This is a genomic window from Pseudomonas sp. 2725 (assembly GCF_050434585.1).
Classification (GTDB): domain Bacteria; phylum Pseudomonadota; class Gammaproteobacteria; order Pseudomonadales; family Pseudomonadaceae; genus Aquipseudomonas; species Aquipseudomonas jessenii.
In genome coordinates this window covers 165,015-280,357 of sequence record NZ_JBNDIV010000002.1, presented here as the reverse complement: position 1 = coordinate 280,357, position 115,343 = coordinate 165,015, and the positions used below count along the sequence as shown (strand labels likewise).

The window sequence follows — 115,343 nt, the reverse complement described above, 5'->3', positions numbered from 1 at the left end:
TCCCAATCCCTCCTCAAGCTTTTTCATTCTACGACTCAGCGCTGGTTGGGAGAGATGCAATGCATCAGCAGCCTCGTGGAAGCTTCCAAGTTCTGCGATCTTCACGAAAGATCGGATGTCATTGAGCTCATAATTCACTTTTTTTATCTCTGCAGGCGAGAGTTATTCAGCTCGATCATCCTAGATTCATCATTCGTCAAACGCAATAATCAGGCTGATATTTGCATTGGAAACAATTTTTAAAGCCTGCGACTCTTGCTCGCAAGACATCAATTACCCCGATTGATCAACAAGAGTTAGTATTCATGCAACGAATTCCCTGTGTGCTAATGCGCGGTGGTACTTCCAAGGGCCCAGTATTTCTCGCCTGGGATCTACCTGTTGCGATCGAAGAGCGTGATGAGCTGCTGCTCAACCTTATGGGTTCTGGCCATGAGCTGGAAATTGACGGCATCGGTGGTGGTAGCCCACAAACCAGCAAGGTGGCGATCGTCAGCCCGTCGCTGCATCCTGAGGCGGATGTCGACTATCTGTTCGTTCAAGTCATGGTCTCCCAGCGTCGCGTCGACACCGCACCCAATTGCGGCAACATGCTTTGTGCCGTAGGCCCGTTCGCCATTGAGCAGGGGCTGGTCAAAGCGTCTAAAGACCTGACTCGCGTTCGTATTCGCAACCTCAACACGGGGACTTTTGTGAACGCCGAGGTACAGACCCCCGGTGGGATGGTCAGCTATGAAGGCGACACCGCCATCGATGGTGTGCCGGGTACCGCCGCTCCTGTGCAACTCACCTTCCTGGATGCTGCGGGCAGCAAGACGGGCAAACTTTTCCCGACGGGGCAAACGCAGGATTTGATCGACGGTATTCCAGTAACTTGCATCGACATGGCGATGCCGATGATGATCGTCGAAGCCGGCCAGTTGGGTAAACGCGGTGATGAAAGTCCTGCTGAATTGGATAACGACAAAGAGTTTTTGCGTCGCCTGGAGTCTTTGCGACTGCAAGCCGGCCTGGCAATGGGCCTGGGTGATGTAAGTGACAAAGTGATTCCCAAACCTGTACTGGTGTCACCGGCCAAGGCTGGCGGCACAATCCAGGTGCGCTACTTCATGCCACACAACTGCCACCGTGCCTTGGCGATCACTGGCTCCATCGGTCTGGCCACCGCTTGTGTCACGGAAGGCAGTGTAGTCGCGCAATTGCTCGACGGGGCTAGCGAGCCACGCTTGAAACAAGTGCGTATTGAACATCCAAGTGGCGGGATCGACGTTGTATTGTCCTACACCGGTGCTCAGGGTGAGACCATTCGGGCCTCGGTGGTACGTACATCGCGCAGGCTGTTCTCTGGTTTTGTCTACGCCACGGCTTCCCAACGACTCGCCGGATAATTTCCCCTAGTCATTGCCGTTTTTTGCATCAGCACAATTCTAAAAATGGGTGATGCCATGAAAGTTGTAAAATCGCTCTACTTCCAGATTCTCTTCGCCGTGCTGTTGGGTGTATTGGTCGGACATTTTTGGTCGCAACAGGCCATTGCCTTGAAGCCGCTGGGTGATGCCTTCATCAAGCTGATCAAGATGATGATCGCTCCGGTGGTGTTCTGCACCATCGTCACCGGTATCGCCGGCATGAGCGACAAGCGCTCTCTTGGGCGCCTGTTGAGCAAGACCATGCTGCTGTTCCTGGGGTTGACCGTGATCAGTTTGATCATCGGGCTGGTGTCGGTCTACCTGTTTAAACCCGGTGTGGGCATGAACATTGACCCCACCCAGTTGAGCACCCAGGGCCTGTCGCAGTACACCGACTCCGCCGCGAAGCTGGGAGTGGTCGAGTTTTTCATGCACATCATCCCGGACACCTTCATCGGTGCTTTCAATAAAGGTGAAGTGCTGCCGGTGTTGTTCATCGCAGTGCTTTGCGGTTTTGCGCTTTCGGCCATAGGCGAGCGTGGCAAGCCGGTACTGGATGTACTGGAATCCGCCTCGCACATGGTGTTTAAGATCTTCTCCTACCTGATGCGCTTCGCTCCGGTCGGTGCCTTTGGCGCTTTGGCGTTCACCGTAGGCCAGTACGGTATTACGTCGCTGGGCTCGTTGGCCAAGCTAATCATGACGTTGTACATCGCCTGTGCCTTCTTCGTCTTTGTGGTGCTGGGGAGCATTTGCCGGGCCAATGGTTTCAGTCTGTGGAAGTTGCTGCGCTACTTCCGGGAAGAATTCCTGGTCGTGCTCGGGACTTCTTCCACCGAGCCGGTGATGCCGCGGATGCTGGAAAAGCTGCAAGCCCTGGGTTGCAAAAAAGGCGTGGTGGGGTTGGTGCTGCCAACGGGTTACTCGTTCAACCTCGACGGTACGGCGATCTACCTCTCACTGGCAGCGGTGTTCATTGCCCAGGCCTGCAACATCGAACTGAGCCTGACACAGACCGTGACCATGCTGGCGATCATGCTGTTGTCCTCCAAGGGGGCAGCAGGCGTCACCGGCGCCGGTTTTGTCGCGTTGGCCTCGACACTGACGGTGATCCATGACATTCCCTTGGCCGGGCTTGCCCTGCTGATCGGTATCGACCGCTTCATGTCCGAAGCCCGGGCCTTGACCAGCCTGGCAAGCAACGCGGTGGCTACCGTGGTGATGTCCATCTCGGAGAACGCCTGCGATCGTGAAACGCTGATGCGCACCTTGGACGGCAAACCTTCGCCCGCTGCGACCCCAACCCAAGTCCAGAAGCCGGACTGGGAGGGCCTGAAGGCCACGGAACAGGTCTGACCGGTCGCGGCTCAATCATCACCCCTTGAATACCTCAATGAATACCCCCGCCAGGCACCGTTGATCGTGCCGTCTGGCGGGCACGGGGTCGCGCGCCTGTGCGTCGGCCACGCTAATCATAAGAACAAGAGAACTTACCTATGCTCGCATTGCTTGGCTTAGCGATGGTGGTAGTCTTCACCGTCCTGATAATGACCAAACGGTTATCGCCGATTGTCGCCCTGACGGTAGTGCCGATTGTGTTCGCCGTCATTGGCGGTTTCGGTGGCACAACTGGCAAGATGATGCTCGACGGCCTGAAAATGGTCGCTCCTTCGGCGGCGCTCCTGCTCTTCGCGATTCTGTTCTTCGGCTTGATGATCGACGCCGGCCTGTTCGACCCGCTGATTCGCAAGATCCTCAAGCGAGTCAACGGCGACCCGATGAAAATCGCTGTTGGCACAGCGTTGCTGTCGCTGCTGGTGGCCCTGGACGGTGATGGCACCACCACCTACATGATTACCTGTGCGGCAATGCTGCCCCTGTACAAGCGTATCGGAATGAATCCGATGATTCTGGCAACCATTGCCATGCTTTCCTTGAGCATCATGAGTGGCATGTCCCCTTGGGGAGGGCCAGCGACCCGGGCGATCGCTGCGCTGGGCCTGGATGCTGGTGAATATTTCGTTCCGATGCTGCCGACCATGATTGGCGGTGCGATGTGGGTGGTGTTCACCGCCTTTCTGCTGGGCCGTGCCGAGCGCAAGCGTATCGGCAATATCCAATTGGAAAGCGGCGGGGGAGATTGCTACATCAAGGCGATACTTGAAGACACTCCACACAAGCGACCGAAACTGGCCTACGTCAACCTGCTGCTGGTGATGGCGGTGATGGTCGCCCTGGTGATGGGGATCATGCATTCCGCGATCCTGTTCCTGATCGGGTTCGTACTGGCGCTGATGATCAACTATCCGCAACTGGATATTCAGAAGGAACGCATTCTTGCCCATTCGGGCAACGCCATGACCGTTGTACTGTTGGTGTTTGCCGCTGGCATCTTTGCCGGGATTTTCTCCGGCACGAAAATGGTTGATGCACTGGCACAGACGTTGGTGGAGTGGATTCCACCGTCCTGGGGGCACCTGTTCCCGCTGGTGGTGGCGATTACCAGCATGCCGCTGACGTTCGTGCTGTCCAATGATGCCTACTACTTCGGCGTGGTGCCGATCCTCGCCAACGCAGCCGCCGCCTACGGTATTGACCCGGTGGAAATTGCCAGGGCATCGGTACTGGGGCAGCCGGTGCACTTGATGAGCCCGCTGGTGGCTTCGACCCTGTTGCTGGTTGGAATGGTCGATCGCGACATCGGCGACTTCCAGAAAGCCACCGTCAAATGGGCGGTACTCACCTCTCTGGTAATTACCGCGCTCGCCCTACTGACCGGGGCGATCAGCCTCTTCACCTGACTCACCCAAACCACCGGTTTACCGGTTTTCTTCTGACGCGCCTCGCCAGCGAGGCGTGCGCTGTTCTGCACGCCAAATAACAACAATGAGTAGTTCGCTATGACAACTTTGTTCATTCGTGGAGTTTCATTTCCTCTTCTTGCACTTGTGCCATTGGCGAGTGTTAGCGCTGAAGGTTTTATCGACGACAGCAAGCTCAAGCTGCAATTGCGCAACGTCTACTTCAACGAAAACTTCCGCGACGAGCATGGCTTGAGTGCCAGGTCAGCAAGGACAGCGAAGAGCGAACGCACCGAGTGGGCCCAGGGCTTTCTGTTGGATTACCAGTCAGGATTTACTCCTGGCACCCTCGGCTTTGGTGTGGATGCCTTGGGCCTGCTCGGGGTCAAGCTCGATTCCGGCCGTGGCCGCAGCGGTACGGGCTTGCTGCCCGTCCATAATGACGGTCGCGCGGCTGACGAGTTTGCAAGCCTGGGTATGACGGCCAAGGCCCAACTGGCCAAGACCACGGTCAAATACGGAACCTTGTTACCCAAGACTCCGGTGCTGATCTACAACGATGCGCGACTATTGCCGCAAACATTCCAAGGTACACAGATCAATAGCGTCGACATCGAAAACCTCACCCTCACCGGGGGCTACCTGGATCGATTCAAACAGCGTGATTCCACCGACAGCATGCCGATTGTGCCCGACGGTTATGGCGGTGATAAATCAGGCGACTTCAGCTACGCAGGGGCCGAATACAAGCTGGGGAAAACCATTCGCTTGAGTTACTTCTACGGCGAACTGGAAAATTTTTACCGTCAGAGTTTTGCGGGTATCCAGCACGATCTGCCCTTGGGCGGTGGCGTGCTGACCAGTGATTTGCGCTACTTCATCAGTGTCGACACCGGCTCTGCCTACGGTGGAAAGATCGATAACAACATGCTGAGCGGGCAGCTGTCCTACGCCATTTCCGGCCATACCTTCGGTGGCGGATACCAGACCCTCAGTGGTGATGCGGGTTTGCCCTTTATCAGTGGCGCTACGGTTTACTCGTTCAGCAACGCCGGGATAGGCAAGTTCGTCGAGGAAGATGAAAAAACCTGGATGCTCAATTACGGCTATAACTTTGCTGCCGTCGGCGTGCCGGGTCTGACGTTCTCCACCCGTTATCTGAGCGGCAACGACGGTAAATCCAACACCACGGTAAAAGAGTGGGAGCGTGATGCCGAACTGGCGTACGTCGTGCAACAAGGCACCTTCAAAGGCCTGGGTGTGCGGTTGCGTAACTATGTTTATCGCTCTGATTATTCCCGTGGCCGAGACAGCAACCGGATCTACTTTACCTACGACATCGCTCTCTGGTGATCCCCTGGTCGCGGCCATGCGATTTTCGCAGGCCGCCTCTTCAGCGTCGGCTTCATAGGATTGGGTAAAGGATTTCAACGATGTCTTTCAGAACCAAAATACTGTTGCTGGCCTTATTACCCGTGATGTTGTTTGCTCTGGTTACAGGTTTGAGCGCCCGCGGTACATTGCAGTCCCAGGCCAAGCAAGAAGTCACTCAGACCCGCGAGCGACTGCTTGAGGAAAGCCGGATACGGCTTAAGGATTACGCGAGCATTGCCCGCACTTCTATAGCCGAACTTTATGATCGAGCGGCTCCCGGGGATCCCTCCAGCCGAGCGTTGGCGATCAGCCGCTTGTCGAAAGTGAAATATGGTGATGACGGTTACTTCATCGGGTATGACAGCCAGGTCGTGCGCCTTTTTCGTGGTGACAGCAGCGAAGGCGTCGGCACCAACATGAGTGATCGCAAGGACTCCAACGGGGTTTATTTGAACCGTGAAATGGTCGCGGCGGCAAAAAATGACACTCACTTCGTCAGCTATTCAGGTGGGGTGGTCAACACCGATAAAGTGGTGCCAAAACTCGCATATAGCTTCTATTTACCCAAGTGGGACATGGTGGTGGTCACCGCGATCAATCTGGACAGTATTGAAGTTCAGATCGCTAAGGTGCAGGCCGATGTTGATCTGCGGGTACGCAACTTGATGTACAGCATTGCCATCATCGCTACTGTGCTGATTGGCATTATCTGGGCTTTGGCTCTAATGCTGGTCAGGCGCAGTTTGCGTCCCTTGACCCTAATCCGCACCCATCTTGATGAAATCGCTGCGGGTGAGGGTGATCTGACGCGGCGTCTGCCGCTTGTCAGTCGAGATGAACTGGGGCAACTAGCCGGTTCGTTCAATGCGTTTATCGATAAGATCCACAGCCTCGTCACCCAGATCGTTGCCATGAGCGAGCAGTTGAATGGATCTGTGAGCCATGTGGCCGAGCAGAGCAAACAAATTGATCGCGCCATGGATAAGCAGCGCCAGGAAACCGACCAGGTGGCCGCAGCCATAAACGAGATGTCGTCGGCGGCACAAGAAGTGTCGGCAAGCGCGCACAATGCTGCGGACGCTGCAGTCGAGACCGACAGACAGTCCCGGCACGCGAGGCAAATAGTCAATGGCAGCATTACTCGAATTCAGGCACTGACCGTGGAGCTTGATGAGAGTGGTACCTCCATGAAGAGTCTTCAAAACGATGTAACTTCAATCGTCACAGTGCTGGATGTGATTCGCTCGATTGCTGAACAGACCAATCTTCTAGCTCTCAATGCGGCCATTGAAGCGGCCCGTGCCGGTGCTGCCGGGCGCGGCTTTGCGGTGGTTGCTGATGAGGTGCGAGCATTGGCCAGTCGGACTCAGCGCAGTACCCAGGAAATCCAGGCGATGGTTGAGCGTCTCAAGAGCACTACGGGTGGTGTAGTCACTGCCATGCACCAATCCACGCAAGCGGCTCAAGGCGCTAATGCTCAAGCCGATCAGGCGGGTGAGTTTCTGGACAGCACTGTTGAACTGATCGCCACTATCAATGCGATGAACGCGCAAATCGCGAGTGCTGCGGAGGAGCAGACCTCGGTGGCTGAAGAGATCAACCGCGGGGTGCATCAGATCGCGCGCGCCATTGATTCCGTTGCCAACCAGACTCAGCGCGGGGTCAAGACAGTCGATGAGTTGTATCTGATCGGTAATCGTCTGCAAAGCTTGCTGGGGCAATTCAAAATTTGATGCCGTCCAGCACGGCGCTTATCAGGACATTGTGGAGGGCAGAGCGTTAGATAGGATAGGTGCGTTGTTGGCCTGCATTGAGACGAAAGACGATCCAATGCAGGCTAGGGCGGAATTCAGCGCAAACTGAATTCTGCCAAAACCTCTCTTTGATCAAGCGCTGACTGGCACTGCCTTTTGCCTGCGGTACAAGATCGTCGTCGCTGTGAATCCGCACAACGCAGCAAACATCAGCCAGTAGGCGGGCGACGCCTTGTCACCTGTTGCCTGCACCAGGATGGTTGATACGGCGGGGGTAAAGCCACCAAACACAGCCGTCGCCAAACTGAATGCCAGTGAAAACCCTACGACTCGTACGTTCTGAGGCATCACCTCAGTCAATGCCGCCACCATCGCGCCGTTGTAAATGCCAAAGAAGAAAGAGAAATACAGCAGCACGGCGAGCAGTCGTTCGAAGCTTGCCGCCGCGGCCAGCCAATGCATGGCGGGATAGGCAGTGAAGATGCACAGCAAGGTGACCGCCAGCAACAAGGGGCGACGTCCAATGCGATCAGAGATCGTACCGCCGATGGGCAGCCAGATGAAGTTGCTCAAGCCGACGAAGAGCGTGACCACCAGGCTGTCGCTAGTGCTCAGGTTCAGTACAGACCGGCCGAAAGTCGGGGTGTAGACGGTAATGAGATAGAACGTGGTGGTGGTCATCGACGCTAACAGCCCCCCAGCCAGTACCGTTCGCCAGTTGTCCCGCATCGAGCGAAAGACTTCACTGGCACTTGGGTGATGGGTGCGCGCTTTGAATGCATCGGTTTCCTGTAGCGAGCGGCGAATGATGAAGATGAACGGGATAATCAGGCAACCAATGAAGAATGGGATACGCCAGCCCCAGGCTGCAACGTCGGCAGCCTCCATGGACGCGTTAATTGTATAGCCCAACGAAGCCGCAAGAATGATCGCCACTTGTTGGCTGGCCGATTGCCAACTGGTATAGAAACCCCGGCGTCCGTGCGTGGCGATTTCAGCCAGGTACACGGAAACACCACCCATTTCCGCACCCGCGGAGAATCCTTGCAACAGTCGCCCGAGCAACACCAACATCGGCGCTGCGATGCCTATGCTGGCGTAGCCTGGAACCAAGGCGATCAAGACCGTGCCCGCGGCCATGATCGACAGCGTCACGATCAGCCCCTTTCGCCGGCCCACCTTGTCGATGTACGCGCCCAGAACGATAGCGCCCAGCGGCCGCATCAGAAAGCCCGAGCCGAATACGGCGAAGGTCATCATTAACGAGGCGAACTCGCTGGTGGCAGGAAAGAAGGTCTGCGAGATGTAAGTTGCATAGAACCCGAACAGAAAGAAGTCGAACTGTTCGAGAAAATTGCCGCTAGTGACCCGCAGGATGGCGCCCAGTTTCGACCCCTTGGATTGGGTGTCTTGTGTTGTTGTTTTCATCATGGCTACCGTGGTGATCAATATTGTTTTTGGAATGGCTGGCTCAGCGATCAGTCGCTTCCGGCGTTAATCGGGTTGGGTTGGCGTTTTTCGATGGAGTACTTCAGCAGCGCGGCGCTTCGGAAGATGCCATGGGCGAATTTGCTGTAGGGCATGGTCAGGAAAAACGCCATGACCAGGCCGAGGTGGATCGCCAGCATCAAGCCCAAGGCTGTGGTTTCACGAAACGCCAGGAGTGCCAGGCCGCTGGCGCTGACTAGAAACAGCAGCGCGATAAAGCCACGATCCATGGGTTTCTGATTTTCGTCGCCGTGCTCAGGGTTGCGACGCAGGTTCAACCACAACAGGCCTGCGGGGCCTATCAGCAGGCCGACTCCACCTGCGATGCCCAGCATCACCGGCAAGCTCAGGACGGGGTAGGGCGCCGACCAGTCCAGCAGGAAATGGTAAAGCGTGGCGACACCGGTGGCGGCGAAGCACAGCATGAAGCCGTAGAAGGTGAAGTGGTGGAAGCGCCGCCGCCACAGGGTGAACTGATCATCGGCGTTATTGCAGCCCTCGCCATGACCCCCGTCCAGGTATTTGAGTCGGGCGACGTTGGCCGTGGCCTCCAGAGCAGCGGCTGTCTTTTCCTGCCGGGGCGCATCCGCCGGTGAAACGTTGCGCCAGAAACGCCGCACGCCAATCGTCAACGCAAGTACCGAGAAACCGAAAACCGCACCGAACATCAGTGCCAGGGTGTTATGCGGGAAGATCCCGTAGAAATTCCCCCCGGGCATTGCGGTAAACAGATTGCCCATCACCATCAACGTGAGGCAGAGGAACAGTGCCAACCCTGCACCGGATGCCAGCGCTAGAGCCAACCCGTTGCGTCGGTACAACTTGCCCATCATCTGTGGCCAGGCGTACTCGGCATAAGTGTCGAGGCGGACTTTGGCCATAGCCTTGGGCACATTGATTTCGAATTCGTGAGGGGCAGCGTACTGACAGGCATGCAGGCACGCACCGCAGTTGTGGCAAAGGTTCGCCAGGTAATGGATATCCGCCTGAGAAAACTCCAGACGCCTTGTCATGGCCGGGAATACAGCGCAGAAGCCCTCGCAATAACGGCAGGCATTGCAAACCGTCATTTGTCGCTGAACTTCGCCTTCATCAAGGTTGAGTACGGGAATCAAATTACCCGGTGCCTTGGGATCAAACAGTTGCATGTTGGGGCTCCGTGGATGAAGGGGTCAGGAAGCCGGCCGCAGCCGCGGCTTGCACACCGGCGATGCGACCGAATGCGGTACCAATGGCCATGCCGATGCCGGCGGTATAGCCCTTGCCCAATACGTTGCCCGCCATCATTTCTCCTGCGACAAACAGGTTGGGGCTGGCCTCGCCGTTGAAGTGGACGGCGGCGGTTTCGTCCGTAGCCAGACCGAGATAGGTGAAGGTCACGCCTGGTTTGAGCGGGTAGGCACAGAAGGGGGGCTTTACCAATGGCCGGGCCCAATGGGTTTTGGCGGGTGTCAAACCTTCGGTGTGGCAATCGTCCAGCGCGGTGTGGTCGAACGTGCCGACGCGGCAGGCCGCGTTGTATTCCTGGATGGTTTTGACGAATTGCGTAACGGGAATCTTCAACTGGCGGGCCAGGTCTTGCAGGGAGTTTGCTTTGGTGCCCGGAAACACCGGAGGCATGAAACGGCCGAGGGCTTGTTGGTCGATAATCGAATAGGCCTGTTGACCGGGTTGACCCGCCACCAGGCGGCCCCAGATCGCATAGCGCTTGGGCCAAAAATCCTCGCCCTCGTCATAGAAGCGTTCGCCATCGCGATTGACCACCACGCCCAGCGATACGCAATCGATACGGGTGCAGATACCGCCGTCATACAGAGGGGCACGGGCATCAATGGCCACCATGTGCGCTTGGGTTGGGTCACCGATAAAGTCGGCGCCCAGGGCCTGCATACGCCGAAGCAGCACACCGGTATTGAAGCGCGTCCCGCGAATCAGAAAATTGTCTGAAGGCCATTCTCCGCGCTCGTTTTGCCCCCAGGCTTCACGGAGCCATTCCCGGTTGGATTCGAATCCGCCAGCTGCCAGAACACAGGTTTTGGCCTGGATACGCTCGGCGGGTAATCGCTGACCATTGACCTCACGTTCACCGATGTGGGCCGCGACGAATGCTCCGTCCTTCAACTCTATGTCAGTGACTTGAGCGTTGTAGCGGATCTTCACGCCCAGCCGCTCGGCGCTGCGAAAGTACGCGTTAACCAACGCTTTGCCGCCACCCATGAAAAACGCATTGGTGCGCGCAACATGCAGCGCGCCAGACAACGATGGCTGAAAATGCACACCGTGGGAGCGCATCCAGTCACGGCAGTTTGACGAGGCACGGATGACAATCCGTGCAAGCTTTTCGTTGGTAATCCCGCCAGTGACCTTCAACAGATCCTGCCAGTATTCTTCTTCTGGGTAGGCATCGACCAATACATCTTGCGGTGCATCGTGCATGCAGCGCAGGTTTCGGGTGTGTTGCGAGTTGCCACCGCGCCAGACTTTGGGTGCGCCCTCCAACAACATGACGCTAGCACCAGCCTCTCGCGCCATTAACGCTGCACACAAGGCGGCATTGCCACCGCCAATTACTAATACGTCGATCATCATCACTCCTCAATCGCAAGGAGGCATGAACGATGTGCTCCTCGCGAGTGGGGAGAAGGTAGGGCCGTTAGCGTGTTGTCGAAAGGCGCGGAATGAGTCGGGGTGTTTAGTTTTCGTAAAGGCTTTGTTGCGGATAACTCTAGTATTGGCAGCCGTGAAGAGGGCGCAACGGGCTCATGGCGTGACGTCCTCGATCCACGATGCCCCCGGCCATTGTTGATCAACGACCAACTGCCGAGCGACGTCGGTGATGACCAGTCGCGCCGCCAGCGCCGCGGGAGACAGCTCATCATCAGGCAGTGTCGCCAGCAGGTTTCGTCGACCTACGTGAGAATCGGAAATTTCCACCACTGAAAGTCCCGACTCACCTTTGAGCGCCGCTGCCGCACCTGGCTGGATGGTGGCAGCATGACCCGCGCGTACGGCGTTCATCAATACGGCAAGACCATCCACTTCCATGATGATGTTGGGAGCCAATCCCGAACGTTCAAATGCAACCATCAGCGTAGAACGCAACCCGTGTTGCGCACTCGGCATCACCAGTGGAAGTTGACCCAGATCCGCCAGTTGCACGCTGGTTCCTTTTGGCGCGTGGGGCAGGTGTGGTGAGCTGATGACAAATAGTTTCTCATCGAGCAGCGGTGTCACACTCCAGCGCTTGCCACCTTCGAGCTGAAACAAAATGGCTAGGTCGATCTGGCGTGCATTGAGTTGCGTGGCCAGATGCCCGGACAGCATCTCGACCAGGTGCAATTGAATATCCGGATAGCGCTCTCGCATTGCGTTGATCAATGGCAGGGCGAGAACAGTGGCAGTCGTGGGCGCCATTCCGACGGTGACATATCCACTCATTCGCCCACGGTGAGCGGCCATGATCGCATTTTCGGCTTGCCGCAAACACAGCTGGGCATGGTGCAGGAACGCCATACCGGAGCTGGTAGGTGTGACGCCAGTAGTGGTGCGATTAAGGAGGCGGGTTGACAGTTCACTTTCAAGTTTCGCGATCTGTTGGCTAAGGGCTGATACGCCGACGTCCAGTTCAAGCGCTGCGCGTCCCAAGCTGCCGTGTTCGAGGATTTTTACGAAATAGCGCAGTTGTCTTAATTCCAAACGTTGCCGCTCCACGTCAAATTGTTGTTGGAATGCCTATCGATCACCCCGGCGACCGCCAAACCGCAAGACAATATAGGAGAGGGTCTGAAAATGATTTTGATATTCGTTGTTGTTCCTGCAATCCAAACAGAAACAGGATCAATGCGTAACGGAGAGCGCTTCTACTACCAGACTGCACCGGAAGGTTTCAAAATCTATGATAGCGAAGAGTAACTACGTCTGAAGACTACCTATGAGTCCCGCGAAGGCGCCGAGATTGAATGTCGACGACTTAACCTTGATCGCCTTAAAATCATACTTTCGGAGCGCGAATCCATGACGGCGCTGTAGGTATGAGCAGTCCTACAAACCATCCGGCGCTTGGCGTTCCGAAGCAAGTGGATCAAAGGCTCCGAGACATACAACCGACAACACTCTGACGCGGATGCTCAGCATTCAGGAGCGAGCAAACAGCTTCTGCCTCGACCATGGCCTTGACACACCGTGTTTGCTAGCAGAGCCTCCCTCGACGAGATCCACAACCCGATACTGCTTGATGCCATCAGCCATTCTGGTTGTTTCGATGACCCTGAATCTTGAATGCATGGTGCGTTCCCTGCAGAAACTGGTGCTTTAGGAGTACCGGTATGAGTCCGTGAATACAACAATTATGCAGGACTGAGCTGAGACAATTTATGACAGGGCGCAATAATTCTCTGCGTGAGGACAGAGACTTCGCGGGAGGTGGGAGGGGTAGGTTGTGTTCAAATCATTGTGTGCGAGTCATCGCATGCCCACATGCGGTGGGTTTGGTGCCTCTTCCATCGGGACACGACTGCTAAGCTTATCCACCATTGCTGATGCCAAAATCAGCAATCCGCCCTGGGTCAATTTTCAATCGGCAGGGTGGGTCAGTTTTCAATCAGCGCCGACACTATGGGATTATGTACAAACTTTATTCAAATATAAAATCTTGAACTCGACAGTAAATGTCCAAACATTATTATAAATTCCATTTTTGGGCGTCACGTAAAATCAATGAGTTAAATTAGTTTTTAGTACAATCTTTATTATAAATTTACAGGAGTGCAACATCTGGAAGCACTCTCGCCCACGGGGCGTGGGCACTTTCGTTTTAGGCTGGTGGTCTTGGTTTCAGGTTAAACGTCTTGTGGAGGCGGTAAATGAATACCCGTGGATTGCTCGATCAACTACTCAAGTCCGGCCAGGACCTATTGCAGAACAAGGCCGGCAGCCCGCAGCAAAAGGGTGCGAGCGGTGGCAACGGAGGCCTCGGCAGTTTGCTCTCCGGCGCGAGTGGCGGGGCATTGGCGGCAGGCGCCATGGGCTTGCTGCTCGGCAGCAAAAAGGCCCGTAAAGTCGGGGGCAAGGTCGCGGTCTACGGCGGTCTCGCCGCGTTGGGCGTGCTGGCCTATAAAGCCTACGGAAACTGGCAGGCGCAGCAGGGCGGTGCGGCCGGTGCGCAACCGCAAACCCTGGACCGCGTACCGGACGCGCAAGTCGAGCTGCACAGTCAGGCGATTCTCAAGGCGCTGGTGGCCGCGGCCAAGGCTGACGGTCATGTGGATGAGCGTGAGCGTGCCTTGATCGAAGGCGAATTCACCCGGCTCGACAGCGATCAGGAGCTGCAACACTGGCTGCACGCCGAGCTCAACAAGCCACTGGACCCGAGCGATGTCGCCCGCGCCGCCCGCTCCCCGGAAATCGCCGCCGAGATGTACATCGCCAGCGTGATGATGGTGGACGAGGAAAACTTCATGGAGAAGGCCTATCTCGATGAGCTGGCGCGGCAGCTCAAGTTGGAGCCGGGGTTGAAGGCCGAGCTTGAGAAGCAGGTTCGCCAGGCTTCCTTGTAAACCTTCAGTCCGCCCCACATCCCCAATGACCATTCTACGGTCCCTTTCTGCCTAATCACCCCAGGCACCCATCCCGCCTTTTTTGGCGGGATGAGAAGTAGCGCGCAACCGTCTTATAAATGAAACACCGCCCTCGGCTATACTCCCCGCATTTCGAATCGGCTCCGAGGAATGACTGTGAAGAACTGGACGTTACGCCAACGCATTTTGGCGAGCTTTGCGGTAATTATCGCCATCATGTTGCTGATGGTGGTTGTCTCGTATTCGCGCCTGCTGAAGATCGAAATCAGCGAAGCCAGCGTGCGTGAGGACGCTCTGCCGGGGTTGTATTACAGTTCGATGATTCGTGGCGCGTGGTCCGACAGTTATGTACGCATTCAGGCCATGCTCGGCCTGGAGGAAGGGCAGGGCTTCACTGCCGAGGATGCCGCGAACTTCAAGGGCTACGCCGAGCGATTGAAAGAGCAGATGGGCCTCTACCGTGGAACGATTGCCGACGAAGAAGACAGGGTCGAGTTCGCAGCGTTCGAAAAGCTTCATGAAGACTACCACCGGATTCTGGCCGCGGTGATCGAGTTGTATAAACACAACCAGAACGCCGAGGCCGTCAACATGTTCAAGGGTGAACTGACCCCGACCTGGACAGCGGGTCGAATGAAGGTCAATGAAATCCTGCGTCACAACAAGTCTGTGGCGGACGCAGACATCGCGGCCATTGACGATGCAGTGCTCAGCGCCAAAGGCATCATGGGTATTTCCCTGGTGATCGCGGTGCTGGCGGCCGCTCTCTGTGGTCTGTTGCTGATGCGCGCCATCATGGCGCCGATGAACCGCATCGTGAGAATCCTCGAAATCATGCGCACTGGCGACCTCAGCAGCCGCCTGAACCTGGAGCGCAAGGACGAATTCGGCGCGGTAGAGACCGGGTTCAACGACATGATGACCGAGCTCACTTCTCTGGTGTCCCAGGCCCAGCGCTCGTCGGTGCAGGTGACCACGTCGGTGACCGAGATCGCCGCGACGTCCAAGCAGCAACAAGCCACCGCCACCGAAACCGCCGCCACCACCACGGAAATCGGCGCGACCTCCCGTGAGATCGCCGCCACTTCCCGGGATCTGGTGCGCACCATGACCGAGGTCTCCACCGCCGCCGATCAGGCTTCCGTGGCGGCCGGTTCCGGTCAGCAAGGCCTGGCACGCATGGAAGAAACCATGCACTCGGTGATGGGCGCGGCCGATCTGGTCAACGCCAAGCTGGCGATCCTCAACGAGAAGGCCGGCAACATCAATCAGGTGGTGGTGACCATCGTCAAGGTCGCTGACCAGACCAACCTGTTGTCGCTCAACGCCGCCATCGAGGCCGAGAAGGCCGGGGAATACGGGCGCGGCTTTGCCGTGGTCGCCACCGAAGTGCGGCGCCTGGCGGACCAGACCGCTGTCGCCACCTACGACATCGAGCAAATGGTGCGCGAGATCCAGTCGGCGGTGTCGGCCGGGGTCATGGGCATGGACAAGTTTTCCGAAGAGGTGCGTCGCGGCATGTCCGAGGTGCAGCAGGTCGGCGAGCAGTTGTCGCAGATCATCCATCAGGTCCAGGCGCTGGCGCCGCGGGTGCTGATGGTCAACGAGGGCATGCAGGCCCAGGCCACCGGTGCCGAGCAGATCAACCATGCGCTGGTGCAGTTGGGTGATGCCAGCAGCCAGACGGTCGAGTCTCTGCGCCAGGCCAGTTTCGCCATCGATGAACTGAGCCAGGTGGCCGTCGGGCTGCGCAGCGGCGTTTCGCGATTCAAAGTCTGATGAGCGAAATCACGGCCAAACGCTCTGCCGTGAAGCAGGCGCAGCATGCCTTGTTTCTGGTGTTTCGCGTCGGCAACGAGCGCTATGCCTTGAAGGCTATCGAAGTGGCTGAAGTGCTGCCGCGCCTGCCGTTGAAGCCCATTCCCCATGCCCCCGCCTGGGTCGCCGGGGTGTTCGCCTATCGGGGCACCGTGGTGCCGGTGATCGACTTGAGCGCACTGACCTTTGGCATGCCCGCACAGGCCCGTACCAGCACGCGACTGGTGCTGGTCAACTATCGCCCGGATGAAACCGCCGAGACACAACTGCTCGGGCTGATTCTGGAACAGGCGACTGACACCTTGCGCTGCGATCCGGCGGATTTTCAGCCCTATGGCCTGGACAATCGCCAGACGCCTTACCTCGGGCCGGTGCGCAAGGACGAGCGGGGGTTGCTGCAATGGGTGCGGGTCGGCGATTTGCTGGACGATCAGGTGCGCGCATTGTTGTTTCCCTCGCCGCCAATGGATCCGGCACTGCTGCAGGAGCGGCCATGAACAGCGACCAGCGTTTTTTCGACTTTCTCAAGGAAACTATCGGACTCGACGTGACCTCGGTAGGGCCTGCGATCATCGAGCGAGCGGTGCGCCAGCGCAGCATCGTTTCGCAAGCAGTGTCGGCCGATGAGTATTGGCACACCTTGCAGGGCTCGCGGGACGAGCAGCAGGCCTTGATCGAGGCGGTGATCGTTCCGGAAACCTGGTTCTTCCGCTATCCGGAGTCCTTCGTCACCCTGGCGAAACTGGCGAGCAAGCGTCTGGCCGAGATCAACAACCTGCGCGCACTGCGAATTCTCAGCCTGCCATGCTCCACGGGCGAAGAACCGTACTCGATCGCCATGGCGTTGCTCGATGCCGGGCTCAAACCGCACCAGTTCAAGGTCGACGGCCTGGACGTCAGCCCGTTGTCAGTGGAAAAAGCCCGTCGGGCGTTGTACGGCAAGAATTCCTTTCGGGGTGACGACATTGCGTTTCGCGACCGTCATTTCATCGCCGAAGGCGAGAGCTATCGCCTCGATCAGCGGGTGCTCGAGCAAGTGCGCCTGCAGGTAGGCAATCTGCTGGATCCGGCCTTGCTGGCCGGTGAACCGCCATTCGATTTCGTGTTTTGTCGCAACCTGCTGATCTACTTCGACCAGCCGACCCAGAAGCTAGTCTTCGAAGTGCTCAAGTGCCTGACCCACGTTGACGGCGTGCTGTTTATCGGCCCGGCCGAAGGCGGTCTGCTGGGGCGTTTGGGGATGCGCTCGATTGGTATCGCGCAGTCCTTCGCGTTCAGTCGACAGGGAACTGCGGACCCTGATCCCTTGCCGACGTTCGTTCCTGCGCCATTGCCAGTGCCGCAACCGTTGCGCAATCCACCGCCTGCGCCAGTGCGCAGCCGTCCGTTTGCCCGGGTTGCGCCGCTGCGGCCTGCGCCTGCGCCTGCAACCTCCGGCTCCGACACTGCCGCGCTGCTGGCCAATATCGCCGTGCTGGCCGATGAAGGCAAAAGCGCCGAGGCGCGAGCAGCGTGTGAAAGCTACTTGCGCAGCCATGAGCCGGTGGCTCAGGTCTTTTATTGGTTGGGGCTGCTCAGCGATGTGGCTGGCAATACCCTTGAAGCACAGGGTTTTTACCGCAAGGCGTTGTACCTGGAACCGCAACATCCTGAAGCGTTGATGCACCTGGCCGGCTTGCTGCAGGCCCAGGGCGACGCGATGGGAGCCAGACGATTGCAGGAGCGTGCCGCCCGCAGCGCACGTTCCGTCGACAGTGAGCGTAAACGATGATCGCCTCCGATACCTTCAGCGTCACCCGGGATGCCCAGGCCATCGACGATTGCTGGAACCGCATTGGTATCCACGGTGACAAGTCCTGCCCGCTGCTCAGCGACCATATTCATTGCCGCAATTGTGCGGTGTATTCGGCGGCTGCCACACGCTTGCTCGATCGTTATGCATTGCAGCAGGAAGATCACGGGACTGTGTCCGTCGCGGTCGAGAGCGAGGTGAAAACCCGCTCGCTGTTGATGTTCCGTCTGGGTGAAGAGTGGCTGGGGCTTGCGACCCGCAGCCTGGTCGAGGTGGCGCCGTTGCAAGCGATTCACTCGTTGCCGCATCAACGTTCCCGGGCCTTGCTCGGCGTGGCGAATGTACGCGGAGCGCTGGTTGCCTGCCTGTCGCTGGTGGAACTGCTCGGGCTCGACGGCGCCAGCAGCGTGGCCACCGGTGCACGGGTCATGCCACGCATGCTGATCATCGCCGCCGACGGCGGGCCGGTGGTGGTGCCGGTGGACGAAGTCGACGGGATTCACGCCATCGACGAGCACATCCTCGATACCGCATCGCGCTCAGGTGCTCAGGCCAGCGCCAAATACACCCGTGGCGTGTTGCAATTCAAAGGTCGCAGCCTGCGTTGGCTGGATGAAGAACAGCTGTTGTGCGCCGTGACCCGGAGCCTCACATGACCCCCGAGCAAATGCGCGACGCTTCTTTGCTGGAGCTGTTCAGCCTGGAGGCCGAAGCCCAGACCCAAGTCTTGAGCGCCGGCCTGCTGGCGCTTGAGCGCGACCCGACCCTGGCTGATCAACTCGAATCGTGCATGCGTGCCGCACACTCGCTCAAGGGCGCAGCGCGGATCGTCGGTGTCGACGCCGGAGTCAGCGTCTCCCATGTGATGGAAGATTGTCTGGTCAGCGCCCAGGAAGGCCGCCTGTTGCTGCGCCCCGAGCATATCGATGCGTTGCTGCAAGGCACCGATCTGCTGATGCGCATCGCCACACCGAGCAACAACCCGGAAGTCGCGGACATCGAGGCCTATGTGGCGTTGATGGCGCGGTTGCTGGACCCGGCGGCCCCGCTGGTTGCGCCTGCCGCACCGGTGATGGCCGAACTTCAGCTCGAAGCACCCGCGCCGAAGGTCGAGTCGCCGGCGCCTGTCGTCGAACCGCCATCGGCGCCAGTTCCACGCAAGACCAAACGCACCACCGAAAACGGCGAACGTGTGCTGCGTGTCACCGCCGAGCGCCTGAACAGCCTGCTCGATCTGTCGAGCAAATCCCTGGTGGAAACCCTGCGGCTCAAACCGCACCTGGCGACCATGCAGCGACTCAAGCGCATGCAGAGCAACAGCCTGCGCGCACTGGAGAACCTCAATGTGCATCTCAAGGATCACGCCTTGAGCCTGGAAGCCCAGGAAGCCCTTGAGGATGCGCGGCGCTTGCTCGCGCAATCCCAGCAACTGCTCATGGAAAAGAACGCCGAACTCGACGAGTTCGCCTGGCATGCCAGCCAGCGGGCGCAGGTGTTGTACGACACGGCACTGGCCTGTCGCATGCGGCCTTTTGCCGATGTACTGACCGGGCAAGTGCGGATGGTCCGGGATCTGGGGCGCGATCTGGGCAAACAAGTGCGCCTGGAGATTGAAGGCGAAAAAACCCAGGTCGATCGCGACGTACTGGAAAAGCTCGAAGCGCCGCTGACTCACCTGTTGCGCAACGCGGTCGACCACGGCATCGAAACCCCGGAGCAGCGCCTGCTGGCCGGCAAGACGGCGGAAGGTTTGATTCGCCTGCGCGCGTCCCATCAGGCCGGTCTGCTGGTGCTTGAACTGAGCGACGACGGTAACGGCGTGGACCTGGAAAAGCTCCGTCGCAGCATCGTTGAACGAAATTTGTCCCTCGCGGAAACCGCCGCTCAGTTAAGCGAAGAGGAGTTGCTGACGTTCCTGTTCCTGCCCGGTTTCAGTCTGCGCGACAAGGTCACCGAGGTGTCCGGTCGCGGCGTCGGCCTGGATGCGGTGCAGCACATGGTCCGGCAGCTGCGCGGCGCGGTGGTGTTGGAGCAGACGGCGGGCGAGGGCAGTCGTTTCCACCTTGAGGTGCCGCTGACCCTGTCGGTGGTGCGCAGTCTGGTGGTGGAAGTCGGCGACGAAGCCTATGCCTTCCCGCTGGCGCACATTGAGCGCATGTGCGACCTGGAGCCGGCGGATATCGTGCAGGTCGAAGGGCGCCAGCATTTCTGGCACGAAGGCCGGCATGTCGGTCTGGTGGCGGCCAGTCAGCTATTGCAACGTCCGGCCAGCCAGAACAGCGGGCAAACCCTGAGGGTCGTGGTGATTCGCGAGCGCGATGCCATCTACGGCGTGGCCGTGGAGCGGTTCATCGGTGAGCGGACCTTGGTGGTGCTGCCGCTGGATGAGCGTCTGGGCAAGGTGCAGGACATCTCCGCCGGGGCCCTGCTCGACGACGGTTCGGTGGTGCTGATAGTCGATGTCGAAGACATGCTGCGTTCGGTGGAAAAACTGCTCAACACCGGGCGTCTGGAGCGCATTGCCCGTCACAGCAATCAGGTGGTCGAGGCGGCCCGCAAACGAATTCTGGTGGTGGATGATTCCCTGACCGTGCGAGAGTTGCAGCGCAAGCTGTTGCTCAATCGCGGCTATGACGTGGCGGTTGCGGTGGACGGCATGGATGGCTGGAACGCGCTGCGTTCGGAGGATTTCGATCTGCTGATCACCGACATTGATATGCCGCGCATGGACGGCATCGAACTGGTCACGCTGCTGCGTCGGGACAATCGCCTGCAATCGCTGCCGGTGATGGTGGTGTCCTACAAGGATCGTGAAGAGGACCGGCGCCGTGGACTGGATGCCGGGGCCGACTATTATCTAGCCAAGGCCAGTTTTCATGACGACGCCTTGCTCGATGCAGTGGTCGAGCTCATCGGAGGAGCACGGGCATGAGGATCGCAATCGTCAATGACATGCCCATGGCGGTGGAGGCCCTGCGCCGCGCCCTGGCATTCGAGCCGGCCCACGAGGTGGTCTGGGTCGCCGGCAATGGTGCCGAGGCGGTGCGCCAGTGCGCGCTGGACACGCCGGACCTGATTCTGATGGACCTGATCATGCCGGTGATGGATGGCGTCGAGGCCACGCGGCGGATCATGGCCGAGACCCCGTGTGCCATCGTCATCGTCACCGTGGATCGCCAGCAGAACGTGCACCGGGTGTTCGAGGCCATGGGCTACGGTGCGCTGGACGTGGTCGACACCCCGGCCCTCGGCGCTGGCAATGCCCAGGAAGCGGCGGCGCCGTTGTTGCGCAAGATCTTGAACATCGTCTGGCTGATCGGCGACAAGGGTAACCGCCCGCGCTCGGCGTCGGCACCCTTGCGCTGTTCGGGCTCACGCCAGGGCCTGATCGCCATTGGCTCATCCGCCGGTGGGCCGGCAGCGCTGGAAGCCTTGCTCAAGGGGCTGCCGCGTGATTTCTCTCCGGCCATCGTGCTGGTGCAACACGTTGACCAGGTGTTTGCCGCCGGCATGGCTGAATGGCTCGGCACTGCCAGCGGCCTTGATGTGCGCCTGGCCCAGGAGGGCGAGCCGCCGCAAAGCGGCACGGTATTGCTGGCCGGCACCAATCACCATATTCGCTTGTTGAAAAACGGCACGCTGGCCTACACCGCCGAACCGGTCAACGAGATCTACCGGCCCTCCATCGATGTGTTCTTCGAGAGCGTGGCCAATAACTGGAGCGGTGATGCCGTGGGGGTTTTGCTCACCGGCATGGGGCGTGATGGCGCCCAAGGGCTTAAACTCATGCGCCAACAGGGCTACCTGACCATCGCACAAGACCAAAACAGCAGTGCGGTGTACGGCATGCCGAAGGCGGCCGCAGCCATCGACGCTGCCGTGGAGATTCGCCCGCTGGACAAGATAGCGCCACGATTGCTGGAGATTTTCGCCAAATGAGCACCTTTTCCCTCATTCCTGGCTCAGGTAGTACTCAGGTGACCGCACATGACTGAATTACAGCTCGACGACTTCAAGACCGACGAAAACGCCGCCATGGTGTTGCTGGTGGACGATCAGGCCATGATCGGCGAAGCCGTGCGTCGCGGCCTGTCGAACGAAGAGAACATTGATTTCCACTTCTGCTCCGACCCGCACCAGGCCATCGCCCACGCTGTGCGCATCAAGCCGACAGTGATCCTGCAGGATCTGGTCATGCCCGGTCTTGACGGTCTGAGCCTGGTGCGCGAATACCGCAATCACCCGGCGACCAAGGACATTCCGATCATCGTTCTGTCGACCAAGGAAGATCCGCTGATCAAGAGCGCGGCCTTTGCGGCCGGGGCCAACGATTATCTGGTCAAGCTGCCGGACAATATCGAACTGGTCGCGCGCATCCGCTATCACTCGCGCTCCTACATGACCTTGCTGCAACGGGATGCGGCGTACCGCGCGTTGCGGGTCAGCCAGCAGCAACTGCTCGACACCAACCTGGTGCTGCAACGCCTGATGAACTCCGATGGCCTGACGGGGTTGTCGAACCGTCGGCACTTCGATGAATACCTGGAACTGGAATGGCGTCGTTCGCTGCGTGAGCAGAGCCAGTTGTCGTTGCTGATGATCGATGTCGACTACTTCAAGGCCTACAACGACAGCTTCGGCCACCTGGAAGGCGATGAAGCCCTGCGCAAGGTCGCCGCGGCGATCAAGGACGCCAGTGCCCGGCCTTCGGACCTCCCGGCCCGCTACGGCGGCGAAGAGTTCGCCCTGGTGCTGCCCAACACCTCCCAGGGCGGTGCACGGTTGGTGGCCGAGAAGCTGCGCCAGACCGTGGCAGCCCTGAAGATCCCGCATAACTCGCCGGCCGAAGGTTCGAGCCTGACCATCAGCATCGGCCTGTCGACTATTACCCCGAAAGCGGGCAGCAACTGCCGCGACCTGATCCTGGCGGCGGACAAGGGGCTGTATTCGGCAAAGAACAATGGGCGTAATCAGGTGGGCATCGGCTGAACAGCCTCCCCGTGTAGGAGCGAGCCTGCTCGCGATGGTCGTCAACGATGACGATGGCTATCTGAATAAACGCGGTGCCTGAGCGTTTTTCGCGAGCGAGCTCGCTCCTACAAGGGGTTGGCTTTTCGGCCAGGCGGACTGCCGTTTTCGGCTGTTTCCCGGTATACTCGCCGGCTTTCAAAAGTTCGCCAACGAGTGCTGCCCGTCATGGAAATCAACCCGATCCTGAACACCATCAAGGACCTGTCCGAGCGCTCCGAAACTATTCGGGGGTATCTTTGACTACGATCAAAAGCATGAGCGTCTGACCGAAGTCAATCGCGAGCTTGAAGATCCGAGTGTCTGGAACAAACCTGAATACGCCCAGGAACTGGGCCGCGAGCGCGCTGCGCTGGCGCAGATCGTCGATACCCTGGACGAGCTGAACACCGGTCTGGCCGATTGCCGCGACCTGCTGGACATGGCCGTCGAAGAGAACGACGAAGGCGCAGTGGGCGATGTCGTCGCCGAGCTGGCCCGTCTCGAGGAAAGTCTGGCCAAGCTGGAATTCCGCCGCATGTTCAGCCACGAAATGGACCCGAACAACGCCTACCTGGACATCCAGGCCGGTTCCGGCGGCACCGAAGCCCAGGACTGGGCCAACATTCTTCTGCGCATGTACCTGCGCTGGGCCGACAAGCGCGGCTTCGACGCGACCATCATGGAACTGTCCGCCGGTGAAGTCGCCGGGATCAAGGGCGCGACCGTGCACATCAAGGGCGAATACGCGTTTGGCTGGTTGCGGACCGAAATCGGCGTGCACCGTCTGGTGCGCAAGAGCCCGTTCGACTCCGGCAACCGTCGCCACACCTCGTTCTCCGCGGTGTTCGTCTCGCCAGAGATCGATGACAAGGTGGAAATCGAAATCAACCCGGCAGACTTGCGGATCGACACCTATCGTTCCTCCGGTGCCGGTGGTCAGCACGTAAACACCACCGACTCGGCCGTACGTATCACCCACGTACCGACCAACACCGTGGTCAGCTGCCAGAACGAACGTTCCCAGCACGCCAACAAGGACACCGCCATGAAAATGCTGCGGGCCAAGTTGTACGAGCAGGAAATGCAGAAGCGCAACGCGGCGTCCCAGGCGCTGGAAGACACCAAGTCCGATATCGGCTGGGGTCATCAGATCCGTTCGTACGTGCTCGATGCCTCGCGGATCAAGGATCTGCGCACCAACATCGAGCGCAGCGACTGCGACAAGGTGCTCGACGGCGACATCGACGAATACCTGGAAGCGAGCCTGAAGTCCGGGCTGTAAGCAATGCAATACAGGATCGGCTGACCCGGCGCGATCCTTGTAGGAGCCAGCTTGCTGGCGATCCCCAGGCCGCAGGCCTGGGGGCAACGAACCTGTGATGGAATTTTTAAAGACATGAGCGACCTAGAACTCGACCCGCAAGCCCTGCAACAGGAAGAAAACTCCCTGATCGCCTTGCGCAAGGAAAAGCTTGCTGCCGAGCGCGCCAAGGGCAATGCCTTCCCGAACGACTTCCGCCGCGAAAACTACTGCGAACAACTGCAGAAACAGTACGCGGACAAGACCAAGGAAGAGCTGGCAGAGGCTGCGATCCCGGTCAAGGTTGCCGGTCGTATCATGCTCAACCGTGGCTCGTTCATGGTGATCCAGGACATGACCGGTCGTATCCAGGTCTACGTCAACCGCAAGACCCTGTCCGAAGAAACCCTGGCCGCGGTGAAAACCTGGGACATGGGCGACATCATTGCCGCCGAAGGCACCCTGGCCCGTTCCGGCAAGGGCGACCTGTACGTCGAAATGACCAGCGTGCGCCTGCTGACCAAATCCCTGCGCCCGCTGCCGGACAAGCACCACGGCCTGACCGACACCGAACAGCGCTACCGCCAGCGTTACGTCGACCTGATCGTCAACGAAGACGTGCGCCAGACGTTCCGCGTGCGTTCGCAAGTCATCGCCCACATCCGCAGCTTCCTGATGAAGCGTGACTTCCTGGAAGTGGAAACGCCGATGCTGCAGACCATTCCTGGCGGCGCGGCGGCCAAGCCGTTCGAAACCCACCACAATGCGCTGGACATGGGCATGTTCCTGCGTATCGCGCCGGAGCTGTACCTCAAGCGCCTGGTTGTTGGCGGGTTCGAGAAAGTGTTCGAGATCAACCGCAACTTCCGTAACGAAGGCGTTTCGACTCGTCACAACCCTGAATTCACCATGTTGGAGTTCTACCAGGCCTACGCCGACTACGAAGACAACATGGACCTGACCGAAGAACTGTTCCGCGAACTGGCGCAGCTGGTTCTCGGCAGCACCGACGTGCCGTACGGCGACAAGGTGTTCCACTTCGGCGAGCCGTTCGTGCGTCTGTCGGTGTTCGACTCGATCCTCAAGTACAACCCTGAGCTGACCGCCGATGATCTGAACGACATCGACAAGGCTCGCGCCATCGCCAAGAAGGCCGGCGCCAAGGTGCTGGGCTTCGAAGGCCTGGGCAAGCTGCAGGTGATGATTTTCGAAGAGCTGGTCGAGCACAAGCTGGAGCAGCCGCACTTCATTACCCAGTACCCGTTCGAAGTGTCACCGCTGGCCCGTCGTAACGACGACAACCCGAACGTCACCGACCGTTTCGAACTGTTCATCGGTGGTCGTGAAATCGCCAACGCCTACTCCGAGTTGAACGACGCGGAAGACCAGGCCGAGCGCTTCATGGCCCAGGTGGCCGACAAGGACGCCGGCGACGACGAAGCCATGCACTACGACGCCGACTTCGTTCGTGCGCTGGAGTACGGCATGCCGCCAACGGCGGGTGAAGGCATCGGTATCGACCGTCTGGTGATGCTGCTGACCAACTCCCCGTCGATCCGCGACGTGATCCTGTTCCCGCACATGCGGCCGCAAGCGTAAGTGTTTCAAATAAAAAGCCGCCTTTGAGGCGGCTTTTTATTGCCTGTCTGGTACAAACGTATCAACTTGTTAGTTTCATCTGAGAGGAAATACCTGTCGTGATTCGTGCAATAGCTCAAGAAGGTGCAGCGGGTATCGCCACTGCGGTCGCTGAAAGCGTTCAGTACCAGGGCCGCAAGGCCAGCCGACAGGGCAGTGAGCAGCGTCGACAGGACATTCTCGACGCCGCCATGCGCATTGTCGTGCGTGACGGCGTGCGTGCCGTCCGACACCGCGCGGTGGCCGCCGAGGCGCAAGTGCCGTTGTCGGCGACCACTTACTATTTCAAGGATATCGATGACCTGCTCACCGATACCTTCGCCCAATATGTGGAACGCAGTGCGGCGTACATGGGCAAGCTGTGGGTGAACAACGAGGGCCTGCTGCGCGAGATGATCGACAGTGGCGACGGCAGCCCGCAGGCGCGCTCGAAACTGGCGGACGACATTGCGCGGCTGATGACCGATTACGTTCACCGGCAATTGGTCAATCGTCGCGAACATTTGATGGCCGAGCAGGCGTTCCGTCAGGAGGCGTTGCTCAACCCGCGCCTGGCCGAACTGGTGCGCTCGCATCAGCAAATCCTGTTGCAGGGCTCTTGCCAGCTGTTCCAGGTATTGGGCTCGCGCGAGCCGCATCAGGATGCCAAGGTGTTGACGGCGATTATCGGCCGGATGGAATATCAGGGCCTGCTCAACGTAGACGAGCCTGCCGCCGAAGAGGAAATGCTCGGCATCCTGACGCGCTACATGCACCTGGTGCTGGCGTCGGTGTAGTCCGGCTGGCTCTTCACCCTGTGGGAGCGAGCTTTTGTGGCGAGGGGGCTTGCCCCCGTTGGGTGGCAAAGCCGCCCCAAAACCAGCGACCGCGGTGAGACAGTCAGTCTAGGTGCGCAGGTTTTACGACTGCTTCGCAGCCGAACGGGGGCAAGCCCCCTCACCACACAAGCTTGCTCCCACAGGGGTAGGTGTCCATTTCAGGGCGGCGTATGTTCATAGGGAGTATTGAATGAAAGCCTGGCGTGTCGTTGTGATCGCCTTGTCGTTCCTGCTGCTCAGTGGCTGTCTGGTGACCTTCAAGGAACCGCTGCCCACGAGCGAGCCCGCGCCCAAAGGGTTGCTCGGCAAGTGGACCAGCACCAGCGCCTGGGGCGAGCCCGTCAATCTGGAGTTGACCCGCATCGCCGACAATCGCTACCAGGCCGTCAGCTACTTCAAGGCCAAACCCAAGGAGCGTGAAGCCTACCCCTTCACCGTGTCGCGCCATGGCAACCGTTGGTACTTGTCGGCGAAGGTGCCGGCGCAGTTCGGCGGGTATTTCATCATCGGCGGCTTCGAGCTGACCGACCAGCGTGAACTGGTGCTGTACAACCTCGACCCTGAACAGATCAACCAGGCGCTGAAGCAAAACGCCCTGAGCGGAGAAGCGTTTCAGACTGACGACGGCGCAGGCGTGCTGATCAACAGCTCCATGGATCAAGTCGCCGCCTACCTCGACGACCCGGCCAATTCCGATGTGTTCGTCGAAGCCGTACGCTACCAGCGTCAGGCCAAAGCCAAATAAGCAGCACAATCAGGTTTCTACAGGAGTTTCGGGTGGACGATTACCAACAGTCGATACGCATTTTGTCCGATCGCATCGTGCTCGCGCAGACGCCGATCCGCGTCCTCGATGCGGTCAAGTGGGACGACAACATTCGTAAGGGCTTCCTCAAGGCCAAAGGCAAGGAAATGCCGGCGGTGGACCGCGACTACTACCTCAACCGGCCGCTGGCGTTCGATTCCAGCAAAGTGAAGCTGGAGTTCCAGAACATCGAGCGCGACATCACCCGCCAGCTCGGCCAGTTCAACCCGGTCGGCCAGATCATGCGTCGCATGTGCAAGGAATACCGCATGGTGGTGCGCATGCTCGAAGCGCGCGGCACCGAGGATTTCGGCCTGATCTCGCAGGAATTGTACGGTGCCGCCTCCGACGCGTTCCACGCCGGCGACCCGACGCTGTCCGACCTGGGCATGATGTTGTCCGAATACCTGAACAACATCGACGGCCGTGGCGACCTCAAGGATGAGCCGAAGACGCTGACGGCCAAGGATGCGGTCGACCTGTTGCAGCATCGCTTGAACAAGGTATTTGGCGAAGCCGAGGAAACCATCCGGGTGTTCGAGTCCGACGGCATCGTCGCCGATGCGGCGGCTGGCGCCGACTACATCAAGATCCGCTCCGATGCGATGTTCAATCAGCGCGATGTGCGCGCCCTGGAGGTCCACGAAGGGCTGGTGCATGTGGGCACCACCCTCAACGGCCTGAACCAGCCGATTTGCACCTTCCTCTCCAAGGGGCCGCCCTCGTCGACGGTGACCCAGGAAGGCCTGGCGATCCTGATGGAAATCATCACCTTCGCCTCGTACCCCAGTCGCCTGCGCAAACTGACCAACCGCACGCGGGCCATCCATATGGTGGAGGAGGGGGCCGACTTCCTGCAGGTGTTCGAGTTCTTCCGCGAGCAAGGCTTCGAAATGCCCGAGAGCTACAGCAACGCCAGTCGCGTTTTCCGCGGCTCGGTGCCGACAGGTCTGCCATTTACCAAAGACTTGTCCTACCTCAAGGGCTTCATCATGATTTACAACTACATTCAACTGGCCGTGCGTAAAGGCAAGCTGGAGCAGATACCGCTGTTGTTCTGCGGCAAGACCACCCTGGAAGACATGCGTACCTTGCGCCAGTTGGTGGACGAAGGTCTGGTGGTTCCGCCCAAGTACCTGCCGGAACAGTTCCGCGACATGAACGCGCTGTCGGCGTGGATGTGCTTCTCCAACTTCCTCAACCACCTGAGCCTGGACCGGATCGAGGCGGATTACTCGAACATCTTGTGAACAAAGAACTCCCCTGTGGGAGCGAGCTTGCTCGCGATGGCGGCTTTACATTCAACATGGGTGCAAGCTGACAGATCGCAATCGCGAGCAAGCTCGCTCCCACAGGGGATTGTGTTCCAATCCATTATTTCGCGAGGTTTCACCGGATGAGAATCCTCGGCATCGTCTGCCTTCTCCTGGCCCTGAACGGTTGCAGCTCGCTGCTGTTCTACCCCGAACCCGGCCAGTTGTTCACGCCGGAAAAGGCCGGGCTCGAATACCGCACCGTCACCTTGAACACCGCCGATGGCCTCAAGCTGAACGCGTGGTGGTTGCCGGTGAAGCAGGGTGTCGAGGTCAAAGGCACGGTGCTGCACCTGCACGGTAACGGCGGCAATCTGCCAATGCATCTGGGCGGGAGTTGGTGGTTGCCGGAACAGGGCTATCAAGTGCTGCTGGTGGACTATCGCGGTTATGGCTTGTCCGAAGGCAAACCCAGCCTGCCGGCGATCTATCAGGACATCGATGCGGCGTTCAAATGGCTCGACCAGGCCCCCGAGGTCAAGGGCAAGCCGCTGATCCTGCTCGGCCAAAGCCTTGGCGGTTCGATGGCTGTCCACTACCTCGTTCAACACCCCGAGCGGCAGAAACAACTCAAGGCTTTTGTCCTCGACGGCGTGCCCGCCAGTTATCGCAGTGTCGGCCGGTATGCGCTGAGTAATTCATGGGTGTTCTGGACGTTCCAGGTGCCGCTGTCGTGGCTGGTGCCGGACGGCGACAGCGCGATCAACTCCATGACGCAACTCAAGGACGTGCCGAAACTGATCTACCACAGCATCGACGATCCGATCGTGCCTCTTTCCAACGGCATCCGACTGTATCAAGCTGCGCCGCCGCCGCGGGTGCTGCAACTGACCCGTGGCGGTCATGTGCAGACGTTCGCCGACCCGGTCTGGCGCAAGGTCATGCTGCGTTATCTCGATGACCCGCAACATTTCAACGGCCTGCGCCGCCTGGGTGAAATCCCCAACTACCCGGCGCTCCCGAATTCAGAAGATGAACCACCAGAGAGTCCGCAATGAGTGAAGAACGCAACGCCATCCCGCTGATCATCACCGGTATCTGCAGCATCCTCGGCACCGTCGGTGCCCTGTGGTGGTACGGCTACCTGCACTTCGCCAAGCCCGAGGATGCGTTGCTGCTCAGCGACTTCACCATGCTCAAGACCGTGCCGGGCGAGGACTACAAGGTTTCCCTGGCGCCGGCGGCCCAAGTGGCCCAGTGCATCGATGGCGTGCTGGTGCTGTTCGACACCGAACAGAAAGGCCTGACCGGCGTGCTGGTCGACAGCAAGAAAAAAGCCGTGCGCTGCATGGGGCAGGAGACGCCGCAGAAGCTGGAGCAGTAACGCGATTCTGGCTGGCAATAAAGAACCAATGTGGGAGTGAGCTTGCTCGCGATGGCGGTGTAGCAGTCAACATGGATGTTGAATGTTATGGCCTCATCGCGAGCAAGCTCGCTCCCACAGGTTTTGCATTGAGGCAAATTACTGGGTGTAAGAGCTAACCGCCGAACGCGGAATCACCGGTTGGTTATCGTTGGAAATCGTCACCTCCACCCGACGGTTCATCGCCCGGCCCGAAGTGCTGCTGTTATCCGCCACCGGATATTCCTTGCCGTAACCCTGGGCGACAATACGCGCAGGATCAACGCCCATCTTCACCAGTGCCGCACGCACGGAACCCGCGCGACGTTCCGACAGCGACTGGTTGTGCGACGCCGTACCGGTGCTGTCGGTATAGCCCTCGACAATCACTTTGCGCTCGGGGTTTTCCTGTAGGTACTGCGCCAGTTTGTTGATGTTCGCCAGGCCGTTGGATTTCAGCTCGGCCTTGTCGGTGGCGAACAGCACATCACCGAAGGTCACCAGCGTCCCGCGATCGGTCTGCCTGGCGTTGAGGCTGTCCTTCAACTGTTTGATCTGCTGATCACGGGCATCGAGGCGCGCCTGAGCCCGTTGCGTCGAGGCATCTTTCAGGCTGGCCTCGGCGGTGCGCAGGGCGATGGTCTGCTTGGCCACTTCGACGCGCTGGTTGGTCAAATAGGCAAGCTGGTCGACCGTGGCCACGTCCTCCTTGTCCCTGTAGGCCTTTTCGGCCTTGTCCAGATAGTCGCTGGCTTCCTTGGTTTCCAGGGCCGCAACCTTGGCCGCTTGCGGATCGGTTTGCAGGCCGGTGTAGTTGGTGCGGGCCTGTTCGAGGTTGGCGTTCGGTGGTGTGGAGCAGGCTGCCAGGGTTACGGTGACAGCCAGCAGGGCAGGGATCATCAATTGATTGGATTTCATGATTTCGTCCTTTTAGTCGAGTGGGAATGCGTGGTGCCGCTCCGCTTACTGAACGGTGCGCTGGCTTTCCTGACGCAATTCCTGAACGCCTTTCTGCGCGTCCTTCACTGATTGTTCGGCCTTCATCGCCTGGGCCTTGCGCTCGGCCACGCGAGCGTCCCACTCGGCCTGTTCGGCGAGCATCCGGGCCTGGTTGTATTGCTTGTCGTGCATGGCGATTTCGGCTTGCTTGAGCTTGTCCTGGGCCGACTTCATTTCCACGGCGGCGAACTCGGTGCCGCCGGCGCTCACGGCGTCGTTGACGGCCGATTGGGTGACCGCGTACTGCTCGGTCGGCGGGTTACCGGCGCAGCCGGCCAGGACCAGGCTGCTGCCCAGGGCCAACGCCACCAGTTTGAGGCTACGCGAACAGGTAAATGAGGGGCTTCCGATTCGGGTTTTCATGGTCTTCACTCCATTGGGCCAGTTCCTGAAAAACGTCGAAGTCCACCCTGGGCAGGGCGCTGAAACCATCAATTGCGGGGTGTTTTGAAACGCTCGTCCCAGGCGTGGTTACTTGGATTGACCCGAGGCTTTTTTTGAAAGTTCAGAGAATTTAGTCAGCTATTGAAAAAAACGTGAACGAATCGACAGGGCTCTAAATCGCATACTTGTAGGAGCGAGCCTGCTCGCGATGGACTTCACTACGCCGCGTTTAATCAGTCATCACGCGGTTTCGTTAACGCCCATCGCGAGCAGGCTCGCTCCCACATAGGGAGGAGTGCGGGGAGTAAATCAGTGTTTCTGTTTGTCCTCAGGCACCGACAAATCGTGCAAATGCCGACGGGACAGCGCCAGAAAGCGCGGGGTCGGCCCAATGTCTTCGTACAGCGGATCGCCTTCTTCATCGGTGGCGACAACGGTGGTGCCTTTGACGTACGGGAAGCTTCTTTCCAGCTCTTCCAGTGCGGCGCCGATCAGATCGCCGAGCAGTTCTTCAGGATGCCGTTTGGGATACATCTCGACGAGCGCGGCCAGGCGTGCGGCAGACTCCACGTCCAGATGAATTGAGTAGCCGGTGTCGGTCAGGCGACCCTTGGCGTTTTCTTCCCAGTGGTGGGCAAGCTCGCGGATTTTCATATTGACCTCATTGCGCTCCCGCTCGTGGCAGGCAGAGTGAGTGTCCGGCATTGGCCGGCGACAACCGTTGTACGGCTTACCGTTCAGACTAGCTTCAACAGGCAAGGTTTAAAGGCCCTTCGTCGTCTTGCTTGTAAGAACCTGTCTGGGGCGGCACTCTCTTGTTTCTTAGCCGCCCGGATTTTTTGCTGGAGACCTGCTGATGACCGATATTGATGCACGCTTGCGCGAGGACGTTCACCTGTTGGGCGAGCTGTTGGGCAACACCATTCGTGAACAATATGGCGACGGTTTTCTCGACAAGATCGAGCAGATCCGCAAAGGCGCCAAGGCTGACCGGCGCGGCTCCATGGACGCCGAGCTCAGCGCCAGCCTCAACCAGTTGACCGAAGACGAGTTGCTGCCGGTGGCGCGGGCGTTCAACCAGTTCCTCAACCTGGCCAACATCGCCGAGCAATATCAGTTGATTCACCGTCGCGAGGAATCCCGGGAGGCGCCGTTCGAAGCCCGGGTGCTGCCGGAGTTGCTCGCGCGCCTGCGCGCCGAAGGGCATGGCGCCGACGCGTTGGCCCGGCAACTGGGGCGGCTGGAGATCGAGCTGGTACTCACGGCGCACCCTACCGAAGTTGCACGCCGCACGCTGATCCAGAAGTACGACGCTATCGCCGCGCAACTGGCGGCTCAGGATCACCGTGATTTGACCAGTACCGAGCGCGAGCAGATCAAGACCACCTTGCAACGCCTGATCGCCGAAGCCTGGCACACCGAGGAGATCCGCCGCACGCGCCCGACGCCGGTGGACGAAGCCAAGTGGGGTTTCGCGGTGATCGAGCATTCGCTGTGGCAGGCCATTCCCAATTATCTGCGCAAGGCCGATCAGGCCCTGTACGCCGCCACCGGCCTGCGCCTGCCACTGGAGGCGGCACCGATCCGCTTTGCCTCGTGGATGGGCGGCGACCGCGACGGTAACCCGAACGTGACGGCGGCGGTGACCCGAGAGGTTTTACTGTTGGCGCGCTGGATGGCGGCCGATTTGTACCTGCGCGATGTCGATCGCCTGGCCGCTGAGCTGTCGATGCAGCAGGCCAGTGATGAATTGAAGGCCCGGGCGGGAGACAGCGCCGAGCCCTACCGGGCAGTGCTCAAACACCTGCGCGAACGCCTGCGGGCAACGCGTAACTGGGCACATGCCGCCTTGTCGACGCCTGCGCCGGCACCGATCGATGTGCTGCAAGACAACCGCGAACTGCTCGATCCACTGGAGCTTTGCTACCACTCCCTGCACGAGTGCGGCATGGGCGTGATCGCCGATGGGCCGTTGCTCGATTGCCTGCGTCGGGCAGTGACATTCGGTCTGTTCCTGGTTCGTCTGGATGTGCGCCAGGACTCGTCGCGGCACACCGCCGCGATGACCGAAATCACCGACTACCTCGGCCTGGGACGCTACGAGGACTGGAGCGAGGAGGAGCGCATCGCCTTCCTGATGCGCGAATTGAGCAATCGTCGGCCCTTGTTGCCGGCGTACTTCAAACCCTCCGCCGACACCGCCGAAGTGCTGGCGACCTGCCGGGAAATCGCCGCTGCGCCGCAGGCATCCCTCGGTTCCTATGTGATTTCCATGGCCGGTGCGGCTTCCGATGTCCTCGCCGTGCAGTTGTTGCTCAAAGAGTCCGGCGTGTTGCGGCCGATGCGTGTGGTGCCGCTGTTCGAAACCCTGGCCGACCTCGACAACGCGGGGCCGGTGATCGAGAAGCTGCTGCTGTTGCCGGGCTATCGCGCGCGCCTGCAAGGGCCGCAGGAAGTGATGATCGGCTACTCGGATTCGGCCAAGGACGCCGGCACCACCGCGGCGGCCTGGGCGCAGTACCGGGCGCAGGAGCGACTGGTGGATATCTGCCGCTCGCACGACGTCGAGCTGCTGTTGTTCCACGGTCGCGGCGGCACGGTGGGGCGCGGCGGCGGCCCGGCCCACGCGGCGATCCTGTCGCAGCCACCGGGTTCAGTGGCGGGGCGTTTCCGCACCACCGAACAGGGAGAAATGATTCGATTCAAATTCGGCCTGCCGGACATCGCCGAGCAAAACCTCAATCTGTACCTGGCCGCCGTGCTTGAGGCGACCTTGCTGCCTCCGCCGCCACCTACGCCCGAGTGGCGCCATTTGATGGACGAACTGGCTGCGGATGGTGTCAGCGCCTACCGCGCCGTGGTGCGGGAAAACCCGCAGTTCGTGGAGTACTTCCGCCAGTCCACGCCGGAGCAGGAACTCGGCCGTTTGCCGCTGGGCAGTCGTCCGGCCAAGCGCCGGGCCGGGGGGATCGAAAGCCTGCGGGCGATCCCATGGATTTTCGGCTGGACCCAGACGCGCCTGATGCTGCCGGCCTGGCTGGGTTGGGAAGCGGCCCTGAGCAAGGCGCTGGAGCGTGGCGAAGGCGAACTGCTGGGGCAAATGCGCGAGCAGTGGCCGTTCTTCCGCACCCGCATCGACATGCTGGAAATGGTCCTGGCCAAGGCCGATGCCGACATTGCACAGTCCTACGATGAGCGTCTGGTAGAGCCGAATCTGTTGCCATTGGGTGCGCACTTACGCGACCTATTGTCGCAGGCGTGCACCATCGTTCTTGGCCTGACCGGGCAGTCGCAGCTACTGGCACATAGCCCAGCGACCCTTGAGTTCATCCGCTTGCGCAACACCTACCTCGACCCGCTTCATCTATTGCAGGCCGAGTTGCTGGCCCGTTCAAGAGTGCAGGACGTGGCGCAGGGCAGCCCGGTAGAACAGGCCTTGCTGGTGTCTGTGGCGGGGATTGCCGCCGGTTTGCGCAACACCGGCTAAGGTCTTTGCCATGGGGTCAGGCGTCCGGCAGGTGAGCCGGATGCCGCCGTTTGACGGGTGCAAAAGTGCTGCCAGGCGACAGTTAATGACGGGGTTGCGACTTGGGAAACTGTGCGCAATGGTCGCAGGAGGCAGCGGTTTCTCCGACTTTTGGCGTCTTGTGTGGGCGCAGCCTGCTGTGTATCTTGATCAGCCTTTGACCGTTTGGGCGGTCACGACCCTATTTTTGAGATTGGCCCCACGAGGCGAATCTGACGTTATCCATATAAAAAATTGAGGAGCACATCGATGCGCGTCATTCTGCTGGGAGCTCCCGGGGCCGGTAAAGGTACTCAGGCACAGTTCATCACCGAAAAATTCGGCATTCCGCAAATCTCCACCGGCGACATGTTGCGTGCAGCGGTCAAGGCCGGCACCGAGCTGGGCATCAAGGCCAAGAGCATCATGGATGCCGGTGGCCTGGTGTCCGATGACCTGATCATCGCACTGGTCAAGGACCGTATCGCCCAGTCCGACTGCGCCAACGGTTTCCTGTTCGATGGCTTCCCGCGCACCATTCCCCAGGCTGAAGCCCTGGTGACTGCAGGCGTCGAGCTCGATGCCGTGGTTGAAATCGCCGTTGAAGACGAAGAAATCGTCCAGCGAATCGCCGGTCGCCGTGTTCACGAAGCCAGCGGTCGCGTGTACCACATCGTCTACAACCCGCCGAAAGTGGCTGGCATTGACGACGTCACCGGTGAAGAGCTGGTGCAGCGCAAGGACGACACCGAAGAAACCGTGCGTCATCGCCTGTCGGTCTACCACTCCCAGACCAAGCCGCTGGTGGACTTCTACCAGAAGCTGTCGGCTGCCAATGGCAAGCCGAAGTACAGCCACATCGAAGGCGTCGGTTCGGTTGAAGCGATCACCGCCAAGGTGCTTGCAGCCCTGAGCTGAAAAGTCTGACCCGCTGCATCATCCACGGCCCGCTTGCGGGCCGTAGTTGTTTATACTGACGCACTTTTTTCCGATCTCTCTTGTGGATACATCGATGAGCACCTTGCTGGCCCTGGACACCGCGACTGAAGCTTGCTCCGTTGCCTTGCTGCATGACGGCAAGGTCACGAGCCATTACGAGGTGATCCCGCGCCTGCACGCGCAGAAGCTGTTGCCGATGATCAAGCAATTGCTGGCCGATGCGGGCACCACGCTGCAAGCGGTCGATGCCATTGCGTTCGGCCGTGGCCCGGGCGCCTTCACCGGTGTGCGCATCGCCATCGGCGTGGTGCAAGGCCTGGCGTTTGCCCTGGATCGCCCGGTGCTGCCGGTGTCGAACCTGGCCGTGCTGGCGCAACGTGCGCTGCGCGAACACGGCGCCACGCAGGTCGCCGCCGCCATCGATGCGCGCATGGATGAAGTGTATTGGGGTTGCTACCGCGAAACGGCCGGGGAAATGCGCCTGGTGGGGGCGGAAGCGGTACTGCCGCCGGAGTCCGCTGCATTGCCGGCCGATGCTGGCGGCGAATGGTTCGGCGCAGGCACCGGTTGGGGCTATGGCGAGCGTATCGCCGTCAGCCTGAGCGGGCAGGACGCGGGCATGTTGCCCCACGCGCAAGACTTGCTGACACTGGCGCGATTTGCCTGGGCGCGCGGCGAGGCGATCGTGGCCGATGAGGCGCAGCCGGTGTATCTGCGCGATAAAGTGGCGACGCCCAAGGCGCGGTAAGCGTTGTTCCTGTGGCGAGGGGGCTTGCCCCCGTTGGGCTGCGAAGCGGCCCCTGAACCCGACGCCCGCGTTTTATCCGACGCACCACATTGAATGGGTTTACGCCTGCTGCGCAGCCGAACGGGGGCAAGCCCCCTCACCACAAGAGCAAATCAAGCCAATCGTCATTTTCTAATCCGGCTTTTAAACCTTTTGCCTTTTATGTGTTCTAGTTATCACTCGGCGGTTTGCGAAGTGGATATTGCGCCACTAAACTGCCATCACTGATTCCGAGTATGCACTTATGCGTATAGACGGCGTTTCCTCTCAGTCCTACCCCATCAAGCGCAAACCCCGCAAAGGCCGCGTGGTGGAAGACGACGCCATTGATATCGAAGGCGAGCTGGAATTCCCGACTGAAGAGCAACTGGCTGCCCGTGCCGCCAAAGCCTCTGCGCAAAAACTGAGCAATCTTCCCGCTCGTCAGCAAGACATGATTTACCACCGTGCCATGAGCAAAAGCGTGGCGACAGCCCTGGCCAGCTACCTGAGCACCGCCGGTTTCGTCGATTGGGAAGCGGATGTGCTGGGTCTCGACCTGTACATCTGATGTTGCTGCCGTATTACCTCGGTTGCCCATCCTGGAGCGAAAACGCCTGGCGCGACTACCTGTATCCGCCGGACGCCAAACCCGCCGATTTTCTTGATCTCTATTGCCAGGTTTTCAATGCCGTGGAAGGCAACACGACCTTCTACGCGAGCCCGGCTGCCAGCACCGTGCAGCGTTGGGCCGAAACCATGCCCGAACATTTTCGCTTCACCGCCAAGTTTCCCGGCGAGATCAGCCACGGTGGCGATCTGCGCGAGCAACTGGCCGCCGCCGAAACCTTCCTGCAATTGCTCGGCCCTCTGGGTGAACGGGTGTCGCCACTTTGGTTGCAGTTGTCGAAAAGCTTCACGCCCCAACGTTTGCCTGAGCTGGCCGGATTTATCGATGCCCTGCAGCGACCACTGGCCGTTGAAGTGCGGCATGACGAGTTTTTCGCCAAGGGTGACAGCGAACGAATGCTCAACCGCTTGCTGCTGGATCGCGGTGTCGAACGCATCTGTCTCGATCCCCGTGCGCTGTTCAGTTGCACCTCGACCGAGCCTTCGGTGCTCCACGCCCAGTCGAAGAAACCCCGTGTGCCGCCGCGACCGGCGGCATTCACGCAATTTCCGCAGGTGCGTTTTATCGGCCATCCGACGCTCGAGGCCAACGATACGTTCCTGGAACCATGGGTCGAGAAAATCGCGCTATGGATCGAAGAAGGTCGTACGCCGTATATCTTCCTGCACACGGCCGACAACCTGCTGGCCGCGAAACTGGCGCAGCGTTTTCACGCCCGGCTGATGCTGCGTTTGCCTGGCTTGCCGGCGCTGCCTGAGCTATACAGAGAACCCGTCGCCGAGCAACTTGGCCTGCTCTGAGGCGGATTCTTTCCCCTCTTCAGGAGCCTGCCCAATGGATGCGCAAACCCTTCGAGCCCAGGCGTTCAAAGCCCTTCACGAACGCCCCGGGGCATTTGTGATTCCCAATCCGTGGGATGCCGGTTCGGCAAAAATGCTTGCCAGCCTCGGCTTCGAGGCGCTGGCGACTACCAGTGCCGGTTATGCCTTTTCCCAGGGGCGTGCCGATGGCGGATTGACCCTCGACGATACCTTGATGAACGTTCAGGCGATTGTCGCCGCCACCGACCTGCCGGTTGCCGTCGACCTGGAAAACGGTTTTGCCGACAACCCGGCTGATTGCGCCAAAAGTATCTTGCGCGCAGCAGAGGCCGGCGCCGTCGGCGGTTCGATCGAAGATGCCACCGGCCGCGAAGAAGGCCCGATCTACTGTTTTGAACACGCCGTGGCGCGCATCGAAGCTGCTGTGGCTGCCGCTCGCAGTCTGCCGTTCGACTTTACGTTGACTGCCCGGGCGGAAAACTTCCTGCACGGCAATCCCGATCTGGCCGACACCATCCGCCGTTTGCAGGCATTCGCCGAGGCCGGTGCCGATGTGCTCTATGCACCGGGCCTGCGCAGCGCTGAGGATGTGCTGGCGGTCGTGCGCGCCGTGGCGCCAAAACCGGTGAATGTGTTGATGTCGGGCGGCTTGAAGCTGACGGTCGCGCAGTTGGGTGAGATGGGCGTCAAACGTATCAGCGTCGGTTCGGCGTTGGCATTGGCGGCCTATGGCGAATTCTTCCGCGCCGCCGAAGAAATCCAGACGTCAGGCACGTTCGGTTTCACATCCCGGTCGATGCCGTATCAGAAGGCGAATCAGTTTTTCAAAGGTTGAGGGAAGAGGGCGCGGCTGAGGATCAGGCGGCGATGCGCAGGTTCTGCAGGATGATCGGGCGCGCCCAACCATTGTCGAAATCGAGTTGTTTCTGCTGCTCCACCCGTTCTTCTGGCGAGAACGGCGGGAACGGCTTGTCGAGCAGCTCGAGTTCGAACTCGGCGATGGGCAGGTGCAGCGGACGCGGTTGCGGGGCAGGGCCAGCTTCTGGCAGCGGTTGACCGGCGTTCAATACGATCGGGCGAACCCAGCCGCTTTCGAAGTCCTGCTGTTTTTGCTGGGCGACGATTTCGTCCGCCGGGAACGGTGGGAATGGCTTGTCGGCCAGGTCCATTTCGAATTCGGCAATCGGCAGGAACAGCGGCTCGGGCGGCCGGACCGGGGTGTCCTTAACGTCGCATTCGCGCTGGGACACGATATGCGCCAGCAGGTCGCTGCCGACCGTGGGTTCAACAGGGCTTTCGAGATCGACCGGTGGGAAATTCAGAGACTCAGGGAGCACTTCACCCGACTGTTCGGCCAGCGCTCGGGCAAAGAAATCCTGCCAGATGTGGCTGACGCCGCTCAGTGCCTGGGTGTTTCGCAGGTTGTAGTCGCCGTAGGGCGAGATAAAACCTGTGATTGTGGGTTGAATGTCTGACATTTCTCTCGGTAGACGCTCAGCTCTGGCAAAATGCTCGATAGTTTTGTTATCGGCAGTTTTTGCCGATCATTAATTTTTTGAGCGTGTTTTCCAATGATTGATCAACCTGCGGCCTGCCGCATCCATGTCCAGGCCCTCGACGCGGCTTTCGAGCCACAAGCCGAGCAATGGGCCGAGCGCCTGGGCTTGCCAATGCAAGTAGCTGACGGCGAATTTGCCTTGCAGGTGGGTGACATGGGCTTGCAGCTGCAACAGCTGGGGCCGGATGCGCCCGGGCCGGTGCGGGTGGACTTCGTCGAGGGTGGTGCGGCCCATCGCCGACTGTACGGCGGCGGCAGCGGGCAGATGATCGCCAAGGCTGTTGGCGTCGCCCAAGGCGTGCGCCCGCGGGTGCTGGATGCCACGGCGGGGTTGGGCAAGGATGCGTTCGTGCTGGCCAGCCTCGGTTGCGAGATGAGCCTGATCGAGCGTCAGCCGCTGATCGGTGCCTTGCTGGAAGACGGCCTGGCCCGTGGCGCGGAAGATTTCGACGTGGCGCCGATCGTGGCGCGCATGCGCTTGCTCAAGGGCAATTCGATCGAGGTCATGCGCAACTGGGAGGGCGAACCGCCCCAGGTGATCTACCTCGACCCGATGTTCCCGCACCGCGAGAAAACCGCGCTGGTGAAGAAGGAAATGCGCCTGTTCCGGCCGCTGGTGGGCGATGATCCGGATGCGCCGGCATTGCTCGAGGCCGCGTTGGCCCTGGCCAGCCACAGGGTGGTGGTCAAGCGCCCGCGCAAGGCGCCTTGCATTGAAGGGCCGAAGCCGAGTCATGCGCTGGATGGCAAATCCAGTCGGTATGACATTTATCCGAAGAAGGCGCTCAAGCCGTAGGACCGAGTCGCCCCAATCGCGAGCAAGCTCGCTCCCACAGGTACGGTGAAAACCTTGTGGGAGCGAGCTTGCTCGCGATGGCGTCAGTCCAGACACGAACAATCCATCAGGCTCACTCAGGCCGATAAGCCCGCATAAACAACCCCACCACCTCCCGCACATGGCTCTCCGCCTCTTCGCCAACCGGCGGCTCGCCGCAGCCATACAGCAAACGGAAATTTCCGGCGCCCTTGAGCAGGCAGAAGAAGTGCTCGGCCGCGTTGTGCGGCTTGTCGATACGCAGCACGCCACTTTCGTCGATCTTGCTCAGCAGGCGCTCCATGCCATGCAGCATGCGCTGCGGCCCGGCCTCGAAGAAGATTTGCGCGAGTTTCGGATCCTGGCTGCCCAGGGTCATCATCAAGCGGTGCAGGTTCACTGATTCATCACTGTTGATCAGTTGATGAAAACCGCGCGCGATGTTCAGCAGCACGGTTTCCACGGCCACGCCTTCCGGCAGTTCGAAGAACAGCGGTGGCAACTGTTCCTCGCACTTGGCCATCACGGCGGAGGAGAACAGCGTCTCCTTGTCGTTGAAGTGGCTATAGACCGTCAGCTTCGACACACCGGCCTCGGCCGCGACGGCATCCATGCTGGTATTGGCATAACCCTTACTCAGAAACAGCACTTTCGCTGCATCGAGAATTGCCTGGCGCTTGACCAGGTCCTTGGGTCTGCCTGGGCCATTGGGTGCTGAAAGATTGTTTGGCATATTCGTTTTTATTACTGGACTGGTGAGTTTGCTATTAATAACATACTGCTCAGTATAATTATTCAAAGCACCATTAGCGAAAGGTCCTTCACCATGTTCCGCTATGCCTTGTCCCTCGCGTTGCCAGTCACCCTGGCTTTTTTATTGTCTGCGTGTGGTCATGAAGAGGCGCCGCAAGTCAGCGTGCGCCCGGCCATGGTGGTCCAGCCAGAGCCTTCGGCACAGGCCATGGAAAGCTATCCCGGTGAAGTTCGCGCGCGGTATGAGCCGGATCTGGCGTTCCGCATCGGCGGCAAAGTCAGCCGACGACTGGTCGAGGAGGGGCAGCGGGTCAAGGCCGATCAACCCTTGGCGGAGCTCGACCCCCAGGACGTGCGCCTGCAACTGGAGGCCACTCGCGCCCAGGTCGCAGCCGCCGAAGCCAATCTGAACCTGGTGCGATCCGAGCGTGATCGCTACAAGACCCTGATGGAGCGTCAACTGGTCAGTCGTTCGCAATACGACAACGCCGAAAACCTCTACCGTTCCGGTGAAGCGCGCCTCAAGCAAATCAAAGCCGAATTCAACGTTTCCAATAACCAGGCCAGCTACGCCGTGTTGCGTGCGCCGCAGGACGGCGTCGTGGCCAAGCGCCTGGTGGAAGTCGGGCAAGTCGTGGCAGCCGGGCAAACGGTGTTCACACTGGCCACCGATGGCGAGCGTGAAGTCTTGATCAGCCTGCCGGAGCAGAACTTCGGCCGCTTCAAGGTCGGTGAGCCGGTGTCAGTGGAACTCTGGACCCAGCCCGACCAGCGTCTCGCCGGGCGCATCCGTGAATTGTCGCCGTCAGCCGACCCCAAGTCGCGTACCTTCGCGGCGCGTATCGCCTTCAAGACCGGCACTGTGCCTGTCGAACTGGGCCAGAGCGCCCGAGTGTTCGTGCAGGCCGCCGACGTGGTTCCACTGTCCGTTCCGCTGTCTGCGCTGACGGCGGAAAACGGCGTGACCTATGTCTGGGTCGTCCGCGCCAACAACACCTTGCAAAGGACCCCGGTGCGCGTCGGTGCCTTCGGCGAGAAAACCGTACCGGTGCTTGAAGGGCTCAACGCCAGCGACTGGGTGGTGGCCGCCGGTGTTCATGTGCTTCTCGAAGGGCAGCAGGTGCGCCCGGTGGATCGCTCCAATCGCGTGGTCAATCTGGCGGACAAGGAGTAAGCCCCGATGCGCTTCAACGTTTCCGAATGGGCGCTGCGTAATCGCCAGATCGTCCTGTTCCTGATGCTGTTGCTGGCCATCGTCGGCGCACTTTCCTACACCAAGCTCGGCCAGAGTGAGGACCCGCCGTTCACCTTCAAGGCCATGGTGATTCGCACCAACTGGCCGGGGGCGACCGCCGAGGAAGTCTCGCGCCAGGTCACCGAACGCATCGAAAAGAAACTGATGGAAACCGGCGAATACGAACGCATCGTGTCGTTCTCCCGCCCCGGCGAATCCCAGGTGACCTTCATTGCGCGCGACTCCATGCACTCAGTGGAGATCCCGGAGCTCTGGTATCAGGTGCGCAAGAAGATCAACGACATCCGTCATACCCTGCCGCCGGGGATTCAGGGACCGTTTTTCAACGATGAATTCGGCACCACTTTCGGCAATATTTACGCCCTGAGCGGCGAGGGTTTCGACTACGCCGTGCTCAAGGATTACGCCGACCGCATCCAGATCCAGCTGCAACGGGTCAAGGATGTGGGCAAGGTCGAGCTGCTGGGGTTGCAGGACGAGAAAATCTGGATCGAACTCTCCAACGTCAAGCTCGCCACCCTCGGCTTGCCGCTGGCGGTCGTCCAGCAAGCCCTTGAAGAACAGAACGCGGTGTCGACGGCAGGTTTCTTCGAAACCAGCAGCGAGCGCTTGCAGCTACGGGTGACGGGGAATTTTCAAACGGTCGACGAGATCAAGAACTTCCCGATCCGGGTCGGTGATCGCACCTTCCGCATCTCCGACGTGGCTGACGTGCGCCGTGGTTTCAACGATCCACCGGCGCCGCGCATGCGCTTCATGGCGCAAGACGCCATCGGCCTGGCGGTGGCAATGAAGAACGGCGGTGACATCCTGGTACTGGGCAAGGCGCTGGAAATCGAGTTCGCCCGCATACAGAAAAACCTCCCGGCCGGCATGGAGTTGCGCAAAGTCTCCGACCAACCGGCGGCGGTGAAGACCGGTGTTGGTGAGTTCGTGCAAGTGTTGGTCGAGGCGCTGGCCATTGTGTTGCTGGTGAGCTTCTTCTCCCTCGGCGTGCGCACCGGCATGGTGGTGGCGCTGGCGATTCCGCTGGTGCTGGCGATGACGTTCGCGTGCATGTATTACCTGGGCATCGGCCTGCACAAGATCTCCCTCGGCGCGCTGGTACTGGCCCTGGGTTTGCTGGTGGACGACGCGATCATCGCCGTGGAAATGATGGCGATCAAAATGGAGCAGGGCTTCGACCGGGTCAAAGCGGCGAGTTATGCCTGGACCAGTACCGCGTTCCCGATGCTCACCGGTACGCTGATCACCGCGGCCGGCTTCCTGCCGATTGCCACGGCGCAATCGGGTACTGGCGAATACACCCGCTCGATCTTCGAGGTGGTCACCATCGCGCTGTTGGCGTCGTGGGTGGCCGCGGTGGTCTTCGTGCCGTACCTCGGGGAAAAACTCCTGCCGGACCTGGCGAAGATTCATGCCGCCAAACACGGTGCCGGCCAACCCGATCCCTATGCCACGCCGTTTTATCAGCGCGTCCGGCGTCTGGTGGAGTGGTGCGTGCGCTGGCGCAAAACGGTGATCCTGGCGACCGTGCTGTTGTTCATCGCTTCCATCGTGCTGTTCAAGTTTGTGCCGCAGCAGTTCTTCCCGGCATCGGGTCGCCTGGAGCTGATGGTCGATCTGAAACTGGCCGAAGGCGCTTCGCTGAGCAACACCGCCGACGAGGTCAAGCGCCTCGAAGCACTGCTCAAGGATAAGGCCGGGATCGACAATTACGTGGCCTATGTCGGTACCGGTTCGCCACGATTCTACCTGCCGCTGGATCAGCAACTGCCGGCTGCGAGCTTCGCCCAGTTTGTCGTCCTGGCGAAAACCATCGAAGAGCGGGAAGCCCTGCGCACCTGGTTGATCTCAACCCTAAACGAGCAATTTCCCGCTCTGCGTTCGCGGGTCACGCGCCTGGAAAACGGTCCGCCGGTTGGCTATCCGGTGCAGTTCCGCGTGACCGGGGAGCACATCGAGGAGGTGCGGGCGCTGGCGCGCAAGGTCGCGGCCAAGGTTCGCGAGAACCCGCATGTGGTCAATGTCCACCTGGATTGGGAAGAGCCGAGCAAGGTGGTGTACCTGAATATCGATCAGGATCGTGCGCGGGCGCTGGGCGTGAGCACGGCCAACCTGTCGAGGTTCCTGCAAAGCTCCCTGACCGGTTCCAGTGTCAGCCAGTACCGTGAAGACAACGAGTTGATCGAGATCCTGTTGCGCGGCACCGTGCATGAGCGCACCGAGTTGTCGTTGCTGCCGAGCCTGGCGGTACCGACCGATAACGGTCGCAGTGTCGCGCTGTCGCAGATCGCGACCCTGGAATACGGCTTCGAGGAGGGCATCATCTGGCACCGCAACCGCCTGCCCAACGTGACGGTTCGCGCCGACATCTATGGCAAGGAGCAACCGGCGACGCTGGTGCAGCAGATCATGCCGACCCTCGATCCGATTCGCGCCGAGCTGCCAGATGGCTACTTGCTGGATGTCGGCGGCACGGTGGAAGACTCGGCGCGCGGACAGAACTCGGTGAAGGCCGGTGTGCCGTTGTTCATCGTGGTGGTGTTGACCTTGCTGATGCTGCAGCTGCGAAGTTTTTCGCGCACGGCGATGGTGTTCCTGACGGCGCCGCTGGGGTTGATCGGGGTGACGCTGTTTCTGTTGGTGTTCCGCCAGCCCTTTGGTTTCGTGGCCATGTTGGGGACTATCGCCTTGTCCGGGATGATCATGCGTAACTCGGTGATTCTGGTGGATCAGATCGAGCAGGATATTGCGGCGGGGCTCAAGCCTTGGCAGGCGATCATCGAGGCGACGGTGCGGCGGTTCCGGCCGATCGTGCTGACGGCGCTGGCGGCGGTGTTGGCGATGATTCCGTTGTCGCGCAGTGTGTTCTTTGGGCCGATGGCGGTGGCGATCATGGGGGGGTTGATTGTTGCTACGGCGTTGACGCTGCTGTTTTTGCCTGCCCTTTATGCGGCCTGGTTTCGGGTTCGCAAAGAGTCGGTTTGATGGTTTGACCGTGGCGGCCTTCGGGCCGACCAGACTTTTGCGGGTGAATGCGATCCCCTGTGGGAGCGAGCTTGCTCGCGATGGCGGCCTGACAGTCGACCTGTATTTTGTTGACTGTGTACATATCCGTTGTTGCGGTAACGGCGGCTGGCGGTTTCGCCCTTACGGCGAGTCACTTTTAACAAGCGCCTTAAAAGTAACCAAAAGCGCTCGCCCCGAACGTCCGGCCCCTCGCTTAGGCTCGGGGTTCCTTCGCTCCGGTATTCATCCGGGGGCATTGCCCTCCGGTCGGCTTCGCTTCGACCTACATGCAATGAGTTCGACTGCGTCGAACGGCGCTGCGCGCCAATCCCCGGATGAACACCTCCACTCAGCCTCCCGAGGGGGCGGGTGGATCAAGATCAAAAGCTGCAGGCGAGCTAACGCTCGACCTGATGAGTGGTGAAAATCAGTGGGTGTACGCCGACCCATTGTGGGAGCGGGCTTGCCCGCGAAGACGGCCTGCCAGCCGACCAATTCCTCACAGATGTACCCGATTCAATTGTAGGAGCGAGCCTGCTCGCGATGACGGACTTACAGTCGACAATGTTTATCGCCAAAGCCAACCATTCAGACCATTCCCACAAGACTTTCAGCTTGCCCGTCAGAAGCACGATCTCTAGCCTTTGCCTGTCGCTGCCAATTCAGTGATCGGGACTGCAAGCCCGCCAAAATGTTAGGCGCCTACTTTGGGAGCTTCGCAATGATCAAAGACAGTCCAGATCCCTCTGCCTCTGAATCCGAAAAACTAGTGTCACACCGCCCCTGCCCAATTTTCACCATCCGTCCAGACGTCGATTCCGAAACCCTGCTGGTCCATGCCTATGAAACTCTCGCCTCTGCGAATGTAATGGCAACCGAACTGTCGTCCATCCTGAGCGGCCCAACCTGCAATCTGGCGCTCGGCATTCAGCAGATGATCGTCCTCGCGCAGCTATCAGTGAACCGGGTCCTCGATCAGCTGGATCCGCAGCAATAGCCAAAGGAAGAAGCCCGCTGAACCTGTACCAACCAACGGGCCCTCATTGTTCCTACATCTATCTCGGACCCGTCTGATATTGAGGCTGAAAAACTCAGGTGTTGTACTCAGAACCCCGTTTCACGCATGTTTGAGACAGCGCCATGAAAAATCCACCCACATTGAGGGGCCGGTCCGATCCGGTGTTTGATCGGCTGTTGCGATCGCCCCACAAGGAACGCCTTTCGGAGTACCTCGCCTTGCTCAAGCCCCTGGACGATCAGGGGCGTTACCTGCCGTTCGATTCATTGCGCTATCGCTGGGCGCCCGGGCTGGATTCGAACCTGTGCTGGGCCTTGGTCAAGAAAGCGCGGACTGCACAGTATTCGAGCCTTTTGCCTTTGGGTGAACCGGCGTGCTGGCTGAAGTTCATGCTGACGCCGCAGGCGCAAAAAGCCATTTCCGTAGTGGATCGTCAGGCGACAACCGCAGTGCTGGAATACATGACCGGCCAGATTGGCGAGCGCGCTCATTTCAGCTATTTGCTCAATGATCTGATCGAAGACGAGGCCATCAGCAGCAGCCAGCTCGAAGGTGCGGCCACCACGACGCGGGTGGCCAAGGACATGCTCAAGCGCCATCGTTCGCCGCGCACACCGGATGAACGAATGGTCATCGGTAACTTCAAGATGATGAACTTCGCCTGGGAGCAGCGTTACGAGCCACTGAGCGTTGAGCTGATTGCGGCCATGCATCGAGTTGGCGTCGAGGGTATCGACGATTCGCAGTACTCGCCTGGAGCATTCAGGACCAACGATGACGTCGTAGTCCAGGATGGCGAGGGCAACACCGTGCATTCGCCACCACCTGCAACAGGGCTCGTGTCACGTTTGCAGGGGCTGGCGAAGTGGATCAATCAACCCCACAACAACCCTCATCAAGCGGACTACCTTCATCCATTGATCAAAGCCATCGCGCTGCATTTTGTCTTGGGTTACGAGCATCCTTTTCGCGACGGCAACGGTCGGGTAGCGCGCGCGTTGTTTTACTGGTTCATGTTCAAAAATGACTTCTCGGCGTTTCGTTACATCGCCATCAGTGTTTTGTTGCGCAATGCGCCGTTGAAGTACGGGCGGTCGTATTTGAATACCGAGGCGGATGAGCTGGATCTGACGTACTTCATCGATTTCCAGTGTTCGGTGGTGTTGCGAGCTGTGGGCAGTTTTACCGGGACGTATCGGAAAAGTCTGGACGATGCTGAGCAATTTGATTGCTGGTTGCGTGAAAGTGGTTTTCTCGACCAGCTCACCGAGAAACAGCGGGCATTGTTTCAGGTAGCCAGGAGCGGAATGGCCAAGGAGTTCACGGCGGTCAATGTGAAGGAAAATCTGGGTTGCTCTTACAACACGGCATCAGCCACGCTAAATGGGCTGGTCGCGTTGAAGTTGTTCGAGAAACGCAAGATGGGGCGCGAGTGGGTGTTCTTTCTAAGACCCGTATCAGCGGCCTGAACCTTTGTGGGAGCAAGACTGCTCCCACAGGTTTTGTGTAGCGGCTCAGAGCGTACCAAACACCTTCTTCGCCAAACTGGTCGCCGCAGCTGCCGGGTTCTGGCGGATGGTTTCTTCCTGTTTGCCGATCATTTCGAACAAGCCATTCAATGCCTGCTCGGTGACGTAGTTTTCGACGTTGGCGTTTTTCGCATCCACTACGCCCATGGTCGCCGCTTGTCCGGCGAACGAGTTGTACTGCTGGGCCAGGCCAACCTTGTCGGTGGCTTGCTTGACGATGGGCAGGAATTTGGCGCGGATCTGTTCGCGGCTGGTCTTGTTCAGGTATTGGGTGGCCGAGTCGTTGCCGCCGCTGAGGATGCCCTTGGCATCTTCCACGGTCATTTTCTTCACGGCATCGACGAGGATTGGCTGAGCCTGGGTCACGGCGGTTTCTGCCGCTTTGTTCATGCTGGCTTCCAGCTCATCGACCTGGTCACCCATGCCGAACTGTTTCATCTTGCTCGCGACTTTGCCCAGCTTGCCCGGCAGTTCGATTTTCACATCGGGATTGTTGCTGAAACCACCCGGGGTGCCGAGTTGTTTGACGGCCAGTTGCGCGCCTTGGGTCAGTGCGTCCTTGAGGCCGCCGGTGGCGTCTTTCTGCGACAGGTCGGTGAGGGACAGCGCCAGGGCGTTGGCACAGATCATCAAGCCTGCGCACAGGCCGGCAAAGCGGAGGGTAGGGCGGAACATGGCAACTTCCTTTTTCGAAAAAGACACTTAGCGGGCCGGGTCGACACGGACCTTCAGCGGTTGTGGATCGGTGCCGTCCAGGCGCACGGCATGATTCTCGGTGGTGATGAACATCAGTTTGCCGTCGACTTCGATGCGCGCGTTCACCGAGTAACGGTGGTTGGGCTCTATCTTCAGCGGGTCGTAGCTGAGATGGAAGGCCAGCGGCACCTGCCCTTTGATCTGGCCGCGCTGTTCGTCGATGACCTTCGCCGGGGCATCGGCGAGTGAAATGTCCTGCAGGCTGACACTCAGGACCGCCGTCGGTGGCAGGGCGATGCGTTGCAGGTAGAAGACTTCTCCATCAAGGGAAGCCTTGGGCGCCGGTGTCGGGTGCTGGCAGGCTGTCAGCAGGATGGCGGCTGCGATCAGTGGCAGTTTTTTCATCGGTCAATCTCCGTATCGAGGGCGCCAGAACCGACTGGCGCCCTGATCAATCTAGACGGTTTACAAAGGTGGGGTGGCGTCGGCTGCATCTTCACTGCGATGCAGCGCCACCTGACGGATCGACAAACGGATCTCCGCCGGCAATACGCGCTTGGCCGCGCCTTCGGCCAGTTCACCGAGCAGTTCGTGATAGCTCAGCTTGCCCGCTTCATCGCGCTTGAGCACGTCAAGGTCGAGCATCGTCTGGATGAAGTGGCGAAACAGGCTCTTGTCGAAGAATTCCGGGGCGTTCAGGCCATGCAGGATCGACAGGCGTTGGGCCATGACCGTGCACAGGTCTTCCAGTTCTTCGGCGCTGATGCTGTTCTGGCCGCTGTTGAGCAGCAGGGACACGGTCATGTAGAAACGCTGCAAGGTCTGGGCGATGCTTTTCGACAGCAAGGTCAGCAGCACGAAATGCCGCGAGCTTGGCGCCGGGCGCAAGTACACGTCGTTCTCGAAGCGCAGCAGGCCTTGCTCGACGAACGCCTCCAGCCATTGATCGATCACCGCATCCAGTTCGTCCAGCGACCAGCGAATGAACAGCTCCGCTTGCAGGTAGGGATACAACGCGCGGGTGTAGCGCAGGATCTGCTCGCGACTCATGCGCGAGGCGCTCTGGAAGAAGCTCGCCAGCAACGCCGGCAGCGCGAAGATGTGCAGTACGTTGTTGCGGTAGTAGGTCATCAGGACGGCGTTTTGTTCGTCCAGATAGAGAATCTTGCCCAGGGCATCGCTTTGCTCGGACAGCAGGTCCATGTCCTTCACATGCTCGATCAACGCCCGGCCATCGCCTTCCGGCAAGGTGGTGTGTGGCGAATAGGGGACCTTGCGTAGCAGCGCCAGGTACAGATCCAGCACACGCGCCATGGCCCGGTCATCCAGCGCCAGTCGGGTGGTCGACAGCAGCGCCAGTGCCACCAGGTTGACCGGGTTGATCGCCGCCGCTTCGTTGAGATGTTGTGCGACTTTCTCGCCGAGGCGGTTGGTGGTTTCGTTGAGCCAGGCCGGTCTGAACTGCGGGCCGAGCTCCTGTTTGCGCCAGTCCGGCTGTTCGCTGTCGAGGAATTCCGCCAGTTTGATCGGCTCACCGAAGTTCACCGCCACTTGGCCGAAGCGCTGCTTGAGCGCGCCAATGACTTTGAAAATATCGAAGATCGACTCTTTCTTCTTGGCCGCACCGCGCAGTTCGCCGAGGTAGGTCCGGCCTTCCAGCACACGCTCATAGCCGATGTACACCGGCACGAAGACGATGGGCATGCGCGATGAGCGCAGGAAGCTGCGCAGGGTGATCGCCAGCATCCCTGTTTTCGGCTGCAGCATGCGCCCGGTGCGCGAACGGCCACCCTCGACGAAATACTCCACCGGGAAACCCTTGGTGAACAGGGTATGCAGGTATTCGTTGAACACCGAGGTGTACAGCGGGTTGCCCTTGAAGGTGCGGCGCATGAAGAACGCACCGCCGCGACGCAGCAGGCCGCCGATCACTGGCATGTTCAGGTTGATGCCCGCGGCAATGTGCGGCGGGGTCAAACCGTTGCGGAACAATAGATAGGACAGCAGAAGATAGTCGATGTGGCTGCGATGGCACGGCACGTAGATCACTTCGTGACCCTGGGCGACCTTCTGCACGCCTTCGATGTGGTTGACCTTGATACCGTCGTAGATCTTGTTCCAGAACCAGCTGAGCACCACTTCCATAAAACGGATCGCAGTGTAGGTGTAGTCCGAGGCGATTTCGTTGCCGTAGCGTAGCGCTTGAGCTTTGGCTTTCTCCGGCGAGATGTTCTCGCGCTCGGCTTCGTCGAGGATCGCTTGTTTGACCTGTGGCTGGTTCAGCAAGCCTTTGACCAGGTTGCGGCGGTGGGAAATGTCCGGGCCGATTACCGCAGCCTTCAGGTTGCGAAAGTGAACCCGCAGGATGCGCTGGGCCATGCGCACGGTGCGCTCGTGGCCCTTGTCGTGCTCGATCAGTTCGCGCAGGTGGATCGGCGCGGAGAACTGCACGCGGGTCTTGCGTCCCAGGACGATGACGCTCAGTAACCGACGCAGACGCCCGGTAACGGCCCAGCTATCGGCGAACAGGAGTTTCCATGGGCTGTTTTCGCTGTCCGGCGACTGCCCCCAGAACACGCTGACCGGGATGATCTGCGCATCTTCGGCGGCGTTCTGGCTCAGGGCGCTGACCAGGCGGGTCAGTGTCGGCGGCGCTCCGCGCTTGTCCTGGCGGCCGAGCCAGTCCGGGTCCGGCGTCAGGTAGAAGAACGCGGCAGGCTCCAGCAGGTTGCCCACCGATACCGGCAGTACCGGGCGTGGCAGGCCGGCCTTGCTGCATTCGGTGTCGACCACGGCGAGGTCGGTCAGCGAAGGGTTTTGCAGGACGTAGAACACCGGACGACTGCGGTCGAGGTCAAGGGTGAACGACGACTGGTTGATCGTCTCGGAGCGAACCCAGAGGTACAACAGTCGGCGCAGGGTGCCAAACACAAGACGGCGGAACGGGGAGCGGGTCATACGGCTTCTGCGTGAGTGAAAAAAACCAAGCAATTGCTTGGGCGGCCGATAGTGTGCCGGATTCGTCGAAAATCGGCAAAAAAGCGTGGAAGTAAACTCCTGTTGAGAGTTTTAACGTCTGTCATATACTCGGCGCTCTGTCGCCGTTGCCCTCATGGGACCGGTATGCGCAGGCTGACGTTCCCGAGGCTTTCCTGCGAAAAGCCCGACCAATAATAAAAAGGGAGTATGAACAAATGGCAACACGCGAAACCGGCAACGTGAAGTGGTTCAACGACGCCAAGGGCTACGGCTTCATTCAGCGCGAGGACGGGGTGGACGTGTTCGTGCATTACCGCGCGATTCGCGGTGAAGGCCACCGTTCGCTGACCGAAGGCCAGCAGGTTGAATATGCGGTGGTGGAAGGGCAGAAGGGGTTGCAGGCTGAGGATGTTGTAGGTCTGTAATCAAAATCTTCAGAACGCCCAAAAACACTGTGGGAGCGAGCTTGCTCGCGATAGCGGACTGACATTCAACATGGATGTTGACTGAAAGGGCCTCATCGCGAGCAAGCTCGCTCCCACAGGTTTGGTGTGTAGGTTTTTACGCGGTTTTCCAGGTGATTTCTTCTTCACCATCGGCGCTGATGCGGATCCAGCGGTCCGCCGTCTCTTCACCTTCTTCCTCGACCCAGGTGCCCGGTGCACAACGCACTTCCACGTTGAGCGCGGCAAACGCGGCGCGGGCGCAGGCGATGTCGTCGTCCCATGGGGTCTGGTCGCTTTCCAGGTACAGGCTGTTCCACTTGCCGACGGCTTTTGGCAGCCAGGTCACTGGCACGTTGCCAGCCTTGCACTTGTAAGTCTGGCCCTTCTGGACCCAATCGGTGCACGGACCCAATGCCGCACCGAGCCAGGCGGCAATGGCTTTGTGGTCGACGTCGGCGTCTTTCAGGTAAATCTCGATATCGGGTTGGCGCATGGATGTCCTCACTGCGGGTCTGAAAAATCCATTCGCGGATTTAGCCGGTCTTGAGCATTTGCCCGAGACCAAAAATTAAGGTTATTGAAGTACGAAATAATCGTAGCGCATCGACACGGTGACCTCGAACGGCTCGGCCTGCTCGATAACGTCAGCACGGCGCTCGGCACTGGCGCGCCAGCCGTGGGGCGTCATGGCCAGCAGGTTCGCCCGGTCCTGACCGCTTTCCAGCGTCAGTTTGAATTCCAGGGTTTCGCTGTGGGCCAGCGCCATGCCTTCCGGCACCAGGGCCAGGTGCTTGTCGTCAGTGTATTCACGGACTTCGTCGTACAGCCGCTCACGCAGTTCCATCAGGTGGCCGCTGGTCGGCCCGACTTTCATCAGGCCACCGCCAACACTGAGCAGGCGCTTGGCTTCTTCCCAATCCAGCGGGCTGAAGACGCTGGCCAGGAACTGGCAACTGCCGGAAGCCAACGGCACCCGCGCCATGCTGGCGATCAACCAGGTCAGCTGCGGGTTGCGTTTGCAGGCGCGTTTGACTGCTTCGCGGGAGATGTCCAGGGCATAACCTTCGGCATCTGGCAGTGCCTCGGCGATTTGCGCGGTGTAGTAACCCTCGCCACAACCGATGTCCAGCCAGTGCTGCGGTGCTACACCTGCCGCCAGCTCCGCCAGACGCTTGGCCACCGGGGCGTAGTGCCCGGCATTCAAAAAGTCGCGGCGGGCTTCGACCATTGCCTGGTTATCCCCAGGGTCACGGCTGTTCTTGTGCTGCACCGGCAACAGGTTCAAGTAACCCTGGCGCGCACGGTCGAAACGATGCCCGGCGGGGCAGGCCACGCCGTTGTCCACCGCATTGAGCGGCTCACTGCAGATCGGGCACGCAAGCATCAGGCGAGCAACTTGATCAGGGTCTGGTAGTAGATTTCGGTCAGCACGTCGAGATCGGCTGCCAGCACGCGTTCGTTGACCTGGTGGATGGTCGCGTTGACCGGGCCCAGCTCAACAACCTGGGTACCCATGGTCGCGATGAAGCGGCCATCGGAGGTACCACCGCTGGTGGACGCTTTTGTTTCGCGACCGGTGATGTCCTTGATGCTCGCCGACACCGCGTCGAGTAGCGCGCCAGGTTCGGTGAGGAACGGCAGGCCGGACAGCGCCCAGTCGATGTGCCAGTCCAGGCCATGCTTGTCGAGGATGTCGGCGACGCGCTTTTGCAGGCCTTCGACCGTCGATTCGGTGGAGAAACGGAAGTTGAACACGGCCACCAGGTCACCCGGGATCACGTTGGTCGCACCGGTGCCGGAGTTGACGTTGGAGATCTGGAAACTGGTCGGCGGGAAGAAATCGTTACCGTGGTCCCAGTGCTCGGCAGCCAGTTCCGCCAGGGCCGGGGCAGCGAGGTGGATCGGGTTCTTGGCCAGGTGCGGGTAGGCCACGTGGCCTTGCACACCGCGCACGGTCAGCTTGGCGCCGAGGGAGCCGCGACGACCGTTCTTGACCACGTCACCTACCAGGGTGGTGCTCGATGGTTCGCCGACGATGCACCAGTCCAGACGTTCCTTGCGTGCGGCGAGGCGTTCGACCACGGCCTTGGTGCCGTGGTGCGCCGGGCCTTCTTCGTCGCTGGTGATCAGGAAGGCGACTTTGCCCTTGTGATTCGGGTAGTCGGCGACAAAACGCTCGGAGGCGACGGTCATGGCGGCGAGGCTGCCTTTCATGTCGGCGGCGCCACGGCCGCAGAGCATGCCGTGTTCGTCGATCAGCGCGTTGAACGGTTCGATCTGCCAGGCCGCCACCGGGCCGGTCGGGACCACGTCGGTGTGGCCGGCGAAGCACAGCACCGGACCGTCGTCCTGGCCGTGGGTGGCCCAGAAGTTATCCACATCTTCGATGCGCATCGGTTCCAGGGTGAAACCGGCATCGCCCAGGCGCTGCATCATCTGCTTCTGGCAATCGGCGTCGATCGGCGTCACGGACGGACGGCGGATCAGGTCGATGGCGAGTTGGAGGGTCGGCGAAAGGTCGGCGTGGGCCGTCATGGAAAACTCCGAAAATCATGAATGTGGGCGCGGGCTAAATGTGGGAGCGAGCTTGCTCGCGATGGCGTTGTGTCAGTCAACATAAACTTTGATTGTTACATCGCAATCGCGAGCAAGCTCGCTCCCACAGGTATCGGGTTCGTTCTGTAAACCCCGACACGCCAGGCCCCGCAAAATGGCGCTTATCTTAAAGCAAAACGGCGACCATTGGCCGCCGTTTAGTGCATCCGCGCAGATTTAGACGACAGGTGCCGTTTCAGGCTCGGCGGCCGGTTTCGGCAGCGACGACAGGAACGCCATGATCAGCGCCGCGACGTACGGCAGCGACTGCACCAGCAGCATGGTGACCCAGAAGCGCATGTCGTTGCTCGGCATGCCGTTCACCAGGTAGATCCCCAGGGCCGCGCTCCACAACAGCAGCATGATGAACATCTCTTCCCGGGCTTCGGAAATCGCCACCCAGAAGCCGTGGTTGTCGGCATTCTTCGGCGTACGGAAGAACGGAATGCTGCTGGTGAAGAAGCCGTACAACACCGCTTTGGCGATGGTGTGGGACAACGCCAGACCGGCCAGCGCCGCGCAGAAGGCGTCCTTCAGATTCACCCCGACCGCACGACGGTAGAGGAAGATGATCTTGGCGACCTTGAACACGAACAACGCCAATGGCGGGATTGCGAAGATCAGCAGCGGCGGATCGACCCGTTGCGGCACGATGATCATCGCCGCCGACCACAACAGCGCGCCGACGGTGAAGAAGATGTTCATGCCGTCCGCCACCCACGGCAACCAGCCCGCGAGGAAGTGGTAGCGCTGGCCACGGGTCAGCTCGGTGTCCTTGCCGCGCAGCAGGCTGGCGGTGTGGCGCTTGATGATCTGGATCGCTCCGTAGGCCCAGCGGAAACGCTGTTTCTTGAAGTCGATGAAGGTATCGGGCATCAGGCCCTTGCCGTAGCTGGTGTGGTAATACGCTGCCGACAGGCCTTTTTCGAATACCCGCAGGCCCAGTTCGGCGTCTTCACAGATGCACCAGTCGGCCCAGCCCAGCTCTTCGAGCACCGAGCGACGGGTCATGGTCATGGTGCCGTGCTGGATGATCGCGTCGCGGTCGTTGCGGGTGACCATGCCGATGTGGAAGAAGCCTTTGTATTCCGCGTAGCAGAGCTTCTTGAAGGTGCTTTCGTTCTGGTCGCGGTAATCCTGCGGCGACTGCACCACGGCGATTTTCGGGTCGGCGAAGTGCGGCACCATGTGCTTGAGCCAGTTCGGGTGCACGCAATAATCGGAGTCGATCACCGCGATCACTTCGGCGTCCTTGGCGGTGTGCGGGATCAGGTAGTTCAGCGCGCCGCCCTTGAAGCCGGCCAGCGGTGCCACGTGGAAGAACTTGAAGCGCGGGCCGAGGGTTTCGCAATAATCGCGCACCGGTTCCCAGACAGCCGGGTCCTTGGTGTTGTTGTCGATGATCAGGACTTCGAAGTCCGGATAGTCGAGGTTGGCCAGGGCGTTGAGGGTCTGTTTGACCATCTCCGGCGGCTCGTTGTAGCAGGGCACGTGAATCGACACTTTCGGGCGGTAGCTGGAGTCGCCTTCCACCGGCAGGAACTCGCGCCGGCGCTTGTGCACCCACACCGCTTCGGCCAGTTCATGGGCTTCGGTCAGCAGCACGATAAACACCCCGAGCGCACCGAGGGCGAGCAAGAAGCCCACCGTCAGGCTGAACCAGGTGCTGTATTGCTGGCTGTAGTCGTAACCGATCCACACCAGCACCGAACCACACAGGAACGCAATGAAGGTCAGGAAGGTACGGCCACGCTGGCGCAGGGCCGAGCCGTCGATCATCAGCAGGGTCAGCGACAACAGCGCCAATACCACCGAACCAATGGCCAACACGCGCCATTGCGGAATCGCCACCACCGGGCCTTCGAAGTTGAACTTCTGCTGGCGCGCGGCGTTGAACACGCCCCAGTAGGCGCCGACGGAACCTTCGTCGCTGGCTTTCCACGGTTGGTCAAACGCTTCGATCACGAAGTAGTTGAAGCCCTGGCGGTTGAGCTTGTTGACCAGGGTTCGCAGATAAATCGCCTGGTCCGCCGGGGAGGCGTCGGCGCCACCACGCATGCGGCCGTTGCTCGGCCAGCCCACCTCGGACAGCAGCAGTGGTTTTTTCGGGAACATCTTTTTCAGGTCGCGGGCGCGGTCGAGGACGAACTGCCCGGCCTTGTCCATCGGGACGAATTCCCAGTAAGGCAGGACGTGCGCGGCAATCAGGTCGACGTGCTTGGCCAGTTCCGGGTGTTCTTCCCACACGTGCCACTGTTCGGACGTAGTCACCGGCACTTTCACGGCGGCACGCACGCGATCGAGCATGACGCTGAGTTCCTGGGCGGTGATTTCCTTGCGGTAAATGGCCTCGTTGCCGACCACCACACGAACCACGCTGCGCGAGGAGTTGGCGATTTCAATGGCGCGGGTGATTTCCCGTTCGTTGCGTTCCAGGTCCGGGCTGATCCAGATCCCCAGGGTTACCCGCAAGCCGAACTCTTCCGCCAGTTTCGGGATGTTCTGCAGCGTGCCATCGACCGAGTAGATGCGGATGTTGTCCGTCAGCTTGCTCATGATCTCCAGGTCGCGACGCATTTGATCGTCGGTCGGGTACTGGTCTTTCTGCGGGAACTGGCCCTGCTGGAATGGCGAGTACGAGAAGCCGGAGATCTGTTCAGGCCAGTTGGGGGCGGTGACCGGGCGGTTGATCAGCGCCCAGAAGCCGGTAAACAAGGCTGCGATGGCGAGCACCACGACCAGGTTGAGTCCAAATTTACGCGATGACATAGTTATTTCGGGTTCCAAAGACTGTGGAACGAAGGAACGGTTGGCGGTCGCCAAGGGGCGCGCATCCTACACCGGGCATTCTCTGGTCGTACAGCGGACAGGGAATTGCCGGACATTGGGCAATCCAAGTCGGTTTAAGTTCTTTCTTTAGAGCGTGTAGGACGAATCTTTGTTCGATGTATTTTTCGTGGATGTTGCCCGTTCATAGCGCAATGATGCTCTTGGGCGCCGACGGCCCTATAATGCGCGCCGGTTTTTGGGGTAATGGTCATGAGTACAGAAGATCCGCGGTTTGCTGGCATCGCCCGCTTGTATGGCATTGAAGGCCTTGAGCGCCTGAAAGCGGCCCATGTGGCGATCGTGGGCGTCGGTGGCGTCGGTTCCTGGGCGGCGGAAGCCATGGCCCGTTGTGGTGTTGGCGAAATTTCGCTGTTCGACCTCGATGACGTCTGCGTCAGCAACGCCAACCGCCAGTTGCACGCGCTGGACAGCACGGTGGGCAAGCCCAAGGTCGAGGTGATGGCCGAGCGTCTGCGCGGGATCAACCCGGATTGCACGGTGCATGCGGTGCCTGACTTCGTTACCCGCGACACCATGGCCGAGTACATCACGCCGAACATCGACTGCGTGATCGACTGCATCGACAGCGTCAATGCCAAGGCCGCGCTGATCGCCTGGTGCAAGCGGCGCAAGATCCAGATCATCACCACCGGCGGCGCGGGCGGGCAGATTGACCCGACGTTGATCCAGGTCTGCGACCTCAATCGCACGTTCAATGATCCATTGGCGTCGAAGGTGCGCTCCACGCTGCGCCGCGACTACGGCTTCTCACGTACCGTGACCCGTCACTACAGCGTGCCGTGCGTGTTTTCCACCGAGCAACTGCGCTACCCGAAACCGGACGGCAGCATTTGCCTGCAGAAGAGTTTTGTCGGTGATGGGGTGAAGCTTGACTGTGCCGGAGGGTTTGGCGCGGTGATGATGGTGACGGCGACCTTCGGCATGGTCGCGGCGACCAAGGCTGTGGACAAGATTGTGGCAGGGGTGCGGCGGCCGGCGGAGCGGGTCAAACCGCAGGTTTAGTCGGTGTGGCTGAAGGCCTCATCGCGAGCAAGCTCGCTCCCACATTGGAATGCGTTCCTCCTGTGGGAGCGGGCTTGCCCGCGATGGGCTGCGAAGCAGCCCTCTTATTGAGCCAACTCTCGCATCCGCTGAAGCACCGCATTCAAGCCATTGCTGCGGGACTCGGACAACTGCCGCCCCAACCCCAGCTGATTGAACCAGTCCGGCAAATCCACTTGCTGCAACTCGGCCGCGGACAAGCCGTTGACCCGCGCCAGCAGCAACGCCACCAACCCGCGAATCAACCGTGCATCACTGTTGGCGCTGAACTGCCAATGACCGTCGCGCAACTCGCCCACCAGCCACACCTGGCTTTCACAGCCGTGTACCCGATTGGCGTCGCACATTTGCGTGTCGCTCAACGCGGGCAGGCGCTCGCCCCATTGCATCAGCAGGCGTGCGCGTTGTTCCCAGCCTGCCGCTTTCTGAAAGATATAGAGTGCCGTCACGGCATCGGCAGGCAGGTTCATCGCAATAGCTCCAGCGCCTGATCCAGGGCTTCAAAGAACCGCTCCAGGTCTTCGGAATCGTTGTACAGCGCCAACGACACCCGAATCGCTCCGGCCAGTTCGAAGCGTTTGAGCAGCGGCATCGCACAGTGGTGGCCGGCACGCACCGCGATCCCTTGTTCGGTCAGCAAATGCGCGAGATCGGAGTTATGCACACCCTCGACGGTGAAACTGGCCAGTGCCACTTGCGGCTTGCCCAACAGGCGAATGCCGTTGCGCGCCTCCAGGCCCTTGAGCAGACAGGCATGCAACGCGGCTTCATGGGCAGACACGGCGTCCTGATCGAGCCCGGCGAGGTAGTCCAGGGTCGCTCCCAGGCCGATCACGCTGGCAATCGGCGGCGTCCCGGCCTCGAAACCCAGCGGTGCCGGGCGAAAGCGTGCGTCGTGATAATTGGCATCGAGCACCATTTCACCACCGAACTGCCAGGGACGCAGTTGTTGCAGTGCTGTATTGCGCCCGAACAGCACACCCAGGCCATCGGGGCCGTAGAGCTTGTGGCTGGAGAACACATAGAAATCGCAGCCCAGCGCTTGCACGTCGTGGCGACCATGGACCACGCCCTGAGCGCCGTCGATCACGGTCAGGGCGTTGTGCGCCTTGGCCAGTGCCAGCAATTCAGACAGCGGCTGCCATGCGCCAATCACGTTGGACAACTGGCTGACCGCCAACAGACGCGTGCGTGGGCCGATCAAACCGGCGGCGGCTTCAAGGTCGATCACGCCGTCGGCATCCAGCGGCAGGATCACCAGTTTCAGGTCGCGACGGTGCGCCAGTTGCTGCCACGGCAGCAGGTTGGCGTGATGCTCCAGGGCGCTGATGACAATCTCGTCGCCCGGATTGAAAAGATGTTCCAGGCCATAGGCCAGGAGATTCAGCGCGGACGTCGCGCCGTGGGTAAAGATGATCTGCCCGCAATCGCCAGTATTGAGCCATTGCGCGACTTTGCGGCGGCTGTCCTCGAACGCCTGGGTGGCGTGGGCGCCGGGCAAATGCTGCGCCCGATGCACGTTGGCCGCGCCGTTGGCGTAGTAGTGCGCCAGGGCATCGAGCAGGGCTTGAGGTTTTTGCGTAGTGGCGGCGTTGTCCAGATAGGTCTGGTCTTGCCGTTGCAGGGCGGCGATGGCCGGAAAATCGGCACGCCAGGGGGAGAGAATCATCATGTTGTTCGCCTGTACGCCTGCCCCCTGTAGGAGCGAGCTTGCTCGCGATGGGCGTCAACGATAACGCGGTGCACCAGACAGCACGTGTCGTCTAATCGTCCATCGCGAGCAAGCTCGCTCCTACAGGGGGGCGGGTGGTCGTGTGGCTTAGTTGTGAGCGTGCAGCGCTTCGTTCAGCTCGATGGCCGATTTGTGGGTTTTGCATTCCACGGCACCGGTCTCCGAATTGCGACGGAACAGCAGGTCCGGCTGGCCGGCCAGTTCACGGGCCTTGACCACTTTGACCAGTTGATTGTTCTCGTCCAGCAGCGCGACTTTGGTACCAGCGGTCACGTACAGGCCCGACTCGACGGTGTTGCGGTCGCCCAACGGGATACCGATACCGGCGTTGGCGCCGATCAGGCAGCCTTCGCCGACCTTGATCACGATGTTGCCGCCGCCCGACAGGGTGCCCATGGTCGAGCAGCCGCCGCCCAGGTCCGAACCCTTGCCGACGAATACGCCAGCGGATACGCGGCCTTCGATCATGCCCGGGCCTTCGGTGCCGGCGTTGAAGTTGATGAAACCTTCGTGCATCACGGTGGTGCCTTCGCCCACGTAAGCGCCCAGGCGCAGACGCGCGGCGTCAGCGATACGCACGCCGGCCGGAACCACGTAGTCGGTCATTTTCGGGAACTTGTCCACCGAGAACACTTCCAGCAGTTCGCCGCGCAGGCGGGCTTCGAGTTGCAGTTCGGCCAGTTCGCTCAGGTCGACAGCGCCCTGGCTGGTCCAGGCCACGTTCGGCAGCAGCGGGAAGATCCCGGCCAGGTTCAGGCCGTGTGGCTTGACCAGGCGATGGCTCAGCAGGTGCAGCTTGAGGTAGGCCTCAGGGGTGGACGACAGCTGGGCGTTTTCGGCCAGCAAGGTGGCAACCAGCGGCTTGTGGCTCTCGGCCAGGCGGGTCAGCAGTTTGCCTTGTACCGCGTCGATGCCTTTCACGGCTTCAGCCAGTTGCGCGGCCTGCGCGGTGGTGAAGGTGATGGCCTGGTTGCCTTCGCTGTAACCGAGGATCGGCGCAATGGCGGCGACCAGTTCGGCGGGCGGGTTGAGCAGTGGCTGGGCGTAGAACACTTCCAGCCATGCGCCTTGACGGTTTTGAGTGCCGACACCAAAGGCCAGGCTGAACAGGGTAGTAGACATGTTGATACCTCTAGCAAATTGAAACGGGCTGCTTACTTGAGCGCGGCCGCGTAGATATCTGGCTTGAAGCCAATCAGGGTTCGGTCACCGAGATCAAGCACCGGACGCTTGATCATCGAGGGTTGTGCGAGCATCAGTTCGATGGCTTTCGTCTGGTCGAGATCGGCTTTGCGTTCGTCGTCGAGCTTGCGAAAGGTCGTGCCTGCACGGTTCAACACCACTTCCCAGCCGTGCTCGTTGCACCATTGGGTCAGGTGTTCACGGTCGATACCGACCGCCTTGTAATCATGAAAGTCATAGCTGACAGCGTGTTCATCGAGCCAGGTGCGCGCCTTTTTCATGGTGTCGCAGGCTTTGATGCCGAAAAGGTGCAACGTTTTGCTTGAAACGGTCAAGGAATTGCCCCCTTTGCAGGTGCCGTAAATAAAAGGTGACGGATTATGCCATGGAAGCGCAAATCCTGCGGGAATACGGTGCTTCGGTGACCTGCGTGCGACATAGGTGCAAGGGTCGCCCGAAGTCTAAGCGGCTAATATGGCACTTCAATGCTGTTGATCGTCCGGGAACCACGCTTTATGCAAACCGCTTATACCGTCCTGATCCTGTTGATGCTGGTTGGCGTTTCGCGCCTGATCGGACGGGTGGTTCCGCTGCCGTTGCCGTTGGTGCAGATTGCCGCTGGGGCCTTGCTCGCCTGGCCGACGCTCGGCCTCCATGTAGCCCTCGATCCCGAACTGTTCCTGTTTCTGTTCCTGCCACCACTGTTGTTCTCCGACGGCTGGCGCATGCCCAAGCGCGAATTCTGGCACTTGCGCGGCCCGATCCTGACCCTGGCAGTGGGCCTGGTGCTGTTCACCGTGGTCGGCGCCGGGTATTTCATTCACTGGTTGCTGCCCGGTGTGCCGTTGCCGGTGGCGTTCGCCCTGGCGGCGGTGCTGTCACCGACGGATGCGGTGGCGGTGTCGGCCATTTCCCGCAACAGACTGCCGACCCCCTTGATGCACATCTTGCAGGGCGAGGCGCTGATGAACGACGCCTCGGGCCTGGTGACATTCAAGTTTGCCCTGGTGGCGGCGGTGACCGGTGTGTTCTCGCTGGCCAATGCCAGCCTGACGTTCGTGCTGGTCGCTGTCGGTGGCCTGGCGGTCGGGGTGGCCTTGAGTTGGCTGGTCGGCCGTCTGCGGGCGTGGATGATCGAGCGGGGCTGGGATGATCCGGCGACGCATGTGGTGTTCATGTTGCTGCTGCCGTTTGCGGCCTACGTGCTGGCCGAGCGCATGGAAGTGTCGGGCATCCTCTCGGCGGTGGCGGCGGGAATGATGCAGAGCTGGCTCGACCTGTTGCCGCGCCAGACCAACACGCGCTTGCTCAACCGAAGTGTCTGGTCGCTGCTGGAGTTCGCGTTCAACGGTTTGATCTTCCTGCTGTTGGGTTTGCAGTTGCCGGACATCATCAAGGCGGTGGCCAGTCACGAAACTTCGTTATGGCCGACGTTGTTGTATCGCGGGCTCGACGTGGTGGCGATTTTCCTGGTGCTGCTGGTTTTGCGGTTCGTCTGGGTGCAAAGCATCTGGCGATTGTCGGTACTGCTGCGGCGATTGCGCGGCAAGGGTGAAGTGACCCGGGTGCCGACGGCGCGATCCTGTTGGTTGCTGACCGTGGGCGGCGTGCGCGGGGCCGTGACGCTGGCGGGTGTGATGTCGGTGCCGATGCTCATGGGCGGGAGCGCATTTCCCGAGCGCGATCTGCTGATTTTCATCGCCGCCGGGGTGATTCTGCTGTCGTTGATTGCGGCCTGCATCGCGCTGCCACTGTTGTTGCGTGGCATCGAAGCCAGTCCGGACGACAAGCGGCGCAACGAAGTGCGCGACGCCTGGCGCAAGACCGCCGAGGCGGCCATTCATGCGCTTGAGGCAGAAGAGGTCAATCCACAGGACGCCGCCCAGTCCGCACTGGCCGTCGAGCTCAAGGCGCGGATCATGTCCGAGTACCGACATCAGTTGGAGGTGTTCAACGACTCCGCTGAGGCGCAAGCCCTGGCGTTTCAGATGGACTTGCTGGAACGGCGTTTGCGCTTGAAGGCGCTACGGGCGCAGCGCCTGGAGTTGTACAGCCTCAGTCGTCATCACCAGATTGGTGATGACGTGTTGCGTGAGGTGTTGGGGGAACTGGATCTGAGCGAGGCCAAACTCGGTCAGGTGAAGTAACACCTGCCCCCCCGTGGGGGGGTTATTTGCGGCGCTGGATGAAATCGCGAATCCGCTCGGCTGCTTCAACACACTCTGCCAGCGGCGCAACCAGCGCCATGCGCACACGCCCGGCCCCCGGATTGACGCCATCGACGTCCCGCGACAGGTAAGAACCCGGCACCACGGTCACGTGCTCCTGCTCGAACAGGTCTCGGCAGAACGCAGCGTCGTCACCGGCGACATTCGGCCACAGGTAGAAACTGCCATCCGGACGCTGTACGTCCAGCACCGGGCTGAGGATTTCCAGCACCGCATCGAACTTCTCGCGATACAGCGCCCGGTTGGCGCGCACGTGCACTTCGTCATTCCACGCGGCAACGCTGGCCAGTTGGGTTTGAACCGGCATCGCACAGCCATGGTAGGTGCGATAGAGCAGGAAGCCCTTGAGGACGTCGGCATCACCGGCCACAAAGCCCGAGCGCAGGCCTGGCAGGTTCGAACGCTTGGACAGGCTGTGGAACACCACGCAACGCTTGAAGTCCTTGCGACCCAGTTCCGCGCAAGCGCTGAGCAGGCCTGGCGGCGGCGTTTGTTCGTCGAAGTACAGCTCGCTGTAGCACTCATCGGCGGCAATCACGAAGTCGTATTCGTCGGCCAGGGCAATCAGCTTTTTCAGGGTCTCGACCGGGATCAGGGCGCCGGTCGGATTGCCAGGCGAGCACAGGAACAGGATCTGGCAGCGTTTCCAGATGTCCGGCGATACGGCGTCGAAATCCGGGTTGAAGCCGTTTTCGTCCAGGCATGGCAGGTAATGCGGCTTGGCCCCGGCGAGGAACGCCGCGCCTTCGTAGATCTGGTAGAAGGGGTTCGGGCTGACCACCAGCGCGTCATCGCCACGGTTGACTACGGTCTGGGTGAAGGCGAACAGCGCTTCGCGGGTACCGTTGACCGGCAGCACGTTGCGCGCCGGGTCGATCCAGCCCTTGGGCACATCGAAGCGACGCTCGCACCATGCCGCGATGGCTTCACGCAGCTCCGGGATACCGAGTGTGGTCGGGTACACAGCCATTTTTTCCAGATTGCTGGCCAGGGCCTCGGCGACAAAGCTTGGTGAGCGGTGTTTCGGCTCGCCGATGGACAGCGCGATCGGACGCTTGTCCGGATTGGGCGTCACGCTGCCGAGCAGGGCGCGGAGTTTCTCGAACGGGTAGGGCTGGAGCTGGGACAGAGCGTTGTTCATCGATAAATCTCGTTCGGTGTTGGAGCGGCGCTGGTCCCTGTAGGAGCGAGCTTGCTCGCGATGGTCGTCAACGATAACGCGTTCTTGCCAGAATAACGCGGCGTATTTGAGTTCATCGCGAGCAAGCTCGCTCCTACAAAAGGCGGGCCGTTGTTAAGTCAGATGCTGATGCGCGACAGTTTGATATCAGGTTCCTGGTTGACGCTCAGTTGTTCGACGATCGCATCCTGCAGGCGGCTGCACAGCAACGGGTCGGACAACGGCTGATTGTTGGCGTCGGTGATGAAGAACACGTCTTCCACGCGTTCGCCGAGGGTGGCGATCTTGGCGTTCTGCAACGACAGATCGAACTCCAGGAAGATCGTGCCAATCCGCGCCAGCAGGCCCGGGCGGTCGGGCGCGGTGAGTTCCAGCACCGTCACCGGGCGTTGGGCGTCGTTGTGGATCGTCACTTGTGGTGCAAAGGCGAAATGCTTGAGCTGACGTGGCACCCGGCGCTGGATGATGGTCGGGTAGTTGTCCGGGTTACGCAGGGCTTCGGTCAGACCCTCGCGGATCTGTTTGACCCGCGCCGGATTATCGCCAATCGAGTCGCCGTCGGTGTCGAGCACGATATAGGTGTCGAGGGTGAACTGGCTGCTGGAGGTGATGACCCGGGCGTCGTGAATGTTCAGGTTGAGCTGGTCCATCGTTGCCACGGTCACGGCAAAGAAGTCGTGCTGGTCCGGGGCATAAATGAAGATCTGCGTGCCACCTTCGAACTCGCGCTGGGTGGTTTCCTTGATCAGCACCAGTGGTCCGCCGTCGGCCGGTTGCTGGAGTATCGCGTCGCTGTGCCAGGCCACGTCGCCGGCGGTGTGGCGCAGGAAATAGTCATCACCCAACTGCGCCCACAATTGCTCGACATCGTCCGGGTCGGTGCCGCCGCGCACCAGGATATCCAGGGCGGCGCTCTGGGTCTGGCGGATCTGCTCTTCGCGATCCACCGGGTTCTCCAGGCCACGGCGCAAGGCGCGCTTGGTCTCGGTGTAGAGCTGGCGCAGCAGGCTGGCGCGCCAGGAGTTCCACAGGGTCGGGTTGGTGGCGTTGATGTCTGCGACAGTCAGCACATACAGGTAGTCGAGGCGGGTTTCGTCGCCAACGATCTGGGCGAAATCGTGGATCACCTGCGGGTCGGACAAGTCCTTGCGCTGGGCGGTGGTCGACATCACCAGGTGGTTTTGCACCAGCCACACGATCAGGCGACTGTCCCACGTGGGCAGTTGATGACGCTGGCAAAAGGCCTCGGCATCCACGGCACCGATGTCCGAGTGATCGCCATGCCGGCCTTTGCCGATGTCGTGGTACAGGCCGGCCATGTAGATCAGCTCGGGCTTGGGCAGCTTGCCCATGACTTTGCTGGCCAGCGGGAATTTTTCCGACACCTGGGTGTACTGCAACTTACGCAGGTGTTTGATCAGGTTCAAGGTGTGGGCATCGACCGTATAGATGTGGAACAGGTCGTGTTGCATCTGCCCGACGATAAAGCCGAATTCGGGCAGATAACGCCCAAGGATGCCGTAACGGTTCATTCGCCGCAGGTTGCGGTGGATGCCGATCTTGCATTTGAACAATTCGATAAACAGGCTGGTGTTGCGAATATCGTTGCGGAAGTCGTCGTCGATCAGGTGGCGGTGTTCCCGCAGCAGGCGAATGGTGTCGGCGCGCACACCCTTGATTTCGGGCTGCTGGGCCATCAGCACGAAGATTTCGAGCATGGCGAACGGCGTGCGGCGAAAGACGTTGTCGTTGCGTGCCTCGATGTAGCCGTCATGCAACTGGAAACGCGAGTTGATCGGCTGCGGTGGCGCTTCGTCTTCCGGTGCGAGGATGACTTCCTCGAAGTGCTGGATGATCAGGTCGCTGAGTTGGGCGATGCTCATGACCACCCGATAATACTGTTGCATGAAGTTTTCGATGGCTTGCTTGGCGTCGTCGCCTTTGAAGCCCAGCAGCCCGGCAATGGTGCGCTGGTGATCGAACAGCAGGCGGTCTTCGGCGCGGCCGGCCAGCATGTGCAGGGCATAGCGAACCTTCCACAGGAACTCCTGGGAGGAGGCGAGCAGGGCGTTTTCGCTCTCTACCAGGAATCCTTCGCCTGCCAGTGCCCGCAGGTTCAGGGTGCCGTACTCGCGACGGGCTACCCACAGAATCGTCTGGATATCCCGCAGGCCGCCGGGTGAGCCTTTGACGTTGGGTTCCAGGTTGTATTCGGTGTCGTTGTACTTGTGGTGGCGAGCCTTTTGTTCGGCATGCTTGGCCAGGAAGAAGTCCTTGCTCGGCCACATATGCCCGGTGCTGGTGACGTCCAGCATGCGCTGGCGCAAACGCTCGGGGCCGGCGATGGTGCGGCTTTCCATCAGGTTGGTGACGACCGTCAGGTCGGCGCGGGCCTCGACGGCGCATTCGTCGACCGAGCGAACGCTCTGGCCGACCTCCAGGCCGATGTCCCACAACAGCGTCAGAAAACGCTCGATGGAATCGCGGAAAACCTCGTGGTCGGCGCTGTCCAGAAGGATCAGCAAGTCGATATCGGAATAAGGGTGCAATTCGCCACGGCCGTAGCCGCCGACCGCGACCAGCGCGATGTCGGCGTCCTCGCTCCAGCTGAACTGCTCCCAGGCCTTTTGCAGGATGTTATCGACGAACCAGGCGCGATCCTCGATCAGCCGGCGAATGTCCCGGCCATTGCGAAAACGCGTGTCGAGCACTTCGCGGGCCTGGCGGATCGCCTTCTTGAAGGCCGCGATCGGGCTTGCCTTCAGGGCCAGTTCAGCCTGGAACTGGCCGCGGTCGAAGAGTTCGGGATCCACCTGCGGCATCGATTGGCTTTCCTTTCTATAGGCGATGTACGGTAGCGGGATCAGGCCGAAACGCGAGGGATGGTGTCATCACTGCGCAGGGTGAAGATCTCGTAACCGGTTTCGGTTACCAGCAGGGTGTGTTCCCACTGTGCCGAGAGCTTGCGGTCCTTGGTGATCGCGGTCCAGCCGTCGCCCAGTACCTTGGTGTCGGCGCGGCCCTGGTTGATCATCGGCTCGATGGTGAAGGTCATGCCGGCCTTGAGTTCCATGCCGGTGCCGGCGCGGCCGTAGTGCAGGATCTGCGGCTCCTCGTGGAACACCTTGCCGATACCATGGCCGCAGAATTCGCGAACCACCGAGAAGCCGTTCTTTTCCGCATGCTTCTGGATAATTTCGCCGATGTCGCCCAGGCGGCAGCCAGGTTTGACGATCTCGATCGCCTTGTACATGCATTCCTGGGTCACCTGGGACAGGCGCTCGGCCCAGACCGGTACGTTGCCGACGTGGAACATCCGGCTGGTATCACCGTGGAAACCGTCCTTGATGACGGTGACGTCGATGTTCAGGGTGTCGCCATCTTTGAGCGGCTTGTCGTTTGGAATGCCATGGCAGACCACATGGTTGATCGACGTGCAGATCGACTTTGGATAGCCCTTGTAATTGAGCGGGGCAGGGATGGCTTTCTGCTCATTGACGATGTAGTCGTGGCAGATCTGGTTCAGTTGATCGGTGGTAACGCCCGGCTTGACGTATTCGGCAATCATTTCCAGCACATCGGCGGCCAGTTTGCCGGCGATACGCATTTTGGCGATATCCTCGGGAGTTTTGAGGGTGACGGTCATACAGGCTCTCTCTGCGCCAGGCGGCGCTTTCTAGACGGAAGGGGCAATGCGCGATCGAACTTCGCGGCCCTGAAAAATACGATTCTACCAGACGATCAGCGCAAATCTGCGGCTGTGTGCATCGCTTCTCTCTATAGAATGGTGCATTCTTGGCGGATTCCAAGGGGTGGAACAAAACGCTCGCCAGGATTTCAGAATCCGGGTTCCGTTTTGCCCTGTCTTGTGATATAAAATGCGCCGCTTTCCGGGGATGTCCCGGGAAGCCTAAATCCACACACGTGTCGACACGATGACCTGGGTGCCTTCAGCTGATGCTGCTGGTTGGTCATTGGGATACGTGGAGGCCAAACCCGACTTATTAAGGAACTATCATGTCCCAAGTCAACATGCGCGATATGCTGAAGGCCGGTGTGCACTTCGGTCACCAGACCCGTTACTGGAACCCGAAAATGGGCAAGTACATTTTCGGTGCGCGTAACAAGATCCACATCATCAACCTTGAAAAAACCCTGCCAATGTTCAACGAAGCTCTGACTTTCGTAGAGCGTCTGGCCCAGGGCAAAAACAAGATTCTGTTCGTCGGCACCAAGCGTTCCGCTGGCAAGATCGTTGCTGAAGAAGCAGCACGTTGCGGTTCGCCGTACGTCGATCACCGCTGGTTGGGCGGCATGCTGACCAACTTCAAGACCATCCGTGCTTCCATCAAGCGTCTGCGTGACCTTGAAGTACAAGCCGAAGACGGTACTTTCGCCAAGCTGACCAAGAAAGAAGCGCTGATGCGCACTCGTGACCTGGAAAAGCTGGATCGTTCCCTGGGTGGTATCAAGGATATGGGCGGTCTGCCAGACGCTCTGTTCGTTATCGACGTTGATCACGAGCGCATCGCGATCACCGAAGCCAACAAGCTGGGCATCCCGGTTATCGGCGTAGTCGATACCAACAGCAGCCCGGAAGGCGTTGACTACATCATCCCAGGCAACGATGACGCAATCCGCGCTATCCAGCTGTACATGGGTTCGATGGCTGACGCTGTCATCCGCGGTCGCAACAATGTTGCCGGCGGCACCGAAGTTTTCGTTGAAGAAGCTCCGGTAGCAGCAGCTGAGTAATTGACGCCTTGGCGTTGACTCAGTAAGCAAAAAGGGGGCTTGGCCCCCTTTTTGCCACCTCGAAAACCATTTGTCGGCGCCCACTGCTCTATCTGTAACGTGCGGCAGCTAACAAGGGTGGTTCGGGAAGAATTGATCGCCCGTTCGATCGGGTGGAATGGTTGAAAACCTATCCAAGAGGATTTTGAAATGGCAGAGATTACTGCAGCGTTGGTCAAAGAACTGCGCGAGCGTACTGGCGAAGGCATGATGGACTGCAAAAAGGCCTTGACCAAGGCTGGCGGCGACATCGAGAAAGCCATTGATGACATGCGTGCTTCGGGCGCCATCAAGGCTGCCAAGAAAGCCGGCAACGTTGCCGCTGAAGGCGCTATCGCCATCAAGGCTGACGACAAGGCAGCCGTGCTGCTGGAAGTTAACTCGCAGACCGACTTCCTGGCCCTGCAAGACGACTTCAAGAACTTCGTTGCTGCCTGCGTAGAAAAAGCCTTCGACGAAAAACTGACCGACGCAGCTCCGCTGATCGCCGCTCAGGAATCGGCTCGTGAAGCTCTGGTCGCCAAAGTAGGCGAGAACGTCAACATTCGTCGCCTGGTACGCGTAGAGGGCGACGTTGTCGGCACCTACCTGCACGGTAACAAGATCGGTGTTGCTGTTGTTCTCAAGGGCGGTGATGTTCAGCTGGCCAAAGAGATCGCCATGCACGTGGCGGCAAGCAACCCTGAGTTCCTGCTGCCATCGCAGGTTTCGCCAGAAGCCATCGAGCGCGAGAAGGGCGTTTTCCTGACCCTGAACGAAGACAAGATGAAAGGCAAGCCAGCTGAAATCGTCGAGAAGATGATCGCCGGCCGTATCACCAAGTTCCTGGCTGAAGCCAGCCTGGTAGAGCAAGCTTTCGTGATGAACCCGGAAGTCACCGTTGGTGCCCTGGCCAAGAAAGCCGGCGCTGAAATCGTTTCCTTCACTTACTTCAAAGTAGGCGAAGGCATCGAGAAGCCAGTGGACAACTTCGCAGAAGAAGTTGCTGCCCAGCTGGCTGCCGCCAAGCAATAAGACGGTTTTTTAACTGTCGCCCAGAAGAGGCTGCCCGCTCACGCGCGCAGCCTCTTTTCAGATGGGGTATCAATTTTTATTTGGTTTCCCTTTGGAACTGGCTTACAAAGCCATGTTCCGATGGCGCTGAAGCAGTGCCAAGCTAGAGTGAGCGTCAGCTGTAAAACAGCTCGCAAAGAATTTTTTTTAAATACGCCGCAGGAGAGATTCGCAATGGCTCAGCAGGGCAGTGGTTATCAGGCTCGCTATAAACGCATTCTACTCAAGCTTAGCGGCGAGGCCCTGATGGGCTCGGAAGAGTTCGGGATCGATCCGAAAGTTCTGGATCGCATGGCATTGGAAGTTGGCCAACTGGTCGGCATCGGCGTTCAGGTTGGTCTGGTTATCGGTGGTGGCAACCTGTTCCGCGGTGAAGCGCTGAGCAAGGCTGGCATGGACCGGGTCACCGGCGACCACATGGGCATGCTGGCCACTGTGATGAACGCCCTGGCGATGCGCGACGCCCTTGAGCGCGCCAACATCTCGGCCATCGTGATGTCCGCTATTTCCATGGTTGGCGTGACCGATCACTACGATCGTCGCAAGGCCATGCGTCACCTGAATTCCAAGGACGTGGTGATTTTCGCGGCCGGTACCGGCAACCCGTTCTTTACGACGGATTCGGCAGCCTGCCTGCGTGCAATCGAAATCGATGCCGATGTCGTGCTCAAGGCGACCAAGGTCGATGGTGTCTACACCGCTGACCCGTTCAAAGACCCGCATGCCGAGAAGTTCGATCATCTGACTTATGATGAAGTGCTGGATCGCAAGCTGGGTGTGATGGATCTGACGGCCATTTGCCTGTGCCGCGACCACAAGATGCCACTACGCGTATTTAACATGAACAAGCCCGGCGCCCTGCTGAATATCGTACACGGCGGCGCTGAAGGGACCCTGATCGAGGAAGGCGCACAATGATCAACGAAATCAAGAAAGACGCTCAAGAGCGCATGCAGAAGTCCGTGGAGTCGCTCGCGCACAACTTCGGCCGTATTCGTACCGGCCAGGCGCACCCGAGCATCCTGGAAGGTGTGATGGTGCCGTACTACGGCTCCGACACCCCGATCAAGCAAGTGGCCAACATCACCGTCAAGGACGCCCGTACCCTGCAAGTCGTTGCTTTCGAGCGCAACATGCTGGGTGCCGTCGACAAGGCGATCGGTAGCGCAGGTTTGAACCTGAACCCGACCAACCTTGGCGAGTTGCTGTTGATCTCCATGCCTGCCCTGACCGAAGAAACCCGCAAGGGCTTCACCAAGCAGGCTCGTGACGTCGCTGAAGATGCCCGTGTTGCCGTGCGCAACATCCGTCGTGATGCCAACAGCCAGCTCAAGGATCTGGTCAAGGAAAAAGAGATCAGCGAAGACGAAGAGCGTCGTGCGACTGGCGAGATCGACGATCTGACCAAGAAGTTCGTGGCTAAAATCGACGCGGATCTGGCGCAGAAAGAAAAAGACCTGATGGCCGTATAAGGGTCGCGTTTTCATGGAAAAGACTAAGCAGACTGCACCGTCCGCGGTGCCGCGCCATGTCGCGATCATCATGGATGGTAACAATCGCTGGGCGAAAAAACGCTTTATGCCAGGTGTCGCCGGGCATAAAGCGGGCGTGGATGCGGTACGTGCAGTCATTGAAGTCTGCGCCGAGGCCAAGGTCGAAGTGCTGACCCTGTTCGCCTTCTCCAGCGAGAACTGGCAACGTCCGGCCGATGAGGTCAGCGCTTTGATGGATCTGTTCTTCAAGGCGCTGCGTCGTGAGGCCAAGCGCCTCAACGACAACAACATCAGCCTGCGCATCATTGGTGACCGCTCGCGTTTTCATCCAGAGCTGCAGGCTGCCATGCGTGAAGCCGAGGCCATGACGGTTGGTGCCAATCGTTTTGTCCTGCAGATCGCCGCAAATTACGGCGGTCAGTGGGATATCGCGCAAGCTGCGCAACGACTGGCGCGAGAAGTTCAGGCCGGGCACTTGCGTCCGGAAGACATCACGCCTGATCTGCTGCAGACCTGCCTGGTCACGGGCGATCTGCCGTTGCCGGACCTGTGCATCCGCACCGGTGGCGAGCACCGCATCAGCAACTTCCTGCTCTGGCAACTGGCCTATGCCGAGTTGTATTTCTCCGACCTGTTCTGGCCGGACTTCAAACACGATGCCATGCGCAATGCGCTGGCCGATTTCGCTTCCCGCCAGCGCCGCTTCGGTAAAACGAGCGAGCAGGTCGAGGCTGGAGCCCGGGTTTAATGCTTAAACAACGAATCATCACCGCACTGATCCTGCTGCCGATTGCCTTGTGCGGATTCTTTCTGCTTGAAGGTTCCGGTTTTGCACTGTTCATCGGGCTGGTCGTGACCCTTGGTGCCTGGGAATGGGCGCGTCTGGCGGGTTTTGCCGCTCAAGCGTACCGCGTTGGCTATGCCGCTGTGGTCGCTCTGGTGCTGTTCCTCATGTACATCCTGCCCGGCCTCGCGCCTTGGGTATTGGGCGCTTCAGTGCTGTGGTGGGCAGTGGCGACGTATCTGGTGCTGACCTATCCGCGCTCGAGCGAGCAATGGTCCAGTGCGGCGACCAAGTTGGTGATCGGCCTGTTGATTCTTCTGCCGGCCTGGCAAGGTCTGGTGCAGATCAAGCAATACCCGCTGGGTAACTGGCTGATCATGGCGGTGATGGTGTTGGTCTGGGGTGCCGATATTGGCGCCTACTTCTCCGGTCGCGCTTTCGGCAAACGCAAGCTCGCACCACAGGTCAGTCCGGGCAAAAGCTGGGAGGGCGTGTACGGTGGTCTGGCGCTGAGCCTGGTGATTACCACAATCGTTGGTCTGGTACGCGACTGGACGGTGGCCGAGCTGCTCAAAGGGTTGATCGGTGCCGCGCTGATCGTGTTCATTTCGGTGGTGGGTGATCTCACTGAAAGCATGTTCAAGCGTCAGTCCGGGATCAAGGACAGCAGTAATCTGCTTCCGGGTCACGGCGGCGTGCTGGATCGTATTGACAGCCTGACGGCAGCGATTCCGGTGTTTGCGGTGCTGCTGTGGATGGCTGCACCATGAGCCGCCCACAACAGATTACCGTTCTGGGGGCGACCGGCTCGATTGGCCTGAGCACGCTCGACGTCATCGCTCGTCACCCTGATCGATATCAGGTCTTTGCCTTGACTGGCTTCAGCCGCTTGAGTGAATTGCTGGCGCTCTGCGTACGCCATGTCCCGCGATTTGCCGTGGTGCCTGAGATCGCGGCTGCCCGCACCCTGCAAGATGATTTGCGCGCGGCGGGTCTCTCGACCCGTGTTCTGGTGGGTGAGGACGGTTTGTGTCAGGTCGCTTCCGATCCGGAAGTCGATACGGTCATGGCGGCCATCGTCGGTGCGGCGGGTTTGCGCCCGACACTGGCGGCGGTGGAGACCGGCAAGAAAATTCTGCTGGCCAATAAAGAGGCGCTGGTCATGTCCGGCGCGCTGTTCATGCAGGCCGTGCGCAAGAGCGGTTCGGTGTTGCTGCCGATCGATAGCGAGCACAACGCCATTTTCCAGTGCATGCCGCTCGATTATGCCCGTGGCCTTGAGGTGGTTGGCGTACGTCGGATTCTGCTGACGGCTTCCGGCGGTCCGTTTCGACAGACGCCCATGGCGGAGCTGGCGAATGTTTCTCCCGATCAGGCGTGTGCTCATCCGAACTGGTCCATGGGGCGAAAAATCTCCGTCGACTCGGCCAGCATGATGAACAAGGGGCTTGAGTTGATCGAAGCCTGCTGGCTGTTCGATGCCAAGCCTTCGCAGGTGGAGGTGGTGATTCACCCGCAAAGTGTGATCCATTCGCTGGTCGACTACGTCGATGGTTCTGTTCTGGCACAGCTGGGTAATCCGGACATGCGCACGCCCATCGCCAATGCCCTGGCCTGGCCGGAGCGGATTGACTCGGGCGTGGCGCCGCTGGACCTGTTTGCCATTGCGCGGTTGGACTTCCAGGCGCCCGATGAAAAACGTTTCCCGTGCCTGCGTCTGGCTCGTCAGGCGGCCGAAGCGGGTAACAGCGCGCCAGCCATGCTCAATGCGGCGAACGAAGTGGCGGTAGCGGCATTTCTCGACGAACGGGTTCGTTACCCGGAAATCGCGAGTATCATCGAGGAAGTACTGAATCTGGAGCCCGTAGTGGCGGTGGATGATCTCGATGCAGTGTTCACGGCAGACGCGAAGGCCCGATTGCTGGCCGGACAATGGTTGAGCCGTCACGGGCGGTAAATGCTGCGGATAGTTGGCCCAGGCAGCAGCGGATAGGAATGCGGAGAAAGTAGATGAGCGCGCTCTATATGATTGTCGGCACCCTGGTCGCTCTGGGTGTGCTGGTTACCTTCCACGAGTTCGGCCATTTTTGGGTCGCGCGTCGCTGTGGGGTCAAAGTGCTGCGTTTCTCCGTAGGCTTCGGCATGCCTTTGCTGCGTTGGCACGACAAGCAGGGCACCGAATTTGTCGTCGCCGCCATCCCGTTGGGCGGCTACGTCAAAATGCTCGACGAGCGCGAAGGTGAAGTACCGCTCGATCAGCTTGATCAATCCTTCAATCGTAAATCCGTTCGTCAGCGCATTGCCATCGTAGCGGCGGGGCCGATTGCCAACTTCCTGCTGGCATTTACGTTCTTCTGGGTATTGGCAATGCTCGGCAGCGAGCAGGTGCGTCCGGTCATCGGCGCTGTCGAGTCCGGGAGTATCGCGGCCAAGGCAGGTTTGAGCCCTGGCCAGGAAATCGTGGCCATTGATGGTGAGGCGACTTCCGGCTGGGCAGCGGTGAACCTGCAACTGGTGCGTCGCCTGGGCGAAAGCGGTTCGTTGCAGATAGTGGTGCGCGAACAGGGTTCCACGGCCGACTCTCCTCGTGAACTTGTGCTGGACAAGTGGCTCAAAGGGGCTGACGAGCCCGACCCTATCCATTCTTTGGGGATTCGTCCATGGCGTCCGGCATTGCCGCCTGTCCTGGCCGAGCTCGATCCAAAGGGGCCGGCCAAGGCTGCCGGCCTGAAGACCGGTGACCGGTTGCTCGCGCTCGATGGTCGTACGCTCGATGACTGGCAGCAGGTTGTCGATACCGTCCGTATGCATCCTGATACCAAAATCATGCTGCGGGTTGAGCGCGACGGTGCTCAGATCGACGTCCCGGTAACACTTGCCGCTCGCGGCGAGAGCAAGTCACCCAGCGGTTATTTGGGGGCAGGGGTGAAAGCGATCGACTGGCCGCCGGAGATGATCCGCGAGGTCAGCTACGGGCCATTGGCAGCAATTGGCGAGGGGGCTCGACGCACCTGGACCATGAGCGTGCTGACCCTCGATTCACTGAAGAAAATGTTGTTCGGCGAGCTCTCGGTAAAAAACTTGAGTGGACCGATAACCATTGCTAAAGTGGCGGGCGCTTCGGCCCAGTCGGGTGTTGCTGATTTCCTGAATTTCCTTGCTTATCTGAGTATTAGCTTGGGCGTTCTGAATTTGTTGCCCATTCCGGTACTGGATGGGGGGCATTTGTTGTTTTATCTGATCGAGTGGGTGCGTGGTCGTCCCTTGTCAGATCGGGTGCAAGGTTGGGGGATACAGATCGGTATCAGTTTGGTGATCGGGGTGATGTTGCTTGCTCTGGTTAATGATCTGGGTCGACTGTAACGCTTCGCTGAATTGCGAATCTGCCGCATTTTGCGGCAGTTTGTTTATTGCCAGTTGGAATAAGAAAGGACTTCATGAAACGTCTGCTGCTAACTGCGGTTCTCACCGTATTGATGATCGCCGAAGTTCACGCCGAGTCCTTCACTATCTCTGATATTCGCGTCAATGGCCTCCAGCGGGTCTCCGCGGGTAGCGTCTTTGGTGCTTTGCCGTTGAACGTCGGTGAACAGGCGGATGATCGTCGCCTGGTGGAATCCACTCGTGCGTTGTTCAAAACCGGTTTCTTTCAAGATATCCAGCTGGGCCGCGATGGCAACGTCCTGGTCATCACGGTAGTCGAGCGCCCGTCGGTCGCCAGTATCGAGATCGAAGGCAACAAGGCGATCTCTACCGAAGACCTGATGAAAGGCCTCAAGCAATCCGGTCTGGCCGAAGGCGAGATCTTCCAGCGTGCCACCCTCGAAGGTGTGCGTAACGAGCTGCAGCGTCAGTACGTCGCCCAGGGTCGCTACTCGGCTACCGTCGACACCGAAGTGGTGCCGCAGCCGCGTAACCGCGTCGGCCTGAAGGTCAACATCAACGAAGGCACCGTTGCGGCTATCCAGCACATCAACGTGGTCGGCAACACGGTCTTCCCTGACGAAGACCTGATCGACCTGTTCGAACTCAAGACCACCAACTGGTTGTCGTTCTTCAAGAACGACGACAAGTACGCCCGTGAAAAGCTGTCCGGTGACCTGGAACGCCTGCGTTCCTACTATCTGGACCGTGGCTACATCAACATGGATATCGCTTCGACTCAGGTCTCCATTACGCCAGACAAGAAGCACGTCTACATCACCGTCAACGTCAACGAAGGCGAGAAGTACACCGTTCGTGACGTCAAGCTCAGCGGTGACCTGAAAGTCCCTGAAGACCAGATCAAGTCCCTGTTGCTGGTGCAAAAAGGCCAGGTGTTCTCGCGCAAGCTGATGACCACCACCTCCGAACTGATCACCCGTCGCCTGGGTAACGAGGGTTACACCTTCGCCAACGTCAACGGTGTGCCTCAACCGCACGACGAAGATCACACCGTAGACATCCTGTTCGCGGTCGATCCGGGCAAGCGTGCCTACGTGAACCGCATCAACTTCCGTGGCAACACCAAGTCCGAAGACGAAGTGCTGCGTCGTGAAATGCGTCAGATGGAAGGCGGCTGGGCTTCCACTTACCTGATCGACCAATCCAAGACCCGTCTTGAACGTCTGGGCTTCTTCAAGGAAGTCAACGTTGAGACTCCGGCCGTGCCGGGTGTCGATGACCAGGTGGACGTCAACTACAGCGTTGAAGAACAAGCCTCCGGTTCGATTACCGCCAGCGTCGGTTTCGCCCAGAGCGCCGGTCTGATCCTCGGTGGTTCGATCACCCAGAACAACTTCCTGGGTACCGGTAACAAGGTCAGCGTCGGCTTGACCAAAAGCGAATACCAGACCCGCTATAACTTCGGCTTTGTCGACCCCTACTGGACCGCCGATGGCGTGAGCCTGGGTTACAACGCGTTCTACCGCACGACTGACTATGACGAGCTCGATACTGACATCGCCAGCTACGCCGTAGACAGCCTGGGTGCAGGCGTGAGCGTTGGCTACCCGATCAGCGAGACTTCGCGTCTGACCTTTGGCCTGACGGCTCAGCAGGACGAGATCAAGACAGGTGTGTACACCGTTGACGAGATCTTCGACTTCGTTAACAAGGAAGGCGACAAGTACCTGAACTTCAAGGCTTCGGCCGGTTGGTCCGAGTCCACCCTGAACAAGGGTGTGCTCGCTACCCGTGGTCATTCCCAGAGCCTGGTGCTGGAATCCACGATTCCAGGCAGCGACCTGTCGTTCTTCAAGCTCGACTACCGTGGCCAGTTGTTCCAGCCATTGAGCGAGAACTACACCATGCGCCTGCACACCGAGCTGGGTTATGGCGATGGCTACGGGTCGACGGATGGCTTGCCATTCTATGAAAACTACTATGCTGGTGGTTTCAACTCGGTTCGTGGCTTCAAGGACAGCACCCTGGGGCCTCGCAGTACACCAAGTACCGGCAAGAACCCTGGTACAGCGGTCGACCCGGACCAGGATCCGCTGCCGTTCGGTGGTAACGTCCTGATCCAGGGTGGTGTGGAGGTTCTGTTCCCGCTGCCGTTCATCAAGGATCAACGCTCCCTGCGGACCTCGGTATTCTGGGATGTGGGTAACGTGTTCGATTCATCTTGCTCGGATACCACAAACGCGGATGGCTCGAAGTCCAACACCAAGTGCAACGATATCAGTCTGAGCAACATGGCCAGTTCCGTCGGTGTGGGTGTGACCTGGGTCACCGCACTGGGTCCTCTGAGTTTCGCCTTGGCCATGCCAGTCAAGAAACCGGATGACGCTGAAACTCAAGTGTTCCAATTCTCTCTCGGCCAGACGTTCTAAGCGTCTGACCCAAGATAACGACAATGAATTTTGTAGGGGTGCATCGTGCGTAAGTTGACTCAATTGGTTCTCCTGGCCAGCGTACTGGTCGCTGGTCCGGCGTTCGCCGACATGAAAATTGCTGTTCTGAACTATCAGATGGCTCTGCTGGAGTCCGATGCGGCCAAGAAATACGCCGTGGATGCCGAGAAGAAGTTCGGTCCTCAGCTGACCAAGCTCAAGACGCTGGAAAGCAGCGCCAAGGGCATTCAGGACCGTCTGATGGCCGGTGGCGACAAAATGCAGCAGGGCGAGCGCGAGCGTCTGGAGCTTGAATTCAAGCAAAAGGCCCGTGACTTCCAGTTCCAGTCCAAGGAACTGAACGAAGCCAAAGCCGTTGCCGACCGTGAAATGCTGAAGCAGCTCAAGCCGAAACTGGACAGCGCTGTGGAAGAAGTCATCAAGAAAGGTGCTTTTGACCTGGTCTTCGAGCGTGGCGCAGTGATTGATGTCAAGCCTCAGTACGACATCACTCGCCAGGTTATCGAGCGCATGAATCAGCTGAAGTAACTATGACAGCGACTATAAAGCTCGGCCAATTGGCCGAGTTCCTCGGCGCCACGCTACGTGGTGACCCGGAGAAAGAAATTACTGGGCTAGCCACTTTGCAAGAGGCTGGCCCAGCTCAGTTGAGCTTTCTCGCAAACCCTCAATACCGTAAGTACCTGGCAGATAGCCAGGCCGCAGCTCTGTTACTGAAGGCTGCTGATGCTGAAGGTTTTGCCGGTAATGCGCTGATGGTGCCTGATCCGTATCTGGCCTACGCGCGCGTTTCCCACCTGTTCGATCCAAAGCCGAAAGCGGCTGCCGGCATTCACCCGACAGCCGTTGTGGCCGAGGACGCGGTGGTTGACCCGGCTGCGAGTATTGGTGCCTTTGCGGTGATCGAAAGCGCGGCACGTATTGCTGCGGGTGTGACCATCGGTGCGCATTGCTTCATCGGTGCCCGTTGCGAAATTGGCGAAGGCGGCTGGCTGGCCCCGAGGGTCACGCTGTACCACGACGTGCGTATCGGCAAGCGTGTGGTCATTCAGTCAGGTGCCGTGCTCGGCGGCGAAGGTTTCGGTTTCGCCAATGAGAAAGGTGTCTGGCAGAAAATCGCCCAGATCGGTGGTGTGTTGGTCGGTGACGATGTGGAGATTGGCGTGAATACCGCTATCGACCGCGGCGCATTGGCCGATACCGTTCTCGGTAATGGTGTGAAGCTCGACAACCAGATCCAGATCGCCCACAACGTTCAGGTCGGTGATCACACCGCCATGGCCGCCTGCGTCGGGATCTCCGGCAGCACCAAAATCGGCAAGCATTGCATGCTCGCTGGCGGTGTAGGGCTGGTGGGGCATATCGAAATTTGCGACAACGTTTTCATCACCGGGATGACCATGGTGACCCACTCGATTACCGAAAAGGGTTCCTATTCTTCCGGTACGGCAATGCAGCCAGCAGCCGAATGGCGCAAAAGCGCGGCTCGCATCCGTCAGCTCGATGACATCGCGCGGCGCCTGCGACAACTGGAAAAGCGTGTAGGGGAAGTGACCCCTGACGGTAATGCTTCATCAGATGGCTGATACCATTTCCATATCAAGTGTGCACAGCCGTTAGACGGCCTGCTTGATTTGCTAGAGGGGCGTGTGTCAGTCGCGCGCTCCCAATCTTTACATAGGCTTCCCCCCGAAATGATGGACATCAACGAGATTCGCGAATACCTGCCTCACCGTTACCCGTTCCTGCTGGTGGACCGGGTAGTGGAGCTGGATGTTGAAGGCAAGCGCATTCGCGCCTACAAGAATGTCAGCATCAACGAACCGTTCTTCAATGGTCACTTCCCTGCGCATCCAATCATGCCGGGCGTACTGATCATCGAGGCAATGGCTCAGGCTGCCGGGATCCTTGGTTTCAAAATGCTTGACGTGAAACCGGCTGACGGCACGCTCTATTACTTCGTCGGGTCCGACAAGCTGCGCTTCCGCCAGCCGGTTTTGCCGGGCGATCAGCTGATCCTTGAGGCCAAGTTCATCAGCTGCAAGCGTCAGATCTGGAAGTTCGAGTGCCAGGCTTCGGTCGATGGCAAGCCTGTCTGCTCGGCTGAAATCATCTGTGCGGAACGCAAGCTATGAGTTTGATTGACCCTCGTGCAATCATCGATCCGACAGCCGTTCTGGCTGACGGCGTCGAGGTCGGCCCGTGGTCGATCGTCGGCGCAGGTGTGGAAATCGGCGAGGGGACAGTCATCGGGCCGCACGTGATTCTCAAGGGCCCGACCCGAATCGGTAAGCACAATCGCATCTACCAGTTTTCCTCGGTGGGCGAAGACACACCCGACCTGAAGTACAAGGGCGAGGAAACCCGCCTGGTGATCGGTGACCATAACGTCATCCGTGAAGGCGTGACGATTCATCGTGGCACCATCCAGGACCGCTCGGAAACGACCCTGGGCGACCACAACCTGATCATGGCCTATGCCCACATAGGCCACGACAGCGTTATCGGCAACCATTGCATCCTGGTGAACAACACCGCACTGGCGGGCCATGTGCATGTGGAAGACTGGGCGATCCTTTCCGGTTTTACCCTGGTTCACCAGTATTGCCACATTGGCGCCCACAGCTTTTCAGGTATGGGTACGGCGATCGGCAAGGATGTTCCTGCGTATGTCACGGTGTTCGGCAACCCTGCCGAAGCCCGGAGCATGAACTTCGAGGGCATGCGCCGTCGGGGCTTCAGCGAAGATGCGATCCACGCGCTGCGTCGTGCCTACAAGGTGGTGTACCGCCAGGGCCTGACCGTGGAGCAGGCGCTCGCCGAACTGGCGGAGCCTTCTGCGCAGTTCCCGGAAGTAGCGGTGTTCCGTGACTCCATCCAGTCTTCGACCCGCGGCATCACCCGCTAACCATGGCCAATCTGCGTATTGCGCTGGTAGCAGGTGAGGCTTCCGGTGACATTCTGGGTGCGGGTCTCATGCGCGCGCTCAAGGCTCGCCACCCGGCGGTCGAGTTCATCGGTGTCGGTGGTCCGTTGATGCAGGCTGAAGGCCTGACCTCGTATTTTCCGATGGAGCGTCTGTCCGTCATGGGCCTGGTGGAAGTGCTGGGCCGATTGCGCGAGTTGCTGGCTCGGCGCAAGAAGCTGGTCGCCGACCTGATCGACGCGAAACCCGATGTATTCATCGGTATCGACGCGCCGGACTTCAACCTCAATATCGAACTCAAGCTGCGCCAGGCCGGGATCAAGACGGTGCATTACGTCAGCCCGTCGGTTTGGGCCTGGCGGCAGAAACGCGTGCTGAAGATTCGCGAAGGCTGCGACCTGATGCTCACGCTGTTCCCGTTCGAAGCCAGATTCTACGAAGAGAAAGGCGTGCCGGTGCGTTTCGTCGGCCATACCCTGGCCGATGCCATTCCACTGCAGGCCGATCGCGCTGCTGCGCGGGCCGAACTCGGTTTGCCTGACGGGCCGCTGGTGGCGTTGATGCCAGGCAGCCGTGGCGGTGAAGTTGGCCGGCTCGGTTCATTGTTTCTCGATACGGCGCAGCGCCTGCGGGCGTTGCGCCCGGGGGTGCGGTTTGTCATGCCGTGCGCCAGTGCGCAACGTCGCGCACAGCTCGAAGAACTGTTGGCCGGTCGCGATCTGCCGCTGACCCTGCTCGACGGGAAATCTCATCTGGCCCTGGCAGCGTGTGATGCGGTGTTGATCGCCTCCGGTACCGCGACGCTTGAAGCGTTGCTGTACAAGCGACCGATGGTGGTCGCCTATCGCCTGGCGCCGCTGACGTTCTGGATTCTCAAGCGCATGGTGAAAAGCCCCTACATTTCGTTGCCGAACCTGTTGGCCCAACGTCTGTTGGTGCCCGAGCTGTTGCAGGACGATGCCACGGTCGAAGCGCTGGCCCAGACCTTGTCGCCACTGATCGAGGATGGGGAAGAGCAGACCCGCGGTTTTGACGAGATTCACCGGACCCTGCGTCTGGATGCCTCCAACCAGGCTGCGGACGCAGTGCTGAACCTGATCGGCCAAGTAAAATGAGTAAAACGAATATGCAGATGGGGCTGGATTTCACCTTGGTCGCTGAAATCGAAGAGTTGGTTGCCGGTGTCGATGAGGTGGGTCGCGGCCCGCTCTGTGGTGCGGTGGTGACAGCGGCGGTGATCCTCGATCCGAACCGCCCGATCCTCGGCCTGAATGACTCGAAGAAACTCACCGAAGCCCGTCGCGAAAAGCTCTACGACGAAATCTGCGAAAAAGCCCTGAGCTGGTGCATCGCTCGCGCCGAAGTCGAAGAAATCGACGAACTGAATATCCTGCACGCCACCATGTTGGCCATGCAGCGCGCGGTCGCCGGGCTGCACGTTCAGCCGAAGCTGGCGATGATCGACGGCAATCGTTGCCCGAAACTGCCGATGCGCTCCGAAGCCGTGGTCAAGGGCGATAGCAAGGTTCCAGCCATCGCCGCCGCATCGATTCTGGCCAAGGTCAGCCGTGATCGTGAAATGGCCGCGTTCGAATTGATCTACCCGGGTTACGGCATCGGCGGGCACAAAGGCTACCCGACGCCTGTTCATCTGGAAGCGCTGGCACGGCTTGGGCCGACCCCGATTCACCGGCGTTCGTTTGCCCCGGTGCGGCTGGCGTATGAGGCGCTAGAGAGCGCCGTAGAGAGTTAGTCGCAAGGCTGATTTTTTTTACCAAGGCCCGGTACAATCCGGGCCTTGTTGTCTTCATGTTTATAGACAGGATCACTATGCCGGCTTCATTCGTTCACCTACGCCTGCACACTGAATACTCTCTGGTCGACGGTCTGGTGCGGATCAAACCGCTGGTCAAGACCCTGGTGGGCATGAACATGCCTGCCGTGGCGGTCACCGACCAGAACAACATGTGTTCCCTGGTCAAATTCTATAAAAACGCCATGGGTGCCGGGATCAAGCCGATCTGCGGCGCCGACCTGTGGCTGTCGAACAAGGATCCGGACAACCCCCTGAGCCGGATCAGCCTGCTGGTGATGAACGCCGAAGGCTATCGCAACCTCACCGAACTGATTTCCCGCGGCTTTATCGATGGTCAGCGCAACGGCGCGATCATCATCGAGCGCGAATGGGTTGCTGAAGCCAACTCGGGCTTGATCATGCTGTCGGCAGCCAAAGAAGGCGAGATCGGCCAGGCCATGCTCAGCGGCAACCCCGCCGAGGCCGAAACCCTGGCCCGCGAATGGATGGACGTGTTTCCGGATCGTTTCTATCTGGAAATCCAGCGCACCAACCGCCCCAACGATGAAGAACAACTGCACGGTGCCGTGGCCCTGGCCGAGAAGCTCGGTGCGCCGCTGGTGGCGACCAACGACGTGCGCTTCATCAAGCAGGAAGACTTCGCTGCCCACGAAACCCGCGTTTGCATCGGTGAGGGCCGCGCCCTCGACGATCCGCGGCGCTCGAAGAATTACAGCGATCAGCAGTATCTCAAAAGCGCCGAGGAAATGGCCGAGCTGTTCAGCGACATTCCCGAAGCGCTGGAAAACACCGTCGAGATCGCCAAGCGCTGCAACATTGAAGTGAAGCTGGGCACGCACTTCCTGCCCAACTTCCCGATCCCTGATGGCATGACCATCGACGAATACTTCCGCAAGGTGTCCTTCGACGGCCTGGAAGAGCGCCTTGCCGTTCTGCTGCCCAAGGACACCACCGAAGACTACGAGGCCAAGCGCCAGGTCTATGTCGACCGGCTGAATTTCGAGCTGGATATCATCATCCAGATGGGGTTCCCCGGTTACTTCCTGATCGTGATGGACTTTATCCAGTGGGCCAAGAACAACGGCGTACCGGTGGGTCCTGGCCGTGGATCGGGTGCCGGGTCGCTGGTGGCCTACGTACAGAAGATCACCGACCTCGACCCGCTGGAATATGACCTGCTGTTCGAACGATTCCTCAACCCGGAACGGGTGTCGATGCCCGACTTCGACGTCGACTTCTGCATGGACGGTCGCGACCGGGTAATCGACTACGTAGCCGAGAAGTACGGCCGCAATGCCGTGAGCCAGATCATCACCTTCGGTTCCATGGCGGCAAAGGCCGTGGTCCGCGACGTGGCGCGGGTGCAGGGCAAGTCCTATGGCCTGGCGGATCGTCTGTCGAAGATGATTCCGTTCGAAGTCGGCATGACCCTGGAAAAGGCCTATGAGCAGGAAGAGATCCTGCGCGATTTCATCAAGGTCGATGAAGAGGCCGCGGAAATCTGGGAGATGGCCCGCAAGCTCGAAGGCGTTGTGCGTAACGTCGGCAAGCACGCCGGTGGTGTGGTAATCGCCCCGACCAAGCTGACCGATTTCTCGCCGATCTATTGCGACGAAGCCGGTGATGGCCTGGTAACCCAGTTCGACAAGGATGACGTCGAGGCGGCCGGCCTGGTGAAGTTCGACTTCCTCGGCCTGCGGACCCTGACGATCATCGACTGGGCGCTGAAAACCATCAACCGCGACCGTGCCAAGGTCAACGAACCGCCGCTGGATATCGCGTTCATCCCGCTGGATGACAAACCGACCTACACCTTGCTGCAAAAAGCCGAAACCACGGCGGTGTTCCAGCTTGAATCCCGGGGCATGAAGGAGCTGATCAAAAAGCTCAAGCCCGACTGCCTGGAAGACTTGATCGCACTGGTGGCACTGTTCCGTCCGGGCCCGCTGCAATCAGGCATGGTGGACGACTTCATCAACCGTAAGCACGGTCGCGCCGAGCTGGCGTATCCGCACTCGGACTACCAGTACGAAGGCCTCAAGCCGGTACTGGCACCGACTTACGGCATCATCCTGTACCAGGAACAGGTGATGCAGATTGCCCAGGTCATGGCCGGTTACACCCTCGGTGGTGCGGACATGCTGCGTCGAGCCATGGGTAAGAAAAAACCCGAGGAAATGGCCAAGCAGCGCGGTGGCTTCATTGAAGGTTGCGCCACCAACAACATCGACGCGGACCTCGCCGGTAACATCTTCGACCTGGTGGAAAAGTTCGCCGGTTACGGTTTCAACAAATCCCACTCCGCCGCCTATGGCCTGGTGTCTTACCAGACCGCATGGCTGAAGGCGCACTACCCGGCGCCGTTCATGGCCGCGGTACTCTCGGCGGATATGCACAACACCGACAAGGTCGTGACCTTGATCGAAGAAGTGCGGACGATGAAGCTGCGTCTCGACGCGCCGGACGTGAACACCTCCGAATTCAAGTTCACGGTGAACGACGAAGGCCGGATCATTTACGGCCTGGGCGCCATCAAGGGCGTGGGTGAAGGCCCGGTCGAGGCGATCACCGAAGCGCGTCTGGCCGGTCCGTTCAAGGATCTGTTCGATTTCTGCGCACGGGTCGACCTCAAGCGCATCAACAAGCGCACCCTCGACGGATTGATCCGCAGCGGCGCCCTGGATCGCCTCGGGCCGTATTTCCACGACGAGCAGAAAGCCTACCAGGCCAACATCGACCGCAATCGCGCGGTGCTGCTGACGGCCATGGAAGAGGCGATCAAGGCGGCCGAACAGACCGCGCGCACCCAGGACAGCGGTCACTCCGACCTGTTTGGCGGTCTGTTTGTCGAAGAAGACGCCGACGTCTACGCCAATCACCGCAAGGCCAAGGAGCTGACCCTCAAGGAGCGCCTGAAGGGGGAGAAAGATACCCTCGGCCTGTACCTGACCGGTCACCCGATCGACGAATACGAAGGTGAAATCCGTCGCTTCGCCCGCCAGCGCATCATCGACCTGAAACCGGCGCGTGATACCCAGACCGTTGCCGGGATGATCATCGCCTTGCGGGTGATGAAGAACAAAAAGGGCGACAAGATGGGGTTCATCACCCTCGACGACCGCTCCGGACGGATCGAGGCCTCGCTGTTTTCCGAGGCGTTCCATTCCGCGCAATCGCTGTTGCAGACCGACGCGATGGTGGTGGTCGAAGGCGAGGTCAGCAACGACGACTTCTCCGGTGGCCTGAAATTGCGGGTCAAGCGGGTGATGAGCATGGAGGATGCGCGCACCAATCTGGCCGAAAGCTTGCGCCTGAAGTTGCATACCAAGGACCTCAAGGGCGATCAGCTACGCTGGCTGGGTGAACTGTTGAAGCGTCACCGCGGCGCGTGCCCGATCACCTTGGACTACACCAGCCCCGATGCGAAGGCCTTGTTGCAGTTCGGCGAAGGCTGGCGAATCGATCCGGCGGATGCGTTGATTCAAGCCCTGCGTGACCAGTTCGGGCGAGACAACGTCTTCCTCCAATACCGTTGACGGTCAGTGCTATCAGATTGCCCTGACCTTGACCTGAATTTTTAATCTCGACCTCAACGCGCCTGTCCCTTAAGGTAGGGCGCGAATAGACAACCGGCCGGCCCAAGAACCCTTGGGACTCGACCCAAGACGGACGCCTATGAACCCGAATTTTCTAGATTTCGAACAGCCGATCGCCGACCTGCAAGCCAAGATCGAAGAGTTGCGCTTGGTCGGTAATGACAATTCGCTGAATATCGGCGATGAGATCTCCCGCCTGCAGGACAAGAGCAAAACGCTGACCGAAGACATCTTCGGCAAGCTGACCAGCTGGCAGATCGCACGTCTGGCGCGTCACCCGAAACGTCCGTATACCCTGGACTACATCGAACACATCTTCACCGAGTTCGACGAACTGCACGGTGACCGTCACTTCTCGGACGACGCTGCCATTGTTGGCGGTATTGCCCGTTTGGACGACAAGCCGGTGATGATCATCGGCCACCAGAAAGGCCGTGAAGTGCGCGAGAAAGTTCGCCGCAATTTCGGCATGCCGCGTCCGGAAGGCTACCGCAAGGCTTGCCGCCTGATGGAAATGGCCGAACGTTTCAAAATGCCGATCCTGACCTTCATCGACACTCCGGGCGCCTACCCTGGCATCGACGCTGAAGAGCGCAACCAGAGCGAAGCGATTGCCTGGAACCTGCGTGTCATGGCCCGCCTGAAAACCCCAATCATCGCCACCGTGATCGGTGAGGGTGGTTCCGGTGGTGCACTGGCGATCGGTGTCTGCGACCAGTTGAACATGCTGCAATACTCCACCTACGCGGTGATTTCGCCGGAAGGTTGCGCTTCGATTCTGTGGAAAACCTCCGAGAAGGCACCGGATGCCGCAGAGGCGATGGGCATCACCGCCGAGCGCCTCAAAGGCCTGGGCATCGTGGACAAGGTGATTGGCGAGCCACTGGGCGGCGCGCACCGCGATCCGGCCGCTGCAGCCGCATCGATCCGCGCCGAGCTGAGCTCGCAACTGGCGATGCTGAAGAAGTTCGATAACGACGCGCTGCTCAAGCGCCGCTACGATCGACTGATGAGCTACGGTCTCTAAGCCGTACACGCAGTGCCCATGTGGGAGCGAGCTTGCTCGCGAAAGCGGTATAACAGTCAACGGGTGCGTTGAATGTTGATCCGCCTTCGCGAGCAAGCCCGCTCCCACATTTGATTTGTGCAAGGTGATGGATATGAGTCGGTCCAATATTGATCTGCCCGCCAGACTCTTGTTGAATCTTGCCTCGTGGCGCAATGCTGCGACCTGGCGCATCGCCTTCTCCGGCGGCCTCGACTCCACTGTCCTGCTGCACCTTCTGGCAACACTCTCCAAAACCGAATCCCTGCCGGCGCTCAACGCCATCCATGTTCATCACGGCCTTCAAGCCGTAGCCGATACGTGGCCGGAACATTGTCGTGCCGTGTGCGCTGCGCTGGGCGTGCCGCTGCAAGTGGTTCGCGTGCAGGTGCAACCGGGTGCCAGCCTTGAACGTGCAGCCCGGGATGCGCGGTATCACGCCTTCACTGAAGCCCTTCAGGCCAACGAAGTGCTGCTGACGGCCCAGCACCGCGACGATCAGGCGGAAACGCTGCTGTTTCGCTTGTTGCGCGGAGCGGGCGTGCGCGGATTGTCCGGGATGCCGCGTCAGCGCCCTTTGGGCAAGGGGCATTTGCTGCGGCCAATGCTTGATGTCACGCGGGCTGAGTTGGAGGCTTATGCCAGTGCGCATGACTTGAGCTGGATCGAAGATCCCTCGAACCAGGATCTGCAGTACTCGCGCAATTACCTTAGGCATCAAGTCTTGCCGGTGCTGATCCAGCGCTGGCCGCAAGCGGTGGCGACCATGGCCCGCAGCGCGACGCATTTGAATGAGGCGCAAGGACTGCTCGAAGAACTGGCGGACATGGATTTGCGTGAGGCCAGCTCTGCCAGTGAGTTTGCCTGGCTGGGCTTGCGGTCGCTTGAGCTGGCGCCGCTTGCGCATTTGTCTGATGCCCGGCAGCGCAATGCCTTGAGTCATTGGCTCGAACCGCTGACCCGCTTGCCGGACACTGACCATTGGTCGGGTTGGGAGGATTTGCGCGATGCCACCGGCGATGCCTGCCCGGTGTGGCGGCTGGCCGATGGCGAACTGCATCGGGCGGGCGGGCGGATCTGGTGGCTGTCCGGCCACTGGCTGAGGCCTCTGCCCGGCGCCGGGGTGTGGCTGGATCCGGCTTCACCGCTGGCTATCCCGGGCAACGGCGTGCTTTCGCTGACCGGGCAAATCCCCGATGGCCCGCTGCATATCCGCTATCGTGAAGGGGGAGAGGTCATGGCATTGTCAGGCCGCGGCCATAGGGACCTGAAACGTTTGCTCAATGAAAGTGCTGTACCGTCCTTCGTACGCGGCAGATTGCCGCTGCTCTACAAAGACGGGCAACTGCTGGCGGTAGCGAACCTCAAGGGGCTCGATGGTGGTGCACTCGGCGACTGGCATTTGCATTGGCAGCCACTGAACGAAGATCAAGGTTTGAGCTGAAAGGGGCTTTCCGGTAGACTACGCTCCCTTCTTGATACAACTTCTGTGGATTCGCCTGAATTGCAGGAGTTGCCGATTACCAAGCAGTCTTTGCTGGGCGATTCCAAAAAATGTGTAGCGAGCAACGAACCGGTGTTTCATTTTCCGGTCTGTCCCAACGCGGCGGTTTTTTCGAAAGGTGCACTGTGATTAATGCAGGTGATCGGGGGCTTCGGCCTTCCTTCGCTTTCCCCGGCGGCTCGGACCGCTTTAACGCAGACTTCTAGGGTTTTTCATGACGCGCTACATATTCGTCACGGGCGGTGTTGTTTCTTCATTGGGGAAAGGCATTGCATCGGCATCATTGGCGGCCATCCTGGAGGCGCGGGGACTTAAGGTCACCATGCTGAAGCTGGACCCGTACATCAACGTCGACCCGGGCACCATGAGCCCGTTCCAGCACGGTGAAGTGTTCGTCACTCACGACGGCGCCGAGACCGACCTGGACCTGGGTCACTACGAGCGGTTCATCCGCACGACCATGACCCAGAACAACAACTTCACCACGGGCCGTGTCTACGAACACGTCCTGCGCAAGGAGCGCCGTGGTGACTACCTGGGTGCAACCATCCAGGTGATCCCGCACATCACCGACGAAATCAAGCGCCGCATCATCAAGGGTGCCGGCGACGCTGACGTGGCAATGGTCGAAATCGGTGGCACCGTGGGTGACATCGAGTCGCAACCGTTCCTCGAGGCGATCCGCCAACTGCGTTTCGAAGTCGGCGCCAAGCGCGCGATGCTGATGCACCTGACACTGGTGCCGTACATCGCCACTGCTGGCGAAACCAAGACCAAGCCTACCCAGCACTCGGTGAAGGAACTGCGTTCCATCGGCCTGCAACCAGACGTGCTGGTCTGCCGCTCCGACCACCCGATCGATGTGTCGTCGCGTCGCAAGATCGCGCAGTTCACCAATGTCGAAGAACGTGCGGTAATCGCGCTGGAAGACGCCGATACCATCTACAAGATCCCGGGTATCCTGCACTCCCAGGGCCTGGACGATTTCGTCGTCGAGCGTTTCGGCCTGCAATGCGGCGGTGCCGATCTGTCCGAGTGGGAAGCCGTGGTCGACGCCAAGCTCAACCCTGAGCACGAAGTCACCATCGCCATGGTCGGCAAGTACATGGAGCTGCTGGACGCCTACAAGTCGCTGATCGAAGCGATGAGTCACGCGGGCATCAGCAACCGTACCAAGGTCAACCTGCGCTACATCGATTCCGAAGACATCGAGAACCAGGGCACCGCGCTGCTCGAAGGCGTCGATGCCATCCTGGTACCGGGCGGCTTCGGTCTGCGTGGTGTCGAAGGCAAGATCACTGCCGTTCAATACGCTCGCGAAAACAAGGTTCCGTACCTGGGTATCTGCCTGGGCATGCAAGTGGCCGTTATCGAGTTCGCACGTAACGTGATGGGCTGGAAAGACGCCAACTCCACCGAGTTCGATCGTGCAAGCGGCCACCCGGTCGTGGGCCTGATCACCGAGTGGGAAGATGCCACCGGCGCCGTCGAAACCCGTACCGAAACCTCCGACCTGGGCGGCACCATGCGCCTGGGCGCGCAGGATTGCCTGCTGGAGCCGGGTTCCCTGGTCCACGGTTGCTACGGCAAAGACGTGATTGTCGAGCGTCATCGTCATCGCTACGAAGTGAACAACAACCTGCTGCCGCAAATCATGGAAGCCGGTTTGAAAATCTCCGGTCGTTCCGGTGATGGCGCACTGGTTGAAGTGGTTGAAGCTCCGGATCACCCATGGTTCGTCGCTTGCCAGTTCCACCCTGAGTTCACCTCGACGCCACGCGACGGTCACCCGCTGTTCAGCGGTTTCGTCAAGGCCGCGTTGGCTCAACACCAGAAGAAGGCGTAACCCCGATGGCACAGAAGATCATCCGCGTCGGCGACATCGAGATTGCCAACGACAAGCCCATGGTGCTGTTCGGCGGCATGAACGTGCTGGAAAGCCGTGACATGGCCATGCAGGTTTGCGAAGAGTATGTGAAGGTCACCGAAAAGCTCGGTATCCCTTACGTGTTCAAGGCCAGTTTCGACAAGGCCAACCGGTCTTCTGTGACCTCCTATCGTGGTCCTGGCCTGGAAGAAGGCATGCGCATCTTCCAGGACATCAAGCAAGCCTTCGGCGTGCCGATCATCACCGACGTCCACGAGCCTGACCAGGCCGCGGTCGTCGCTGAAGTCTGCGACATCATCCAGTTGCCGGCATTCCTGTCGCGCCAGACCGACCTCGTGGTCGCGATGGCCAAAACGGGCGCCGTGATCAACATCAAGAAAGCCCAGTTCCTCGCCCCCCAGGAAATGAAGCACATCCTGAACAAGTGCGTGGAAGCGGGTAACGATCAGTTGATCCTCTGCGAGCGTGGTTCGAGCTTCGGCTACAACAACCTCGTCGTCGACATGCTCGGCTTCGGCATCATGAAGCAGTTCGAATACCCGGTATTCTTCGATGTGACCCACGCGCTGCAAATGCCTGGTGGTCGCTCCGATTCCGCCGGCGGTCGTCGCGCCCAGGTCACCGACCTGGCAAAAGCCGGTATGAGCCAGTCGCTGGCCGGCCTGTTCCTGGAAGCCCACCCGGATCCGGACAACGCCAAGTGCGACGGTCCTTGCGCCTTGCGCCTGGACAAACTGGAGCCATTCCTGGCCCAGCTCAAAGCTTTGGACGAACTGGTGAAGAGTTTTCCGACGGTAGAAACCGCGTAATCCTCAATTCTCCGGTAAAGTACCGCACGATTTAACGCTCAGGCCCTCGGGCCTGAGCCTTGTCGTCTGCAAGACTGCCCGCTGCACCTCACTTGCCGACGATCAAAGATTTCCTACAGCTGCGTCGTTTTCGTCAACTTTGGAGTGTTTACAACAATGGCTAAAATCGTCGACATCAAAGGTCGTGAAGTTCTCGACTCCCGTGGCAATCCCACCGTGGAAGCGGACGTGCTTCTCGACAACGGCATCATCGGCAGTGCCTGCGCGCCGTCCGGTGCTTCCACTGGCTCGCGTGAAGCGCTCGAGCTGCGCGATGGCGACAAGAGCCGTTACCTGGGCAAGGGCGTTCTGAAGGCCGTAGCCAACATCAACGGTCCGATCCGCGACCTGTTGAAAGGCATGGACCCAAGCGACCAGAAAGCGCTCGATCTGGCAATGATCAAGCTCGACGGTACTGAAAACAAAGGTTCCCTGGGCGCCAACGCGATCCTCGCCGTTTCCCTGGCCGCGGCCAAGGCAGCAGCACAGGACCAGGACCTGCCGCTGTACGCTCACATCGCCAACCTGAACGGCACCCCGGGTGTCTACTCGATGCCGGTTCCGATGATGAACATCATCAACGGCGGCGAGCACGCCGATAACAACGTCGACATCCAGGAATTCATGGTTCAGCCGGTTGGCGCCAAGTCTTTCTCGGAAGGTCTGCGCATGGGCACCGAGATTTTCCACCACCTCAAAGCCGTGCTGAAGGCCCGTGGCCTGAGCACTGCCGTCGGTGACGAAGGTGGTTTCGCGCCGAACCTGGCCTCCAACGAAGACGCTTTGAAAGTGATCTCCGAAGCTGTTGCCAACGCCGGTTACAAGCTGGGCACCGACGTGACCCTGGCCCTGGACTGCGCAGCCAGCGAATTCTACGAAGACGGCAAGTACAACCTGTCCGGCGAAGGCCAGGTGTTCACCGCCGAAGGTTTCGCTGACTACCTCAAAGGCCTGACCGAGCGTTACCCGATCATCTCCATCGAAGATGGCCTGGACGAGTCCGACTGGGCTGGCTGGAAGATTCTCACCGACAAGATCGGCGAGAAGACTCAGCTGGTAGGCGACGACCTGTTCGTGACCAACACCAAGATCCTGAAAGAAGGCATCGACAAGAAGATCGCCAACTCGATCCTGATCAAGTTCAACCAGATCGGCACCCTGACCGAAACCCTGGAAGCCATCCAGATGGCCAAGGCCGCCGGTTACACTGCCGTGATCTCGCACCGCTCCGGCGAAACCGAAGACTCGACCATTGCCGACCTGGCCGTGGGCACTTCGGCTGGCCAGATCAAGACCGGCTCCCTGTGCCGTTCCGATCGCGTTTCCAAGTACAACCAACTGCTGCGTATCGAAGAGCAGTTGAACGGCAAAGCCAAGTACAACGGTCGCGGCGAGTTCCGCGGTTAAGCGGTAACTGGTAAAAAGACACCGGATTGTGTCGGAAAAATCGCTACAGCGACGTTTTTGCCACTAATCTGATGCCTTATATGCACAAGCCTGGTTCTTCCAGGCTTCGTGCTATCAGAAGCTTCACGTTTGGCATGGCTGTCTTTTTTCACTGGATACCTGATATTCGATGCGCAGTCCCAATTGGTTGTTCCTCATCCTGCTTTTGTTGCTGGCTGGCCTGCAGTACCGCCTGTGGGTGGGAAATGGCAGTCTGGCGCAAGTGGCCGAGTTGACTCAGCAGATTGCGGATCAGCAGGCTGAGAACCAGGCATTGCTGGAACGCAACCGGGTGATGGACGCCGAGGTCAGTGAGTTGAAAAAGGGCATGGAGACCGTCGAAGAACGGGCTCGTCATGAGTTGGGTATGGTCAAGGACGGTGAAACCCTTTACCAGTTGGCCCAATGATTAATTCGTTACCGGCCTTCTGGGCCGTGATTCCTGCCGCGGGCGTCGGTGCCCGTATGGCCGCGGACCGTCCCAAGCAGTATCTGCAACTGGGCGGGCGCACTATTCTCGAACACAGCCTCGGCTGTTTCCTTGATCATCCATGCCTGAAAGGTTTGGTGGTCAGTGTTGCTGTGGACGATCCTTATTGGCCGAACCTGGCGTGTGCCAGTGATCCGCGTATTGCCCGGGTCGAGGGCGGCGCCGAACGTTCCGGGTCGGTGCTCAACGCCTTGCTGCACTTGCATGCGCAGGGCGCTGATGATGAGGATTGGGTACTGGTTCACGATGCCGCACGGCCGAACCTCAGCCGTGAGGACCTGGACAAGCTGTTGGCTGAGCTGGCTGACGATCCTGTCGGCGGGCTGCTGGCGGTTCCGGCGCGGGATACGCTCAAGCGGGTCGACAAGCACGGTCGTGTGGTCGAAACCGTGGATCGCAGTGTGATCTGGCAGGCCTACACGCCGCAGATGTTCCGCCTTGGGGCGCTGCATCGCGCACTGGCTGACAGCCTGGTGGCCGATGCCGTTGTTACTGACGAAGCTTCGGCGATGGAGTGGGCCGGTTCGGCACCGCGACTGGTCGAAGGGCGGTCCGATAACCTCAAGGTCACACGTCCAGAAGACCTTGAATGGTTGAGACAGCGTTGGGCCAATCGTCACTGATTGACATTGGTTTTGTGCTGCCCCCAATCGCGAGCGAGCTCGCTCCCACAGGGTTTGCTGGCGTTTACAAGATTTGTGTTCGACCCCGCCCACTGTGGGAGCGAGCTTGCTCGCGATAGCGGTAGTCCGGTCACCGATATCTTGCTGACACGCCAGCTAGCTTCGGTATTCCGGCCTTTCAGCCAATCCCTCTTTTAAAAAATCCACCAACTTGCGCACCTTCGGCGACAGATGCCGCTGCTGCGGATACAGCGCCCAAACCGCCGTGTTCGGCGGTTGATGCGCCTCCAGTAACGAAATCAACGCGCCGCTATTCAAATGTTCCAGCACGTAATAGTCCGGCAACTGACACAGCCCTACGCCTTGTAGCGCAGCATCCAGTACGGCTTGCCCACTGTTACAGCGCCAGTTTCCTTGCACCCTTTGCGAAAACTCCCTCCCGTTCTGTTCCAGCTGCCACAGGTCCGAACTGCCGATGAGGCAGTTGTGGCGGCTCAGCTCCGACAGGCTGTGCGGGCGACCGTAGCGTTCAATGTAGGAGGGTGATGCACAGAGAAACATGCGTCGCGGCGCGAGGCGGGTGGCGACCAGCCGTGAATCCTGCAAGCGCCCGAGGCGAATCGCCAGGTCGAGGCCTTCGTGCACCAGGTCAAGCTGGCGATTGCTCAGTTCGATGTCGATCCGCAGTTGCGGATACAGCCCCATGAAGCGGGTCACTAGCGGCACGATGAAGCGCTCGCCGTAAGCCACGGCGCAGGTCATGCGCAGCATGCCCTTGGGTTCGCTGGTCAAATCGCCCACCGCGCGCAACGCCTCTTCGCGGCCATCCTGCAAGCGCTGGCAATGTTGCAGGAAGGTTTGCCCGGCCTCGGTCAGCGTGACCCGGCGGGTGCTGCGGTAGAGCAGGCGGGTTTGCAGGCGCTCTTCGAGGCGTACGATTTGTCGACTGATATGGGAGGAAGAAACCCCCAGGCGTTGCGCGGCAGCGGTGAACTGGCTGCATTCGGCAACGGCGACAAACTCGTCGATCCCTTCCCAGCGATTTTCGGACATCAATGATTATCCCTGTGTGGCAATAATATTTTGCATTTGCATCGATTATTCATCGTTGAGCCATGTATTACACTCGTTGTCTCGTTTTAATTCACTGGAGAATCACCATGATCAAGTCGCGCGCCGCCGTTGCCTTCGAGGCCAAGAAGCCCCTCGAAATCGTTGAAGTCGATGTCGCCATGCCCAAGGCCGGCGAAGTCTTGCTGCGCGTGGTGGCCTCCGGTGTTTGCCATACCGATGCCTACACACTGTCCGGCGCTGATCCGGAAGGCATCTTCCCGTCGATCCTCGGCCATGAAGGTGGTGCGATCGTGGAAGCGATCGGCGAGGGCGTGACCTCCGTTGCAGTCGGTGATCATGTGATCCCGCTGTACACCCCGGAATGCCGTCAGTGCAAATTCTGCCTGTCGGGAAAAACCAACCTCTGCCAGGCGATTCGCGCGACCCAGGGCAAAGGCTTGATGCCCGACGGTACTTCGCGTTTTTCCTACAAGGGCGAAACGATTTTCCACTACATGGGCACTTCCACGTTCTCCGAGTACACCGTGCTTCCGGAGATTTCCGTTGCGAAAATCGCCAAGGAAGCACCACTGGAAAAAGTCTGCCTGCTGGGCTGCGGTGTCACTACCGGTATCGGTGCAGTGCTCAACACCGCCAAGGTGAAACCGGGTGATACGGTCGCCATTTTCGGTCTTGGCGGCATCGGTCTGTCGGCTGTTATCGGCGCCGTAAAAGCCAAGGCTGCCCGCATCATCGCCATCGACATCAACCCGGCCAAATTCGAGATCGCCAAGCAACTGGGTGCAACCGATTGCGTGAACCCGAAAGACTTCGATCGTCCGATCCAGGAAGTCATCGTCGACATGACCGATGGCGGCGTGGATTTTTCCTTCGAGTGCATCGGTAACGTGCAACTGATGCGCGCCGCACTGGAGTGCTGCCACAAGGGTTGGGGCGAGTCGGTGATCATCGGCGTTGCCGGTGCCGGCCAGGAAATCTCGACCCGTCCGTTCCAGCTGGTCACCGGTCGCGTCTGGCGCGGTTCGGCGTTCGGCGGCGTGCGCGGCCGTACCGAGTTGCCAAGCTATGTGGAAATGGCCGAAACCGGTGAGATTCCGCTGGATACCTTCATCACCCACACCATGGGCCTGGAAGATATCAACAAGGCGTTTGACCTTATGCACGAAGGGAAAAGCATTCGCTCCGTCATCCATTTCTGAGGTCCGCCATGAGCCTGGAAAACATCTCCTGCCAGAAAAGCTTCGGCGGCTGGCACAAACGCTATCGCCATCGCTCGGAAGTGCTCGGCTGCGACATGGTGTTCGCCGTCTACCTGCCACCGCAAGCGGAGCAGGGCGGCAAGCTGCCGGTGTTGTACTGGTTGTCCGGCCTGACCTGCACCGACGAGAACTTCATGCAAAAGGCCGGCGCCATGCGCATGGCCGCGGAGCTCGGTCTGATCATCGTCGCACCGGACACCAGCCCTCGCGGTCCTGAAGTGCCGGGCGATCCGGATGGCGCCTGGGACTTTGGCCTCGGCGCCGGGTTTTACCTGAATGCCACTCAGGAACCGTGGTCGCGGCACTATCGGATGCATGACTATGTCGTGCAGGAATTGCCGACATTGGTCGAAGCCCATTTCCCGGCGTCGGACAGGCGCGGTATCAGTGGCCATTCCATGGGCGGCCACGGTGCGCTGGTCTGCGCCTTGCGCAATCCGGGGCACTATCTGTCGGTGTCGGCGTTCTCGCCAATCAACAACCCGATGGATTGCCCGTGGGGGCAGAAAGCCTTTTCCCGCTATCTGGGAGAGGACCGTTCGAAATGGCGCGAATGGGATGCCTGCGCGTTGATTGCCGAGGCCGATGAGCAGCTGCCGCTGTTGGTCGACCAGGGTGATCGCGACGACTTCCTCGCCAACCAGCTCAAGCCGGAAGCCTTGCAGCAGGCGGCCAAACTGGCCGGTCACCCGCTGACGTTGCGCCTGCAGCCGGGCTATGACCACAGCTATTTCTTCATTGCCAGTTTCATCGATGAGCACTTGCGGCATCACGCGCATGCTCTGGTTGGCTAATGCAGGTAGAATCACGCCCTGACAAAAATCGGGGCGTTTTTTTATGCGTATTGGCCACGGCTATGATGTGCACCGTTTCGCTGAAGGCGATTTCATCACTCTGGGCGGTGTGCGCATTGCACACAGCTTCGGGCTGCTCGCCCACTCTGACGGTGACGTCCTCTTGCACGCCTTGAGCGATGCCTTGCTCGGCGCCGCGGCGCTGGGCGACATCGGCAAGCATTTCCCGGATACCGACCCGCAATTCAAGGGCGCCGACAGCCGTGCGCTGTTGCGTCACGTCGTCGCACTGGTCCATGCCAAAGGCTGGAAAGTCGGCAACGTCGATAACACCATCGTCGCCCAGGCGCCGAAAATGGCCCCGCATATCGAATCGATGCGCGCGCTGATCGCCGCGGATCTTCAAGTAGAGTTGGATCAAGTGAACGTGAAAGCTACCACCACCGAAAAGCTCGGCTTTGTCGGTCGCGAAGAAGGCATTGCCGTGCACTCCGTTGCCTTGTTGCTGCGCGCATGAACGAACTGCAATTGCTCGGCCCGCGGGCTTACGGTGAGGCCCTCGGCACGGCGGTCCTGAAAGCGATCGCCGAAGATTTCCAGGTCGACGAAGTCCTCGACATTCCCCTCAGCGGCGAGGGCGAACACCTGTGGATCTGGGTGGAAAAGCGTGGTCTGAATACTGAAGAAGCGGCGCGACGGATTGCCAAGGCTGCCGGCGTGCCATTGCGCACCGTCAGTTATGCCGGGCTCAAGGACCGTCAGGCGTTGACTCGCCAGTGGTTCAGCGTGCAATTGCCGGGCAAGGCCGACCCTGATCTGTCGGCTGCGGAAAACGATACGCTGAAGATCCTCAAGACCGCCCGCCACAAGCGCAAACTGCAACGCGGTGCCCACTCGGCCAACGGTTTTACGTTGCGCCTGACGCAATTCGCTGGCGACAAGGCTGCGCTTGAAGAACGTCTGCAACTGATCGCCAAACAAGGCATCCCCAATTATTTCGGCGCCCAGCGTTTCGGCCATGACGGCGGCAACGTCGTCGATGCTCGCGCCTGGGCCGCGCGCAAGGCCTTGCCGGAGCAGCGCAACGTGCGCTCGCGTCTGCTCTCCACGGCGCGCAGTTTTCTGTTCAATCAGGTGCTGGCCGCACGAGTTGCCGATGGCACCTGGCAGCGTGCCCAGGTGGGCGATCTGCTGGCGTTCACCGACAGCCGCAGCTTTTTCCCGGCAGGCGAAGCCGAGTGCAGCGACCCGCGCCTGGCGATTCTCGATCTGCACCCGACCGGCCCGCAGTGGGGCGAAGGTGACTCGCCGGCCACGGGCGTTGTCCATGAACTGGAGCAGGCAATCGCTGCGCGCGAAGCAGACCTTCGCGATTGGTTGATTAACGCCGGTATGAGCCACGAACGTCGCATCCTGCGGCTGCCCATTGGCGGGTTGACGTGGCATTATCCCGAGCCTGACATTCTGCAACTGGAATTCGTCCTGCCGGCCGGATGCTTCGCCACCGTATTGGTGCGCGAGCTTGTTGATCTGGTGCCGGTGGGGCAGACGGACAGCCCATGCGTATTCTGATTTCTAACGACGATGGGGTAACAGCACCCGGTCTCGCCGCGCTTTATGCTGCGCTGGCGGATTACACCGAGTGCGTGGTTATCGCCCCGGACCAGGACAAGAGCGGCGCCAGCAGTTCGCTGACGCTCGACCGTCCGTTGCACCCGCAAACCCTGGCCAACGGCTTTATCAGCCTCAACGGCACGCCGACCGATTGTGTGCACCTGGGCCTCAACGGCCTGCTGGAGCGCGAAGCGGACATGGTGGTTTCCGGAATAAACCTGGGTGCGAACCTGGGGGACGATGTCCTGTATTCCGGCACGGTGGCGGCGGCCCTCGAGGGGCGTTTCCTGAATCACCCCTCGTTTGCCTTTTCGCTGGTCTCACGCCAGGTAGAGAACCTTCCCACAGCTGCCCATTTCGCGCGCAAACTGGTTGAAGCCCATGCTGACCTGGATCTGCCACCGCGTACGGTACTGAACGTGAACATTCCCAATTTGCCGCTGGACCGCATCCGCGGTATCCAGCTGACCCGCCTGGGCCATCGCGCCCGAGCCGCGGCACCGATGAAAGTGGTGGATCCGCGGGGCAAGTCCGGTTACTGGATCGCGGCGGCCGGGGATGCCGAAGACGGTGGTCCGGGTACCGATTTCCATGCAGTGATGCAGGGTTATGTTTCGATCACGCCGCTGCAACTGGATCGCACCTTCAATGATGCCTTCAGAAGTCTGGACGGCTGGCTGGAGGGGCTGCGCTGATGGGTCGCGAACAAGACGATATGCTGCGTCGCGGCATCGGCATGACCTCCCAGCGAACCCGGGAGCGGCTGATCCAGCGTCTGTACGAAGAAGGCATCTCCAACGCCAGGGTACTGGAGGTCATTCGCCGGACCCCGCGCCACCTGTTCGTCGACGAAGCGCTGGCGCACCGTGCCTATGAAGACACCGCGCTGCCGATTGGCAACAACCAGACCATCTCCCAGCCTTATATGGTGGCGCGCATGAGCGAGCTGCTGCTGGAGGCCGGTCCGCTCGACAAGGTGCTGGAGATCGGCACCGGGTCGGGCTATCAGACGGCGGTGCTGTCGCAACTGGTCGAGCGTGTGTTCTCGGTCGAGCGCATCAAGGTTCTGCAGGATCGGGCAAAGGAACGCCTGGTCGAACTGAATCTGCGCAACGTGGTGTTCCGCTGGGGCGATGGCTGGGAGGGCTGGCCGGCACTGGCACCATACAACGGGATTATCGTCACCGCAGTGGCAACCGACGTGCCCCAGGCATTGCTTGACCAGTTGGCACCGGGAGGCCGAATGGTGATCCCGGTCGGGGCCGGCGAAGTCCAGCAATTGATGCTGATCATCCGCGAGGAACAAGGTTTTTCCAGGCATGTCCTGGGGGCTGTGCGCTTCGTGCCACTGCTCAATGGGCCACTGGCCTGAGCATTTGTTTCGGCACGCTGAATTCTCTTCGATTGCCTTTGTCTTACAGCGGCATCGTTGTGTTAAACGGGATTCATCGTCAGGCAGCAAACGTGTGCGCGGCACCGATTCGCCACATTAAAGGTAAAGCGTGCACGGCCCGTTATACTTGCGACAGTTCATGCCGGACTCCGGCATTTCACATTTTCAGCCACCACAGAGGGAGCGGCGGGTGAGTCTCACAGTCATTGCGCAGCGTATGAGTAAAACGAGCTTTCAGCGCCTGGTGACTGGCCTTGTCTTGAGCACTTTGCTGGTCGGTTGTTCCAGCAACAAGTCCAGCGATGTTCGTGTCGTGGACCGTAACAATGCCGCGGCTCAGCGTCCAGCCGTGACCACCGGGCAATACATTGTTCGGCCCAAGGACACCCTGTTCTCCATCGCCTTCCGTTACGGCTGGGACTACAAGGCCCTGGCGGCACGCAACAACATTCCTGCGCCTTACACCATCCGTCCGGGTCAGACGATTCGCTTTGATGGTCGTACAAATTCAACGTCGACGGCGGTGGTCAGCTCGTCCAGTTCAACACCTTCGTCGTCGAGTAAAACCACGGTCATCCGTCGTTCGGCAAACGGTACGACCACCAGCACAACGACGGTTGTACCGTCCGTCGCGAGCAAGCCAGCCCCTGCTCCTTTGCCACCTCCCGGGCCAGCCCCGACCGGCTGGGGATGGCCATCTAATGGCATTCTGATTGGAAAATTCTCTTCAAACGGTAGTTTGAATAAAGGAATTGATATCGCCGGAGATTTGGGACAGCCTGTTTTAGCTGCGTCTGATGGGACGGTGGTATACGCCGGGAGTGGCTTAAGGGGCTACGGCGAATTAGTGATCATCAAGCACAGTGAAACCTACGTCAGTGCCTACGGACATAACCGCAGGCTGTTGGTTCGGGAGGGGCAGCAGGTCAAGGTCGGACAGACAATTGCCGAAATGGGGTCAACGGGTACAGACCGGGTGAAACTGCATTTTGAGATTCGCCGCCAAGGTAAACCTGTAGATCCGCTGCAATTCCTGCCACGCCGTTGATCGCTACCAGCCTGTTCCGTCGCGTAGAGGGGACAGGCTCCAGCGTTGCCAGGGAGAAAGGCGCCGCTTGAGCTTGAGGTCGAACTCACCAAAGGACTATAACAATGGCTCTCAGTAAAGAAGTGCCGGAGTTTGACATCGACGATGAGGTTCTCCTGATGGAGAGCAGCATCGATACGGATTCGATGTCGAATGATGAAGGGGCGGCTCCACCTTCCGTTCGTGCCAAATCCAAACACTCCGCATCCTTGAAACAGCACAAGTACATTGACTACACGCGGGCACTTGATGCCACGCAGTTGTATCTCAATGAAATTGGTTTCTCTCCCCTGCTATCACCCGAAGAAGAAGTTCATTTTGCGCGCCTGTCGCAAAGTGGCGATCCGGCCGGGCGCAAACGCATGATTGAAAGCAACCTGCGACTGGTGGTGAAAATCGCCCGACGCTACGTCAATCGTGGGTTGTCGCTACTGGACCTGATCGAAGAGGGCAACCTCGGCTTGATCCGGGCGGTGGAGAAGTTCGATCCGGAACGCGGTTTCCGCTTCTCGACCTACGCGACCTGGTGGATTCGCCAGACCATCGAACGCGCAATCATGAATCAGACCCGGACCATCCGGTTGCCGATCCATGTGGTCAAGGAGCTGAATGTGTACCTGCGGGCCGCGCGGGAGCTGACGCAAAAACTCGACCATGAACCCTCACCCGAAGAAATCGCCAACCTGCTGGAAAAACCGGTGGGAGAGGTCAAGCGTATGCTAGGCCTTAACGAACGGGTTTCTTCGGTCGACGTCTCGCTGGGTCCGGATTCGGATAAAACCCTGCTGGACACCCTGACTGACGACCGTCCAACCGATCCATGCGAATTGTTGCAGGACGACGACCTGTCCCAGAGCATCGATCAATGGCTCTCGGAACTGACCGACAAGCAACGCGAAGTGGTTGTACGCCGCTTCGGCCTGCGCGGCCATGAAAGCAGCACCCTTGAAGACGTCGGCCTGGAAATCGGCCTGACCCGGGAGCGGGTCAGACAGATTCAGGTGGAAGGCTTGAAGCGGCTGCGCGAGATCCTGGAAAAAAATGGTCTGTCGAGCGAGTCGCTGTTCCAATAAGGCACTTACTGCGATGGCATGAAAAACCCCGACTGGCTCGGGGTTTTTTATTGCCTGGCCAGGAGACCGAGTCCCCTCGGGATTTTGGTTTCGTGCTGTAAGCCTAGGCTTACTCTTGCGTAAGTGTTCGTTATTTTTACACCCCGGCAGTCGTCCATTCGGAGCGTCGACCGCCTATATATCTTTGATTTATATTAATATTTTTTAGTATTAATGATGTGTGACACCTGAATCTCGCGCCAAGGGCCGATTGATCCCGGAGGGGAACACTCTAGTATTGAGGTTGTGTCGACGGACAGACACGTCCTTCATGGATGAGGGATATGGATATCGCAGGACGCGATTCATCAGGACGATGAAAAGGAATACAGGGAATAGGGAAAAAATGTGGGCGGGTCAAACCGCCCCTTTTTTTGCCCGCAGAAAAGCAAAAAGGCCCTTGTGGGGCCTTTTTCGCGAACGCGGGGGTAATCAGCGTTCGAGGTCTGCGATCTTGCCTGGCTTGCCGTCCCATTCTGCGGAATCGGGCATTGGATCTTTGCGTTCGGTGATGTTTGGCCAGATATCGGCCAACTCAGCGTTCAGCTCAATGAAGTTTTCCATGCCGGCCGGAACTTCATCTTCAGAGAAGATAGCCACGGCAGGGCATTCAGGTTCGCACAGCGCGCAATCGATGCACTCATCCGGGTGGATCACCAGGAAATTCGGGCCTTCGTAAAAGCAGTCCACCGGACAGACTTCTACGCAGTCGGTGTACTTGCACTTGATGCAGTTGTCGGTGACGACGAAGGTCATTTCTAATTTTCTCCTCAGGCGCGGCTTGCTGCGCCCCTTCTCGTAGGGGTCGCCAGGTTCGGGAGCGATAGTCTGCTGGCCAGGCTATTAGCCAGCAGCATCCCAAACCGCGCGAGATTCTAACAGCTTGCAAGCCGCTGCGTTAGATCCGTGTCTTTAGTGTATAGAGCATTTCGAGAGCACGACGTGGCGTCATGTCGTCCAGGTCGAGCTTGGCCAGGTCATCCAGCACCGGGTGCGGCAGGCTGGCGAACAGGTCGCTTTGTTGCGGCGCGGCCGGTTTGCCTTTGGCCGGTGCCGGTGTTTCGTGGGGCAGGGCGGTGTCTTCCAGGCGGCTCAGATGCTCGCGAGCACGGGTGATGACCTCGCTCGGTACGCCTGCCAGCTGCGCAACGGCCAGGCCATAACTCTGGCTGGCCGGCCCGGGCAATACGTGGTGCAGGAATACGATGCGCTCGTTGTGCTCGGTGGCATTGAGGTGCACGTTGGCCACCAGCGGCTGGGCTTCCGGCAGGACGGTCAGTTCAAAGTAGTGGGTGGCGAACAGCGTGTAGGCACGCAGATGCGCCAGGCGCTCGGCCGCCGCCCATGCCAGGGACAGACCGTCGAAGGTGCTGGTGCCGCGCCCGACTTCGTCCATCAGCACCAGGCTGCGCTCGGTGGCGTTGTGCAGGATGTTCGCGGTTTCGCTCATTTCCACCATGAAGGTCGAACGCCCGCCGGCCAGGTCATCGCTGGAGCCGATCCGGGTGAAGATGCGGTCGACCAGCGACAATTCGCAACTGGCCGCTGGCACGAAGCTGCCGATGTGCGCCAGGAGCACAATCAATGCGGTCTGACGCATGTAGGTGGATTTACCGCCCATGTTCGGACCGGTGATCACCAGCATGCGGGTGTTGTCGTCCAGGCTCAGGTCGTTGGCCACGAACGGCGTGGTCAGCACTTGTTCGACCACCGGGTGACGACCCTGGCTGATGCGCATGCACGGCTCGCTGACGAAGCGCGGGCAGTTCAGATCGAGGTTCAGTGCACGTTCGGCCAGGTTGCTCAAGACGTCCAGCTCGGCCAGGGCGCCGGCGGTGTCCTGCAACGGTGGCAGCTGGCTGATCAGATCTTCGAGCAACGCTTCGTACAGCATCTTCTCGCGGGCCAGGGCGCGACTCTTGGCTGACAGTGCCTTGTCTTCGAATGCCTTGAGTTCCGGCGTAATGAAGCGTTCGGCGCCTTTGAGCGTCTGGCGGCGAATATAGTCGGCCGGTGCCGATTCCGCCTGCTTGCTTGGCAGCTCGATGAAGTAACCGTGGATGCGGTTGTAACCAACCTTCAGATGCGACAGGCCGGTGCGGGCCTTTTCCCGTGCCTCGAGGTCGATCAGGAACTGTCCGGCGTTTTCGCTCAGCGACTGCAATTCGTCGAGTTCGCTGTCGTAGCCGGTTTTTAGCACGCCCCCATCACGAATGACCGCGGGCGGGTTGTCGATGATGGCTTTTTCCAGCAGTGCCGCCAGTTCCGGGTAGGTGCTGGTGATAGTGGCGAGTTGCTGGAGGTGTGGGGCTTCGAGCTCCGTCATTGCCACTTGCAGTTCGGGCAGTGCGCCGAGGGCGTCACGCAAGCGGGCGAGGTCGCGGGGGCGGGCATTACGGAGGCCGATCCGCGCAAGAATCCGCTCGATGTCGCCGATTTCCTTGAGCTGCGGTTGCAGTCTTTCGAAGCGATAACCGTCGAGCAGGCAGGTGATCGAGCTCTGGCGTGCCAACAGCACCGTCAAGTCGCGCAATGGGCGATTCAGCCAGCGGGTCAGCAGGCGGCTGCCCATGGCGGTCTGGCAACGGTCCACCACCGATTGCAGGGTGTTGTCGCGGCCCCCGGCCAGGTTGGTGTCGAGCTCCAGGTTGCGACGGCTGGCGCCATCGAGCACCACGGTGTCGTCCAGGCGTTCATGACGCAAACTGCGCAAGTGGGGCAGGGCGGTGCGCTGGGTTTCCTTGGCGTAGGCCAGCAGGCAACCGGCGGCACCGATCGCCAGGGTCAGGTTCTCGCAGCCAAAGCCCTTGAGATCCTGGGTCGAGAATTGCTGGCACAGGCTTTTGAGCGCCGAATCGCGCTCGAAATCCCACGGCGCACGGCGACGTACGCCGCGGCGTTTTTCCGCCGGCAAGTCCTTGGGCCAGTCATCCGGGATCAGCAACTCCACCGGGTTGACCCGCTCTAGTTCCGCCAGCAGGTTTTCCCAACCCTTGATCTCCAGCACGCTGAAGTTGCCGCTGGTGATGTCCAGCACTGCCAGGCCGAACAGGCGCTCATCGCCCAGGACGGCGGCGATCAGGTTGTCCCTGCGCTCGTCGAGCAGCGCCTCGTCACTCACCGTCCCAGGCGTGATGATGCGTACCACCTGCCGCTCCACCGGCCCTTTGCTGGTGGCCGGGTCGCCGACCTGCTCGCAGATCACCACCGATTCGCCAAGCTTCACCAGTTTTGCCAGGTAACCCTCGGCGGCGTGGTAAGGAATCCCGCACATCGGAATCGCCTGGCCGGCCGACTGCCCGCGGGCCGTCAGGGTGATGTCCAGCAACTTGGCGGCCTTCTTCGCGTCTTCATAGAAGATCTCGTAGAAGTCGCCCATGCGGTAGAACATCAGCTGGTCCGGGTGCTGGTTTTTCAGGCGCCAGTACTGCTGCATCATCGGGGTGTGGGAGGACAGGTCGGAGACGGCTTTATTCATCGGATTGTCAGGAAGCTCGTTGAAAGAGGTGGGGCAAAAGCAGGGCAACGGCCGGGCTTTTCCGCGATGGGCGCAAGGTTACCATGGGCGGTCCGCCCGACGCAGGCGCCACGGCCGGGTGACATCCTTTACGATGCAAAAATCATGTTATGCATCGATTATGCAAATCAGCATTGTCTTCTTCGAAAAGTGCAAGCACTATGCGCGTTATGCAAAAGCGCAACGTATCTACTGTATTAAGGGCATTGCTCGATCAGCACGGGATCTCCCCCACGGAGCTTCACCGTCGCACCGGCGTGCCTCAATCCACGCTCTCGCGCATTCTCAGCGGGAAGATCGTCGATCCTTCGGATAAACATATTTCGAAGATTGCCGAGTATTTCGCCTTGAGCACCGACCAGTTGCGTGGCCGCGCGGACGTCTCGTCTGCCGCCAATGCCGGGCGTGCTCCTGTGCATTCGGAACTCAAGGATATAAGTCTGTGGGACGACGATACCCCGGTCGATGACGACGAGGTGTCGGTCCCCTTTCTTCGCGAGGTTGAATTGGCTGCGGGATCGGGAAGATTCGTTATCGAGGAGAGCGAGCGCTCTAGCCTGCGCTTCGGCAAGCGGAGCCTACGCCATAACGGCGTGCAGTTCGACCAGGCCAAATGCGTGACAGTGCGGGGCAACAGCATGTTGCCGGTGCTGCGCGACGGCGCCACGGTCGGGGTCAATGCCGGCAAGTGCGGCATTGGCGATATCGTTGACGGCGACCTTTATGCAATCAATCACAACGGCCAATTGCGGGTGAAGCAACTCTATCGCCTGCCGACCGGCATTCGCTTGCGCAGCTTCAACCGTGACGAGCATCCGGATGAAGATTACACCTTTCAGGAGATCCAGGAGGAGCCGATTGTTATCCTCGGACATGTCTTCTGGTGGGGTATGTACGCCCGCTAACACTCATCCGTTTAGATAAAACCCGCTTCCCGAGCGGGTTTTTTTCGTGCGCTGAAAGCATTGGGCATACTTTTAATAATGCGTTTGTGCATTGACTGATTATGCATAAGTGCATAATGTTGCTGCCTGACTATTAACGAATGCGCTGTGATCACTACTCAAGGAGGCATGAAATGACCGCTGAGCAATATGCGTTGCTGGACATGCCTCTGTGGCTGGTCATCAGCCTGCCAATACTTGGTGGCGTTACCGGTGAAATGTGGCGTGCCGAAAAAGAGGGCGTTCGTGGCTGGTCCCTTGTCCGACGCCTGAGCCTGCGGTCTGGGTCCAGCATGATCTGCGGCGCTTCGGTCATCATGCTGCTGCACGCTGCCAATGTTTCCATCTGGGCTGCTTGTGCGGGTGGTTGTTTAGCGGCGATGGCCGGGACAGACGTCGTTCTGGGGTTGTATGAGCGTTGGCTGGCCAAGCGCATGGGGATCGGCCATACCCCCTCCGGTGACGTGGAAGATTGATTCTCCGACAGGCCTTTTCCAGAGCCTCCGGTTCTTTACATTTTGATCGTTCCTGTCGCTTGCAAGTGCGGTCTGCTCGTGTACGGTTAACCTCATCCCGCCCGATCAGGAGATGACCGTGAACGAAATCACCCAGCTCGCCGCCGAACTCGGCAGACGCCTGCAGGTTCTCAATGCCCATGTCACCACGGCGGAGTCCTGCACCGGCGGAGGCATCGCCGAGGCAATTACCCGTATCCCCGGGAGTTCGGCCTGGTTCGAGGCCGGTTATGTCACTTACTCCAACCGACAGAAAACCCTGCAACTGAATGTACCGGTGGAGTTGTTCACCACCGTGGGCGCGGTCAGCCGCGAGGTGGTCGAGGCGATGGTCCGGGGGGCGCAGGAGAAAAATAGCGCGTATTTCTCCGTGGCGGTCAGTGGCATCGCCGGGCCGGATGGCGGAACGGCGAACAAGCCGGTTGGCACGGTGTGGCTGGCTTGGGGCGTCGGAGATCAGGTGTTCTGCGAGCGGCAGCACTTCCCGGGTAATCGCGATGACGTCCGCCGACAAACGGTGAAGGCCGCGCTAGAGGGGCTGCTGCGCTATGCCGCGGCAGAAATCTCAAATCAGGGGTAGGCGATCCGGAAACGCTGTGGAATAATACTGGCTACTTATACAGGTGTTGGCCGTCAGGCCTTATTGATTACGTGAGGACTTTAATGGACGACAACAAGAAGAAAGCCTTGGCTGCGGCCCTGGGTCAGATCGAACGTCAATTCGGCAAGGGTGCCGTAATGCGTATGGGCGATCAGGACCGTCAGGCGATCCCGGCCATTTCCACTGGCTCTCTGGGGCTGGACATCGCTCTCGGCATCGGCGGTCTGCCAAAAGGCCGTATTGTTGAAATCTACGGTCCTGAATCTTCCGGTAAAACCACGCTGACCTTGTCCGTGATCGCCCAGGCTCAAAAAGCCGGCGCGACCTGCGCATTCGTCGACGCCGAACACGCCCTCGACCCTGAGTACGCGGGCAAGCTGGGCGTCAACGTCGACGACCTGCTGGTTTCCCAGCCGGATACCGGCGAGCAGGCCCTGGAAATCACCGACATGCTGGTGCGTTCCAACGCGGTTGACGTGATCATCGTCGACTCCGTGGCCGCCCTGGTGCCAAAGGCTGAAATCGAAGGCGAAATGGGTGACATGCACGTGGGCCTGCAAGCCCGTCTGATGTCCCAGGCACTGCGTAAAATCACCGGTAACATCAAGAACGCCAACTGCCTGGTGATCTTCATCAACCAGATCCGTATGAAAATTGGCGTGATGTTCGGTAGCCCGGAAACCACCACCGGTGGTAACGCACTGAAGTTCTACGCATCGGTTCGTCTGGACATCCGTCGTACTGGCGCGGTGAAGGAAGGTGATGAAGTCGTCGGTAGCGAAACCCGCGTCAAGGTTGTCAAGAACAAGGTGGCTTCGCCGTTCCGTCAGGCCGAGTTCCAGATTCTTTACGGCAAGGGCATCTACCTCAACGGTGAGATGATCGACCTGGGTGTTCTGCACGGTTTCGTCGAGAAGTCCGGTGCCTGGTATGCCTATGAAGGCACCAAGATCGGTCAGGGCAAGGCCAACTCGGCCAAGTTCCTGGCAGACAATCCGGAAGTCGCGGCAAAGCTGGAGAAGCAACTGCGTGACAAGCTGCTGTCGCCTGCATCGGTTGCGGACGCCAAAGCTTCTGCGGTCAAAGAGACCGAAGACGACCTGGCTGACGCTGATATCTGATCGAAGCGATGACCGCCGTACTCGATACACTCGTCGCGGTGCGGCGAACCGCAATGGACCTGCTCGCACGACGCGAGCACGGTCGTGTCGAGCTGACGCGTAAACTGCGTCAGCGCGGCGCCCTCCCTGAAATGATCGAAACAGCACTCGACCGGTTGACGGAAGAGGGGTTGTTGTCCGAAACCCGTTACCTGGAAAGTTTTGTTTCCTACCGCGCCCGCTCCGGTTATGGCCCTTTACGCATTCGTGAAGAGTTGGGCCAGCGTGGCCTGCAGCGCACCGATATTGAACTCGCCCTGCGTGAGAGCGGTATCGATTGGCAGGAGCAATTGATCGATACCTGGCGACGCAAGTTCTCCGGGCAATTGCCGGCAGACGCCAGGGAGCGAGCCAAACAAGGCAGGTTCCTGGCGTATCGGGGATACTCCATGGAAATGATCAACCGCCTGTTCAGCGGTCGAGGGATGGACGATTGAACTGAAACGGCCCGCTATTTAGATAGCGGGCCGTTTTTTATGCCTCACGAAACCTTTGACGGCTCCCGCGTGCGTTGTTGTACCTGGGGTTTTGATTGTGCCCAGTTTTCCGGCAGGTTGATGTAGTCCACAAGCTCGCGCAGGCGGCCATGATTGCGGGCATTGAAGTTGAAGACCAGCCGCGCCAGATGGCTGAATTCGGCTTCGTTGTGTTCTTCACCGCTGTAAGCGTGCTGATGGAAATGATCGCTCAGGCACAGGTCGGCGAACGCCTCCTGCATGTGTTCGAGTGTGTGGTCGCTGAGTGTGTGATTCATGCGAATCAGGAACTGATGCTTGAGCCAGCGACTGGAGTGGAAGTTGCTGTAGAACTGGTTGATGTGCTCTACCGCTTCTTCGACGTTGTAGACCAGTTTCATCAGCTTCATGTCAGTGGGCAGGATGTAGTGGTTTTCCTCCAGTTGCTGGTGAATGAAGTCCAGTGCGCCTTGCCAGAATTTGCCGTCCGGCGTGTCGAGCAGCACCACGGGTACCAATGGGCTTTTGCCGGTCTGGATCAGCGTCAGCACCTCCAGCGCTTCATCCAGGGTACCGAAGCCACCCGGGCACAGCACGAGGGCATCGGCTTCCTTGACGAAGAACAGCTTGCGGGTGAAGAAGAAGTGGAAGGGCAGCAGGCTGGTCGTGCCGTCGACAGTGGGGTTGGCATGCTGTTCGAAGGGCAGGGTAATGTTGAACCCTAGGCTGTTTGCCAGTCCGGCGCCCTCATGGGCGGCGGCCATGATGCCGCCACCGGCGCCAGTGATGACCATCATGTCCGAGCGCGCCAGCGCGGCACCGAGTTCCCGGGCCATGCTGTAGAGCGGGTGTTCCATGGGGGTACGGGCCGAGCCGAAAACAGTGACCTTGCGCCGCCCCTTGAATTGTTCGAGCACGCGAAAAGCCTGTTCCAGTTCGCGCAGGGCCTGCAGGGTGATTTTGGCATTCCAGCGGTTGTGGTCTTCCTGGGCCATGCGTAGCACGGTCAGGATCATATCGCGGTAGATCGGGATGTTCGGGCTGTTGGGTGAAATCAGCTTGAGCTGTTCTTCGACCTTGCTGATGAGGTCGTGGCCGCTTTCTTCAAAATGACGGCTCAGGAGGTCATTCGGTTGGTAAGGCATTCAACTTCTCCTTCTGCACAGAACCCTCGGCCCGACAATGTACGTCGGTGCCACGACACTTCATGTGTCGCTGTCTGCCCCGGCCCATGCCTGGGCGATCTACTTGACCCGAAAAACACCGGATCATCCAAACAGGTTCTGTTTTTCCCTTGGATGAAAGAAACATTCGCACAATACGACAAGCGACGGGCAGCCCCTTTCCAGCCCTGAAAAATGAACGTGGATAACCTGAAATCTAGACCTTCACAGTGATTTGCGCTGCCTTGATCATTGCGCCTCAAAGTCTTTCCTGGCAACCGCTTATTGACGATTTGCAAGGTGCTTTCACCGCTCGTCTGAACGCACGTCGCGTGTGCTGCACTCTGATTTACTAAGTTACAGGTGCGACACGACAACTTTGCGTCAACGGCAAGGCGCGCAATACAAGCGGTTCAAGGATTTTTTGCTCAAACATGAGTGAAGTGCAAGGAGGCGGGAAACCATGGCCAGAGTCGTTCTGGAGATCGATACGCAACTGTATCGATTGCTGAAGTCATCGGCCGAGACCCATCATTTGAGTCTCGAAGAGGAGTGCTGCCGACGTTTGCGCGGTGGCGAGCGTCGTTCGCATTACTTGCAGGCGCTGCTGGCGGAACTGCGCGCCGAAGATGAACAACGGCGCGCCAACTCCAGGTGATTACTTTTTCTTCTTGGCAGGTTGCAGGCAATCCGATTCCTGGAAGCTTGCGGAACCGACCGGGCGGTTGGTCTTCACCTCAGTGAAGTCGTAACGCATGATCGCGCCCTTGGCCATCAGCTTGCGAAACCCTTCGTTTCGGCAGACTGAGGCTCCCAACTGGAAGTAAACCGCTTTTGGATCTGCGCGCATCTTGTCGGCGTGGCTGCTCTGCACGCTCAGATGGTTGATCAGCTGTTTGCCGTCAACGGTGTAGCCTTGATCGAGAATGTCTTCGTTGATCGCTCGAGGAGTGCCGACGCTGCTTTGGGTGGCGACGTTTTGCAGCATTTTGTTCAGTTCCGTGTCTTTCAAGGACGCAGCCTGGGCGTTGAAGGACGACGCCAGCAAAATGGCCGCGGTAGGAACGATAAGGCGCAGCATGAAACTCTCCTGGTTCAGTGATGCGGGGTTTGACCCGTCACGTGACTGTGCGTTCAGTGGCGGCGAATTATAGGGGAGGCTAGCTGGACGGTACAGGCTTGCGCCGGGCGGTCTGGTAAACTGCTGGCACTTTTTACCCTGTCGAGTGTTTTTCGTGTCGATTTCCCTTCTCTGTGGGCGTTGCCCGCGATGAGTCATACCCCCGCGCGCTTTGCCTTGAATGCCGTGGCCCGCTTGCGCGATCAGCGCGAAGAGGAGGGCATCAAGCCGATTCAGGCCCGCGGCTGGCGTGCGCCGCGCTGCCGTGACTGCCGGGTGATCGAGAGTCACTGTCTGTGTGCATGGCGTCCGCAGGTCGCTACCCGCTCCGGCGTGTGCCTGATCATGACCAACAAGGAGGTGTTCAAACCGAGCAACACCGGTTGGCTGATTGCCGACGTGGTGCCTGACAACCATGCCTTCATCTGGTCCCGTACCGAGGTTGATCCGAAGTTGCTGGCGCTGTTGTCCGACCCGCAATGGCAGCCTTACCTGGTGTTTCCGGGTGAGTACGTCGAACCTGAGCGCGTGACAAACACCGTGGACGTCGATGGCACGAAGCGCCCGCTTTTCATTCTGTTGGATGCGACCTGGACTGAAGCGCGAAAGATCTTTCGCAAGAGCCCCTATTTCGACCGGCTGCCGATCCTCAGCCTGTTGCCAGAGAAACTCTCCCGCTACCGGTTGCGTCGCTCGACCCGCAGCGAGCATCTGTGCACGGCGGAAGTGGCGGCGCTATGCCTCGACCTTGCAGGTGATGTCGCCGCGGCATCGGCGCTGGATGCCTACTTCGATGTGTTCAGCCAGCATTACCTCGATGCCAAGCATCAGTTGGACATGAACGTTTCGACCCCTGCACACGCCGAATTGATGCCCTATGTTCAGGTGGCCGCCCCATTGATGGACTGATTGTCGCGCATACTGCAATAAAGTGTACCGGCCATGCTGCTTGACCACCCCGGCTTCGCTGGGCATGCTTGGCGCCGATTAGGGTGCGGCCGGAGTTTTCGGCGCCGTTTTTTGCGCTGAACGTGCCTTGTCAGTGCAGCTGCGTGGCTGTGCCTTGAGGTGCTTTGGCGAGGTCCGAATGCATCGGGCGTCCCATGAAAAACAGGATCATTTGAAAAATGGCCACATACGAAATCCTGATTGCCGATGACCACCCACTTTTTCGTAGTGCCTTGCATCAAGCGCTGACCCTGGGCCTTGGCCCGGATGTCCGTCTGGTGGAAGTGGCGAGCATCGCCGAACTGGAAGCCCGCCTGACGGAAAAGTCCGACTGGGATCTGGTGCTGCTGGACCTGAACATGCCGGGGGCCTACGGTTTTTCCGGGCTGGTCCTGCTGCGGGGGCAGTACCCGCAGATTCCGGTGGTCATGGTCTCGGCCCAGGAAGAACCGACCATCATGGTCAAGTCTCGTGAATTCGGCGCCAGTGGCTTCATTCCCAAATCCAGCGACTTGAGTGTGATCCAGAAAGCCGTGCGGGCGGTCCTCGACGGCGACGTGTTCTGGCCGCCACAGGCGTTCGAAGCGGTCAGCGTCTCGGATGAAGCCAAGGCGGCCAGCGAAGGGCTTGCCAGCCTCACCCCGCAACAATTCCGGGTACTGACCATGGTCTGCGAAGGCTTGCTGAACAAGCAGATCGCCTACGAGCTGAGTGTTTCCGAGGCGACTATCAAGGCGCACGTGACCGCGATTTTCCGTAAACTGAATGTGCGGACCCGGACCCAGGCCGCGCTGCTCTTGCAACAACTTGAGTCAATTTCCAGCCATTAAAGGCTGGCAAATTCACGCTTTTTTGACTTTGGTTGAACTAGCTTTCCCACTTCTTTTTTGCCAGTTGCCCACTCTATGTCACCTTTCAAAGGCCAGACCGGCCTGAAACGTATTCTCAATGCTTCCGGTTATTCGCTGGACGGCCTGCGCGCAGCCTTCACCGGTGAAGCTGCCTTTCGGCAATTGGTATTGCTCAACGTCATCCTGATTCCGTTGTCGTTCTTCCTGAATGTCAGCCGGGTCGAACAGGCGTTGTTGATCGCGGTATGCCTGTTGGCGTTGATCGTTGAGTTGCTCAACTCGGCCGTAGAGGCGGCCATCGACCGCATTTCCCTTGAGCGGCACCCGCTGTCCAAGAATGCCAAGGACATGGGCAGTGCCGCCCAGGCCGTGGCATTGAGCATGATTGCCCTGGTGTGGGCGGTAATTCTGCTCTAGGCGATCGTCGGCAGCACGATCTCGTCGC

Annotated in this window: 104 protein-coding genes (2 of these 104 cut by a window edge); 74 read left to right on the top strand and 30 right to left on the bottom strand. The window is 59.6% G+C overall.

Annotated elements, in window-relative coordinates:
• Positions 1-138: the 5' portion of a LysR family transcriptional regulator gene (locus tag ABIE16_RS05605; RefSeq protein WP_032831601.1), read on the bottom strand. 753 nt of this gene lie to the left of the window's left edge; only the first 138 of its 891 coding nucleotides appear in the window; the start codon lies at positions 136-138; its stop codon lies off the left edge, out of view.
• A 167-nt stretch (positions 139-305) separates the two neighbouring features.
• Here ABIE16_RS05605 and ABIE16_RS05600 point away from each other — a divergent pair, with 167 nt between their 5' ends.
• The 5 genes from ABIE16_RS05600 (at position 306) to ABIE16_RS05580 (ending at position 7,317) form a co-directional block, all read left to right on the top strand.
• Positions 306-1,388 (top strand): 4-oxalomesaconate tautomerase, encoded by a 1,083-nt coding sequence (locus ABIE16_RS05600; protein WP_429520684.1) that lies wholly within the window; start codon positions 306-308, stop codon positions 1,386-1,388.
• A gap of 45 nt (positions 1,389-1,433) precedes the next feature.
• Positions 1,434-2,765, top strand: a complete 1,332-nt coding sequence (locus ABIE16_RS05595; RefSeq protein WP_429520683.1) for a dicarboxylate/amino acid:cation symporter — start codon at positions 1,434-1,436, stop codon at positions 2,763-2,765.
• 140 nt (positions 2,766-2,905) lie between these two features.
• Complete coding sequence (locus tag ABIE16_RS05590; protein WP_429520682.1) at positions 2,906-4,210, top strand: CitMHS family transporter; 1,305 nt, start codon at positions 2,906-2,908, stop codon at positions 4,208-4,210.
• Between the two features lie 99 nt (positions 4,211-4,309).
• Complete coding sequence (locus ABIE16_RS05585) at positions 4,310-5,563, top strand: OprD family porin (RefSeq protein WP_429520681.1); 1,254 nt, start codon at positions 4,310-4,312, stop codon at positions 5,561-5,563.
• Between the two features lie 80 nt (positions 5,564-5,643).
• Complete coding sequence (locus ABIE16_RS05580; protein WP_429520680.1) at positions 5,644-7,317, top strand: methyl-accepting chemotaxis protein; 1,674 nt, start codon at positions 5,644-5,646, stop codon at positions 7,315-7,317.
• Positions 7,318-7,470: 153 nt separating this feature from the next.
• Here the strand turns inward: ABIE16_RS05580 and ABIE16_RS05575 are convergent, their stop codons facing one another.
• The 4 genes from ABIE16_RS05575 to ABIE16_RS05560 form a co-directional block, all read right to left on the bottom strand.
• Positions 7,471-8,769: an MFS transporter gene (locus tag ABIE16_RS05575; protein WP_429520832.1), complete on the bottom strand. Its 1,299-nt coding sequence runs from the start codon at positions 8,767-8,769 to the stop codon at positions 7,471-7,473.
• 47 nt (positions 8,770-8,816) lie between these two features.
• Entirely contained in the window at positions 8,817-9,974 is a 1,158-nt protein-coding gene (gene tcuB / locus ABIE16_RS05570) for a tricarballylate utilization 4Fe-4S protein TcuB (RefSeq protein WP_429520679.1), read from the bottom strand.
• Positions 9,961-11,412 (bottom strand): FAD-dependent tricarballylate dehydrogenase TcuA, encoded by a 1,452-nt coding sequence (gene tcuA, locus ABIE16_RS05565; protein WP_429520678.1) that lies wholly within the window; start codon positions 11,410-11,412, stop codon positions 9,961-9,963. The genes tcuB and tcuA overlap by 14 nt, the downstream gene beginning before the upstream one ends.
• Before the next feature lie 174 nt (positions 11,413-11,586).
• Entirely contained in the window at positions 11,587-12,522 is a 936-nt protein-coding gene (locus ABIE16_RS05560) for a LysR family transcriptional regulator (protein ID WP_429520677.1), read from the bottom strand.
• Positions 12,523-13,688: 1,166 nt separating this feature from the next.
• Between ABIE16_RS05560 and ABIE16_RS05555 the strand changes: the two genes are divergently transcribed.
• The 15 genes from ABIE16_RS05555 to ABIE16_RS05485 all read left to right on the top strand — a co-directional run bounded on the left by ABIE16_RS05555 (position 13,689) and on the right by ABIE16_RS05485 (position 30,220).
• Entirely contained in the window at positions 13,689-14,381 is a 693-nt protein-coding gene (locus ABIE16_RS05555; protein ID WP_057716215.1) for a tellurite resistance TerB family protein, read from the top strand.
• Positions 14,382-14,558: 177 nt separating this feature from the next.
• On the top strand, positions 14,559-16,181 hold the full coding sequence (locus tag ABIE16_RS05550) for a methyl-accepting chemotaxis protein (RefSeq protein WP_218495018.1): 1,623 nt from the start codon (positions 14,559-14,561) through the stop codon (positions 16,179-16,181).
• On the top strand, positions 16,181-16,717 hold the full coding sequence (locus tag ABIE16_RS05545; protein ID WP_429520676.1) for a chemotaxis protein CheW: 537 nt from the start codon (positions 16,181-16,183) through the stop codon (positions 16,715-16,717). Before ABIE16_RS05550 ends, ABIE16_RS05545 begins: the two co-directional genes overlap by 1 nt.
• Entirely contained in the window at positions 16,714-17,991 is a 1,278-nt protein-coding gene (locus tag ABIE16_RS05540; RefSeq protein WP_154947632.1) for a CheR family methyltransferase, read from the top strand. Before ABIE16_RS05545 ends, ABIE16_RS05540 begins: the two co-directional genes overlap by 4 nt.
• The gene (locus ABIE16_RS05535) at positions 17,988-18,668 is read left to right on the top strand and encodes a chemotaxis protein CheW (protein ID WP_057716211.1); all 681 of its coding nucleotides are present in this window, start codon (positions 17,988-17,990) and stop codon (positions 18,666-18,668) included. The genes ABIE16_RS05540 and ABIE16_RS05535 overlap by 4 nt, the downstream gene beginning before the upstream one ends.
• Positions 18,665-20,944 carry a hybrid sensor histidine kinase/response regulator gene (locus tag ABIE16_RS05530; protein ID WP_429520675.1) on the top strand — a complete coding sequence of 760 codons (2,280 nt, stop codon included), beginning with the start codon at positions 18,665-18,667 and terminating at the stop codon, positions 20,942-20,944. Before ABIE16_RS05535 ends, ABIE16_RS05530 begins: the two co-directional genes overlap by 4 nt.
• A complete protein-coding gene (locus ABIE16_RS05525; RefSeq protein WP_057716209.1) occupies positions 20,941-21,951 on the top strand; it encodes a chemotaxis response regulator protein-glutamate methylesterase in 1,011 nt (336 codons plus the stop codon). Before ABIE16_RS05530 ends, ABIE16_RS05525 begins: the two co-directional genes overlap by 4 nt.
• Positions 21,952-21,999: 48 nt before the next feature.
• Complete coding sequence (locus ABIE16_RS05520; protein ID WP_057716208.1) at positions 22,000-23,001, top strand: response regulator; 1,002 nt, start codon at positions 22,000-22,002, stop codon at positions 22,999-23,001.
• 207 nt (positions 23,002-23,208) lie between these two features.
• Positions 23,209-24,304 (top strand): peptide chain release factor 2 gene (gene prfB, locus ABIE16_RS05515; protein WP_109790603.1). Its coding sequence is split into 2 segments (ribosomal slippage): positions 23,209-23,280 and positions 23,282-24,304, totalling 1,095 coding nucleotides; the frame shifts between segments, so codons are not numbered across the junction.
• A 114-nt stretch (positions 24,305-24,418) separates the two neighbouring features.
• Positions 24,419-25,921 (top strand): lysine--tRNA ligase, encoded by a 1,503-nt coding sequence (gene lysS / locus ABIE16_RS05510; RefSeq protein WP_057716207.1) that lies wholly within the window; start codon positions 24,419-24,421, stop codon positions 25,919-25,921.
• Positions 25,922-26,019: 98 nt separating this feature from the next.
• The gene (locus ABIE16_RS05505) at positions 26,020-26,736 is read left to right on the top strand and encodes a TetR/AcrR family transcriptional regulator (protein WP_090453336.1); all 717 of its coding nucleotides are present in this window, start codon (positions 26,020-26,022) and stop codon (positions 26,734-26,736) included.
• A gap of 232 nt (positions 26,737-26,968) precedes the next feature.
• Complete coding sequence (locus ABIE16_RS05500) at positions 26,969-27,523, top strand: hypothetical protein (RefSeq protein ID WP_090453338.1); 555 nt, start codon at positions 26,969-26,971, stop codon at positions 27,521-27,523.
• A 32-nt stretch (positions 27,524-27,555) separates the two neighbouring features.
• Positions 27,556-28,833: a flavohemoglobin expression-modulating QEGLA motif protein gene (locus ABIE16_RS05495; protein WP_057716204.1), complete on the top strand. Its 1,278-nt coding sequence runs from the start codon at positions 27,556-27,558 to the stop codon at positions 28,831-28,833.
• Positions 28,834-28,979: 146 nt separating this feature from the next.
• Positions 28,980-29,894, top strand: coding sequence for an alpha/beta hydrolase (locus ABIE16_RS05490; RefSeq protein WP_429520674.1), 915 nt, complete (start codon positions 28,980-28,982; stop codon positions 29,892-29,894).
• Entirely contained in the window at positions 29,891-30,220 is a 330-nt protein-coding gene (locus ABIE16_RS05485; protein ID WP_057716202.1) for a hypothetical protein, read from the top strand. The genes ABIE16_RS05490 and ABIE16_RS05485 overlap by 4 nt, the downstream gene beginning before the upstream one ends.
• 138 nt (positions 30,221-30,358) lie before the next feature.
• Here ABIE16_RS05485 and ABIE16_RS05480 read toward each other — a convergent pair whose 3' ends face one another.
• The 3 genes from ABIE16_RS05480 to ABIE16_RS05470 form a co-directional block, all read right to left on the bottom strand.
• A complete protein-coding gene (locus tag ABIE16_RS05480) occupies positions 30,359-31,156 on the bottom strand; it encodes an OmpA family protein (protein WP_429520673.1) in 798 nt (265 codons plus the stop codon).
• Between the two features lie 45 nt (positions 31,157-31,201).
• Positions 31,202-31,600, bottom strand: a complete 399-nt coding sequence (locus ABIE16_RS05475; RefSeq protein WP_429520672.1) for a DUF4398 domain-containing protein — start codon at positions 31,598-31,600, stop codon at positions 31,202-31,204.
• A 330-nt stretch (positions 31,601-31,930) separates the two neighbouring features.
• A complete protein-coding gene (locus tag ABIE16_RS05470; RefSeq protein WP_056721034.1) occupies positions 31,931-32,275 on the bottom strand; it encodes a hypothetical protein in 345 nt (114 codons plus the stop codon).
• A gap of 202 nt (positions 32,276-32,477) precedes the next feature.
• On the opposite strand from ABIE16_RS05470, the gene ppc reads away from it, so the two are divergent.
• From ppc to ABIE16_RS05440, 6 genes are all read left to right on the top strand, one after another.
• Positions 32,478-35,108, top strand: a complete 2,631-nt coding sequence (ppc, locus tag ABIE16_RS05465; RefSeq protein WP_429520671.1) for a phosphoenolpyruvate carboxylase — start codon at positions 32,478-32,480, stop codon at positions 35,106-35,108.
• 288 nt (positions 35,109-35,396) lie between these two features.
• Complete coding sequence (gene adk, locus ABIE16_RS05460) at positions 35,397-36,044, top strand: adenylate kinase (protein ID WP_057716198.1); 648 nt, start codon at positions 35,397-35,399, stop codon at positions 36,042-36,044.
• A 94-nt stretch (positions 36,045-36,138) separates the two neighbouring features.
• Positions 36,139-36,813 carry a tRNA (adenosine(37)-N6)-threonylcarbamoyltransferase complex dimerization subunit type 1 TsaB gene (gene tsaB / locus ABIE16_RS05455; RefSeq protein ID WP_057716197.1) on the top strand — a complete coding sequence of 225 codons (675 nt, stop codon included), beginning with the start codon at positions 36,139-36,141 and terminating at the stop codon, positions 36,811-36,813.
• Between the two features lie 283 nt (positions 36,814-37,096).
• Positions 37,097-37,402, top strand: coding sequence for a hypothetical protein (locus tag ABIE16_RS05450; RefSeq protein WP_057716196.1), 306 nt, complete (start codon positions 37,097-37,099; stop codon positions 37,400-37,402).
• On the top strand, positions 37,402-38,262 hold the full coding sequence (locus tag ABIE16_RS05445; protein ID WP_429520670.1) for a DUF72 domain-containing protein: 861 nt from the start codon (positions 37,402-37,404) through the stop codon (positions 38,260-38,262). The genes ABIE16_RS05450 and ABIE16_RS05445 overlap by 1 nt, the downstream gene beginning before the upstream one ends.
• A 34-nt stretch (positions 38,263-38,296) precedes the next feature.
• Positions 38,297-39,118 (top strand): isocitrate lyase/PEP mutase family protein, encoded by an 822-nt coding sequence (locus tag ABIE16_RS05440; RefSeq protein ID WP_429520669.1) that lies wholly within the window; start codon positions 38,297-38,299, stop codon positions 39,116-39,118.
• 22 nt (positions 39,119-39,140) lie between these two features.
• Here the strand turns inward: ABIE16_RS05440 and ABIE16_RS05435 are convergent, their stop codons facing one another.
• Positions 39,141-39,761 (bottom strand): energy transducer TonB, encoded by a 621-nt coding sequence (locus ABIE16_RS05435; protein WP_429520668.1) that lies wholly within the window; start codon positions 39,759-39,761, stop codon positions 39,141-39,143.
• A gap of 93 nt (positions 39,762-39,854) precedes the next feature.
• On the opposite strand from ABIE16_RS05435, the gene ABIE16_RS05430 reads away from it, so the two are divergent.
• Positions 39,855-40,637 carry a class I SAM-dependent methyltransferase gene (locus ABIE16_RS05430; protein ID WP_057716192.1) on the top strand — a complete coding sequence of 261 codons (783 nt, stop codon included), beginning with the start codon at positions 39,855-39,857 and terminating at the stop codon, positions 40,635-40,637.
• Between the two features lie 112 nt (positions 40,638-40,749).
• Here the strand turns inward: ABIE16_RS05430 and ABIE16_RS05425 are convergent, their stop codons facing one another.
• Positions 40,750-41,388, bottom strand: coding sequence for a TetR/AcrR family transcriptional regulator (locus tag ABIE16_RS05425; RefSeq protein ID WP_057716191.1), 639 nt, complete (start codon positions 41,386-41,388; stop codon positions 40,750-40,752).
• 93 nt (positions 41,389-41,481) lie between these two features.
• On the opposite strand from ABIE16_RS05425, the gene ABIE16_RS05420 reads away from it, so the two are divergent.
• The 4 genes from ABIE16_RS05420 to ABIE16_RS05405 all read left to right on the top strand — a co-directional run bounded on the left by ABIE16_RS05420 (position 41,482) and on the right by ABIE16_RS05405 (position 48,162).
• Positions 41,482-42,582, top strand: coding sequence for an efflux RND transporter periplasmic adaptor subunit (locus ABIE16_RS05420; RefSeq protein ID WP_223504703.1), 1,101 nt, complete (start codon positions 41,482-41,484; stop codon positions 42,580-42,582).
• Positions 42,583-42,588: 6 nt separating this feature from the next.
• Positions 42,589-45,654, top strand: a complete 3,066-nt coding sequence (locus ABIE16_RS05415; protein ID WP_057716189.1) for an efflux RND transporter permease subunit — start codon at positions 42,589-42,591, stop codon at positions 45,652-45,654.
• Between the two features lie 742 nt (positions 45,655-46,396).
• Complete coding sequence (locus ABIE16_RS05410; protein ID WP_429520667.1) at positions 46,397-46,672, top strand: DUF6124 family protein; 276 nt, start codon at positions 46,397-46,399, stop codon at positions 46,670-46,672.
• Between the two features lie 143 nt (positions 46,673-46,815).
• Positions 46,816-48,162 carry a Fic family protein gene (locus tag ABIE16_RS05405; protein ID WP_150812888.1) on the top strand — a complete coding sequence of 449 codons (1,347 nt, stop codon included), beginning with the start codon at positions 46,816-46,818 and terminating at the stop codon, positions 48,160-48,162.
• A gap of 45 nt (positions 48,163-48,207) precedes the next feature.
• Here ABIE16_RS05405 and ABIE16_RS05400 read toward each other — a convergent pair whose 3' ends face one another.
• From ABIE16_RS05400 to plsB, 3 genes are read right to left on the bottom strand one after another with little or no spacing between them, the layout of a single operon-like run.
• On the bottom strand, positions 48,208-48,897 hold the full coding sequence (locus ABIE16_RS05400) for a DUF4197 domain-containing protein (RefSeq protein WP_057716186.1): 690 nt from the start codon (positions 48,895-48,897) through the stop codon (positions 48,208-48,210).
• A gap of 27 nt (positions 48,898-48,924) precedes the next feature.
• Positions 48,925-49,323, bottom strand: a complete 399-nt coding sequence (locus ABIE16_RS05395; protein ID WP_090453364.1) for a YbaY family lipoprotein — start codon at positions 49,321-49,323, stop codon at positions 48,925-48,927.
• A 60-nt stretch (positions 49,324-49,383) separates the two neighbouring features.
• Positions 49,384-51,876 carry a glycerol-3-phosphate 1-O-acyltransferase PlsB gene (plsB, locus tag ABIE16_RS05390; RefSeq protein ID WP_429520666.1) on the bottom strand — a complete coding sequence of 831 codons (2,493 nt, stop codon included), beginning with the start codon at positions 51,874-51,876 and terminating at the stop codon, positions 49,384-49,386.
• A 236-nt stretch (positions 51,877-52,112) separates the two neighbouring features.
• On the opposite strand from plsB, the gene ABIE16_RS05385 reads away from it, so the two are divergent.
• Complete coding sequence (locus tag ABIE16_RS05385; protein ID WP_007954750.1) at positions 52,113-52,322, top strand: cold shock domain-containing protein; 210 nt, start codon at positions 52,113-52,115, stop codon at positions 52,320-52,322.
• 136 nt (positions 52,323-52,458) lie between these two features.
• Here the strand turns inward: ABIE16_RS05385 and ABIE16_RS05380 are convergent, their stop codons facing one another.
• The 4 genes from ABIE16_RS05380 to ABIE16_RS05365 form a co-directional block, all read right to left on the bottom strand.
• A complete protein-coding gene (locus ABIE16_RS05380) occupies positions 52,459-52,836 on the bottom strand; it encodes a hypothetical protein (protein WP_057716183.1) in 378 nt (125 codons plus the stop codon).
• Positions 52,837-52,917: 81 nt separating this feature from the next.
• A complete protein-coding gene (locus ABIE16_RS05375) occupies positions 52,918-53,727 on the bottom strand; it encodes a putative RNA methyltransferase (protein WP_429520665.1) in 810 nt (269 codons plus the stop codon).
• A complete protein-coding gene (gene dapE / locus ABIE16_RS05370) occupies positions 53,727-54,878 on the bottom strand; it encodes a succinyl-diaminopimelate desuccinylase (RefSeq protein WP_223458812.1) in 1,152 nt (383 codons plus the stop codon). The genes ABIE16_RS05375 and dapE overlap by 1 nt, the downstream gene beginning before the upstream one ends.
• Before the next feature lie 237 nt (positions 54,879-55,115).
• The gene (locus ABIE16_RS05365) at positions 55,116-57,707 is read right to left on the bottom strand and encodes a glycosyltransferase (protein WP_057716180.1); all 2,592 of its coding nucleotides are present in this window, start codon (positions 57,705-57,707) and stop codon (positions 55,116-55,118) included.
• A 264-nt stretch (positions 57,708-57,971) separates the two neighbouring features.
• Between ABIE16_RS05365 and tcdA the strand changes: the two genes are divergently transcribed.
• Complete coding sequence (gene tcdA, locus ABIE16_RS05360; protein WP_046041104.1) at positions 57,972-58,790, top strand: tRNA cyclic N6-threonylcarbamoyladenosine(37) synthase TcdA; 819 nt, start codon at positions 57,972-57,974, stop codon at positions 58,788-58,790.
• A gap of 104 nt (positions 58,791-58,894) precedes the next feature.
• On the opposite strand, the gene ABIE16_RS05355 is transcribed toward tcdA, so the two are convergent.
• The 4 genes from ABIE16_RS05355 to ABIE16_RS05340 form a co-directional block, all read right to left on the bottom strand.
• A complete protein-coding gene (locus ABIE16_RS05355; RefSeq protein WP_429520664.1) occupies positions 58,895-59,299 on the bottom strand; it encodes a SufE family protein in 405 nt (134 codons plus the stop codon).
• Positions 59,296-60,501, bottom strand: coding sequence for an aminotransferase class V-fold PLP-dependent enzyme (locus ABIE16_RS05350; RefSeq protein ID WP_429520663.1), 1,206 nt, complete (start codon positions 60,499-60,501; stop codon positions 59,296-59,298). The genes ABIE16_RS05355 and ABIE16_RS05350 overlap by 4 nt, the downstream gene beginning before the upstream one ends.
• Before the next feature lie 147 nt (positions 60,502-60,648).
• Positions 60,649-61,683, bottom strand: a complete 1,035-nt coding sequence (dapD, locus tag ABIE16_RS05345) for a 2,3,4,5-tetrahydropyridine-2,6-dicarboxylate N-succinyltransferase (protein ID WP_429520662.1) — start codon at positions 61,681-61,683, stop codon at positions 60,649-60,651.
• 32 nt (positions 61,684-61,715) lie between these two features.
• Positions 61,716-62,078, bottom strand: coding sequence for an ArsC family reductase (locus ABIE16_RS05340; protein ID WP_008052792.1), 363 nt, complete (start codon positions 62,076-62,078; stop codon positions 61,716-61,718).
• 180 nt (positions 62,079-62,258) lie between these two features.
• On the opposite strand from ABIE16_RS05340, the gene ABIE16_RS05335 reads away from it, so the two are divergent.
• Positions 62,259-63,890 carry a Na+/H+ antiporter gene (locus tag ABIE16_RS05335; protein WP_429520661.1) on the top strand — a complete coding sequence of 544 codons (1,632 nt, stop codon included), beginning with the start codon at positions 62,259-62,261 and terminating at the stop codon, positions 63,888-63,890.
• A gap of 22 nt (positions 63,891-63,912) precedes the next feature.
• On the opposite strand, the gene dapC is transcribed toward ABIE16_RS05335, so the two are convergent.
• From dapC to map, 3 genes are all read right to left on the bottom strand, one after another.
• Positions 63,913-65,112 (bottom strand): succinyldiaminopimelate transaminase, encoded by a 1,200-nt coding sequence (gene dapC, locus ABIE16_RS05330; RefSeq protein WP_223502392.1) that lies wholly within the window; start codon positions 65,110-65,112, stop codon positions 63,913-63,915.
• Between the two features lie 158 nt (positions 65,113-65,270).
• Positions 65,271-67,973, bottom strand: a complete 2,703-nt coding sequence (locus ABIE16_RS05325; protein ID WP_057716175.1) for a [protein-PII] uridylyltransferase — start codon at positions 67,971-67,973, stop codon at positions 65,271-65,273.
• 41 nt (positions 67,974-68,014) lie between these two features.
• Positions 68,015-68,797: a type I methionyl aminopeptidase gene (map, locus tag ABIE16_RS05320; protein ID WP_057716174.1), complete on the bottom strand. Its 783-nt coding sequence runs from the start codon at positions 68,795-68,797 to the stop codon at positions 68,015-68,017.
• Between the two features lie 371 nt (positions 68,798-69,168).
• On the opposite strand from map, the gene rpsB reads away from it, so the two are divergent.
• The 23 genes from rpsB (at position 69,169) to ispD (ending at position 95,291) form a co-directional block, all read left to right on the top strand.
• Positions 69,169-69,906, top strand: a complete 738-nt coding sequence (rpsB, locus tag ABIE16_RS05315) for a 30S ribosomal protein S2 (protein WP_007978390.1) — start codon at positions 69,169-69,171, stop codon at positions 69,904-69,906.
• Between the two features lie 189 nt (positions 69,907-70,095).
• On the top strand, positions 70,096-70,959 hold the full coding sequence (tsf, locus tag ABIE16_RS05310; RefSeq protein WP_008052779.1) for a translation elongation factor Ts: 864 nt from the start codon (positions 70,096-70,098) through the stop codon (positions 70,957-70,959).
• Between the two features lie 213 nt (positions 70,960-71,172).
• Entirely contained in the window at positions 71,173-71,916 is a 744-nt protein-coding gene (gene pyrH, locus ABIE16_RS05305; protein ID WP_056720982.1) for a UMP kinase, read from the top strand.
• Positions 71,913-72,470: a ribosome recycling factor gene (gene frr / locus ABIE16_RS05300; RefSeq protein WP_008000041.1), complete on the top strand. Its 558-nt coding sequence runs from the start codon at positions 71,913-71,915 to the stop codon at positions 72,468-72,470. The genes pyrH and frr overlap by 4 nt, the downstream gene beginning before the upstream one ends.
• A 13-nt stretch (positions 72,471-72,483) precedes the next feature.
• Entirely contained in the window at positions 72,484-73,239 is a 756-nt protein-coding gene (gene uppS, locus ABIE16_RS05295; RefSeq protein WP_057716173.1) for a polyprenyl diphosphate synthase, read from the top strand.
• Positions 73,239-74,045: a phosphatidate cytidylyltransferase gene (locus ABIE16_RS05290; RefSeq protein ID WP_057716172.1), complete on the top strand. Its 807-nt coding sequence runs from the start codon at positions 73,239-73,241 to the stop codon at positions 74,043-74,045. The genes uppS and ABIE16_RS05290 overlap by 1 nt, the downstream gene beginning before the upstream one ends.
• The gene (gene ispC / locus ABIE16_RS05285; RefSeq protein ID WP_429520660.1) at positions 74,042-75,232 is read left to right on the top strand and encodes a 1-deoxy-D-xylulose-5-phosphate reductoisomerase; all 1,191 of its coding nucleotides are present in this window, start codon (positions 74,042-74,044) and stop codon (positions 75,230-75,232) included. The genes ABIE16_RS05290 and ispC overlap by 4 nt, the downstream gene beginning before the upstream one ends.
• Positions 75,233-75,285: 53 nt before the next feature.
• Complete coding sequence (rseP, locus tag ABIE16_RS05280) at positions 75,286-76,638, top strand: sigma E protease regulator RseP (RefSeq protein WP_407514168.1); 1,353 nt, start codon at positions 75,286-75,288, stop codon at positions 76,636-76,638.
• A gap of 74 nt (positions 76,639-76,712) precedes the next feature.
• Positions 76,713-79,088 (top strand): outer membrane protein assembly factor BamA, encoded by a 2,376-nt coding sequence (bamA, locus tag ABIE16_RS05275; protein WP_057716169.1) that lies wholly within the window; start codon positions 76,713-76,715, stop codon positions 79,086-79,088.
• A gap of 45 nt (positions 79,089-79,133) precedes the next feature.
• Positions 79,134-79,637, top strand: coding sequence for an OmpH family outer membrane protein (locus ABIE16_RS05270; protein ID WP_007990260.1), 504 nt, complete (start codon positions 79,134-79,136; stop codon positions 79,635-79,637).
• Between the two features lie 2 nt (positions 79,638-79,639).
• On the top strand, positions 79,640-80,695 hold the full coding sequence (gene lpxD / locus ABIE16_RS05265) for a UDP-3-O-(3-hydroxymyristoyl)glucosamine N-acyltransferase (protein ID WP_090453388.1): 1,056 nt from the start codon (positions 79,640-79,642) through the stop codon (positions 80,693-80,695).
• Positions 80,696-80,803: 108 nt separating this feature from the next.
• Positions 80,804-81,244, top strand: a complete 441-nt coding sequence (gene fabZ, locus ABIE16_RS05260; protein ID WP_007978374.1) for a 3-hydroxyacyl-ACP dehydratase FabZ — start codon at positions 80,804-80,806, stop codon at positions 81,242-81,244.
• Positions 81,241-82,017: an acyl-ACP--UDP-N-acetylglucosamine O-acyltransferase gene (gene lpxA / locus ABIE16_RS05255; protein WP_057716167.1), complete on the top strand. Its 777-nt coding sequence runs from the start codon at positions 81,241-81,243 to the stop codon at positions 82,015-82,017. Before fabZ ends, lpxA begins: the two co-directional genes overlap by 4 nt.
• Positions 82,018-82,019: 2 nt before the next feature.
• Entirely contained in the window at positions 82,020-83,150 is a 1,131-nt protein-coding gene (lpxB, locus tag ABIE16_RS05250; RefSeq protein WP_429520659.1) for a lipid-A-disaccharide synthase, read from the top strand.
• An 11-nt stretch (positions 83,151-83,161) separates the two neighbouring features.
• The gene (gene rnhB / locus ABIE16_RS05245; protein ID WP_150812975.1) at positions 83,162-83,788 is read left to right on the top strand and encodes a ribonuclease HII; all 627 of its coding nucleotides are present in this window, start codon (positions 83,162-83,164) and stop codon (positions 83,786-83,788) included.
• A 77-nt stretch (positions 83,789-83,865) separates the two neighbouring features.
• Positions 83,866-87,387: a DNA polymerase III subunit alpha gene (gene dnaE, locus ABIE16_RS05240; RefSeq protein ID WP_057716164.1), complete on the top strand. Its 3,522-nt coding sequence runs from the start codon at positions 83,866-83,868 to the stop codon at positions 87,385-87,387.
• Positions 87,388-87,526: 139 nt separating this feature from the next.
• Entirely contained in the window at positions 87,527-88,474 is a 948-nt protein-coding gene (locus tag ABIE16_RS05235; RefSeq protein ID WP_057716163.1) for an acetyl-CoA carboxylase carboxyltransferase subunit alpha, read from the top strand.
• Positions 88,475-88,607: 133 nt separating this feature from the next.
• Positions 88,608-89,936, top strand: coding sequence for a tRNA lysidine(34) synthetase TilS (gene tilS, locus ABIE16_RS05230; RefSeq protein WP_429520658.1), 1,329 nt, complete (start codon positions 88,608-88,610; stop codon positions 89,934-89,936).
• Between the two features lie 274 nt (positions 89,937-90,210).
• Positions 90,211-91,842, top strand: a complete 1,632-nt coding sequence (locus ABIE16_RS05225; RefSeq protein ID WP_057716161.1) for a CTP synthase — start codon at positions 90,211-90,213, stop codon at positions 91,840-91,842.
• 5 nt (positions 91,843-91,847) lie between these two features.
• A complete protein-coding gene (kdsA, locus tag ABIE16_RS05220; RefSeq protein WP_015093773.1) occupies positions 91,848-92,693 on the top strand; it encodes a 3-deoxy-8-phosphooctulonate synthase in 846 nt (281 codons plus the stop codon).
• A 156-nt stretch (positions 92,694-92,849) separates the two neighbouring features.
• A complete protein-coding gene (gene eno, locus ABIE16_RS05215) occupies positions 92,850-94,139 on the top strand; it encodes a phosphopyruvate hydratase (protein WP_008019783.1) in 1,290 nt (429 codons plus the stop codon).
• Positions 94,140-94,308: 169 nt separating this feature from the next.
• Positions 94,309-94,587, top strand: coding sequence for a cell division protein FtsB (gene ftsB / locus ABIE16_RS05210; RefSeq protein WP_007970710.1), 279 nt, complete (start codon positions 94,309-94,311; stop codon positions 94,585-94,587).
• Positions 94,584-95,291: a 2-C-methyl-D-erythritol 4-phosphate cytidylyltransferase gene (ispD, locus tag ABIE16_RS05205; RefSeq protein ID WP_429520657.1), complete on the top strand. Its 708-nt coding sequence runs from the start codon at positions 94,584-94,586 to the stop codon at positions 95,289-95,291. Before ftsB ends, ispD begins: the two co-directional genes overlap by 4 nt.
• Before the next feature lie 156 nt (positions 95,292-95,447).
• Here ispD and ABIE16_RS05200 read toward each other — a convergent pair whose 3' ends face one another.
• Positions 95,448-96,344, bottom strand: coding sequence for a LysR substrate-binding domain-containing protein (locus ABIE16_RS05200; RefSeq protein ID WP_340316466.1), 897 nt, complete (start codon positions 96,342-96,344; stop codon positions 95,448-95,450).
• Positions 96,345-96,451: 107 nt separating this feature from the next.
• On the opposite strand from ABIE16_RS05200, the gene ABIE16_RS05195 reads away from it, so the two are divergent.
• The 8 genes from ABIE16_RS05195 (at position 96,452) to rpoS (ending at position 103,585) form a co-directional block, all read left to right on the top strand.
• Positions 96,452-97,564 (top strand): S-(hydroxymethyl)glutathione dehydrogenase/class III alcohol dehydrogenase, encoded by a 1,113-nt coding sequence (locus ABIE16_RS05195; RefSeq protein ID WP_015093777.1) that lies wholly within the window; start codon positions 96,452-96,454, stop codon positions 97,562-97,564.
• 8 nt (positions 97,565-97,572) lie between these two features.
• A complete protein-coding gene (gene fghA, locus ABIE16_RS05190; protein ID WP_218495043.1) occupies positions 97,573-98,418 on the top strand; it encodes an S-formylglutathione hydrolase in 846 nt (281 codons plus the stop codon).
• 43 nt (positions 98,419-98,461) lie between these two features.
• The gene (gene ispF, locus ABIE16_RS05185) at positions 98,462-98,935 is read left to right on the top strand and encodes a 2-C-methyl-D-erythritol 2,4-cyclodiphosphate synthase (protein ID WP_007970721.1); all 474 of its coding nucleotides are present in this window, start codon (positions 98,462-98,464) and stop codon (positions 98,933-98,935) included.
• A complete protein-coding gene (gene truD, locus ABIE16_RS05180; protein ID WP_090453402.1) occupies positions 98,932-99,990 on the top strand; it encodes a tRNA pseudouridine(13) synthase TruD in 1,059 nt (352 codons plus the stop codon). Before ispF ends, truD begins: the two co-directional genes overlap by 4 nt.
• Positions 99,978-100,727: a 5'/3'-nucleotidase SurE gene (gene surE / locus ABIE16_RS05175; RefSeq protein WP_057716156.1), complete on the top strand. Its 750-nt coding sequence runs from the start codon at positions 99,978-99,980 to the stop codon at positions 100,725-100,727. Before truD ends, surE begins: the two co-directional genes overlap by 13 nt.
• A 41-nt stretch (positions 100,728-100,768) precedes the next feature.
• Complete coding sequence (locus tag ABIE16_RS05170) at positions 100,769-101,404, top strand: protein-L-isoaspartate(D-aspartate) O-methyltransferase (protein WP_172435346.1); 636 nt, start codon at positions 100,769-100,771, stop codon at positions 101,402-101,404.
• A 211-nt stretch (positions 101,405-101,615) separates the two neighbouring features.
• Entirely contained in the window at positions 101,616-102,473 is an 858-nt protein-coding gene (locus tag ABIE16_RS05165) for a peptidoglycan DD-metalloendopeptidase family protein (RefSeq protein WP_090453404.1), read from the top strand.
• Between the two features lie 104 nt (positions 102,474-102,577).
• The gene (gene rpoS, locus ABIE16_RS05160; RefSeq protein WP_007990225.1) at positions 102,578-103,585 is read left to right on the top strand and encodes an RNA polymerase sigma factor RpoS; all 1,008 of its coding nucleotides are present in this window, start codon (positions 102,578-102,580) and stop codon (positions 103,583-103,585) included.
• Positions 103,586-104,056: 471 nt separating this feature from the next.
• Here rpoS and fdxA read toward each other — a convergent pair whose 3' ends face one another.
• Both fdxA and mutS read right to left on the bottom strand, forming a co-directional pair.
• Entirely contained in the window at positions 104,057-104,380 is a 324-nt protein-coding gene (gene fdxA / locus ABIE16_RS05155; protein WP_007970729.1) for a ferredoxin FdxA, read from the bottom strand.
• A 142-nt stretch (positions 104,381-104,522) separates the two neighbouring features.
• Positions 104,523-107,102 (bottom strand): DNA mismatch repair protein MutS, encoded by a 2,580-nt coding sequence (mutS, locus tag ABIE16_RS05150; protein ID WP_057716154.1) that lies wholly within the window; start codon positions 107,100-107,102, stop codon positions 104,523-104,525.
• Between the two features lie 209 nt (positions 107,103-107,311).
• Between mutS and ABIE16_RS05145 the strand changes: the two genes are divergently transcribed.
• The 5 genes from ABIE16_RS05145 (at position 107,312) to recX (ending at position 110,798) form a co-directional block, all read left to right on the top strand.
• Positions 107,312-108,046, top strand: a complete 735-nt coding sequence (locus tag ABIE16_RS05145) for a LexA family transcriptional regulator (protein ID WP_150812917.1) — start codon at positions 107,312-107,314, stop codon at positions 108,044-108,046.
• Between the two features lie 173 nt (positions 108,047-108,219).
• On the top strand, positions 108,220-108,561 hold the full coding sequence (locus ABIE16_RS05140; RefSeq protein ID WP_150812918.1) for a phage holin family protein: 342 nt from the start codon (positions 108,220-108,222) through the stop codon (positions 108,559-108,561).
• 118 nt (positions 108,562-108,679) lie between these two features.
• Complete coding sequence (locus ABIE16_RS05135; protein ID WP_057716659.1) at positions 108,680-109,180, top strand: CinA family protein; 501 nt, start codon at positions 108,680-108,682, stop codon at positions 109,178-109,180.
• An 83-nt stretch (positions 109,181-109,263) separates the two neighbouring features.
• Positions 109,264-110,322: a recombinase RecA gene (gene recA / locus ABIE16_RS05130; protein WP_007996915.1), complete on the top strand. Its 1,059-nt coding sequence runs from the start codon at positions 109,264-109,266 to the stop codon at positions 110,320-110,322.
• A gap of 8 nt (positions 110,323-110,330) precedes the next feature.
• A complete protein-coding gene (recX, locus tag ABIE16_RS05125) occupies positions 110,331-110,798 on the top strand; it encodes a recombination regulator RecX (RefSeq protein WP_056720921.1) in 468 nt (155 codons plus the stop codon).
• Between the two features lie 44 nt (positions 110,799-110,842).
• Here recX and ABIE16_RS05120 read toward each other — a convergent pair whose 3' ends face one another.
• The gene (locus tag ABIE16_RS05120) at positions 110,843-111,961 is read right to left on the bottom strand and encodes a TIGR00730 family Rossman fold protein (RefSeq protein ID WP_429520656.1); all 1,119 of its coding nucleotides are present in this window, start codon (positions 111,959-111,961) and stop codon (positions 110,843-110,845) included.
• A gap of 481 nt (positions 111,962-112,442) precedes the next feature.
• Between ABIE16_RS05120 and ABIE16_RS05115 the strand changes: the two genes are divergently transcribed.
• The gene (locus ABIE16_RS05115; protein WP_057716151.1) at positions 112,443-112,637 is read left to right on the top strand and encodes a hypothetical protein; all 195 of its coding nucleotides are present in this window, start codon (positions 112,443-112,445) and stop codon (positions 112,635-112,637) included.
• Here the strand turns inward: ABIE16_RS05115 and ABIE16_RS05110 are convergent, their stop codons facing one another.
• Entirely contained in the window at positions 112,638-113,060 is a 423-nt protein-coding gene (locus tag ABIE16_RS05110) for a PA3611 family quorum-sensing-regulated virulence factor (RefSeq protein WP_057716150.1), read from the bottom strand.
• A gap of 189 nt (positions 113,061-113,249) precedes the next feature.
• Between ABIE16_RS05110 and ABIE16_RS05105 the strand changes: the two genes are divergently transcribed.
• From ABIE16_RS05105 to ABIE16_RS05095, 3 genes are all read left to right on the top strand, one after another.
• Complete coding sequence (locus tag ABIE16_RS05105; protein ID WP_154861805.1) at positions 113,250-114,008, top strand: tRNA-uridine aminocarboxypropyltransferase; 759 nt, start codon at positions 113,250-113,252, stop codon at positions 114,006-114,008.
• Positions 114,009-114,226: 218 nt separating this feature from the next.
• Complete coding sequence (gene erdR / locus ABIE16_RS05100) at positions 114,227-114,877, top strand: response regulator transcription factor ErdR (RefSeq protein ID WP_090453499.1); 651 nt, start codon at positions 114,227-114,229, stop codon at positions 114,875-114,877.
• Between the two features lie 75 nt (positions 114,878-114,952).
• Positions 114,953-115,315 carry a diacylglycerol kinase gene (locus ABIE16_RS05095; RefSeq protein ID WP_057716147.1) on the top strand — a complete coding sequence of 121 codons (363 nt, stop codon included), beginning with the start codon at positions 114,953-114,955 and terminating at the stop codon, positions 115,313-115,315.
• Here ABIE16_RS05095 and ABIE16_RS05090 read toward each other — a convergent pair.
• Positions 115,312-115,343, bottom strand: the 3' portion of a protein-coding gene (locus tag ABIE16_RS05090) for a LysR family transcriptional regulator (RefSeq protein ID WP_429520655.1). Its footprint extends 895 nt past the window's final position; 32 of the gene's 927 nt are visible here — the last part of the coding sequence; the start codon falls outside the window, past its right edge; it ends in the stop codon at positions 115,312-115,314. The genes ABIE16_RS05095 and ABIE16_RS05090 overlap by 4 nt on opposite strands.

Coding starts and splice junctions, on each gene's coding strand:
- lpxD (WP_090453388.1), top strand. CDS start 79,640: ATGACAGCGACTATAAAGCTCGGCCAATTGGCCGAGTTCCTCGGCGCC.
- recX (WP_056720921.1), top strand. CDS start 110,331: ATGACCGCCGTACTCGATACACTCGTCGCGGTGCGGCGAACCGCAATG.
- ABIE16_RS05540 (WP_154947632.1), top strand. CDS start 16,714: ATGAACAGCGACCAGCGTTTTTTCGACTTTCTCAAGGAAACTATCGGA.
- rseP (WP_407514168.1), top strand. CDS start 75,286: ATGAGCGCGCTCTATATGATTGTCGGCACCCTGGTCGCTCTGGGTGTG.
- ABIE16_RS05225 (WP_057716161.1), top strand. CDS start 90,211: ATGACGCGCTACATATTCGTCACGGGCGGTGTTGTTTCTTCATTGGGG.
- dapE (WP_223458812.1), bottom strand. CDS start 54,878: ATGACGGCCCACGCCGACCTTTCGCCGACCCTCCAACTCGCCATCGAC.
- ABIE16_RS05140 (WP_150812918.1), top strand. CDS start 108,220: ATGACCGCTGAGCAATATGCGTTGCTGGACATGCCTCTGTGGCTGGTC.
- tsf (WP_008052779.1), top strand. CDS start 70,096: ATGGCAGAGATTACTGCAGCGTTGGTCAAAGAACTGCGCGAGCGTACT.
- erdR (WP_090453499.1), top strand. CDS start 114,227: ATGGCCACATACGAAATCCTGATTGCCGATGACCACCCACTTTTTCGT.
- ABIE16_RS05410 (WP_429520667.1), top strand. CDS start 46,397: ATGATCAAAGACAGTCCAGATCCCTCTGCCTCTGAATCCGAAAAACTA.
- surE (WP_057716156.1), top strand. CDS start 99,978: ATGCGTATTCTGATTTCTAACGACGATGGGGTAACAGCACCCGGTCTC.
- ABIE16_RS05435 (WP_429520668.1), bottom strand. CDS start 39,761: ATGTCAGACATTCAACCCACAATCACAGGTTTTATCTCGCCCTACGGC.
- ABIE16_RS05365 (WP_057716180.1), bottom strand. CDS start 57,707: ATGTCATCGCGTAAATTTGGACTCAACCTGGTCGTGGTGCTCGCCATC.
- ABIE16_RS05115 (WP_057716151.1), top strand. CDS start 112,443: ATGGCCAGAGTCGTTCTGGAGATCGATACGCAACTGTATCGATTGCTG.
- ABIE16_RS05195 (WP_015093777.1), top strand. CDS start 96,452: ATGATCAAGTCGCGCGCCGCCGTTGCCTTCGAGGCCAAGAAGCCCCTC.
- ABIE16_RS05405 (WP_150812888.1), top strand. CDS start 46,816: ATGAAAAATCCACCCACATTGAGGGGCCGGTCCGATCCGGTGTTTGAT.
- ABIE16_RS05395 (WP_090453364.1), bottom strand. CDS start 49,323: ATGAAAAAACTGCCACTGATCGCAGCCGCCATCCTGCTGACAGCCTGC.
- frr (WP_008000041.1), top strand. CDS start 71,913: ATGATCAACGAAATCAAGAAAGACGCTCAAGAGCGCATGCAGAAGTCC.
- ABIE16_RS05450 (WP_057716196.1), top strand. CDS start 37,097: ATGCGTATAGACGGCGTTTCCTCTCAGTCCTACCCCATCAAGCGCAAA.
- ABIE16_RS05580 (WP_429520680.1), top strand. CDS start 5,644: ATGTCTTTCAGAACCAAAATACTGTTGCTGGCCTTATTACCCGTGATG.
- ABIE16_RS05470 (WP_056721034.1), bottom strand. CDS start 32,275: ATGAAAATCCGCGAGCTTGCCCACCACTGGGAAGAAAACGCCAAGGGT.
- map (WP_057716174.1), bottom strand. CDS start 68,797: ATGACCGTCACCCTCAAAACTCCCGAGGATATCGCCAAAATGCGTATC.
- dnaE (WP_057716164.1), top strand. CDS start 83,866: ATGCCGGCTTCATTCGTTCACCTACGCCTGCACACTGAATACTCTCTG.
- ABIE16_RS05110 (WP_057716150.1), bottom strand. CDS start 113,060: ATGCTGCGCCTTATCGTTCCTACCGCGGCCATTTTGCTGGCGTCGTCC.
- ABIE16_RS05425 (WP_057716191.1), bottom strand. CDS start 41,388: ATGCCAAACAATCTTTCAGCACCCAATGGCCCAGGCAGACCCAAGGAC.
- kdsA (WP_015093773.1), top strand. CDS start 91,848: ATGGCACAGAAGATCATCCGCGTCGGCGACATCGAGATTGCCAACGAC.
- ABIE16_RS05490 (WP_429520674.1), top strand. CDS start 28,980: ATGAGAATCCTCGGCATCGTCTGCCTTCTCCTGGCCCTGAACGGTTGC.
- ABIE16_RS05290 (WP_057716172.1), top strand. CDS start 73,239: ATGCTTAAACAACGAATCATCACCGCACTGATCCTGCTGCCGATTGCC.
- lpxA (WP_057716167.1), top strand. CDS start 81,241: ATGAGTTTGATTGACCCTCGTGCAATCATCGATCCGACAGCCGTTCTG.
- tcuA (WP_429520678.1), bottom strand. CDS start 11,412: ATGATCGACGTATTAGTAATTGGCGGTGGCAATGCCGCCTTGTGTGCA.
- ABIE16_RS05420 (WP_223504703.1), top strand. CDS start 41,482: ATGTTCCGCTATGCCTTGTCCCTCGCGTTGCCAGTCACCCTGGCTTTT.
- ABIE16_RS05545 (WP_429520676.1), top strand. CDS start 16,181: ATGAGCGAAATCACGGCCAAACGCTCTGCCGTGAAGCAGGCGCAGCAT.
- rpsB (WP_007978390.1), top strand. CDS start 69,169: ATGTCCCAAGTCAACATGCGCGATATGCTGAAGGCCGGTGTGCACTTC.
- ispD (WP_429520657.1), top strand. CDS start 94,584: ATGATTAATTCGTTACCGGCCTTCTGGGCCGTGATTCCTGCCGCGGGC.
- ABIE16_RS05095 (WP_057716147.1), top strand. CDS start 114,953: ATGTCACCTTTCAAAGGCCAGACCGGCCTGAAACGTATTCTCAATGCT.
- ABIE16_RS05555 (WP_057716215.1), top strand. CDS start 13,689: ATGAATACCCGTGGATTGCTCGATCAACTACTCAAGTCCGGCCAGGAC.
- ABIE16_RS05170 (WP_172435346.1), top strand. CDS start 100,769: ATGACCTCCCAGCGAACCCGGGAGCGGCTGATCCAGCGTCTGTACGAA.
- eno (WP_008019783.1), top strand. CDS start 92,850: ATGGCTAAAATCGTCGACATCAAAGGTCGTGAAGTTCTCGACTCCCGT.
- dapC (WP_223502392.1), bottom strand. CDS start 65,112: ATGAACAACGCTCTGTCCCAGCTCCAGCCCTACCCGTTCGAGAAACTC.
- rnhB (WP_150812975.1), top strand. CDS start 83,162: ATGCAGATGGGGCTGGATTTCACCTTGGTCGCTGAAATCGAAGAGTTG.
- tsaB (WP_057716197.1), top strand. CDS start 36,139: ATGAGCACCTTGCTGGCCCTGGACACCGCGACTGAAGCTTGCTCCGTT.
- recA (WP_007996915.1), top strand. CDS start 109,264: ATGGACGACAACAAGAAGAAAGCCTTGGCTGCGGCCCTGGGTCAGATC.
- ABIE16_RS05535 (WP_057716211.1), top strand. CDS start 17,988: ATGATCGCCTCCGATACCTTCAGCGTCACCCGGGATGCCCAGGCCATC.
- tcdA (WP_046041104.1), top strand. CDS start 57,972: ATGGTCATGAGTACAGAAGATCCGCGGTTTGCTGGCATCGCCCGCTTG.
- ABIE16_RS05575 (WP_429520832.1), bottom strand. CDS start 8,769: ATGATGAAAACAACAACACAAGACACCCAATCCAAGGGGTCGAAACTG.
- fabZ (WP_007978374.1), top strand. CDS start 80,804: ATGATGGACATCAACGAGATTCGCGAATACCTGCCTCACCGTTACCCG.
- dapD (WP_429520662.1), bottom strand. CDS start 61,683: ATGTCTACTACCCTGTTCAGCCTGGCCTTTGGTGTCGGCACTCAAAAC.
- ABIE16_RS05600 (WP_429520684.1), top strand. CDS start 306: ATGCAACGAATTCCCTGTGTGCTAATGCGCGGTGGTACTTCCAAGGGC.
- ABIE16_RS05325 (WP_057716175.1), bottom strand. CDS start 67,973: ATGCCGCAGGTGGATCCCGAACTCTTCGACCGCGGCCAGTTCCAGGCT.
- lysS (WP_057716207.1), top strand. CDS start 24,419: ATGAGCGACCTAGAACTCGACCCGCAAGCCCTGCAACAGGAAGAAAAC.
- ABIE16_RS05530 (WP_429520675.1), top strand. CDS start 18,665: ATGACCCCCGAGCAAATGCGCGACGCTTCTTTGCTGGAGCTGTTCAGC.
- ABIE16_RS05485 (WP_057716202.1), top strand. CDS start 29,891: ATGAGTGAAGAACGCAACGCCATCCCGCTGATCATCACCGGTATCTGC.
- ABIE16_RS05590 (WP_429520682.1), top strand. CDS start 2,906: ATGCTCGCATTGCTTGGCTTAGCGATGGTGGTAGTCTTCACCGTCCTG.
- adk (WP_057716198.1), top strand. CDS start 35,397: ATGCGCGTCATTCTGCTGGGAGCTCCCGGGGCCGGTAAAGGTACTCAG.
- ABIE16_RS05585 (WP_429520681.1), top strand. CDS start 4,310: ATGACAACTTTGTTCATTCGTGGAGTTTCATTTCCTCTTCTTGCACTT.
- ABIE16_RS05145 (WP_150812917.1), top strand. CDS start 107,312: ATGCAAAAGCGCAACGTATCTACTGTATTAAGGGCATTGCTCGATCAG.
- truD (WP_090453402.1), top strand. CDS start 98,932: ATGAACGAACTGCAATTGCTCGGCCCGCGGGCTTACGGTGAGGCCCTC.
- ABIE16_RS05105 (WP_154861805.1), top strand. CDS start 113,250: ATGAGTCATACCCCCGCGCGCTTTGCCTTGAATGCCGTGGCCCGCTTG.
- ftsB (WP_007970710.1), top strand. CDS start 94,309: ATGCGCAGTCCCAATTGGTTGTTCCTCATCCTGCTTTTGTTGCTGGCT.
- ABIE16_RS05380 (WP_057716183.1), bottom strand. CDS start 52,836: ATGCGCCAACCCGATATCGAGATTTACCTGAAAGACGCCGACGTCGAC.
- ABIE16_RS05525 (WP_057716209.1), top strand. CDS start 20,941: ATGAGGATCGCAATCGTCAATGACATGCCCATGGCGGTGGAGGCCCTG.
- ABIE16_RS05375 (WP_429520665.1), bottom strand. CDS start 53,727: ATGCTTGCGTGCCCGATCTGCAGTGAGCCGCTCAATGCGGTGGACAAC.
- ABIE16_RS05335 (WP_429520661.1), top strand. CDS start 62,259: ATGCAAACCGCTTATACCGTCCTGATCCTGTTGATGCTGGTTGGCGTT.
- ABIE16_RS05400 (WP_057716186.1), bottom strand. CDS start 48,897: ATGTTCCGCCCTACCCTCCGCTTTGCCGGCCTGTGCGCAGGCTTGATG.
- tilS (WP_429520658.1), top strand. CDS start 88,608: ATGAGTCGGTCCAATATTGATCTGCCCGCCAGACTCTTGTTGAATCTT.
- ABIE16_RS05415 (WP_057716189.1), top strand. CDS start 42,589: ATGCGCTTCAACGTTTCCGAATGGGCGCTGCGTAATCGCCAGATCGTC.
- rpoS (WP_007990225.1), top strand. CDS start 102,578: ATGGCTCTCAGTAAAGAAGTGCCGGAGTTTGACATCGACGATGAGGTT.
- ABIE16_RS05235 (WP_057716163.1), top strand. CDS start 87,527: ATGAACCCGAATTTTCTAGATTTCGAACAGCCGATCGCCGACCTGCAA.
- ABIE16_RS05430 (WP_057716192.1), top strand. CDS start 39,855: ATGATTGATCAACCTGCGGCCTGCCGCATCCATGTCCAGGCCCTCGAC.
- lpxB (WP_429520659.1), top strand. CDS start 82,020: ATGGCCAATCTGCGTATTGCGCTGGTAGCAGGTGAGGCTTCCGGTGAC.
- ispC (WP_429520660.1), top strand. CDS start 74,042: ATGAGCCGCCCACAACAGATTACCGTTCTGGGGGCGACCGGCTCGATT.
- ABIE16_RS05440 (WP_429520669.1), top strand. CDS start 38,297: ATGGATGCGCAAACCCTTCGAGCCCAGGCGTTCAAAGCCCTTCACGAA.
- ABIE16_RS05200 (WP_340316466.1), bottom strand. CDS start 96,344: ATGTCCGAAAATCGCTGGGAAGGGATCGACGAGTTTGTCGCCGTTGCC.
- ABIE16_RS05355 (WP_429520664.1), bottom strand. CDS start 59,299: ATGAACCTGCCTGCCGATGCCGTGACGGCACTCTATATCTTTCAGAAA.
- mutS (WP_057716154.1), bottom strand. CDS start 107,102: ATGAATAAAGCCGTCTCCGACCTGTCCTCCCACACCCCGATGATGCAG.
- ABIE16_RS05350 (WP_429520663.1), bottom strand. CDS start 60,501: ATGATGATTCTCTCCCCCTGGCGTGCCGATTTTCCGGCCATCGCCGCC.
- ABIE16_RS05500 (WP_090453338.1), top strand. CDS start 26,969: ATGAAAGCCTGGCGTGTCGTTGTGATCGCCTTGTCGTTCCTGCTGCTC.
- ispF (WP_007970721.1), top strand. CDS start 98,462: ATGCGTATTGGCCACGGCTATGATGTGCACCGTTTCGCTGAAGGCGAT.
- ABIE16_RS05480 (WP_429520673.1), bottom strand. CDS start 31,156: ATGAAATCCAATCAATTGATGATCCCTGCCCTGCTGGCTGTCACCGTA.
- ABIE16_RS05595 (WP_429520683.1), top strand. CDS start 1,434: ATGGGTGATGCCATGAAAGTTGTAAAATCGCTCTACTTCCAGATTCTC.
- uppS (WP_057716173.1), top strand. CDS start 72,484: ATGGAAAAGACTAAGCAGACTGCACCGTCCGCGGTGCCGCGCCATGTC.
- bamA (WP_057716169.1), top strand. CDS start 76,713: ATGAAACGTCTGCTGCTAACTGCGGTTCTCACCGTATTGATGATCGCC.
- plsB (WP_429520666.1), bottom strand. CDS start 51,876: ATGACCCGCTCCCCGTTCCGCCGTCTTGTGTTTGGCACCCTGCGCCGA.
- pyrH (WP_056720982.1), top strand. CDS start 71,173: ATGGCTCAGCAGGGCAGTGGTTATCAGGCTCGCTATAAACGCATTCTA.
- fghA (WP_218495043.1), top strand. CDS start 97,573: ATGAGCCTGGAAAACATCTCCTGCCAGAAAAGCTTCGGCGGCTGGCAC.
- ppc (WP_429520671.1), top strand. CDS start 32,478: ATGACCGATATTGATGCACGCTTGCGCGAGGACGTTCACCTGTTGGGC.
- ABIE16_RS05385 (WP_007954750.1), top strand. CDS start 52,113: ATGGCAACACGCGAAACCGGCAACGTGAAGTGGTTCAACGACGCCAAG.
- tcuB (WP_429520679.1), bottom strand. CDS start 9,974: ATGCAACTGTTTGATCCCAAGGCACCGGGTAATTTGATTCCCGTACTC.
- ABIE16_RS05120 (WP_429520656.1), bottom strand. CDS start 111,961: ATGCCTTACCAACCGAATGACCTCCTGAGCCGTCATTTTGAAGAAAGC.
- ABIE16_RS05520 (WP_057716208.1), top strand. CDS start 22,000: ATGACTGAATTACAGCTCGACGACTTCAAGACCGACGAAAACGCCGCC.
- ABIE16_RS05475 (WP_429520672.1), bottom strand. CDS start 31,600: ATGAAAACCCGAATCGGAAGCCCCTCATTTACCTGTTCGCGTAGCCTC.
- ABIE16_RS05445 (WP_429520670.1), top strand. CDS start 37,402: ATGTTGCTGCCGTATTACCTCGGTTGCCCATCCTGGAGCGAAAACGCC.
- fdxA (WP_007970729.1), bottom strand. CDS start 104,380: ATGACCTTCGTCGTCACCGACAACTGCATCAAGTGCAAGTACACCGAC.